The organism is Arthrobacter sp. PM3 (assembly GCF_003352915.1).
Classification (GTDB): domain Bacteria; phylum Actinomycetota; class Actinomycetes; order Actinomycetales; family Micrococcaceae; genus Arthrobacter.
The window spans coordinates 2,950,997-3,064,930 of sequence record NZ_CP022314.1; the positions used below are offsets into that span (position 1 = coordinate 2,950,997).

Below are 113,934 nucleotides of genomic sequence, written 5' to 3' on the forward strand. Positions count from 1 at the left end.
TCATGATCACCGCCCGGTCCACCAGATCAAGCCGGTTGGACCCCGGCCGGACAGCGGGCACCGGGCCCGCCTCAACGCCTCCATCAACACCCATACGCATCTGCATGCCGCCAGTCTTGCCCAGCCACCGCTGCGTATTACTGCGCCACACCCCAATCCGGGCCGAGGCCTCCTTCACCGACACCCCCTGCCGCAGAAGTGAAAAGAACTCATCCTTCAGCGCATCCGGCGCCGGATAACCACTCGGCATAGCAACCTCCAAAAACAGAATGTTGCAACGACCGTATGATTTTGCGCGCTCCGGATCGGCTTTAAGTGACCCCGCGTTGCTTGTGTCAGCGGCCGGCCGCGGCGGGGAGCCCGTACCGGTGCTCGGGCCGGCCGGTGGTGCCGTACCGCAGCTGGATGTCGACGGCGCCGTCATCCGCGAGCGAGGACAGGTACCGCTGGGCCGTGGCCCGGGACACCCCCACCCGGGCGGCGACGTCGGCCGCCGAATATTGCTCGCCGGGAACCAGGGATTCCAGTACCGCGGCCTCGGTGGCGGACCGGGGCCGGGCCGAGGCCGCGACATCGCCCGGGATCAGGGCGCGCTTGGCGCGTTCCACCGCTTCCTGGTTGACGGACCCGGGCTGGGACAGGATCCGGCGATAGCGGGCATAGGAGCGCAACTGCTGGGACAGGGACTCCGCCGTGAAAGGCTTGAGCAGATAGCCCAGCGCCCCCCGGCGGAACGCGAGGCGGAGCGAGGCCGTGTCCGAGGCCGCGCTAAGAATCACCGTGTCCACGTCCAGCTGATGCAGCAGGTCCAGGCCCGAGGCATCCGGCAGGTAGACATCCAGGAGCACCAGGTCCGGGCGCAGGCTGTGGATCGCCTGCAACGCCTGCGACGCCGTGCCGGCCGGCGGCAGCGCCAGGAAGCCGGCCACCGAATCCACGTAGGCGGCGTGCAGCTTGGCGACATGGAAGTCGTCGTCGACAATCAGCACCCTGAAATCTTCAGACATCGGTGTCCTTTCCGCTTGGTTCTGTGGCCGCCGGCATTGTGGTGCCGGGCAGTGTGGTCCCGGGCAGGGTGGCGACAAAGACGGCGCCCGGCCCGCCGGCGGAGCCCGGGTCCACGACCCGGACGTCGCCGCCGCGGCGGCGCGCCAGCTGCCGCGACAGCGCCAGCCCCAGGCCCTGCCCGGCGCCGGCCCGCGCCGGCCGGTCCGACGTCGTATACCCCTCCGCGAACACGGCCTCGGCCTCCGCGGCCGAGTACCCGGCGCCCAGACCGTCCCCGGAATCCGCGACGACGATATGGAGGGTGCCGGGGCCGCCGTCGACGCCCGGTTCGTCCAGCACCTCCACCTCCACCCAGCGCTCGGCCGCGGCACCGGCCACGGCGGCGTTCACGGCGTTGTCGATCAGGTTCCCCAGGACGGTGGTGACGTCCTGCGGTTCGGTGACGTGGCCCCGGACCACGGATTCCGGGCCGAGGCGCAGGCTGACCCCGCGCTCGTCCGCCTCGACGCCCTTGGCCCCGATGAACGCCTGCAGGTACGGGTCCTGGAGCAGCGCGGCCTGGTCCACCGGGAAGGCCAGCGGCCCGGTCGCCACCAGCCGGGCCAGGTACTCCTGGGCCTGCCGGGGCTGCCCGATGCTCATGAAGCCGGCGATCGTGTGCAGCTGGTTGGCGAACTCGTGGCGCTGCGCCCGCAGGGCGGCGGACATCGTTCCGACGGCGTCGAGCTGGCGGGTCAGCTGCTGCAGCTCGGTCCGGTCACGCAGCATCACCACCCAGCCCAGGTCCTCGCGGCCGTGCAGGGCCTTGCGGGCGCTCGCCACCAGGACCCGGCCGCCGGCCACGAGCTCCACGGCATCGCCCTCCGCCGCGTCGGCCCGGGTCAGGGCCTTCAGCTGGGGCGGCACCGGCGCACCGGCCCAGGCGGCGCCCGTGAGGTCGGGAACACCCAGAAGCCGCTGGGCGGCGGCATTGAAGACACTGACCCTGCCGTCGGCCGCCACGCCGATCACGCCGTCGTCGACCCCTTGCAGGACGGCCACCTGGTCGTGCACCAGGGTGCTGATTTCCTCCGGCTCAAGGCCGAGCGTCAGCCGCTGGAGCCGCCGGCGCAGCAGGAAAGACGCCAGCACGCCGGCCAGCAGGGCTCCGGCGGCCGTGACGGCGATGGGGATGATGTCCCGGGCCAGGCTTTGGCTGATCGATTCGGTCGAGTAACCCACGCTCACCTCGCCCACCACGGCCGTGGACCCGGGAGCGAACACCGGGACCTTGGCGCCGGCGGACGGGCCCAGCGTGCCGGTGTTGCGCGTGGTGACCTCCCTGCCGGCAAGGGCTTCGGAGGGGTCGGTGCTGACCTTTTCGCCCAGCCGTTCCGCCTCCGGGTGCGCCAGGCGGATGCCCGTCTCGTCCGTGATGACCACGAACAGGGCGCCGGTGCGGGTGCGGGCGCCCTCCGCGGCCGCCATCAGCGGTCCGGCCAGCAGCTCGGGCGCCGGGGGAGCGGCCGGCAGGGCGCTGATGGCCTGGACCTCGGCGCGCACGGACGGGTCCGAGGCCACGGTCCGGGCCAGGGTCAGTGCCTGGTTCTCCGCCTCGCGGCCCAGCCGCTCGTAGCTCAGCCAGGCGTGGACCGCACTGCTCAGGAGCACCACCAGCGCCACGACGCCCAGCTGCAGCAGCAGTGTCTGGGTGGAAAAACGCAGGGGCGGCAGGCCAGTGCGGCGCTTCATCGGGGCTCCTGCCTGGGGAACGGAACGGGTGTGAGCAAAATGCGCAAAATGCATCCAATAAGCAGTATGCCAATCAATTGAGCCAAAGGCCCAGCCGTGACGGGCGCCACTCTAACGTCTGTAGTGCGCATCACACCGTAGTGGTGTCATTCAAAGAAGAAGGAGCCGGCCGTGCTGGTATTACTAGGATTCGCCATGATCGCGGTCTTCATGGTGCTGATCATGACGAAGAAGCTGACGCCCGTCCTGGCGCTCATCATCGTTCCCACGATTTTCGGGCTTTTCGCCGGCGCCGGCCTCGGCATCGGACCCATGGTCATGGACTCCATGAAGTCCATGACGTCCACGGCCGCCCTGCTGATGTTCGCCATCATCTACTTCGGCCTGATGATCGACGTCGGGCTGTTCGACCCGCTGGTGAAGTTCATCCTGCGCAAGCTCGGCAACGACCCCGCCAAGGTGGTCCTCGGCACGGCCATCCTTGCCGCCGCGGTGTCGCTCGACGGCGACGGCTCCACCACCTTCATCCTCACCACTGCGGCCATGCTGCCGGTCTACCTCCGGCTCAAGATGAGCCCCGTCGTCCTGACCTGCGTCGCCGGCCTGGCCAACGGCACCATGAACATCCTGCCGTGGGGCGGCCCCACGGCCCGTGCCGCGACCGCGCTGAAGCTGGACGTCAACGACGTCTTCGTCCCGATGATCCCGTCCCTCATTGTGGGCCTGGTCGTGGTGCTCGCCTTCTCTTGGCTCCTCGGCCTGCAGGAACGCAACCGCCTCCGCGCCGTCGCCCCGGAAATCTGGGGCGTGCCGGAAACGGCTGAAGAGTTCGACGGCGGCGCAGCGGCCGGCAGCGCGGCCGGCGGTTCCGGCAACGGCGGCCCGGGTTCGACCCCCGCTGCGGGCAAGCCGGGCACCGGCGGCGCCGGCGTCGCAGTCCTGGAGCGCACGGAGCTCCTGGTCGATGAGCACGACACCGCCATGGCGGACACCGCCCTGGACCCCAACCGCGCCACCCTGCGTCCCAAGCTGTTCTGGTTCAACCTCGGCCTCACCGTCGCCGTCATGGCCACCCTCGTCGCCAACATCATCCCGCTCCCGTTCGTCTTCATGGTCGGCGCGGCCATCGCCCTGCTGGTCAACTTCCCCAAGGTCAAGGACCAGGGCGCCCAGCTGATCGCCCACGCACCCTCGATCGTCGCCGTCGTTAGCATGGTCATGGCCGCCGCGGTCCTGACCGGCGTCCTCAACGGCACCGGCATGGTCAAGGCCATGTCCGAATGGCTCGTCCAGATCATCCCGGCGGACATGGGACCGCTCATGGCCGTCATCACCGGCGTCCTGAGCATCCCGATGACGTTCTTCATGAGCAACGACGCCTTCTACTTCGGCGTCCTGCCGGTCCTCAGCGAGACGGCCGCCCACTACGGCGTCGGCGCCGCCGACATGGCGCGCGCCTCCATCACCGGCCAGCCCTTCCACCTGCAGAGCCCCCTGGTCCCGGCCATCCTGCTCCTGGTCTCCCTGGCCAAGGTGGACCTCGGCGACCACCACAAGAAGGTGCTCTGGCGCACGGCTGTCATCTCCCTGGTGATGCTCGGGGTGGGAGTCCTCACCGGAGCCATCGGCGTCGGCTGACCCGCCCCTCCCGCACCGCCAAAAGCAACGCGGGGTCACCTACGGCCCATTCCGGACGCCCGGACGGACCGTAAGTGACCCCGCGTTGCTTGTTAGTAGACTGGGACGGAAAACAATCCGTACCTTGCAGGGGAGATCCATGGCTGCGATCAACCGCGACGACGTTGCGCATCTTGCGCGTCTCGCGCACATCGAGATGAGTGCTGAAGAGCTGGACAGGATGGCCGGCGAACTCGCCGTCATCGTGGAATCGGTGAAGTCCGTAAGTGAAGCCGCCGGTGATGATGTCCCGGCCACCTCGCACCCGATCCCGTTGAGCAACGTCTTCCGGGAAGACGTCGTGGGCCACACGTTCACCGCCGAGCAGTCCCTCTCCGGCGCGCCCGATGCGTATGAGGGCCGCTTCAAGGTCCCGGCAATCCTGGATGAGGACTAAGACCATGACTGACACCAACGAACTGATCCGCCTCTCCGCCGCCGCGCTCGCAGAGAAGCTGGCCGCCCGCGAGGTCACCGCCGTCGAGGTCACCCAGGCCTATCTGGACCGGATTGCCGCCGTTGACGGCAAGGTCAACGCCTTCCTGCACGTCAACGCCGACGAAGCCCTCGCCGTCGCCGCCGAGGTGGACGCGATCCGCGCCGCCGGCGGTGCCGAGGCCGAGGCCCTGCACGTCCTGGCCGGCGTGCCGATCGCCGTCAAGGACCTCATCGTCACGATCGGCCAGCCCACCACAGCCGGGTCGAAGATCCTCGAAGGCTGGCACAGCCCCTACGACGCCACGGTCGTGGAGCGGCTGCGCGCCGCGAAAATGCCGATCCTGGGCAAGACCAACCTCGACGAATTCGCGATGGGCTCCTCCACCGAGCACTCCGCCTACGGCCCCACCCGCAACCCGTGGGACCTGGACCGCATCCCGGGCGGCTCCGGCGGCGGTTCCGCCGCCGCCGTCGCGGCCTTCGAGGCCCCGCTGGCCCTCGGCACCGACACCGGCGGATCCATCCGCCAGCCCGGCGCCGTGACCGGCACAGTCGGCGTCAAACCCACCTACGGCAGCGTCTCCCGCTACGGCGCCATCGCCATGGCCTCCTCGCTGGACCAGATCGGCCCGGTCTCCCGCACCGTGCTCGACTCGGCCCTGCTGCACCAGGTGATCGGCGGCCACGACCCGCGTGACTCCACCTCCCTGCCGGACCCGCTCGAGGACCTCGTGGCCGCGGCCCGCACCGGCAACGTCGAGGGCATGAAGATCGGCATCATCAAGGAACTGCACGGCGAGGGCTACCAGGCCGGCGTCGAAAACCGCTTCAACGAGTCCCTCGAGCTGCTCAAGGGCGCCGGGGCAGAGATGGTCGAGGTCTCCTGCCCCAACTTCAAGTACGCCCTCGGCGCCTACTACCTGATCATGCCCTCCGAGGCCTCCTCCAACCTGGCCAAGTTCGACGGCGTCCGGTTCGGCCTGCGGGTGCTGCCCGAAGAGGGCCCGCTGACGATCGAACGCGTCATGGGCGCCACCCGTGCCGCCGGCTTCGGCGACGAGGTCAAGCGGCGCATCATCCTGGGCACCTACGCCCTGAGCGCCGGCTACTACGACGCCTACTACGGCTCGGCGCAGAAGGTGCGCACCCTGATTCAGCGCGACTTCGAGGCCGCGTTCGCCCAGGCCGACGTCCTGATTTCCCCGACGGCGCCCACCACGGCGTTCAAGCTCGGCGAGAAGCTCAACGACCCGCTGGCCATGTACCTCAACGACGTTGCCACCATCCCCGCCAACATGGCCGGTGTCCCCGGCCTCTCCCTGCCCGGCGGCCTGGCCGACGAGGACGGGCTGCCGGTCGGCATCCAGCTGCTGGCCCCGGCCCGCCAGGACGCCCGGCTGTACCGCGTCGGCGCCGTGCTGGAATCCCTGCTCGAGGCGCAGTGGGGCGGCCCGCTGCTGGCGAAGGCCCCCGCGCTTACTGATTCTTCTGCGGCTGATTCTGCCGCTGCTGCCGCCCTGAGCCACGGAGGTTCACACTAATGACTGACGCAACCCTGAGCTTCGACGAGGCCATGGAGAAGTACGATCCCGTCCTGGGGTTCGAGGTCCACGTGGAGCTCAACACCAAGACCAAGATGTTCTCCTCCGCGCCGAACGTCTTCGGTGACGAGCCAAACACGAACGTCAACGAGGTGGACCTGGGCCTGCCCGGCGTGCTGCCCGTGGTGAACAAGACCGCGATCGAATCCTCGATCAAGATCGGTCTGGCCCTGAACTGCAAGATCGCCGAGTCCTGCCGCTTCGCCCGGAAGAACTACTTCTACCCGGACACCCCGAAGAACTTCCAGACCTCCCAGTACGACGAGCCCATCGCGTACGACGGCTACCTGGACGTCGAGCTCTCCGACGGTACCGTGTTCCGGGTCGAGATCGAACGCGCCCACATGGAAGAGGACGCCGGCAAACTGACCCACATGGGCGGCGCCGCAGGCCGCATCCAGGGCGCCGACTACTCGCTGGTGGACTACAACCGCTCCGGCGTGCCGCTGGTGGAAATCGTCACCAAGCCGATCGAGGGTGCCGGCAGCCGTGCGCCCGAACTCGCCAAGGCCTACGTGGCTGCCGTCCGCGAGATCGTCAAGAACCTCGGCGTTTCGGACGCGCGGATGGAGCGCGGCAACGTCCGCTGCGACGCCAACGTCTCGCTGCGCCCGCACGGCCGCGAACGCTTCGGAATCCGCTCCGAAACCAAGAACGTGAACTCGCTGCGCGCCGTCGAACACGCCGTCCGCTACGAGATCCAGCGCCACGCCGCCGTCCTGGACTCCGGCGAGCCGGTCATTCAGGAGACCCGGCACTGGCACGAGGACACCCGCACTACCACCTCGGGCCGGGCCAAGTCCGACGCCGACGACTACCGCTACTTCCCCGAGCCGGACCTCGTCCCCGTGGTCGCCTCCCGCGAGTGGGTCGAGGAGCTCCGCGCCACCCTGCCCGAGCCGCCGGCCGCCCGCCGCAAACGCCTGCAGGCCGACTGGGGCTACTCCGACCTCGAGTTCCGCGACGTCGTCAACGCCGGCGTCCTGGACGAGATCGAGGAAACCATCGCCGCCGGCGCCACCGCCACCGTGGCCCGCAAATGGTGGATGGGCGAGATTGTGGGACGCGCCAAGAACGCCGACGTCGACCCCGGCCAGCTCGGCGTCAACCCGGCCACCATCGTGGAACTGAACAAGATGTTCGAGGACGGCAAGATCAACAACAAGATGGCTTCCGAGGTCCTGGACGGCGTGCTCGCCGGCGAAGGCACCCCGGCGGAAATCGTGGAAAAGCGCGGCCTCGCCGTGGTCTCCGACGACGGCCCCCTGCTCGAAGCCATCGACGCGGCCCTCGCGGCGCAGCCCGACGTCGCCGACAAGATCCGCGGCGGCAAGGTCCAGGCGATCGGCGCGATCGTCGGCGGCGTCATGAAGGCCACCCGCGGCCAGGCCGACGCCGGCCGCGTCCGGGAACTGATCCTTCAGAAGCTCGGCGTCGAAGGCTAAGCCTCAGCCGCCCACCAACCCGGTCATGATGGTCTGCAATGCTTCGCAGACCATCATGACCGATTTGCGTTTAAGGTTCTCCGGCCGGGCCAGGATGTCGATCCGGCGCCGGGTGCTGATCCCGGCGAGCGGCCGCAGCACAATGTCCGGGTTGAGCACGGGCCGCGCCGTGTGCCGGGGCAGCAGCCCGATCACTCCGCCGGCCGCGACCAGCGCCGCGACGGTCGAGTAGTCGTTGATCCGGTGCACAATATTCAGCTCCCGGCTCGAGACGGCAGCGACGGCGGAGAGCACATCCGCGGGGGAGTATCCGGCGCGGCTGGTCACCCACGGTTCACCGACGACGTCGTCCGCCGTCACCGCCGCCTGGCCAGCCAGCCGGTGCCCGGCCGGCAGCGCCACGTCCAGCGGCTCATGCGCGAGTGGAATCACCGCGACGCGTTCCTCGGGCCAGCGCGGGCTGTGGTCCATCCGGTGCGCCAGCACCAGGTCGTAGCGCGCGGTCAGGGCCGGGAAGTCCTGCTGGGCCACGTCCTCGTCGGAGAGCAGGATCCTGGGCCGGCCCGGGCCGTCCAGGAGCCGGGCGAGCGGGGCGAACAGGGCCTGCCCCGCGCTGTGGAACCCGCTGAGCGTCACCGGCGCCACGGGCGAGCCGTGGTACGCGCCGATCGCCGTCTTCGCATCCGCCATGGCGCTGACGACGGCGGCCCCCGCGTCCGCGAGGACCTGCCCGGCCTCCGTGAGCACCAGGTTCCGGCCCTCCTTCCGGGTCAGCGGCACCTCCACGGACTTCTGCAGCGCGGCCAGCTGCTGCGACACGGCCGAGGGCGTCACGAGGAGGGTTTCGGCGACGGCCTTGACGCTGCCCAGGGCGCCGAGTTCGCGCAGCATCTCCAGCTGGTGGATTTCCATGCGAGCCATTCTATGCAACAGCAATTCCTAAATCGTCGATTGAGAAAAATTCGGTTGTGCTAAACCTTTCTGGTGGGTCTAATGGGGTGAGTTGACCCACACGCCCGTGCCGCGCGGCGCAACGCAGTGCAGACCAAACACAGATAGGACAGTCCATGAAGGCTCTCTACAAGGCCGGCGCCCACGCAGGATTCGAACTCGTTGACCGCCCCGAGCCCGAAGCCGGTCCGGGCGACGTGAAGATCCGCGTCATGACCACCGGCATCTGCGGCACGGACCTGCACATCCAGTCCTGGGACGCCTGGGCGCAGGGCATCATCAACGCCCCGCTGATCGCCGGCCACGAGTTCTACGGCGAGGTCGTCGAAATCGGCGAAGACGTCCTCGACGTCAAGGTCGGCGACCGGGTCTCCGGTGAGGGGCACATCGTCTGCGGGATCTGCCGCAACTGCCGCGCCGGGCGCAAGCAGATGTGCATCAACACCGTCAGCGTCGGCGTCCAGCGCGACGGCGCCTTCGCCGAGTACGTGGTGATCCCCGAAACCAATGTCTGGGTCCACCAGGATCCGTCCGTGACACCGGAACTGGGCGCCATCTTCGATCCCTTCGGCAACGCCGTCCACACCGCCCTGAGCTTCCCGCTGGTCGGCGAGGACGTCCTGATTACCGGTGCCGGGCCGATCGGCCTGATGGCGATCGCCGTCGCACGGCACGCCGGCGCCCGGAAGATCGCCATCACCGACGTCTCCGCGCCGCGGCTGGACCTGGCCCGGAAGCTCGGCGTCGACCTCGCGATCGATGTCTCGAAGATGCGGGTCAAGGACGCGCAGCGCGAACTCGGGATGCGCGAGGGCTTCGACATCGGCATGGAAATGTCGGGACACCCCACCGCGCTGCCTGAGATGATCGACAACATGAACCACGGCGGCCGGATCGCGATGCTGGGACTGCCCAGCCAGTCCATCAACATCGACTGGGGCAAGGTGGTCACGCACATGCTGACCATGAAGGGCATCTACGGCCGCGAAATGTTCGAAACCTGGTACGCGATGAGCGCGATGCTCTCCTCCAACCCGGTCCTGCACGCCAACATCTCCGCCGTGGTCACGGACACGCTGCCTGCCACGGACTGGGAAAAGGGCTTCGACGTGGCCCGTGCCGGCGTCGGGGGCAAAGTGGTCCTCGACTGGACCGTCTTCTGAGCCGACCTTCCAGCCCGCCCGTTCCGGCCACTGTCCATACCCCGCATTTTTCCCCGCACCCAACCAGCTGAGGAGCCCACCGAAATGTATTCAGCCATCAAGGACCAGCTGCAGCACGAACTCGACGAGATCCGCAGCGCCGGACTATACAAGACCGAGCGCCACATCGACTCACCGCAGGCCAACCACATCAAGGCCGGGCAGATCGGCGAATCCAGCGCCGACGTCCTGAACTTCTGCGCCAACAACTACCTCGGCCTCGCCGACCACCCGGAAATCATCGCCGCCGCCAAGACAGCCATGGACGAGCGCGGCTTCGGGATGGCCAGCGTGCGCTTCATCTGCGGCACCCAGGACCTGCACCTGGCCCTCGAGAAGCGCGTCTCGGCGTTCCTTGGCACCGAGGACACCATCCTGTTCTCCAGCTGCTTCGACGCCAACGGCGGCGTGTTCGAATCCCTCCTCGGCCCGGAGGACGCCGTCATCTCCGACGCCCTGAACCACGCCTCCATCATTGACGGCATCCGGCTCTGCAAGGCCCAGCGGTTCCGCTACGCCAACCAGGACATGGCGGACCTCGAGGCCAAGCTGATCGAAGCCACCACCCAGGAGAACCCGGCCCGCCGCAAGGTGATCGTCACGGACGGCGTCTTTTCGATGGACGGGTTCCTGGCCCCGCTCGAAGCCATCTGCGACCTCGCCGAAAAGTACGACGCCCTGGTCATGGTGGATGACTCCCACGCGGTGGGCTTCATGGGGGCCTCCGGTGCCGGGACCCCGGAACACGCCGGCGTCTCGGACCGCGTGGACATCTACACCGGCACCTTCGGCAAGGCCCTCGGCGGCGCCTCCGGCGGCTACGTCTCCGGCCGCCGCGAAGTGATCGCCATGCTCCGCCAGAAAGCCCGTCCTTACCTGTTCTCCAACTCGCTGGCCCCTGCCATTGTCGCGGCCACGCTCAAGGCCCTGGACCTCGTGGAAAACTCCGGCGAACTGCGCAGCAAGCTCTTCGCCAACGCGGAGCTCTTCCGGAACCGGATGGGCGAGGAAGGCTTCGAGATGCTCCCCGGTGAGCACGCGATTGTCCCGGTCATGTTCGGCGACGCCGTCATGGCGGCCAAGGTGGCCGACGCCATGCTCCACCACGGCGTCTTCGTCACCGCGTTCAGCTACCCCGTGGTCCCCAAGGGCGCCGCCCGGATCCGCGTGCAGCTCTCCGCCGCGCACAGCGCCGAGGACGTCGAGGCGTGCGTCCAGGCGTTCGTGCAGAGCCGGGCCGCCGTCGCCGGCTGACCCCGGCGCCCCCGCCCGGCGCCCCCGCCCGGCGCCGAATTGCAGAGGTCCGGGCGTGGGTCTGCCGTGAATTGCAGGGCCCTGGCATGGTCCGGCCGTGAATTGCAGGGCCCTGGCGCGGTCGGGCCTGGCTCGTTCAACCTCCGGCTTCCTCCATGGGCTTGTCCGCGGGACATGCCCAGTTCTGGCTGCGAGGACTGGACATAGTGCCACTATGTCCAACGGCCACGAGCAAGAACGGGCATGTCCCGGGCTGGGCTGCCGCAGTGAGGGGCATGTCCAATGGCTGCGACCAACAAAGGGCATGTCCCGGGCTGGGTTGCCGCAGTGAGGGGCATGTCCAGTGGCACGAAGCAGGGGAGGGCATGTCCGTTGGTGCGGACAATCTGAGACGTCCTGTCGCGGATCGGCGCCGCTCGCCCGCTGCTCCCGCCCGGTCGCCCGTCTCGGCGCCGCACCCCGCGCCCCAACCCCGCCTCAAACCCAGCCACCGGCGTGTCCGTCTGCAAGGATGGAACCATGTCAGCAACTTACGATGTCGTGATTGTCGGCGGCGGTATCGCCGGCCTGTCCCTCGCCTCCGCCCTGGCCGGCCAGTGCAGCGTGGCCCTGGTCGAAGCCGAGCAGACCCTCGCCTACCACACCTCGGCGCGCTCGGCCCGGCAGCTGATCCCCAGCTACGGCCCGCCCGTGGTCCAGGAACTCACCGTCCGGACCCTGGAGCTCATCGCCTCCCGGGACGCCGGGCTCCCGGAACCGGTGCTCACCCCGCGCGGCTTCATGCTGATCGGCGACGACGCCACCGTCCGCGCCGAAGCCAGCGGCCACATGCACCGGATCACCCACGCCGAGGCCATGGAACTGTGCCCGGCACTGGTTCCGGAATCCTTTAGCGCCGCCGGCCTGGACACCGGATCCTTCGCCTGCAACGCCCCCGTGCTCCTCGAAGACCACCGGCGGCGGGCCGAAGCCGGCGGCGTGGACATCATCACCGGCGCCAGGGTCCATTCGGCCCAGCGGCTCGGCTCCGGCTGGGAACTCGGCGCGGGCCAGGAAGGCTTCCAGGCGGCCGTCGTGGTCAATGCCGCCGGCGCCTGGGCTGACGAACTCGCCGTCCTGTCCGGGGTCGAGAAGCTCGGCCTCCAGCCGTACCGGCGCACCGCCGCGATCGTCGACGTCGCCCATCCGCTCCCGGCGGGCTGCCCGATGGTGGCCGCGGCGGATGACAGCTTCTACTTCCGGCCCGAGGGCGGCCAGGTCCTGATCTCGCCCTCCGAGCACGTGCCCAGCGGCCCCGAGGACGCCAAACCCTATCCCGGCGACATCGAAGGGCTCGTTGCCCGGCTCAACACGATCACGACGCTCGGGATCCGCGGCGTCAGCAAGGCCTGGACGGGCCTGCGGACGGAAGCGGCCGACGGCGTCCCGGTGGCCGGCTTCGACGCCGAGGCCCGGGGATTCTTCTGGCTCGCCGGCCAGGGCGGGTACGGTTTCCAGACCTCCTCCGGCATCTCGGAACTGGCCGCCGGACTCATCCTCGCAGGACAGGACGGAGGCGCCAGTCCGGCATCCCGGACAGCGGAGGCGCTGGCCGCGACCCGCTGGTCCATCCGGCGCTGAAGAATGGTTCCATGAGCATCCTGATCACCAACATCGCCGAACTGATGACCCAGGACGCGGAACACCGCGTCCTCCGCGACGCGGCGGTGGTGATCGAGGGGGAGCGGATTTCCTGGCTCGGTCCGGCGGCCGCCGCCCCGGCGGCGGACGAAGCCGTGGATGCCGGGGGCCGGGCGCTGCTGCCGGGATGGGTCGATTCCCACACCCACCTGATTTTCGCGGGGGACCGCACGGCCGAGTTCGAGGCCCGGATGGCGGGGGAGAGCTACAGCGCCGGCGGGATCGCCGTCACCACGGGCGCCACCCGGAGCACGAGCGACTTTGACCTCACCCGGCTGGCGATGGGCCGCGTAGCAGAGGCCGTCGCCCAGGGCACCACGTACCTCGAGACGAAGACCGGCTACGGACTGGACATCGAGAACGAGGCGCGCAGCGCCCGGATCGCCTCCACGGTCGCGGACGAGGTCACCTACCTCGGGGCGCACCTCGTGCCCGCCGGGACGGACGCGGAGGAGTACACGGAGCTCGTGTGCGGGCCGATGCTCGCCGCGGTGCTGCCCTACGTCCGCTGGGCCGATGTGTTTTGCGAGCAGGGCGCGTTCAACGAGGACCAGTCCCGCCGGGTGCTCCAGGCCTGCAAGGACGCCGGGCTGGGACTGCGCGTGCACGGCAACCAACTCGGCGAGGGCCCCGGTGTCCGGCTGGCGGTGGAATTCGGCGCCGCGAGCGTGGACCACGTGAACTACCTCTCCGCCGCGGACATCGATGCCCTCGCCGGCACCTGGACCGGCTGGGACGGCGGCACCGGTCAGGGCGGCACCGGTCAGGGCGGCACAGGTCAACGCGGCACTGGTCAACGCGGCACCGTTGCCACTTGCCTGCCGGCCTGCGACCTCTCCACCCGGCAGCCGCTCGCCCCCGGCCGGGAGCTGCTCGACGCCGGCGTGCAGATCGCCCTGGCCTCCAACTGCAACCCCGGCACGTCCTACACGAGCTCCATGGCGTTCTGCGTCACCACGGCCGTGCTCCAGATGCGGCTCAGCGTCCACGAAGCGGTGCGTGCGGCAACGTACGGCGGCGCCCTGGCCCTGGGCCGGGAGTCCGGAAACGACGCCGACGGCGAACGGGCGGTGGGCTCGATCGCCGTCGGACACCGGGCGGACCTGCACCTGCTCAACGCGCCGTCGGCCACGCACCTGGCCTACCGGCCCGGCATCCCGCTGACGCACGCGGTCTGGCGGGCCGGGATCGCGCAGCCGGTGCGGTAGCCCGGTAGGACAGCGCGGTCGGTGCGGTAGCCCGGCTAGAAGATCATGGGCGGCGCGTCCAGGACGGTTTCGTCCACGCGCCGATCCTCCCACTGGGTGAAGGGCTTATCCAGCTCATACTTCCCGCGCGCGGTGCGCAGCAGGGTCCTTACCTCGGCGTTCTCCGGGTTGTTCAGGGATTCGAAATATTCCACGGACCAGTGGAACCAGCGCATGCAGAACAGCCGCATGGTCAGCCCGTGCGTTACGAACAGCGCGTTGGGGGCGTACGTGGGTTTGGACCAGTGTCGGTAGAGGGTTTCCATGAAGGAGGAAATCCGGTCATACACGTCGGAGCCGGACTCGCCCTCCCTGAAGCGGTAGAAGAAGTGGCCGTAGGCGTTGCGGAGCTCCTTTTGGTCCTCGATGTCCCCGGCGATCTGGAAGTTAGCCCAGTCCTGCTCCCGCAGCCGCGGTTCCTCGATCACCCGTTCCACCAGCGGGCCCAGATTGAGTGCCTCGAGGGTCTGGTAGGCGCGCAGGTACGGGGAGACGTAGACGCACACCGGTCGGCCCCCCAGCTGGCGCCGGACTTCGTCCCCGGCCGCCGTGGCCTGCTCCACGCCCAGGGGTGTCAGCGGGATCCGGTAGTCCGGGACACGGTTGTAGATCGAGGTGTCGGCATTGGCGGCGGACTGGCCGTGCCGGATCATGATGATTTTCCGGGGCGCACTCATAAACCCCAAGCATAGGCTCGGCGGCGGCGGCCCCGCCGTGACGGCAGTGCGGACGGCACCGCGGCGGGGTCAGCAAACTCCCGGCAACTGCAGGCAAGATAGGAACATGTTGGTTCCCTCCCGCCGTCGGCTGCGGTTCGAAGTCCTGATTGTCCTGGGGTTGTCGCTGGGGCAGTCCGCGGTCTACTCCGTGGTGCAGCTGCTGGACAAGATGACCGCGGCGCCGCTGGCCCAGGGAACGTCCACGCTGAACCGCTCGCAGAGCGCGCGTGAATACTTCGACCTCACCTACCAGCTACTGGACATCATGTTCGCCCTGGTCCCGGTGGCCCTGGTGATCTACTTCCTCACCGAACACCGTCCGGTCGGGGAGCGCGGCGGCTCGGCGTTCCGGCGGATCGGCTTCGACTTCGCCCGGCCCGGCCGGGACCTCCTGCAGGGGCTGGGACTGGCCGCCGCCATCGGCATCCCCTCGCTGGGACTCTACGCCGCCGGCCGGGCCCTCGGGATCACGACGGCGATCATCCCCAGCGCCCTGGACACGTACTGGTGGACGGTGCCGGTCCTGGTCATGTCCGCGATCCGGCACGGGATCGTCGAGGAAGTGATCGTGGTGGGCTACCTGCTGGACCGGCTCGGGAAACTGGGCTGGAGCACACCGGCGGCCATCGCCGCCAGCGCCCTGCTCCGCGGCAGCTACCACCTGTACCAGGGCTTCGGGCCATTCATTGGCAACGCGGTGATGGGCGTGGTCTTCGCCCTGGTGTACACCCGGACCAAGCGGGTGATGCCGCTCGTGATCGCCCACGCCATCCTGGACACCGTGGCGTTCGTGGGATTCAGCCTGTTCGGCAAGGCCGTGGGCCTGGGCTGACCCCGCGTTGGAGTTAAATGGTTTCGGCCGCCGTCTGGTGGGTGACATCGTTGGCACCCGCCAGACGGCGGCCGAAGTGTGTGGGGCAGCTGGAGCGTTAGATCGTGACCGCTCCGGAGGCGGTCTCGAAAGTAACGGAAAGGATTCCCGGAGTGCCGTGCGGGGCAATCCAGTTGACGGCGACGTCCTCCAGCGGCTTTTCCACCGGTTCGCCCAGCCATTCCGTCACGCGCTCCGCCGAACCGGCGATGGTCAGCGCGGACATCTTCACATCGGACGCGTAGGCGTTGGACGGGTGAAGCTCCGGGTCGCCCTCCCACTTGAGCATGTACGGCACCTGGGGGTCGGCGATGAGCCCCAGGATGCCGATCTGCTTCCAGACCAGCTCGCGGCCGTCGGGGAACTTCCGGTTGCCGTTCACGGCCGACCGGCCCAGCCGCTCCTCGAACGGGGCGAGGTCGTCCACTTCGACGCACCAGCCCATCCAGCCGCCGCCGGCCTCGGAGCGGGCACGGACTGCCTGGCCGAAGGGGGCCTTGTCCGATGCCGGGTGGTTCAGTACCTCAACAACCTCAAGGTACTTGTGTCCCGCGAGCGGGATAATCATGTTGCGTGTGCCGAAGCGGGGGTGCACTCCGCCCTTCACGGCTTCGACGCCGAGGGCAGACGCAATACGTTCAGTGGTGGCTGCCAAGCCATCGTGTTCACAGGCGTAAGAAACGTGATCCATGCGCATGACCTCATCTTGGCACTTTGTGATAAAGCTCTCAGCTTAGGCTCGCCTTACCGTCATGGGATGTCTCGCGGCCGGTGCCGCCGGCCCCTGACGGCAGGCGGATGCTGCCGCCATCTTCATCTTCGTCACAAAGCTATCCAGCGGCCCGCCGCCGTTCCTACACTGAAGCGCAAGGTCATGAGTGCCAGCGCACAGCCCCGGCTTGCTGGCCGGCAACCCTCGTATCGCGGTGGGGTGCCCCGGGTGAAGACCCGGCCGTCCGGCGACCGCCGGAGGGCAAGCGCGGCGCCTGTACCGCTCCCGGGCCGATGGCCCCGGGCGGTGCTGTGCCCGGTCCCGTAAGGAGCATCAATGTCCAGTGCCTGGTCCTTCGAAACCCGCCAGATCCACGCCGGCCAGGAGCCGGATTCCGCCACCGGCGCCCGGTCCCTGCCCATCTACCAGACGACGTCGTTCGTGTTCCCCAGCGCCGAGAGCGCGGCGAACCGCTTCGCCCTGGCCGAGCTCGCACCCATCTACACCAGGATCGGCAACCCGACCCAGGACGCGGTGGAGCAGCGCGTGGCGAGCCTTGAAGGCGGCCTCGCGGCCCTGCTGCTCAGCTCCGGCCAGGCCGCCGAAACCTTCGCCATCCTCAATATCGCCGAAGCAGGGGACCACGTGGTGGCCAGCCCCAGCCTCTACGGCGGCACCTACAACCTGCTGGCCCACACGCTCAAGAAGTTCGGCATCTCGGTGACGTTCGTGGCGGACCCGGACAACCTGGAGCAGTGGCGCGATGCCGTGCAGCCCAACACCAAGCTGTTCTTCGGCGAAGTGGTCTCCAACCCGCGCCAGGACGTGCTGGACATCGAAGGTGTCGCCAAGGTGGCCCACGAGGCCGGGGTGCCGCTGATCGTCGACAACACGCTCTCCACCCCGTACCTCATCCGCCCCATCGAGTGGGGCGCGGACATCGTGGTCCACTCGGCCACCAAGTACCTTGGCGGCCACGGCGCCGCGATCGCCGGTGTGATCGTGGACTCCGGCAACTTCGACTTCGGCAAGGACCCCGCACGGTACCCGAACTTCAACACCCCGGACCCCACCTACAACGGCCTGGTCTACGCCCGCGACCTCGGTGCCGGCGGCGCCCTGGGGGCCAACCTGTCCTACATCCTCAAGGCCCGGGTCCAGCTCCTGCGCGACCTCGGCTCCGCCGTCTCGCCGTTCAACGCCTTCCTCATTGCCCAGGGCATTGAAACGCTCAGCCTGCGCGTCGAGCGCCACGTCGCCAACGCCACCAAGGTGGCGCAATGGCTGGAGGCCAGGGACGACGTCGAATCCGTCGCCTACGCCGGGCTGCCGTCCAGCCCCTGGTTCGAGCGCGGCCGCAAGTACGGCCCCAAGGGGACCGGCGCCGTCGTGGCGTTCAATATCGCCGGGGGAGCCGAGGCCGGCAAGCGGTTCGTCGATGCACTGGAGCTGCACTCGCACGTGGCCAACATCGGCGACGTCCGCTCCCTGGTGATCCACCCGGCGTCGACCACCCACAGTCAGCTCTCGCCCGAGCAGCAGGCCGTGGCCGGCGTGAACCCCGGGCTCGTGCGGCTCTCGGTCGGCCTGGAACACATCGATGACATCCTCGCCGACCTCGACGCCGGCTTCCGCGCAGCCAAGGGCGCCTAACAGGGGCCGCCGCGCCGGGATCGCCGGAACGCATCGCAGTCGCCGTAACCTTCCGGCGTCCGCGACGGCTTCCGGCGAACCCGGCGTGCAGCGAGCCCGCGTCCTGCGAACCCGGTGCGGGGCTGTCACACGGATGTCACATTCTTCGTCATTTGCTCGCCCCGTTTCGTACACTCGTAAAAGGTCATGAGTGCCAGCGACTAGCCCCGGCTTGCTGGCCGGCAACCCTCCTCTTGCGGCGGGGTGCCCCGGGTGAAGACCTGGCCTGCCGGTCAGCTGACGGCGGGCAAGCGCGAAGATAGGTCCTCATATGACGATTGCCGTCACCCGCAACGGTGAAACCGAAACCACGCCAGCCCGTAACGCCGCCGAAAAGCAGGCTGCCCATGCACCAGCCGCAGCCACTCCGGCCGACACCTTGCCGGGGGGAGGAACCCCGGTGCCGGACGGAACCGTCCGGTACCTCGGGATCGGCGACCTGCCGCTCGAATCCGGCTTCCACCTGCCGGACGTGGTACTCGGCTACGAGACGTGGGGCACCCTCAATGCGGACGCCTCCAACGCCGTCCTGATCGAGCACGCCCTGACCGGAGACACCCATGTGACCCGCGGTGACACCGAGGAACCCGGCTGGTGGGAACAACTGGCCGGCCCCGGCGCGCCCGTGGACACCGACAAGTACTTCGTGGTCTCCATCAACATCCTGGGCGGCTGCTACGGCTCCACCGGGCCCTCCACACCGGCCCCGGACGGGCGCCCCTGGGGCTCACGGTTCCCGCTGGTCACCCTGCGGGACACCACGGCCGCCGAGGCACGCCTGGCCGACGCCCTGGGCATCAGGACCTGGCATGCCGTCGTAGGCGGATCCCTCGGCGGGGCGCGCGCCCTCGAGTGGGCCGTGTCCTATCCGGACCGGGTACGGCACTGCGCGGTGATTTCCGTCGGCGCCAGCAGCACCGCGGAGCAGATTGCTTTTGCCCAGGCGCAGACCCTGGCCATCCGGCAGGACCCTAACTTCAACGGCGGCGACTACTACGGCGGTCCCGAGCCCGTGGCCGGGCTTGCCCTGGCCCGGCGCATCGCGCACATCACCTACCGGTCCGCGGCCGAACTCCACGGCCGGTTCGGCCGCAATGCCCAGGAATCCGAGACCCCGCTGGAAGCCGGGTCGCTGGCCGGGCGGGGCCGCTACCAGGTGGAAAGCTACCTGGACCACCAGGGCAACAAGCTGGTCCGGCGCTTCGACGCCAACAGCTACATCGCCATCACCGAGGCGCTCATGAGCCACGACATCTGTCGCGGGCGCGGACCCCTCCGCGAATCCCTGGCCGCCGCCACGGCCGGATTCCTGGTAGCGGCCGTCGACTCCGACCGCCTCTACTTCCCTGCGCAGTCGCGCGAACTTGCAGAGGCGCTGCCGGGCCGCCCGGACGTGCACATCATCGAGGCGCCGATCGGCCATGACGGCTTCCTCACGGAGATCGGCCAGCTCAGCGGCCAGCTGCGGGCGGCCTTCTTCGGCTGATGCCGGGGCCGCGCGCCCGGCACCGATCCACGGCGGGGGCCCCGCGGGGAGCTGCACAGGGGCTCCCTGTTGTGCATTTTTGCAGATGCGCTCTGCACTAATGGCCGTTGAGGCCCGGGCCTGGAGCGTCCATACTCGTCTGGAATGACGCCATGTGCCTTACATCACAAGCGTCCTCAGTCCAATGGTCCACAGGGTGTCGAAGGCGACACCGAAGGAGTGACGATGAGTACGGAAAACGCGGCCGCGAGCCGCACAGACGAAACGGACGTCAAAGCGTCCGGCCTGAAGAAAGTTGTGGCGGCCTCCATGGCCGGCACCGTGGTGGAATGGTACGAATTCTTCCTCTACGCCTCCGCGGCCACACTGGTCTTCGGCAAGACCTTCTTCCCCAATTCGGGCACCGAGCTGGACGGCATCCTTGCGGCGTTCCTGACCTACGCTGTCGGCTTTGTTGCCCGCCCGATCGGCGGGATCGTCTTCGGCCACTTCGGCGACAAGTTCGGCCGCAAGCAGCTCCTCCAGCTGAGCATCATCCTGGTGGGCGTCTCCACCTTCCTGATGGGCTGCCTGCCCACCTTCGCGCAGATCGGCTACTGGGCCCCTGCGCTGCTGGTCTTCCTGCGCTTCGCCCAGGGCTTCGCCGTCGGCGGTGAATGGGGCGGTGCCGTCCTGCTCGTCGCGGAGCACAGCCCCAGCAAGTCCCGCGGCTTCTGGGCCAGCTGGCCGCAGTCCGCCGTCCCGCTGGGCAACCTCTTCGCCACCGCGGTGCTTTTCATCCTGTCCGCGACCCTGTCCTCCGCGGACTTCCTCAGCTGGGGCTGGCGGGTTGCCTTCTGGCTCTCCGCGGTGATCGTGCTGATCGGTTACTACATCCGCACCAAGGTCAGCGACGCCCCCATCTTCCTGGAAGCCCGCAAGGAAGTTGAAGCCGGCCACAAGGGCTACGGCGTGGCAGAGGTGTTCCGCCGCTACCCGCGCGGCGTGTTCACCGCCATGGGCCTGCGGTTCGCGGAGAACATCCTGTACTACCTCGTGGTCACCTTCTCGATCACGTACCTGAAGACGGTGGTCCACGCCGACACGTCCCGGATCCTCATGCTCCTGCTGGTGGCACACCTGATCCACTTCGCCGTCGTGCCGCTGGTCGGCAGGCTCTCGGACCGCGTGGGACGCAAGCCCGTCTACCTGGCCGGAGCCGTGTTGGGTGCGACCTGGGGTTTCTTCGCCTTCCCGATGATGGACACCGGCAACGACTTCATCATCCTCGCCGCGGTGATTATCGGCCTGCTCTTCCACGCCCTGATGTACGCGGGCCAGCCGGCCATCATGGCGGAGATGTTCCCGACCCGGATGCGGTACTCCGGCGTGTCCCTCGGCTACCAGGTGACCTCGATCGTGGCCGGTTCGCTTGCCCCGATCATCGCCGTCGCGCTGCTGGGCCAGTACAAGTCCTCCGTGCCGGTGGCCATCTACCTGCTGATCGCCTGCGCCGTCACTGTCGTCGCCGTGTTCTTCCTCAAGGAGACCCGCGGCATCTCGCTGCGCGACGTCGACGCCGCCGACGCCCAGGGGACCGCCGACCTGCTTGCCGCAGGCAAGAGGTAACAGGCAAGCGGTAACCCCGCCCGCCCCGAGGGGCTCCTCCCGTTCCATGATTTGCCAGATATGGCCGCCAAACTTTCCGGTTTGGCGGCCATATCTGTCACATGAGCGCTGACGTCTAGGCTGTGAGCACATCCTGGCGGTCCCGGACTTCGGTCCGGATCGCCTCCAGGACGGCCCGGACCGGGGCGGAGCGCAATGACTCCTGCCGGGCGACTGCCCAGATGGGGAGTTGCCGCTGGAAGTCGTCCGGCAGTACGGCCACGAAGCCCGGCCTGCCGGCCACGAGGAAGTTCGGGAGCAGGCCGATTCCGGCGCCCCGCCGGACGGCCTCGAGCTGGGCAAAAACACTTGTGGCCTGGAAGCTGGACCGCGGCATCGGAAGCTGCGTTGAGCGGTGGCCGAGCTCGGCCACCTGGAGCGCGGACTCGACGTAGGAGACAAAGCCGTGCTGCCGGACGTCGTCGAGCGCGGCCGGAAGCCCGTGCTCCTGCGCATAGCCGGGGCTGGCATAAAGCCTGAGGAAGTAGTTGCTCAGGAAGATCGCCTGGGCGTTGGCGACCTCAAGGTTTCCTACCACCACCTCAAGGTCCACGCCGGAACGGTTCTGGCTCGCCTTGCGGGTCGCGCTGAGCAGTTCCACGCTGAGCTGCGGATTCTCCCGCTGCAGCCGCACGAGGGCTGGCGCGAGGAATTCCGCCCCGAACCCGTCCGGGGTGCTGATCCGGACCAGGCCGGAGATCACGTCCCCGGTCCGCGCAATGCTGCCGGACAAGACGCCCAGGGTGCCCTCGATGGCCTCGGCCGCCGCGACGGCCTGGCTGCCGAGCTCGGTCAGTTCCCAGCCGTGCGGGCTGCGTTCCAGGGTCCGGCCGCCCAGCTGCTTGTCCAGGGCCAGGATCCGCCGGGAAATGGTGGTGTGGGTGGTGCCGAGCGTCTCCGCGACCGCGTTGAACCGGCCCAGCCGGGCAACGGTCAGCAGGATCAGCAGGTCGTCAGGGCTCGGAAGCCGCCTCAAGTCCACGTGTGTCCCCATTTCCATTCACGTGCGGTGTGTGCATCTGTGCACATACCGTCTGTGATTTTTCTCCTTGATTGCACCCTAGCAGGGTGTGATCGTGGACACAGCGCGTCCGGCCATTAGCCGGACAGACCCTCGAGCAAAGGAGCTTATGCCATGGCAGTTATCGCCTGGATCGGACTGGGAAACATGGGCGGGTCCATGTCGGTGAACCTGGCCAAAGCCGGACATGAGGTCCGCGGCTTTGACCTCAACGATGAAGCGGTGGCCGCCGTGGGGGCCGGGGGAGTCAGTCCGGCCGCCAGCATCGCCGAGGCCGTGGCGGGAGCCGACGTCGTCTTCACCATGCTCCCCAAAGGCGAACACGCCCGTGCCGTTTACCTCGGCGGCGACGGCGTGCTGGCCCACGCGGACACCCGGACGCTGCTGGTGGATTCCTCCACGATCGATATCGCCTCCGCGCAGGCCCTGCACGACGCCGCTGCTGCCGCCGGCTTCCGCTTTGTCGACGCGCCGGTCTCGGGCGGGATGAGCGGGGCCAAAGCCGCCACCTTGACGTTCATGGTCGGCGGCGAGGCCGGTGCCGTCGCGGACGCCACCGAATACATCCGCCCGATGGCGGCCAACATCATCCCGACCGGCGGCGCCACGACCGGGCAGGCCGCCAAGATCTGCAACAACCTGATGCTCTTCATCAACCTCGCCTCCACGGCGGAGGGCGCCGTGCTCGCGGACCGGCTCGGCCTGGACAAACAGGTGTTCTGGGACATCGCCTCCGTTTCCTCCGGCGACAGCTGGGCCCTGCGCACCTGGTACCCCGTGGCCGGCGTCGTGCCCACCGCGGCCTCAAACAACGACTTCGCCCCGACCTTCACCACCGAACTGGCCAACAAGGACATCGGCTTGGCGATCAGCGCGGCGCGGGACACCGGCACGCCGCTGGAACTCGGCGAGCACGTCCAACAGCTCTTCCAGCGGCTCATCGACTCCGGCCAGTCCGGCAGCGACTGCTCCGCGATCGTCAAGCTCGTCGACGGCTCGCTTGAGTCCGCCAACTAGCGCCGGAACCCCTGAGAAAGAGACGCACCCCATGCACATCGAACGCATCCCGCACGTCATCAACGGCGCCCTCATTTCCGACGCCGAACGCTACGGCCCGGTCTTCAACCCGGCCACCGGCGAACAGGAAAAAGAAGTCGCGCTGGCCTCCGCAGCCCGCGTCGAGGAAGCCATCGCCGCGGCCCGCGCCGCGCTGCCCGGCTGGCGGGCGACGAGCCTGGCCCGGCGCACCGCCATCTTCTTCAAGGTCCGCGAACTGCTCCTGCAGCGCCGGCCGGAGCTGGCGGCCCTGCTGACCAGCGAACACGGCAAGGTCCTCTCCGACGCCGAAGGCGAGATCACCCGCGGCCTGGAGAACATCGAATTCGCCACCGGCCTGTCCCACATGCTCAAGGGGGAGCGTTCCGAACAGGTCTCCGGCGGCGTCGACGTCCACTCGGTCCGCCAGCCGGTCGGCGTCGTCGCCTGCATCACCCCGTTCAACTTCCCCGCCATGGTGCCGCTGTGGATGATCGGCAGCGCGCTGGCCTGCGGCAACACCGTCCTGCTCAAACCCAGCGAGAAGGACCCCTCCGCCGCCGTCTTCATTGCCCAGGTCTTCGCCGAGGCCGGCCTGCCCGCCGGCGTCCTCAACGTGGTCCACGGCGACAAGGAAGCCGTGGACGTGCTCCTGGAACACCCCGATGTCAAGGCCGTGAGCTTCGTGGGATCGACGCCGATCGCGCAGTCCATCTACAAGCGCGCCGCCGACCACGGCAAACGGGTCCAGGCCCTAGGCGGGGCCAAGAACCACATGGTGGTCCTGCCGGATGCGGACCTCAACATGGCCGCCGACGCCGCCGTCTCGGCCGCCTACGGCTCCGCGGGGGAGCGCTGCATGGCCGTCAGCGTGCTGGTGGCCGTCGGCGCCATTGCCGATGACCTCGTCCGTGCCATTACCGCCAGGATGGCCACGTTGAAGATCGGGCCCGGCACGGATCCGGCGTCCCAGATGGGCCCGCTGATCACGGCGGAACACCGCGACAAAGTGGCCTCGTACGTCGCCGGCGCCGCGGACGAGGGCGCCTCAGTGGTGGTGGACGGCCGGGACCAGTCGTTCGACTCGAACGGCTTCTTCCTCGGCGTCAGCCTGATCGACCACGTCAAGCCCGGCATGAAGGTCTACGACGACGAGATCTTCGGCCCCGTCCTCTCTGTGGTCCGCGTGGAAACCTACGCCGACGCCGTCAAGCTCGTCAACGACAACGAGTTCGGCAACGGCGTGGCCATTTTCACCCGGGACGGCGGCGCCGCCCGGCAGTTCGAGTTCGACGTCGAGGCCGGCATGGTGGGCGTGAACGTGCCGATCCCGGTGCCGGTGGGCACCTTCTCCTTCGGCGGCTGGAAGAGTTCGCTGTTCGGTGACACCCACATGTACGGCCCGGAGAGCATCCGGTTCTATACCCGCGGCAAGGTGGTCACCACCCGCTGGCCGGACCCGTCCACCTCGGTGATCGACCTCGGCTTCCCCCAGGTCGACTGATGGGGCTTGCCTAGCCCTTCATGATTTCAGCGCGCTGGGCCATGTAGTCCTCCATGGACAGCTTGCCGTCGCTGTACTGCTGGTCGAGTTCGGCGAGCTTGCGGGCCCGGTAGCCCTGCGGGGCCGACGGCGGCTCGGGCGCCTGGGGTGCCTGCAGCGCTCCGGTGCTCTGCGCCGGTTCCTGCTGGGGTGCCTGCGGCGGGTTGTTCAGGTACTCGGGGCTGTCCTCGTAGGGCACGGGGGACTGGTAGCCCGCCGGACCCGGATACTGTTGGCCGGGATACGGTTCGCTCGGGAACGGCCGGTCGGGAAACCGGGGGCCGGACTGCCGCGGGGCGCCCAGCTGGCCGAAACCGCCAAAGTAGTCCTGCTGCGTATACCCGTCCCGCGGCTGGTTGCTCTGGTTGTTCCGGGGGTCAGGGGCGCCGGGGAACCGGCCGAACTGGCCCGGCATGCCCTGGTTCCGGCCGCGGACGGACCTCCGGTAAAGGCGCACCGCTGCCGGGACCACGAACGACAACACGATGATCCAGAAAAACATGCTGCTCACAGTACGGGGCCTTTCAGCTGCCGGGCCCCTGCGTGGCCCGGCTCATTGACGGTTTCAATAACAGGTTCAGTGCCGGGTTCATTGCCGCGGGGGCCTTCGCCGGAACCCAGCGGGACGCCGGGGCCGAACACCGGGCCGGCGAGGGGCCGCTTGGCCGTCACACCGTCGCCGGAGGAGCGGTGCCGCAGCCGCCGGATCACCCAGGGGACAAAGTACTCCCTGGCCCACACCAGGTCCCCGCTGCGGGCCTCCCGCCAGCTTCGCGGCGGCAGCGGCTTGGGGGAGAGCGGCTCGAGCGTGTGGGCGACGTTCAGCGAGTCGAGCACCATCGCCGCGATCGTGTGATGGCCCAGGGGGGAGAAGTGCAGCCGGTCCGCGTCCCACATCTGCGGGTCATTGAGCTGCCGCAGGGACCACATGTCCGCGATCACGGCGTCGTGGCGGGCGGCGATGGTGCGCAGGTTCTCGTTGTAGATGGCCACCTTGCTGCGGATCCGACCCAGCACCGTGGACCCGGTGTCGGGGCCGTTGAACAGGACCACGGTGGCGCCGCCCAGGCTCAGGATCTGCACCACCGAATCGAGCTTTTCGGCCAGTGCGTCCGGGTCGCCGCCCGGGCGGATGAGGTCGTTGCCGCCAGCCGAAAGCGTGACGAGGTCCGGCTTGAGGGACAGGCAGTGGGCCATCTGCTGGTCCACGATCTGCTGCAGGAGCCGGCCGCGGACAGCCAGGTTGGCGTACGCGAAATCGTTGTGTCCGCGGCTGAGTTCCTCGGCGACCCTGTCGGCCCAGCCGCGGTGGCCGCCCGGGCTCGCCGGTTCCGGATCGCCGATGCCCTCGGTGAAGGAGTCGCCCATGGCCACATAGCGGGTCCACGGATGCGTTACGACGGCGTCCGCGGACGTGTCCGATGAATTTTCCATGGCTTCGGTTTCCCTCACTCTCTTATCCTGCACTGTTCCGGTTTAGCTACGCCACCGTAGGTTGTTACCTTCCGGTAACTGTAAGAATGGTTCCATGACTCACGCTGATGCCTTCCCTGCCCCTGTCGTCCTGTGGTCCAAGCCGGAGCAGGAGCGCGCGGGCAAGCCGCTCCTTGTCCTGCTGCACGGCTACGGCGCCAACGAACAGGATCTGCTCAGCCTGGCGGACATGCTCCCGCAGGACTTTGCGGTGGCTTCCCTGCGTGCCCCCATCGCCATGGGGCCGGGGTTCAGCTGGTTCCCGCTGACCGCCTCCATCGACTATTCGCTCGACGCCGTCAAGGAGGCCGCCGCCTACGTCCTGGACTGGCTCGACGGCGTCAAAGCCAACCACCCGTCCGTCACGCTGCTGGGGTTCTCGATGGGCATGGCCATGGCCACCACGCTGCTGCGGCAGCGGCCGGCGGACTTCGCCGCCGTCGTCGGACTCTCAGGGTTCGTAGTCGACGCCGCCGGCGATCCTGCCTTCCGTGACGCCGAACTCGACGGTACCGTGCCGCTGTTCTGGGGCCGTGACCAGCAGGACCCCGTGATCACACCCGACAAGATCGACTTCACCGTCGGTTGGGTGCGCCGGCACGTCAAGCTCACCAAGGTCCTCTACACGGGCATGTGGCACGGCATCAACCAGCAGGAAATCGGGCACGTCGCCGAGTTCCTCACCCACGAGGTCCTCGACTCCGGAAAGTAGCGGCGCCGCAAGCGGCTACACGCCCGAAGGCGCGCTGATCCGGACGGTCTGGCCGTTCACGGTGACGGTGTCGCCATCGTGAAGCTGGCGGCCGCGGCGTTCGTCGATTTCGCCGTTCACCTTGACCAGCCCGTTCTTGATCAGGTCGGCCGCTTCCACCCCGTCCTCCACGAGGTTGGCGAGCTTCAGCAGCTGGCCCAGCCGGATCATGGTGTCGCGGATGGGGATGTCTTCAATTTCCGGATTGCTCATATACGCAATGATGCCTGACCGACCGAAGGTGGCACGAATGACCCACACACCCCGGCTGCCCCTCGCCGCGGGGCTTCCCCTGGCCGTCGCGGCCGGCCTGTTCATACCGCTGCAAGGGCGGATCAACGGTGCCCTCGGGGTGGCCTTGGGCGACGGCATCGGCGCCGCCGTCGTCAGCTTCAGCACCGGGCTCGCCGTCATGACGGTCATTTCCCTGGCGCTGCCGAAGGGACGGGCCGGGCTGGCGCGGATCCTGCCGGCCGTCCGGGAGCGCCGGTTTCCGCCGTACTACGTCCTGGCCGGTTGTATCGGCGCCCTGTTCGTGTTTGCCCAGTCCTTCACTGTGGGGCTTCTCGGCGTCGCCCTGTTCACCGTCGCCACCGTGACGGGGCAGACCCTCAGCGGGCTTTTGGTGGACCGGATGGGGATCGGGCCGGCGGGGAAGCGGCCCATCACCGGCATCCGGGTGCTCGGCAGTGCGCTGACCGTCGCCGCCGTCGCGTGGGCGGTGTCACCGAGGTTCAGCACCGGGGACGCCGGACTGCAACTGCTCCTTCCCGTCATGCTGCCGGTCCTGGCCGGGTTCCTGATGAGTTTCCAGCAGGCCATGAACGGGACCGCCACCGTGCATTACGGCACCCCGATCGCGGCGACGCTCGTGAACTTCATCGCCGGCGCCGTCCTGCTGTGGGCGGCGTGGCTCGTCAAACTCGCTGTCGCCGGTGCCGCCAACCCCCTGCCGGGGCAATGGTGGTACTACCTCGGCGGTCCGCTCGGCTGTGTCTTCATCGGCATCGGCGCCCTCCTGGTCCGCAGCCTGGGGGTCCTGGTCACCGGACTCGGGATGATCGCCGGGCAGCTGCTGGGGTCCCTCGGACTGGACCTGATCCTGCCGGTGCCCGGAACCGCCGTCGCCCTTCCCACGGTCCTCGGCACCTTCCTGACGCTCGGCGCCATCATCCTGGCCACCCTGCCCTGGCCCCGGGGGGCGCTGAAGCGGTAGCGGGCCGGTAGGCTTGGAGTTTGCACCGGACAGTGCCTACCGCACTGTCCGCAACACCCCGTCCGGCAACCAGCCGGGGACCCGGGGCTGACACCGCGGACCGCACCCAGCGGCCCTGTAGACATTGGAGTTCCCATGGCAGCAAAATCCGTCCTCGATCAGATCATTTCCCTCGCCAAGCGCCGGGGATTCGTTTTCCAGGCCGGTGAAATCTATGGTGGCTCGCGTTCTGCCTGGGACTACGGGCCGCTTGGCGCCGAGCTCAAGGAAAACATCAAGCGCCAGTGGTGGCAGTCCGTGGTCCGCGGCCGCGAGGACGTCGTCGGCCTTGATTCCTCCGTCATCCTGCCCCGCCAGGTCTGGGAGGCCTCCGGCCACGTCGAGGTCTTCTCCGACCCGCTGGTGGAGTGCCTGTCCTGCCACAAGCGCTACCGTGCCGACCACCTCGAGGAAGAATACGAGGAAAAGAAGGGCCGTCCCGCCGAGAACGGCCTCAAGGACATCGCCTGCGCCAACTGTGGCACCCGCGGCCAGTGGACCGAACCGCAGGAATTCTCGGGCCTGCTCAAGACTTACCTTGGCCCCGTCGCCAGCGAGGAAGGCCTGCACTATCTGCGTCCGGAAACGGCCCAGGGCATCTTCGTGAACTTCAGCAACGTCCTGACCACCTCCCGGAAGAAGCCTCCGTTCGGCATCGGCCAGATCGGCAAGTCGTTCCGCAACGAGATCACGCCGGGCAACTTCATCTTCCGCACCCGCGAGTTCGAGCAGATGGAAATGGAATTCTTCGTCGAGCCCGGCACCGACGAGCAGTGGCACCAGTACTGGATGAAAGAGCGCATGGCCTGGTACACGGGCCTCGGCATCCGGGAAGAGAACCTGCGCTTCTTCGAGCACCCGCTGGAGAAGCTCAGCCACTACTCCAAGGGCACCACGGACATCGAGTACCGTTTCGGCTTCCAGGGCTCGGAGTGGGGCGAGCTCGAAGGCATCGCCAACCGCACCGACTTTGACCTCTCCACCCACGCCAAGGCCTCCGGCGCGGACCTGAGCTACTTCAACCAGGCCACCAACGAGCGCTACACCCCCTACGTGATCGAGCCCGCCGCCGGCCTGACCCGGTCGTTCATGGCCTTCATGATCGATGCCTACACCGAGGACGAGGCCCCCAACGCCAAGGGCGGTGTCGACATCCGCACCGTGCTCAAGCTTGATCCCCGCCTGGCCCCGGTGAAGGCAGCCGTGCTGCCGCTGAGCCGCAACGAGGACCTCTCGCCGAAGGCCAAGGACCTTGCCGCCCAGCTGCGCAAGAGCTGGAACATCGAGTTCGACGACGCCGGCGCCATCGGCCGCCGCTACCGCCGCCAGGACGAGATCGGCACGCCGTTCTGCATCACCGTGGACTTCGACACCCTCGAGGACCAGGCTGTCACCATCCGTGAACGCGACACCATGAGCCAGGAACGCGTCTCCCTGGACAAGGTGGAGGGCTACCTGGCCGCGCGGCTGATCGGCGCCTGATCATGGCGATCGAATACCGGGAATGGCGGGAGGGCGACGACCTCGCGCTCCTGGAGATCTGGGGCGGGCCGGAGACAGTCCAGGCCGGGCAGTTCCGCGGCACCCTGGCACCGTCCGGCAACACCCCGTGGCGCCGCTGCATCGTGGCCGAGGATGTCGTGGACGGCGTCGCCATTCCCGTGGCGGCCGCCGTGGTCCATGAGGCCTCGCTGCACCCGGAACGGCTGTGGGCCTATGTGGAGGTGGCCAAGGACCACCGCCGCGCAGGCTTGGGCTCCACCCTGCTGAGCATGCTGCGGCATGAGGCGGCCAAGTCGCCGTCGGGCGTCACCCGGCTGCGCTGCAAGGTGGAGCCGGGCACGGCCGGCGCGGCGTTTGCCGAGGCCGCCGGCATGGCCCCGATCCAGCGGTCCCGCCTCGTCGTCGTGGATCCGGCGCCGCTGAAACTGCCGGTGTTCGGCGACGGCTCCGAATCTGCGGCCACCGACCAGGTCGAGGACCTCGCCACGGGCTCGGTGGAGCTCAGCGACGTCGTTGGCCGGTACTACACCGCCGTCCACGGCTGGGACAGCCCGGGGGAGCTGAGCGTTGCCACGGTGCAGCGCTTGTTCCTGGATGACCTCAGCGGCGCCCACGGCGCGATCGTGCTGCGGGCGCCCAAGGCCAGCGCCTTCGGGCACGGCATCGCGGCGAGCCGGAAGGGCCGGCTGGAGGGGTTCGCGATCAGTTACGCCCAGGGAACCCCGGAGGCCGACGCCGACGCCTCCGCCCCGGCCGGGCCCACTGCACCCACTGAGGTGTTCCTCGGGCACGAGCCGAAGCTCGGGGAGGACGAAGCCCGGGCCGCGGTGCGTGACCTCCTGGCGCTGATCGCCTACCAGCACCCGGTCATGCTGGAACTGGACGACGCGATGACCGCATTGCGCGCCGTCGTCGAACCGCTGCTTGAGGCCGGCAAGGCGCATGTCCAGGGCTCGGAAACGCTCGTCGTCTCGGACCCCGCCCAGGCCTGACCCGACTGACCCGCAGCTGCGGCCGTTTTCAAGCGTGATAACGGCCACGGCTGCGGGTCAGTTTTGCGTCCGGCGCCCGCCGCCGGCACGCCGCGGACCGTCCGCCGCGTCGAGGCGCCGCCGTTCCTCTTCCGTCGGCGCGCCCCCGCCGAGCCCGGCCGGCATCCACCAGGCCCCGGGCCCGGGCTGCAGGGGAAAGTCGGCCATGCCGACGTCGATCCCGTGTTGCAGGGCCGCGGCGAGCCGGGCGGTGGCTGGCCGGGCGTCATGCTCCGGATCGGGCAGGGACTCCGGCAGGATCGGCTCGCCGACGTGGATGCGGACGGGAGCCCGCCACGCGCGCCGGGGCGAGAAAGCGTGGTGGCGCGTCATCAGCCGGTGGGCGCCCCACACGGAGACGGGGATGATCGGCACGCCGGCCTCCGATGCCATCCGCACAGCGCCGGTCTTGCAGTCGCGGACGGTGAAGCTGCGGCTCACGCCGGCCTCGGGAAGGATGGCGATGTACTCGCCGGCCCTGAGTCGTGCGACGGCGGCATCGTAGGCGTGGGCGCCGGATTCGTAGCCGACCACCACATGCCCGGCCGCGCTGACGGCGGGCCCGGCAAGCCAGTGGTCGGCTGCCCCCTGGGTGATGAGGAACCGCATCTGGGCACGGTTGTGCCACCACAGCAGCATCTCGGCGAAGGCAAAGTCGAGGTAACCGAAGTGCGTGATCGCGACCACCGCCCCGTGGCCCGGCAGCACCGGGCGGGACGGGCGGCGGGATCCGGTACTCGGCCGGGAAAAGGTGCCCGGCCTGGCCGCGGTGTCCGGTCCCGGTATGGTGTCCGGCCCCGGCGGCGGCAGGTTCTCCCTGCCGGTGACGAGGACACGGACCCGGAAGAGCCAGCGCAGTGCCAGTCCGGTGCGGACGATGCCGCGGTAGAAGCGGTCGCTGGGCTCCGGCCTCCACTTCGGGAGCCGCCGGTTCATTCCGGATCCGCCATCCCGGTGCCCGCCTCCTCAGTGCCCGCCTGCGCGCCGCCGGGGCGGCAGCGGCAGGAAGCCGGAGGTGGACTCGATGTACTCCTTATAACCGGGCCGCGCGGACATCGCCTTTTCAGTCAGGGGTTTCCCGGTCCGGCCCGCCAGGGCCCAGATCATCAGGGCGGGGGACAGGATGGTCAGGACACCGGGCCACGAGTCGGCGGCCACCAGGAAGAGCCCCGCCCAGACGGCGGCGTCGCCGAAGTAGTTCGGGTGGCGGGTGTAGCGCCACAGCCCGGTGTTAAGCACCGTCCCGCGCCTGGCCGGGTCGGCCTTGAACTGCGCCAACTGCCAGTCCCCGACCGTCTCGAACACGAAGCCCACAATCCAGAGCAGGACCCCAATGAATGCCAGCCAGCCCAGCGCTCCGGTCGCGAACATGCCCACCTGGATGGTGAGCGAAACGAAGAACATCACCAGGCCCTGAGGCAGGTACACCCGGCGCAGGGCGTAGATGTTCCGCGACCCGGGTGCCGCGGCGAGCATGTCCACGTAGCGCGGGTCCTCATGGCCGCCGCGGGCCCGCGCCCCGATATGGACCGCGAGGCGGATGCCCCACACGGCCACGAGGGCCAGGAGCAGCAGCCTGCGGCCGGCGTCGCCATGACCGGCGGAAAGCAGCCACGAGATTGCGGCCACCACCACGAAGCCAAGGCCCCAGACAGTGTCAATGACCGAGTGGCGGTTCTGCCGGACCGCGACGGCAAACGTCAGGGCCAGCAGGACCACGAGCCCGGCGATCACCCACGGCAGGCTGGCGAGGAAGGCCGCCAGCGGGAACGGCGCCATCACAGCACCACCGGCAGGCGCGAGCCGGCCGTGGGTGAGGAGCCGCGCAATGCGCTGCGTATCGAGTCCGTGGCGCCGGCGACGTCGGCTCCCGTGTCCGCGCCGAAGGCATCCAGGATGAAGTCGCGCGCCAGAGCGTTCCACAGGGCCACCCGGCGGAACATGAAGTGCCCGGCGCCGGTGAGGGCGACATAGTCAACGGAGGCCGCGACGCCGTCGGCGCGCCGGGCAAAATCCAAGGACCTGGCCGGGCTGGTCCAGCGGTCGGCAGTGCCGTGGACGATCAGGATCCGGCGGCCCGCGACGGGCGCGACCGGGGTGGTGCGGTCCAGCCAGGGCGCGAGCGCCACCACCGCTTGCACCTGCGGATCGTCGGCCACGCACAAGGCCGTAAGGCCGCCCATGGAATGGCCCAGCAGGTACACCGGCGCCCCTGGATGCTCACGGCTGATTCGGGAAAGCGCCCAGCGGGCGTCCTGAACGGGGGACATGTCCTCCCCGTTCCAGCCGCGGTACCGGTTGCGCAGGGTCCACACCGCCAATCCATGCGGGCCGCCCTGCCGGTTCAGATCCCGGGCAAAGGGCAGCATCCGGGCCGGGCTCAAGTGCCGGCCCCGGACCGGCTCATAGCTGTCCGCGCGTCCGCCGTGCAGGACCAGGGCGACGCCGCGGGTCTGCCCGGCGGCTTCGGCGACGGTCAGCACGGCCTTGGCGGCGGGCCCGGAGCGGCGTGCCTCCGGTTCGCGGTCGTCTGGGGTGCGGATGCCCACGCGTGTGTCCTTCCCGTCCTTATGTCCGTCAATACTCAACCCTAGGTTGCGGCCCCCGCCCGTCAAGGCCGGTGCCGCCTATTGTGGATTCGGAGCCGAGACACCAGGAGATGGGTGCGGCCGCCTGAAGCGTCCTGCATGTGCCCTTGACGGCCGAATGCGGGAGGAGTAGGCCTGTGGAGGTAAACCTCCGGGCGTTACGCCGGCTGGGAGCGCTCAGAACCGTCCGGGTCGGATCTCACGACGAAATCGACGGTATAGAAAATGAATGGAACATCTTTGGACAGCCTGCGCGAGCAAGTCCGCGGGCAGGTCGTCGCGCCCGGCGACAGCGAATACGATGCCGCTCGCGCGGTGTTCAATGGAATGATCGATAAGCGGCCGGCAGCGGTGGTGCGGGTATCCCAGGTGGCCGATGTCATCTCCTGCGTCAACTTCGCCCGCGACAACGCCTTGGACCTGGCGGTCCGTGGGGGAGGGCACAGCGCCCCGGGTTTCGGCACGTGGGATGACGCCCTGGTGATCGACTTCTCAAACACGACCGGCGTCCGGGTCGATCCCGCAGCAGCCACGGCGCGCGCGGAGTCAGGTGCCACGTGGGCCGACTTCAACCACGCGACCCACGCTTTCGGGCTGGCAACTCCTGGCGGCATCGTTGGCTCGACCGGCATTGCCGGGCTGACCCTCGGCGGCGGGATGGGCTACCTGAGCCGCAAGTACGGGCTCAGCTGCGACAACCTCCTATCGGCCGACGTCGTCACCGCCGACGGGAAGTTCCTCACCGCCAGCGAACGCGAGAACGACGATCTCTTCTGGGCGCTACGCGGCGGCGGCGGGAACTTCGGCGTCGTGACGTCCTTTGAGTACAAGCTGCATCCCGTGGACATGGTCCACGCCGGCATCATCATCTATCCCGTCGAGCACGCGGAGACGGTCGCGAAGTTCTACCGGGATCACATGGCTTCCGCCCCTGAGGAGTTTGGCGCGTTCCTGGGCTTCCATCAGGGCCCGCCGGTGCCGTTCCTGCCGGAGGAATGGCATGGCAAACCGGTGTGCGTCATCGTCGGCATGTGGACCGGCGACCCGGCGGAAGGTCCGGCACGCTGGCAGCCGTTCCTGGACGTCGCCCCCGCGGCGGGATCCATGGTGGGGCCAATGCCCTACACCGCCCTGAACACGGCTTTTGACCCGCTGCAGCCCCCGGGTATGCAGGCTTACTGGAAAGCTGACTTTCTGGCGGAGCTCAACGACGGCGCCATCGCCGCGCACATCGAACACGGCAGCAGGGTTCCGAGCGTGCAAACCGCCGTGCACATCTACCCCATTGATGGTGCCGTCCAGCGGGTGGGCGCCACGGAGACGGCGTTCGCGAACCGGAACGTGAAATTCTCGCCCGTGATCGCCGGGCAGTGGACGGACCCCGCAGAAAACGAGGCCAATATCGCCTGGGTGCGGGACTACGCTGCCGCGCTGCGGCCCTATTCGGCACCCGGCGGCTACATCAACTTCATGGACGGGGATGACGCCCCCAGGATCGCGGAGAACTACGGCCCGAACTACGCCCGCCTGCGCGAGATCAAAGCCAAGTACGATCCGCAGAACCTCTTCCACATCAACCAGAACATCGCACCCGCCTGAGCCCGGAGGCGCGACGAGCACGGCTGGATCTGCGCGGCGGGGACGACCCCGCCCCGTAGAATTTTCGCCATGAGGTTGAACTGCTGATGGGCGCCGGACACTCGCACTCCCACACCGAGCCTGCGGAACCGACACCCCGGATGCTGGCCGCCCGGAGAAAGGCCAACTGGATCCTCGCCGCCATCCTCATCCCGCTGACCCTGCTGACCCTGGCGGCCATGGCCGTCCTGTGGCCCTCGGGCAGCAAAGAGGGCATCACACTGGCCAGCCCCTACGCGGCCGCGCCCGGTGTGTCATTCGACACCGGCAAAATCCAGCGGGTCGTCGTCGGCAACTGCTCGGAACCCCAGGCCGGCGCCGCCGTGCAGCCCCCGCAGCAGGGCTCACAGTGCACTTTCGCCTACACAGAGCCGGACAAGGGCGGCAACCCGGTGAAAGTGGTGATCAACCCCGACATTGCGAAGTCCCACGGCGTGAAACCCGGCGACAGCATCCGCTACCTGAACCTCTCCCAGGCCCAGGGCGCGTCCCCGGACCAGGGCGCCCCGGCCTACGTCTTCGTCGATTTCGTCCGGACGCTGCCCATCATCTTGCTCGCGGTCCTGTACGCCGTCGTGGTCATCGCGGTGGCGCGCTGGCGCGGCCTGCGGGCACTGATCGGGCTCGTCGGCGCCTATGTTGTACTCGTCTCATTCATGCTGCCCGGGCTGGTCGAGGGGAAACCGCCGCTGCTCCTGGCGCTCGTCGGCTCCACGGTCATCATGATCGGGGTGCTGTACTTCGCCCACGGCTTCTCGGCCCGGACGTCGACGGCGCTGCTGGGCACCATGTTCGGCCTCGCCATCACGGCGCTGCTGGCGGCCTGGGCCACCGACGCCGCAAATCTGGCCGGCGTGGGCAGCCACGACGCCGCCACGCTGACCAACATCTCGGACCACATCTCGATCTCCGGCATCATCCTCTGCGGGCTCATCATTTCCGGGCTTGGCGTGCTGAACGACGTCACCATCACCCAGTCGTCCGCGGTCTGGGAACTGTGGGAGCTCGCCCCCGACACCAGTGCCCGGCAACTCTTCGCCTCCGGGATGCGGATCGGCCGTGACCACATCGCGTCCACGGTGTACACCATTGCGTTCGCCTACGCCGGGGCGGCCTTGCCCGTCCTGATCCTGGTCATGCTCTATGAACGGCCGCTCGGGGACGCCCTGACCAGCGCCGAACTCTCTGAGGAAGTCATTCGCACCCTCGTCGGCTCGGTGGGCCTTGTCCTCGCTGTGCCGGTCACCACGCTGATCGCCGTGCTGGTGGTCAAGGCCACCGGGACCAGGAACGGTGCCGCGTTGCCCGCGGCAGCGCCCGCCGCCGCAGTTCCGGGCGGGCGGCCCGTAGAGCGGCCCGCCGAACTGGTCGGGGCCGGACAGGCCGGCGGCTTTGGAGGGGCCGGGACGGACGACGCCGGTGCGGGGCCCGCCACGCGCCGCGGGCGGCGGGCCGCCCTGCGGGACTGAACCCGGCTCCGGGAGCGTCCGGTCGGGGGCCGCCCGGGCCGGGTTTTCCACATAGCCGGGGCCGGATCTGACCGATTTGCCCGGCTTTGAGACAATGGTCGGGTGACTGTCGTAGCAACCCCTCCCGCCCCCAAGCTGGAACTCCCGGCCCTGCAGCTGGGCCCGATCACCGTGGACACGCCGGTGATCCTGGCCCCCATGGCCGGCATCACCAACTCCGCCTTCCGCAGGCTGTGCCGTGAATACGGCGGCGGCCTGTATGTGGCGGAGATGGTCACCTCGCGTGCCCTGGTGGAGCGCACCCCGGAATCGCTGCGCATTATTTCCCACGACGACGACGAGAAAGTCCGGTCCGTCCAGCTCTACGGCGTGGATCCCGTGACCGTCGGCCAGGCCGTCCGGATGCTGGTCGAAGAAGACCGGGCAGACCACATCGACCTCAACTTCGGCTGCCCCGTCCCCAAAGTCACGCGGCGCGGCGGTGGCTCGGCCCTGCCCTGGAAGATCGACCTCTTCACCTCGATCGTCCAGACGGCCGTCAAGGAAGCCTCCAAGGGCAACATCCCGCTGACCATCAAAATGCGCAAGGGCATCGACGATGACCACCTGACGTACCTCGACGCCGGCCGGATCGCCCGCGATTCCGGGGTCGCCGCCGTCGCCCTCCACGGCCGCACGGCCGCCCAGTTCTACTCCGGCCAGGCCGACTGGTCCGCCATCGCCCGTCTCCGCGAGGCGCTGCCGGACATTCCTGTCCTCGGCAACGGGGACATCTGGTCCGCCGAGGACGCGGTCCGGATGGTGCGCGAAACGGGGGTGGACGGCGTCGTCGTCGGGCGCGGCTGCCAGGGCCGGCCGTGGCTGTTCGGCGACCTCATGGCCGCGTTCGAGGGCAGCGACCAGCGGTACCGGCCCGACCTCGGCCAGGTGGCTGAGAGCGTGTACCGGCACGCCGAGCTCATGGTCGAGACCTTCGGGGACGAAGGTAAGGCCCTGCGCGAGATCCGCAAGCACATCGCCTGGTATTTCAAGGGGTACGTGGTCGGCGGCGAACTGCGGACCAAGCTGGCCCTCGTCACCAGCCTTGAAGTGCTGCGCGCCACCTTGGACCAGTTGGACCTCGGCTCCCCATACCCCGGGGCCGACGCCGAGGGCCCGCGCGGCCGCGCCGGCTCGCCCAAGAAACCCGCCCTGCCCAAGGACTGGCTGCTGAACCGGACACTGGATGACGAACAGACCCGCGACATCTCCTTCGCCGAACTGGACGTCTCCGGTGGCTGAGGCCCGGACCGCCGCCCCCGTCCTGGCCGGCTACACCTCCCGCGACGCGGAGCGGTGGGTCGAGGAGCCGCCCAAGAGCACCTACCGGTCGGACTTCGAGCGCGACCGGGCGAGGGTCCTGCACTCCTCGGCGCTGCGCCGGCTCGGGGCGAAGACCCAGGTCGTCGCCCCGGACACCGACGACTTCGTCCGGACCCGGCTCACCCACAGCCTTGAGGTGGCCCAGGTGGGCCGCGAACTCGGCCGGGCGCTCGGCTGCGACCCCGATGTCGTGGACACGGCGTGCCTCAGCCATGACCTCGGCCACCCGCCGTTCGGGCACAACGGCGAAGCGGCCCTCAACGAGGTCGCGCACGCGATCGGCGGCTTCGAAGGAAACGCCCAGACGCTGCGGCTGCTGACCCGGCTGGAACCGAAGGTCCTGGCCGCCGACGGCCGGCCCGCCGGCCTGAACCTGACCCGGGCGAGCCTCGATGCCGCCGCCAAATACCCGTGGTCGGCCGTGAACGCGCCCGTGATCCACGGGGAACGGACCAGCAAGTTCGGCGCCTACGAGGACGACCTCCCGATCTTCGAATGGATCCGTGACGGCGCCCCGGAACGCCGGTCCTGCCTCGAAGCGCAGGTCATGGATCTCGCGGACGACATCTCCTACTCGGTGCACGACGTCGAGGACGCGATCGTCGCAGGCCATTTCCAGCTGCGCTGGATGGATAACCCGGACCACCGCGCCCGCGTCGTCGGTTACGCCAAGCAGTGGTACCTGCCGCACAACGACCCCGCCGCGATCGACGCCGCGCTGGCCCGGCTGGAGGCAACGAACGTCTGGGTCCGGGAGGCCGACGGCAGCCGCAAGGCCATGGCCGCGCTCAAGGACATGACCAGCCAGCTCATCGGCCGGTTCTGCCAGAGCGCGCTGGAGGCCACCCGCGCCCTGTATGGACCCGCCCACCTCACCCGCTACAACGCGGAGCTGATCGTCCCGGACGAGACCGTCATGGAAATCGCGGTGATGAAAGGCCTGGCCACCACTTTCGTGATGACCACCGAGCACCGGCAGCCCATCTACGAGCGCCAGCGGGAAGTCCTGCACGCCCTCGTCACCGCGCTCAGCGCCACCGAGGACCGCCACCTGGAGCCGATGTTCGCCGCCGACTGGCTTGACGCGGCGGACGACGCCGCACGGCTGCGCGTCGTGATCGACCAGGTCGCGTCGCTGACGGACGGCTCGGCGCTGGCCATGTACGAACGCCTCGTGGGCAGCCTGCCGCCGCTGTGGTGACGGGCACCGTAAGCCGCCGGTCGGCGTCGTACCCGGGGACTAGGATGGCACTGTGGCCGGCCTGATCAAACGTGAAGACATCGACGAAGTGCGCCAGCGCACCGACATCAAGGAAGTCGTCGACAGCTACGTGACGCTCAAGGGGGCCGGGCTGGGGTCCTACAAGGGCCTGTGCCCCTTCCACGACGAACGCTCACCATCCTTCACCGTCCGCCCCCAGGTCGGGCGGTACCACTGCTTCGGCTGCGGCGAGGACGGGGACGTCATTTCCTTCGTCCAGAAGCTGGACCACATCTCCTTCCACGAGGCCGTGGAAAAGCTGGCCCACCGGATCGGCTTTGAACTGCACTACGAGGACGGCGGCTCCGGGCCGAATCGGGAGGACATCGGCCGGCGCCAGCGGCTGCTGGACGCGCACAAGGTAGCCGACGAATTTTTCCGGGCCCAGCTGCTGACACCGGGTGCCGCCGAGGGCCGGAACTTCCTCTATGGGCGCGGCTTCGACCGTGCGGCGGCGGAGCAGTTCGGCGTGGGCTATGCCCCGCAGGGCTGGGACTCGCTGCTCAAGCACCTCCGCGGCCGCGGCTACACGGACGCCGAACTGAAGCTGACAGGCATGTTTTCCGAAGGTAACCGGGGCATCTACGACCGCTTCCGCGGCCGGCTGATCTGGCCCATCCGGGACATCGCCGGCGACACCATCGGCTTTGGCGCCCGCAAGCTGTACGAGGACGACCAAGGCCCGAAATACCTGAACACCCCCGAGACCGCCCTGTACAAAAAGTCCCAGGTTCTTTACGGCATCGACCTCGCCAAGCGCACCATCGCCAAGGACCGCCAGCTCGTGGTGGTCGAAGGCTACACCGACGTCATGGCCTGCCACCTGGCCGGCATTCCGACGGCCGTCGCCACCTGCGGCACCGCCTTCGGCACCGAGCACATCAAGATCGCCCGGCGGCTGCTCTCCGACGACGGCAGCGGGGGAGAAGTCATCTTCACGTTCGACGGCGACGCCGCCGGCCAGAAAGCGGCATTGCGTGCCTTCGAGGAGGACCAGCGCTTCGTCGCGCAAACCTTCGTGGCCGTCGAACCCAGCGGCGCCGACCCCTGCGACCTCCGCCAGTCCAAAGGTGACTCCGCGGTCCGGGACCTGATCGGGAGCCGCCGCCCCCTGTTCGAGTTCGCCATCCGCGCCACGCTCAAACGGCACAACCTGGACACTGTGGAGGGCCGGATCGCCGCCCTGCGTGAATCCGCGCCCGTGGTGGCCCAAATCCGCGACGCCGGCATCCGGCCGGCCTACGCCCGGGAGCTGGCCGGCTGGCTCGGCATGCCGGTCGAGGAAGTCAGCAGGGCGGTCGGCGCCGCCACCAAGCGCGCCGCACAGGCTGGACCGGCTGGACCGGGCGGCAGCCATGGCCAGAGCACCGGCCAGGGTGCCGGGCAGCGCCACAGCCCAAGCAGTGGGCCAGGCGTTGCGCCGTTGCCGCCGTCGGCCGTTCTGCCGTCCTTCAACCGGCCTGATCCCCGGGACCCCGTCGCGGCGATGGAGCGGCAGGCCCTTGAGGTCGCGCTGCAGGAACCGGGCATGCTGGAGGGCGAGACCTGGGAACGGTTCTCCACGGCGCGGTTTTCCACTCCGGCCTACCTCGCCATCCACGAGGCCATCCGGGCCACGGGGATCGGGCTCACCGGCGACCCCGTGCGCTGGGTGGAGCAGCTCCTGCAGGAGGTCCCGGAGCCGCTGCGCCCGCTTGTCTCCGAGCTCGCCGTGGTGCCGCTGCCGGCCAGCACGCCCGAGGCCGTCCAGCGCTACTGCCGGGACATCCTGGCCCGCCTGTTCGAACTCCAGATCACCCGGGTGAAGGCCGAAAAGATGGGGCAGCTGCAGCGACTGGACGCCTCGGCCCATCCCGAGGACTTCCAACGGCTGAACCGCGAACTCATGCAGCTGGAGATGCAGCGGCGGGCCCTGCGCTCGGACGCCTGAGCCGCCGATTTCGTTTCCCGGGCCGGTGTTTGCTAGGCTTATACCCGCTTCATTCCTCCTTAGCTCAATTGGCAGAGCATTCGACTGTTAATCGAAGGGTTGCTGGTTCAAGTCCAGCAGGAGGAGCGCACAGTCCCCGTTCCGGGCTTCCGGGACGGGGACATTTTTTATACCCGGAGGGGGTATTCCGGTGCGGTCCCGCACTGGTTCCGCGGCCGATTTCCCTACCGACAAAACCTTTGCTAATGTCATACCTGCTTCATTCCTCCTTAGCTCAATTGGCAGAGCATTCGACTGTTAATCGAAGGGTTGCTGGTTCAAGTCCAGCAGGAGGAGCGGACAGGTCCCGCGGCCGGTGAAAACCGGCCGCGGGACCTTTTTTCTTTCCTGCGTTTATTGCTGTTTCCTGCGTTTTATGCGCCCCGTCGCCCGAGTGGCGCGGTTCGGGTCCGGGTCAGACGAAGTACATCTCCACCTGGAGGAAGCGCTGGGCCTCGAGGACGGCGGCCTCGAAGGCCTCTTGCTCGGTGGGGGACTTGCGTGGCTCGCGCGGATGCCATTCATGCGGCGCTGAGTGCACCTGGGTGAACCCGCCGCCCGGGGGTGCATAGAATATGCCGAACCGCTGCACGGGCCACTCCGGAGAGGTTTCCGGAGCCACGAGTAGGGCGGAGTCGTAGGCCGGGTTGTACCACTGGGCAATCGGGCGGCGCCGGTCCTCGGTGAACAGGCCGGCAGCGTACATGGCAGCGGATTGCGCGCTGGTCTGACTGCACAGGCGTTCCCACCACAGGGGCAGGATCCCGGCATCGCACCGCTGCCACGTGGCCGGAAGTGGCTGAGGTTCCTGCCAATCGGGCACAAAACAACTTTATCGCCCGTCACGTGCGCGGAACAGGGTATCCGCAGGCAGGAGCCCGAACGCCCGATGCCGCGGGCGGAAACCGGGGTGGACATGCTCAGTGGTGGCAGGATCCAGTGTGGGACATGCTCAGCGGTGGTCGCGGCCGAGGGGAGCATGCTCAATGGTGGCAGCATTCATCAGAGGACATGCTCAATGCTGGGCCTGGCCAGCGGACATGACACCCGTATGTCCACTCCTGGGCGCCAAAAATGAGCATGTCCCATGGGGGTGCGGGCGAAGAATGGGCATGTCCCGCGAGCCGGGTCGCGGCGGGCCGGGGTCGGCGCCAAAAAATGGGCATGTCCCGCGGGCCGTCCGCGAAGAATGGGCATGTCCCGTGGGCCCGGTCTCCGAGGGTCGGGGCCGGCCTACTGGATCGGGGGCACGGTGCTGGGGCGCACTATCAGCCACAGGGCTGCCGCCGCCAACAGGATGCAGGCTGCCTGGACCGCGCCCATGGGGGTTGCGGATCCGACGCCGAGCCACCCGACCACGGGGGAGATCAGGCCCGCCATCATGAACGTTGCCGCGCCGAGCAGGGATGCGGCTGTTCCGGCCTGGGCGCCGTGCTTGGCGAGGGCCAGCACCTGCACCGTGGGAAAAGTGAAGCCGGCGCCGAGGATGTAGAACCACAGCGGCACCACGACCCCCCACAGCCCGAAGCCCAGCTGGTCGAAGATGACGATCAGGACGGCCATGAGGAACATCCAGGCCGTGGACCCGGCAAGGATCCACTGCGGCGGGACCCGCTTGATCAGCCGTGCGCTGGTCTGGACACCGGCCACGATGCCGAGGGAATTGATCCCGAAGAGCAGCCCGTACTGCTGGGGCGTGAAGCCGTAGACGTTCTGGAACAGGAACGGCGACGCGGACAGGTACGTGAACAGACCAGCGAAATTCATGCCGCCCACCAGGAGCAGGCCCACGAAGATCCTGTCGGAGAACAGCACCTTGTAGCGCTGGCGGGCGGTCAGCCCGGACTTGCCGCGCAGCTCCGGGGGCAGGGTCTCGCGGATCACGAACACGGCCGCGATGATGACGCAGGTGCCGTAGGCGGCCAGGAACAGGAAGATGCCTGGCCAGGGCATCAGGAGCAGCAGCTGTGAGCCGATCACCGGGGCCAGGATCGGTGCCAGGCCGTTGACCAGGGCCATCCGGGAGAACATCCGCACCATCGCGTAGCCGCTGAACAGGTCGCGCACCATCGCCATGGCCACAACACCGCCCCCGGCGGCCCCGACACCCATAAGGACGCGGAAGAAGCCCAGGGTGGCGATGTCGGTGGATTGGGCGGCGCCCAGGGATGCGGTGATGTGCAGCGCCGTGGCGAGAATCAGGGGCATCCGCCGGCCGAACTTGTCGCTCAGCGGCCCCACCACGAGCTGCCCCAGCGCGAATCCCACGGTGGTCCCGGTTAGTGTCAGCTGCACCGCGGCCGCAGACACCCCGAGGCTCTCTTCCAGCGCCGGGAACGCCGGCAGGTAAAGATCCACCGTGAACGGTCCAAGGGCAGTTAAAGCCCCCAGGGTCAGGATGTAAAGGAATTTACGACGGCGGCTCAGGGAATCACCGGGATTGGGGGGTGTGCTCACAGAGGTCCATCCTAGGGCCCGGCAGGACGGCCGGAGGGCGGCCGGACGGGCGCGCCACACCCTGGCCGAAAAGTCCCTCCAACAGCCGAAATGATAGTTTTGACACCGGGGTCTGTGCGCAGCTGTCCAGACCCGGCAAGCCCGCGGAAGCGGAACGACGGATGGCACCAGTTAGGCGGGACCGATGAGCGGACGTCACAGCGGCGGGACAGGGGGCGGCTTGCGCATTTCGGCGTTGCCACAAACCCTGAAGATGATCTTCAAGCTTGCGCCCCGGCAGCTCAGTGACGAGATTGCGCTGGCCAAGGCCGAACTCAAGCGCAAGGGGACTCAGGTCGGCGTCGCCGGCGCCTTCCTCGCCGTCGCCGTCGTCTTCGTCGCGTTCCTGGCGGTCGGCCTGATCGTCGCCGCAATCATGGGTCTCGCCACGATCATGCCGGCGTGGCTCGCCGCGTTGCTGGTGTGCGCAGTGTTCCTCATCATCGCCGCCATCGGCGCCCTCATCGGGGTCAACAAGTTCAAGGCCGCCCTGCCGCTCGTTCCCGAGGAGACCATCCGCGGCCTCAAGTACGATCTCGGCATCGCGAAGGAAGGCTCCGCGTTCGACGCGGCGATCCTGGACCCGAACTCCGAACAGTACAAGGCCGCGAAGGCCGCCAAGGAGGCCGCAGCCGCCAAGGCGAAGGCGGAGAAGGAAGCCAAGGCTGCCGCCCAACCCGATCTCGGACCCGCCCCCACCGAATCCGAGCTGCTGAACCGGCTGGACCAGCGGCGCACGCACCTGACCGGCGTCAGGGACGAGCTCGGCAGGGAACTTGACATCAAAACCCAGGCCCGTGCCTTGCTGGCTGTCACCCTTGCCCGGCTCCAGGAGGGCAAAGACCAGCTAAACACCAAGATCGCCGGCTTCCGTTCCACCGTCCGGTCTTCGACGGCGTCGGCGGGCTCATCAGCTGACGGGCAGACCCTGGCCGGACAGCTCAAGGACCGTTGGAAGCCGCTCGCGGTGCTGGCCGCCTCGGCAGCCGCGCTCGCGGTCCTGGTGCGCAAACTGATCAAGGGCTAGGCAGACCCCTGAACCCAATCGCCAAACCGTTGCCGTCCACGGAAAGGGGGAATCGATGAAATTCATCGGCGCTGGCGCCCGTCCCGGGCAGCCCCTCGTCCACCGCGACGCCGTCTTCACGGTCCCCAATGTCCTCACCGTGGTCCGCTTCCTGGGCGTCCCGCTGTTTATCTGGCTGGTGCTCTCGGAACACGAATACGGCTACGGCGCCCTCGTGCTCGCCATCATGGCCAGCACCGACTGGGTGGACGGCTACATTGCCCGCCGCTTCAACCAGATGACCAACCTCGGCCGGGTCATGGACCCCATCGCCGACCGGCTTTCCCTCATTGCCGTGGCCGTCACCCTCGTGATCGCCGGCGTCGTCCAGTGGTGGTACCTCGCGGCACTGCTGATCCCGGATGCGGTCCTGCTGGCCCTGTCAGTGTTCTATTTCCACGGCCACCCGGACCTGCCGGTCAGCCGCATCGGGAAAATCCGCACCGGCCTGCTCCTGGTGGGAACACCGCTGCTGGTGCTGTCCAAGCTGCCCGTGCCCGGCGCGGACGCTTACGCTTCCGTCGCGTGGATCTTCCTGGGGCTGGGACTCGTGGGGCACTGGATCGCGGCCTACAACTACGTCTGGGCCATCATCGCCAAGGGCCGCGAGCTCCGGACGCACGACGGCGGCACCCACTGATGGTCTGGCTTGCGGTTTTGCTTGCGGTGGCCGGTGCCTTCTGCCTGGCGTTCGGCGCCCAACGGCAGGGGAGTGCCGTCAAGGCCGATACCGGCGGACTGGCGCTGAGCACCCACGGCCTGCTGCGGCTGGTCCGTAATCCCCGGTGGGTATTCGGGCTCCTGCTGCTCGGCGCCGGGATGGCCATGAACGCTGTCGCCCTCGTGATGGCACCGCTGACCGTGGTGCAGCCGATCGGTGCCATCGCCCTCGTGATCACCACGGTGGTCAACACCAAGGACCAGGGCCTGAGCATGAACCGGGCCACCATTGTGGCCATCACGGCCTGCGTGACAGGATCGGCGCTGTTCGTGGTGCTGGCCGTCAACGTGACCCAGGAAAACCACAACGTGAGCAGCGAGGACGAGCTGACGATCGTCCTGCTCCTGGCCCTGGCGGTGGGGCTTTTCGGCACGCTGGCCCTGCTCTTCAAACACCGCATGAGCGCCTTCGTCTATATCCTGGGCGCCGGCGTCCTGTTCGGCTTCGTGGCCGTCCTGACCCGCATCATCGGCAGGCATCTGCTGGACCCGAACGGACAGTTTTTGCTGAACGTGCCGTGGTACAGCGTGGTGGCAATCGTGGCCGCCGGTGTCCTGGGATCCTGGTTCGTGCAGAACGCCTATTCCAGCGGGCCGCCGGATCTGGTCATTGCCGGATTGACCGTGATCGACCCCATCGTGGGCATCGCGATCGGCATCGTAATTCTGGGAGAACTGCGTCCCGACGTCCAGCCCGTCATGGCAATTGCCATGGGGACAGCCGCATCCCTTGCTATCGTGGGAGTCATAGCCCTCTCCAGGCACCACCCCGAAGTCACCAAGCGCAAGAAAGAAGCGCGGAAGGCCGCGGGCCGGTCCTAGGGGGTCAGTCCAGACTTCGGCTGCGGGCCCGGCGCGCCTGCGCCGACAGCCAGCCGGCCACCATCGACCCAGCTGCCCGACAGTGACCACCAGGAGCTCCTCACGTGACCATGTCCGACCACCAGCCCCCGCTGACCATCCTGATCGCCGCTGACACCTACCCGCCCGACGTCAACGGAGCCGCCCAGTTCGGCTACCGGCTCGCCAAAGGCATGACCGGCCGCGGACACAACGTGCACGTCCTGGCCTGCCGTCCCGGCAAAGGCCCGAGCTTCAGCGAGTTCAGCGACGAGGGCACCATCCACCGCCTGCGCTCCCACTCCGTGCCGACCCACGAGTACTTCCGCATCACCTTCCCCTGGGAAACCAAGAAGGAAATCCGGATGCTGTTCGACCGCATCCAGCCGGACGTCGTGCACATCCAGAGCCACTACATGATCGGCGAACACGTCCTGTACGAGGCGGTGAAGCGCGGCATCCGGGTGGTGGCGACCAACCACTTCATGCCGGAAAACCTGAACCCCTTCCTGCCGTTCCCGCAGTGGTTCAAGAACATCATCGGCCGGATCTCCTGGCGGGACATGGGCAAAGTCATGGGCCAGGCCGACGTCGTAACCACGCCCACGCCGCTGGCCGCCAAAGCCATGCACCAGCACGCCTTCCTCCGCAAGGTCCTGCCGCTCTCCAACGGCATCGACGCCGCCGCCTACGAACTCCATCCTGACGAAAGCCAGGAACGCCGCGACAGCCCTACGGCACTTTTCGTTGGCCGGCTGGCCGAGGAAAAGCACATCGACGTGCTGATTGACGCCGTCGCCAAGACGCCCAAGGAACTGGACATCCACCTGGAAATCGTCGGCGGCGGCGAAGTCCGCCCGGCCCTCGAAGCCCAGGTGGCCCGGCTCGGGCTGACGGACCGGGTCACGTTCCTGGGCCTTGCCAGCGACGAGGACCTACGGAAGGCCTACATTGCAGCCGACGTGTTCTGCATGCCCGGCACGGCCGAGCTGCAGTCCCTCGTGACGCTGGAGGCCATGTCGGCGTCGACGCCGGTGCTGCTGGCCGACGCGATGGCGCTGCCGCACCTCGTGCGCGACGGCGAAAACGGCTACCTCTTCACGCCGAACGACAGCGACGACCTCGCCGCGAAGCTGGCGCTCGTGCTGTCCTTGCCGGCGGACGAGCGTGAGGCCATGGGCAAAACCAGCCGCGAAATGGTGGAAAGCCACGGCATCGCGCGCACGCTGCAGACGTTCGAGGACATCTACAGGGGCGCCAGCTACGACGACCTGGTCGTCTAACCGGGCGGGCGGTGCTGGCCGCCTGCGCGTGTGATGCGTTTACTATTGCTAGAGTGTTTTTGCCCGGATCCGGTCCGGCCCCTGCGGGGCCGGCGTGGTTCCGGGCGCAGGGGGCTATAGCTCAGCTGGTTAGAGCGCGGGACTCATAATCCTAAGGTCCTCGGTTCAAGTCCGAGTAGCCCTACGATGCTGCGGGAGTCCCCGTGCCGGGAGTGCCGCATCCAAGGGAGCCGCGGCCGACGTTCGACGTCGGCCGCGGCTCCCTTTTTCGTGTGCCCCCTCACTTGCAGGCCTCCCCGAAAAGGAGTAAGTTACTGGTCAGTAACATATCGTCGGCGCGAAGCCCTCGTTCTTTTGGTCGCCGCTGATCACAAGTGAAGGAACATCATGTCCAAAGCTGCCATCGACATTAACAACCTGCCCTACGCTGACGGTGATTTCTTCGCGTTCGAGCAGTTGCTCAGCACCAAGGAACAGGACAGGCTGGCTGAGGTCCGGGAGTTCCTCGCCCGCGAGGTCAAGCCGATTGCCGTTGACTGCTGGAACCGCGCCGATTTCCCCATGGACCTGATCCCGAAACTCGCCGAAATCGACCTCGTCAGCCCGGTCCGGCGGCAGGGCTACTCAAACCTGTTCGCCGGCATCCTGCACGCCGAAGCGACCCGCGCCGACACGTCGATCGCGACGTTCATGGGGGTCCACGACGGGCTCTTTACCGGCTCCATCGAAGCCCTGGCCTCGCAGGAACAGCAGGATGCCTGGCTCCCGGACATCTACTCGCTGAAGAAGATCGGGGCCTTCGGCCTGACCGAGCCTTTGGGCGGTTCCGACGTCGCCGGCGGCACGCGTACCACGGCGCGGCGCGAAGGCGGGAACTGGATCCTGAACGGGGCCAAGCGCTGGATCGGCAACGCCACGTTCTCTGACTGGGTGGTCATCTACGCCCGTGACGTCGACGACAACCAGGTCAAGGGCTTCCTCGTTGACACCGCGACTGAAGGCTACAGCGCCCGCAAGATTGAGAACAAGATCTCGCTGCGCACCGTCCAAAACGCCGACATCACGCTCGAGAACGTGATCGTGCCGGACTTCTTCAAGCTCGCCAACGCCAACAGCTTCCGGGACACAAACAAGGTTCTCAAGGTCACCCGACTCGCCGTGGCGTGGCAGGCGGTGGGGCAGCAGCTCGCAGCCTTCGATGTCGCCCGGCGCTACGCTGTTGAGCGCAGCCAGTTCGGCCGCCCGATCGCCTCCTTCCAGCTCGTCCAGAACCAGCTCGTCCAGATCCTCGGCAACGCGGTCAGTTCCATGGGCATGATGGTGCGGCTCTCGCAGCTCGAGGATGCCGGGCAGGCCAAGGACGAACAGTCAGCCCTGGCCAAGGCGTTCACCACCGCACGCATGCGCGAAAGCGTGGCTCTGGGCCGGAGCATCCTTGGCGGCAACGGAATCGTGACGGACTTCGAGATGGCCAAAGTCTTCTCTGATGCTGAGGCCATCTACTCCTACGAGGGCACGCATGAAATCAACACCCTGGTCACCGGCCGGGCGATCACCGGGATCTCAGCGATCGTCTGATCCGCGCCCGGCGTCACACCGCGCCGCCGCACCGGCTGTCGTGGCCGTCGTGGCCGCCGCGGCAGTGCGGGCCGGGACCGCGCCGGTCCCGCTCCGCCCGGCAGACGTGCCCGCGCGGCGGCTTGCGCGCCGGGCCCCGGGGCGCCGGCCGCGAGGGGCGGCAGCAACACGGACGGCCTGAGATCCATCACGAACGCCAGCGGATTCACGTATTCGTCGCCCCGCCGGAGGCCCCAATGCACGCAGGGCGGTGACGGGCCGCAATGGCCGGCCCGGACGTGGCCGAGGACCCCGCCTGCTGCCACCGAGGCCCCGACCGCCAGTTCGCTGGATGCCGGTTCGAAGCTGCTGCGCAGCCCGTTGCCGTGGTCCAACGTGATCACTGGCCGGTCGACGACAAATCCCACAAACACCACGGTCCCGGCTGCCGGCGCCAGGAGCGGCGCGCCGTCGTTGGCCGCCGCCAAGTCGACACCCCGGTGACCACTGAGCCACGGCCTGGCCGGCGGATCGAACGCGCGCAGGAGGGTCGGGCGCGGGCTAAGCGGCCAGCCCCAGCCGGACACGGGGGCGGGCCCGGCCCGGGCGGGGCCGAGGGTTGCCATCGAAGGCGCCCCGAAACCCCCGGCGCCCGCACGGCCGGAGGGCGGGGACGCGCGCAATGCAAGCGCGGGGCCTTCCGGCAGCGCGGCCAAGGGCGCGACCAGGAGCACGACTGTCAGGAACGGCGCCGATAGAAGCGTCGCCGACCGGAACGGTGTCGAACGAGATGCCGCCAGAACTGATTCCGGCAAGCGGGGGAAGATCTTCATGCCCCCAGCCTCCCGCAGCACCCGGGCCGCCGATACGGCCCAAACCGGCTATGTGGATAACCCGGATTCCCCGCCTGGCGGACCGGCCGGAACCGTCCATCGGGGCGGGGCCGCTGTAGTACACTTGGTGGAGCAGTTTGCTGTGCCCTCACGCTAGTTCATCGCGTTAACCGAGATGGTCGAAGCCGGCACGCCTCATTCAGGGGTGCGGGGGAGCAGCGGCTGACTACGCGTATCCAGCCCTCCTCATCAGAAGCAAACTTTCGGCTGCGGAGGACTGTGCCTCCTGCGGTCCGTTCCACCTGGCAAGTCCAGACGGTACGGATGGGAAGCGCAGTGGATGCCAGGAGCAGTGCCCGCCCCGGGTACCTGCTAAACAACCGTCAACTATTGGCAGGGTAAGAGGGCCGCAGGCTCTCTCATGAATGACCTGCCGGAAGGAGCGTCGGCATGCCCGTCGTAACCATGCGCCAGCTGCTTGACAGCGGCGTCCACTTTGGACACCAGACCCGCCGTTGGAACCCGAAGATGAAGCGCTTCATCTTCACGGAGCGCAACGGTATCTACATCATTGACCTGCAGCAGTCGCTGTCCTACATCGACCGTGCCTACGAGTTCGTTAAGGCCACCGTTGCACACGGCGGCACCGTCCTCTTCGTCGGCACCAAGAAGCAGGCGCAGGAAGCCATCGCCGAGCAGGCCACCCGCGTTGGCCAGCCGTACGTCAACCAGCGGTGGCTCGGCGGTATGCTGACCAACTTCTCGACCGTTTCCAAGCGCATTCAGCGCATGAAGGAACTCGAAGAGATCGACTTCGACGACGTCGCCGGCTCCGCTTACACCAAGAAGGAACTGCTGCTCCTTCGCCGCGAACTCACCAAGCTGGAATCCAACCTCGGTGGTATCCGCAACCTGACCAAGGCTCCGTCCGCTCTGTGGATCGTTGACACCAAGAAGGAACACCTCGCGGTCGACGAAGCCAAGAAGCTGAACATCCCGGTTGTTGCCATCCTGGACACCAACTGCGACCCCGACGAAGTTGATTTCCCGATCCCGGGCAACGACGACGCCATCCGCTCCGTCAACCTGCTGACCCGCGTTGTCGCCGACGCCGTTGCCGAGGGCCTGATCGCCCGCAACCAGCGCGCCACCGGCACCACGGAAGCTCCGGAAGAGCCGCTGGCCGAGTGGGAGCGCGAGCTCCTCGAAGGCAACAAGGCTGAAGCTGCCGCAGCGCCCGCCGCTGAGGCTGCTCCGGCTGCCGAAGAGGCCCCGGCTGCTGACGAAGCACCGGAAGCCAAGTAGGCAGACAAGTAAATCTGGATCTCCCCGCACGCTGCCTGCGGCGTAGGGGGTACCGACAGGATGGCCGCTCACCAGGTGAGCAGCCGTCCTGTCGGTCCGTACACCACATAAATTTCTAGACAGAGGGGTTCACATGGCGAACTACACTGCCGCTGATATCAAGGCTCTGCGCGAGCGCACCGGCGCCGGCATGATGGATGTCAAGAAGGCTCTTGACGAAGCCAACGGTGACGCCGAGAAGGCCATCGAAATCATCCGCATCAAGGGCCTCAAGGGCGCCACCAAGCGCGAAGGCCGCTCCACCGCCGAGGGCCTGGTCGCCGCCAAGGTCGCCAACGGCGTCGGCGTGATGATCGAAGTCAACTGCGAGACCGACTTCGTCGCCAAGGCTGACAAGTTCATCCAGCTGGCTGACAAGGTCCTGGCCGTCGCTGTCGAGTCCGGCGCTGCCGACCTCGACGCACTGCTGGCCACCGAGGTCGACGGCAAGCCGCTGTCCGAGGTCGTCGTCGAAGAAGGCGCCGTCCTGGGCGAGAAGGTTGTTGTCCGCCGCATCTCCCGTATCGAGGGTGCCACGGTCGACGCGTACCTGCACAAGACCTCCAAGGACCTCCCGGCCCAGGTCGGCGTCCTCTTCGCTGTTGACGGCGAAGGCGAAGCAGCTGCCACCGCCGCGCACGACGTCGCCGTTCACATCGCCGCCATGGCTCCGAACTACCTCACCCGCGAGGACGTTCCGGCCGAGCTCGTCGAGTCCGAGCGCCGCATCGCCGAGGAAACCGCCAAGGCTGAGGGCAAGCCCGAAGCTGCGCTGACCAAGATCGTCGAAGGCCGCGTTACCGGCTTCTACAAGGGCGAGGTCCTCGTTGACCAGGCATTCGCCAAGGACGCCAAGAAGTCCGTCGCCCAGGTCCTCGAAGAGGCCGGCGTCAAGGGAACTGCCTTCACGCGCTTCCGCGTCGGTTCCTAGTCAGACACCAGTCCGACGAAAGTCAGGCACCAGTCAGGCATTAGCCAGACACGCTGAGGGGGTGGTCACCACGGTGGCCACCCCTTTTGCATGCACGCACGAGGCGCCCCTTCCGGCCACGGCCGGAATGCGGCCTTGGGCCCACAGCACGATAACCTAACTCAGAGTTCACCAACGGGAAGGCACCATGGAAACCGTCACCACTTCAGCCCAGCCAAAGAAGAACAACCGGCGCCGCGTCCTCCTGAAGCTTTCCGGCGAGGTCTTCGGCGGCGGGAAACTGGGCGTTGACCCGGACACCGTCCGCGGCGTGGCCAAGCAGATCGCGGCCGCAGTTCCCGACGTCGAAGTCGCGATCGTCGTCGGCGGCGGCAACTTCTTCCGCGGCGCCGAACTCTCCCAGAGCGGCATGGACCGCTCCCGCGCCGACTACATGGGCATGCTCGGGACCGTCATGAACTGCCTCGCGCTCCAGGACTTCCTGGAACAGGCCGGGGTGGAAACCCGTGTGCAGAGCGCCATCACCATGGGACAGGTCGCCGAGGCCTATATTCCCCGCCGCGCCATCCGCCACATGGAAAAGGGCCGCGTGGTCATCTTCGGCGCCGGCGCCGGCCTGCCCTACTTCTCCACCGACACGGTCGCCGCCCAGCGCGCCATGGAAGTCCACGCCGACGTCGTCCTGATGGCCAAGAGCGGCGTCGACGGCGTCTACACCGCCGACCCCAAGAAGGACCCGACGGCGGAGAAGCTGCACCACCTCAGCTACGACGATGCACTCCGCCGCGACATCCGCGTCATGGACCAGACCGCCATGACCATGTGCAAGGACAACAATCTCACGATGGTGGTGTTCGGCATGGAAGGCGAAGGCAACGTCACCCGCGCCATCCGCGGCGAAGACCTGGGCACCGTCGTCACCCCCAGCAACGGCTAGGATGTTTGCAGGACCTTCCCGCCGCACGGCGGAAGACACAGGCGCCAGGCGGAAAGCGGCGGGCGCACACGACACAGTGCCGCGCCCCGGCCGCCGGGACGCACGAATTTCTGAGGAGAGAGACGTGATCGAAGAAACCTTGCTCGAAGCCGGGGACAAGATGGACAAGGCAGTTGAGGTAGCCAAGGAAGACTTCGCCTCGATCCGGACCGGCCGCGCCACGCCCGGCCTGTACAACAAGGTCATCGTTGAGTACTACGGCACCCCGACGCCGCTCCAGCAGCTGGCTTCCTTCGCGGTGCCCGATGCCCGCACCATCCTCGTCACCCCGTATGACAAGACAGCCCTGCGTGACATCGAGCGCGCACTGAGCGACTCCGAGGTCGGCGCCAACCCCTCCAACGACGGCAACGTCATCCGGATCACCATCCCGGAGCTGACCAGCGAACGCCGCAAGGAATACGTCAAGATCGTCAAGTCCAAGGGCGAGGACGCGAAGGTGTCCATCCGCAACATCCGTCGTAAGGCCAAGGAAACTTTGGACCGCCTGGTCAAGGACGGCGAAGCCGGCGAGGACGAGGGCGCGCGCGGCGAGAAGGAACTGGACGCCATCACGAAGGCCCACGTGGACGGCATTGACGAGCTCCTCAAGCGCAAGGAAGCTGAGCTGCTCGAGGTCTGATGAACCAGGCACAGGAGGCCTCCGGGCCGCGCGCCCGAAGGCGGGGGACAGCACGGGAGAACCCGACGCCGAAAGCGGGCCGGAACCTGCCCGCCGCCACGGCGGTAGGTGTTGGCATGCTCGTGTGCGTCCTCGGCGGGCTGCTGTTCCTGCCGCTGGGCTTCATCCTGGTCACCACCACCTTTGCGGTCTTCGGGGTCTGGGAAGTCTTCCGTGCACTGGAGGCCGCAGGCACCCGGATACCGATCGTGCCGGTGATGGTCGGCACCGTGGCCATGCCGGTCGCGGCGTACTTCGGCGGCCTGGAAAGCCTGCTGTTCGCCATGCTCGCCAGCAGCGTGGCGGTGCTGCTGTGGCGGACGGTTGAAGGCGCCGCAGGCTCGGCGCGCAGCATCTTCGCGGGTGTCTTCACCCTGTCCTGGGTGCCGTTCCTGATCAGCTTTGCCGGACTGCTGCTGCATACGCCCGACGGCGAGACCCCGGTCGGGCTGTGGCCCGACGGCGTGATCCCGCCGGGCGCCTGGCAGATCGCGACGCTGCTGCTCCTGGTGGTCGCCAACGATACTTTCGGCTACCTCGTGGGCGCATCCCTCGGAAAGCATCCGATGGCCCCCAAGATCAGCCCGAAGAAGACCTGGGAGGGCTTCGCCGGTTCGATCGCCGGTGCCGTGCTCGTCGGTGTTCTCGCCACGGTCTTCGTGCTCGGCAAGCCGTGGTGGGTCGGCGTCGTGCTCGCCGTGGGCATGGTGGCCGCAGCCACCGCCGGAGACCTGGCCGAATCCATGGTCAAGCGGGAGCTCGGCATCAAGGACATGAGCAGCATCCTTCCCGGCCACGGGGGCGTCATGGACCGCCTGGACTCGATCGTTTTCGCCTCGCCGGTGGCGTTCATCCTCTTCTCGGCCGTCGCCGGCGCGTAGGCCCCGTCCCGGCCAGCACTTCCGGCCCCTAGAATAGTGCCGGGCAAACCAGCCGAACGGCATCGAAGGAACAAAGTTACAGTGGACATTCAACGGCAGATACCGGCGTCTTTTGACCGCGTGCAGCGGAACCAGTATGGCTACAACGCCAAACAGGTCGACGATTTCCTGCAGCGCGCACGGGTGTCGTTCGAGGCTCCGTCCTCGGCCGCACGCGCCATCAAGAGCGCCGATGTCCGCGCCGTCTCCTTCGACCCCGTCAAGGGCGGCTACTCCGCGGCCCACGTCGACGCCGTGCTGGACCGGCTCGAAGACGCCCTTGCCCGGCTCGAGCGCGACGAGCTCGTGGCCGAACGCGGCGAGGAAGCCTGGCTGCGCGAAATCGGCCGACTCGCGGGTGTCCTGCGCGGGCGCCTGCACCGCCCCGACGGCCAGCGCTTCCGCCGCCCGTCCAAGCCGAAGGCCCGCAGCTACAACACCACCGACGTCGACGACCTCTGCCACGAGCTGATCGGCTACCTCGAAGAGGACCAGCCGCTGAGCGTGGACAACGTCCGGCGCGCAGTGTTCCGCCCCGCCGTGGGCAAGGACGGCTACGAGGAAAGCCAGGTCGACGCGTTCCTGGAACGCGCCGTGGAACTCATGGCGGCCATCGACTGACCGGCGCCCGCGGACGGCACCGGATCAGCGTTCGGTCGCGAGCGGCCGCTCCGGGGTGTGCAGGCGCATCATGAGCCGCGTTATCCTCCGCGGCACCCGGCCCCGGGTTGCCCGCGAAACCAAAACCATGATGGCGAACGCGGCCGGGACCGTCCAGGCAGCCGGCTGCGCCAGCCACGACGGCGTCTGGGCCGCCCCGAGCACGGAACCGGCCACCATCGCACTGCCGCAGAGCACCCCGCCGGTCACCATGCCGGCGATCGCCCCGGCATCCGTCAGCCCCCGCCACCAGATGCCCAGCAGCAGGACGGGGCAGATCGTGGACGCGGTGAACGCAAACACGAGCCCCACGCTGCCGGCCAGCGCCAGGGACTCGGTCATGGACGCGATCCCCAGCGGGACCAGCGCAGAGACGAGCGCGGCCAGCCGGAAGCCCCGCACACTGCCGCCGAATACGTCCTGGCTGATCACGCCCGCCAGCGAGACCACCAGGCCCGACGTCGTCGACAGGAACGCCCCGAACGCCCCGGCCGCCACCAGCGCCGACAGCAGCTCACCGGCCGTCCCGCCGACCACCCGGCCGGGCAGCAGCAGCACCAGGGCATCGGCCTGGCCGCTCTGCGCCAGGTCCGGGGCGTACACCCGGCCGAGCATGCCGTACGCCGTGGGGAGCAGGTAGAAGACCGAGAGCAGGCCCAAAACAATGAGGGTGGTCCGGCGGGCCGACTGCCCGTCCGGATTGGTGTAGAACCGGACCAGGACGTGTGGCAGCCCGAGGGTTCCGAACAGCAGGGCGACGAGCAGCGAAATGGTCTGATACGGTCCCGACGGACCCAGCGCCGTCGGATTGGCCGCCGGAGCCGCGGCAGGAGAGAGGCCGCTGCCGCCCAGCACAAGGAGCATGAACACGACCGGGACCGCCAGCGCGGTCACCTTGAGCCAGTACTGGAACGCCTGGACGAACGTGATGGAGCGCATCCCGCCGGATACCACGGTGATGCAGACGACGGCGACCACCGCCACCGGGCCCACCCACGCCGGAAGGCCGGTGGTGATCCGGATGGCCAGGGCGGCGCCGTGGAGCTGCGGGACAATATAGAGCCAGCCCACGAGCACCACCACCAGGCTCGTGATGCGGCGGACCGCCCGCGAATCGAGCCGCGCCTCGGTGAAATCCGGGATTGTGTAGGCGCCCGAGCGGCGCAGGGGAGCGGCGACGAATAACAGGAGCATCAGGTACCCGGCGGTGTAGCCTACCGGGTACCACAGGGCATCGGTGCCGGAGAGCAGGATGAGCCCTGCGACGCCGAGGAAGCTTGCAGCCGAGAGGTATTCGCCGCCGATCGCCGACGCGTTCCACCAGGGCTTGACCGTCCGGGACGCCACGTAGAAGTCCCCGGTGGTCCGTGAGACCCGCAGGCCGTAGAAGCCGATGACGGCTGTGGCGAGCGAGACGGCGGCGATGGCGGTCACGCCGACGACCGGGTTCATGCCTGCACCGCCCTGCCCGACGGCGGTTCCGCCACGGCCCACATGCCCGTCACTGCTCGCCCGCGAGATCCCGGTAGCGCGCCTCGTTCCGGGCGGCGGTCCGCACGTAAAGCCACGCGCTGAGTCCGATGACGGGATAGATCCCGGCGCCGAGCAGGACCCAGTCGAAGGGCAGGCCCGCGATGGTGGATTCCGCCAGGCCCGGGACCAGCCCCAGCAGGAGCGGGAAGGCCAGCAGGATCAGCAGGAAGCCCAGCGCCACCACGAGGCCAAGCCGGAGCTGGGAGCGGATTAGTGAGCGGATGAATAACTGTCCGGCGTCGGATTCCTCCGCGGCTTCGCGGGCGGCGGCCGCGGAGCGCCCGCCAGCCAGTGCGGTGCTGTCCGGCGGGATGCTGCCTGCGTTGACGGTGCCCGCCCTGGCGGCACCTGCATTGACGCTGCGCGGCGCTGTGACCCGGACCCGGGTCATGCCTGCGGCCGGATCCGGGTGGCGCCGAGTTTCTCCCGCACGGAGGGCAGGTGCCGGCGGCTGATGGGCAGTTCGGCCCCCGTCACGGTGACGCTGGGCCGCGCCGCGGCGAGTTTCATGTGGCCCACGTGGTTCAGCGCGATCAGGTAGGAGCGGTGGATGCGCAGGAACCCGGCGTCTGCCCATTGCTGTTCGAGGTCGGCCAGCGGGACCCTGATGAGGTAGCTCGCATCCGCGGTGTGGAGCCTGGCATAGTCGCCCTGTGCCTGGACGTAGGTGACGTCCTCCCGCCGGATCATCTTCGTGGTCCCGCCCAGGTCCACGGTGATCATCTCCGGCGCGGGGGCGCCGTCCTTGAGCAGTTCGCAGATGCGCCCGACCGATTTCGCCAGCCGCTCGGCCCGGACCGGCTTCAGGAGGTAGTCCACCGCCGCGAGTTCGAAGGCCTCCAGCGCGCAGTCCTCGTCGGCGGTCACGAAGACGACGGCGGGCGGGTGGGCGCTGCGGGAAATGGCCCGGGCAATGTCCAGCCCGGACAACGCCGGCATGTGGATGTCGAGGAAGACGGCGTCGACGTCTTCGGCCGCCAGGGCCCGCAGGGCCTCGGCGCCGGAGGAGGCCCGGTGGATGGCGCCGATCCGGTCATCCTTGCCGAGCAGGAAGGCCAGTTCCTCAACGGCGGGGAGCTCGTCGTCGGCGACGAGGACGTTAATCATGGCACTAGCCTACTGCCGCCCGCATTTTGCCCGGCGCGGGTGCCCGGCGCGGGCCGGCGGTGAGACGGATCAGGCGTCATGCCGGGGTTGGGACTTCGGGACACGCATCGTGATCAGGGTCCCCTCGCCGGGTGCCGTCTCGATCACGAGGCCGTTGTCGTCGCCGTACACCTGCCGCAGCCGGGCATCGACGTTGCGCAGCCCGACGTGATCGCCGTCGCTGTGCCCGGCCAGCACGGACCGGAGCTGTTCCGGGTCCATGCCCACGCCGTCGTCCTCGATTGTCACCTCCGCGAAGGCGCCGGAGTCATTGGCCGTGATGGAGATATGGCCCGGCCCCTCCTTGGCCTCGAGCCCGTGCCGCACCGCGTTTTCCACCAGCGGCTGCAGGCTGAGGAACGGAATCACGGTGCTGAGGACCTCCGGGGCGATCCGCAGGCTCACCTGGACGCGGTCCCCGAACCGGGCCCGCTCCAGGAGCAGGTACCGGTCGATGCAGCGCAGCTCTTCGGCCAGGGTGGTGAAATCGCCGTGCCGGCGGAAGGAGTAGCGGGTGAAGTCGGCGAACTCCACCACAAGCTCCCGGGCGCGCACCGGGTCCGTGTTGATGAAGGAGGCGATCGCGTTGAGCGAGTTGTAAATGAAGTGCGGGCTGATCTGGGCGCGCAGGGCACGGACTTCGGCCTCCATCAGGAGGGTGCGGGAGGCATCGAGCTCGGCCAGTTCCACCTGGGTGGCCACCCAGTCGGCCACTTCGCCGGTGGCCCGGACCAGTCCGGCGCCGGCGGCCGGTGCGAACGCCGCCACCACCCCCGCCACCCGGGACCCGGCCTTGATCGGGGCGATCACGACGGCGCGTTCGACGCCGGGCGCCAGCGTCCCGCCGTCACCGCCGGCTGCCAGCAGCTGAAGTTCGCCCGCCGGAATCACGGCGAGGTGGCCGCCGTCGAGCACTTTCGACGCGAGCCCCATGAGCGCAGGCTTGAGTTCCTCGCCGGCGCCGTCCCAGGCCAGGACCCCCGTGGTGTCGGTGATGGCCAACGCGTCACAGCCCAGCAGGCTGCGCAGCTGCCGGCTGGCCTTGGCGGCTCCGGCCGGGTTCAGGCCCGTCCGCAGATATTGTCCGGCACGGGACGCGGCATGCAGCGTCGTGTAGGTGGCCCGCTCCGCGTCCGTACCAAGGTCGCGGAAGGAGCGCAGGACCTTCAGTCCAAGGGCGACGACCACCGCGATCGCCATGGCGATCACCGCGACGGCGGCAGCGGTGAACAGGGGAGAGTCCGGCATGGAGCCCAGCCTACCGCCGGGGCCGGCCGAACCGGACGGGTTCCGCGGGGCGCCGTTTGGCGCAGCATCGGGACCGCTGAGCGACGCAGCCGGCTCGGATTCTGGTACGTAACGCACATCACGGTGCACAGTGATTGCAATCACATTGACGTGGTGGTTTAAGTGCGGATTGTCCCGCGCAGACCGCGGCAGCCGGTGTGGACTCGCCAGTCTCAATGAGGAGGAACCGATGGGTCACGACGCCCAAGAAACGGACGCAGCAGCGGCCGTGGACTTCACGGAAGTCCAAGCGACGAAGCAGTTCAGGGAACTGCGCAAACGTCACCGCAGCTTCGTCTTCCCGATGTCCATTGCCTTCCTGCTGTGGTACTTCGCCTATGTCCTGCTGGCCGCATATGCGGTGGACTTCATGTCGACCAAGGTCTGGGGCAACATCAACATCGGCCTGATCCTGGGCCTGCTGCAGTTCGTCTCCACGTTCGCGATCACGGGCTGGTACGTCAGCTACTCGAACCGCAGGCTTGACCCCATCGCTGCCGAGATCCGCCACGGCATCGAGGGCCACGAATTCGACAAGCACGGCAATTCGGTCGGAGGGACCACCAAATGACACTCATGGTTCCCGCGGTCAACGTCGCCGCCCTCAAGGACACCACCCTGCTGAACATGGGCATCTTCGCGCTGTTCGTGGCGGTCACCATGGTGATCGTCTTCCGTGCCAGCCGCAACAACAAGACGGCGGCAGACTACTACGCCGCCGGACGGTCCTTCACGGGCTCGCAAAACGGAACGGCCATCGCCGGCGACTACCTCTCCGCCGCGTCGTTCCTGGGCATCACCGGCGCGATCGCCATCAACGGCTACGACGGCTTCATGTACTCCATTGGCTTCCTTGTGGCGTGGCTTGTCGCCCTGCTGCTGGTGGCCGAACTGCTCCGCAACACGGGCAAGTTCACCATGGCCGACGTCCTGTCCTTCCGGCTCCGGCAGCGCCCGGTGCGCATCGCGGCGGCCGTTTCCACGCTCGCCGTCTGCTTCTTCTACCTGTTGGCCCAGATGGCCGGTGCCGGCAGTCTCATTTCGTTGCTCCTGGGCATCAGCGACTGGGGCGGGCAGGCCCTGGTGATCATCGTCGTCGGCGCGCTGATGATCATGTACGTCCTGATCGGCGGCATGAAGGGCACCACCTGGGTGCAGATCATCAAGGCCATGCTGCTGATCGCCGGCGCTGCCGTCATGACCTTCTGGGTCCTCGCGCTCTACGGCTTCAACCTCTCCGACCTGCTGGGCGGCGCGGTGGAAACGTCCAAGAACCCGAACATCCTGAACCCCGGCCTGCAGTACGGCAAGACTGAGACCTCCAAACTGGACTTCCTCTCCCTTGGCCTCGCCCTTGTGCTCGGCACCGCAGCCCTGCCGCACGTGCTCATGCGCTTCTACACGGTTCCCACCGCCAAGGAAGCCCGCAAGTCCGTCGTCTGGTCCATCTGGCTGATCGGCATCTTCTACCTGTTCACCCTGGTCCTGGGCTACGGCGCCGCGGCCCTGGTGGGTGCCGACACCATCAAGGCTGCACCGGGCGGGGTCAACTCGGCCGCGCCGCTGCTCGCCTTCCACCTTGGCGGGCCGCTGCTGCTGGGCTTCATCTCGGCGGTGGCCTTCGCAACAATCCTGGCCGTCGTCGCGGGCCTCACCATTACGGCGGCGGCATCCTTCGCCCACGACATCTACGCCAGTGTGATCGCCAAAGGCAAGGCTGACGCCAGCACCGAGGTCAAGGTGGCCCGCCGCACCGTCGTAGTGATCGGCCTGCTCGCGATCGCCGGCGGCATCTTCGCCAACGGCCAGAACGTCGCGTTCCTCGTCGCACTCGCCTTCGCCGTCGCGGCCTCGGCCAACCTTCCGACCATCCTCTACTCGCTGTTCTGGCGCCGCTTCACCACCCGGGGAGCCCTGTGGAGCATGTACGGCGGGCTGTCCGCGGCCATCCTCCTGATCGCGCTCTCCCCGGTAGTGTCCGGGGCCAAGACATCGATGATCCCCGGCGCCAACTTCGCCGTGTTCCCGCTGAGCAACCCGGGCATCGTCTCCATCCCGCTCGCGTTCTTCCTCGGCTGGCTGGGAACGGTCCTGGATAAGCGGAAGGAAGATCCCGCCAAGCAGGCCGAGATGGAAGTCCGTTCCCTGACCGGTGTCGGTGCCGAAAAGGCCACCAGCCACTAAACGCCGCGAACCGCGCGCCGCGCGAACAGAAGGGGAGCCCCCGTGCAGCTGCACGGGGGCTCCCCTTCTGTTGATGGGGCGCGGGTCAATGCTGCGGCGCGGGTCAACGCTGCGGCCGCAGCCGGATGTTCACCATCTTCAGCTCGTCGCGGCCCTCGAACCGGTACACCAGCTCCACCCGCTTGGTGTCGCAGTCGATGAAGCCGGCGACGTCGGCGGCGTTGGTGCCGTTATTAGAGCTGACTTTGAGGGTCGAGTAGTTCGGTTTACAGCTGACGTCCAATTCGAGGCTTTGCACGCCTGCGGCGAACTCCTCCCGCGAGATCCGCTGCATGAGGGCAGGATCCAGGTACTTGTCATAGGCATTGTTGACGTCCCCGGCGATGATCAGCTCGGTGAAGTCGTCCGCGATGCCCCGGGCCTGGTTGGTGGCTCCGCCCACCACATTGAACAGGATGACGGCGCCGGCGGCCACCAGCAGGAGGACGCCGCCGACGATTCCCAGGACAATCCACAAGGCCTTGTGGCTCTTCTTCGGCGGCGGCATGGCCGGACCGCCGTAGTACGGGGTGCCCCCCGGCGGCCCGTAGGTGGGCGGCGGTGCGTAGGCGGGCGGTCCGGACGGGGCCGCATAATACGGAACGGGCGGTTGCCCGGGCGCCGGATGGCCGGCTGCAGGTTCATGGCCGGGCTGCGGCGGGAGCGGGCGGTGCGGTTCCTCGGGACTGCTCACGGTTCAAGCCTTTCCGGCAGTCCCGACAGCCACTGCCTGTTGTGCGGGGCCGCGTACGCTGACCCAAAGACTCAGGGGACTCAATGGACACAGCCTAGCGCTGCGTCCGTCATCGGCACAGGCCATCCGGCCCTGCACCTTGGACACCGGATGTCAGGCCGCTCAGGCGTCGGCGGATCCGCGCTCCAGCAGCGGCTGGATCCGGAACGGAATCAGTTCGCCCATGGCCAGGGCAGTGTCGGTCCGGTCCACGCCGTCGCACGCCAGGATCTTGCCGTTGATCCGGAACAGGTCCTCGGCGTCGAGCGCCACTACCCGCAGGAGCAGGTCCGCCGAGCCCGTCAGGCCGTAGCCCTCCAGGATTTCGGGAATGCCGGCGAGCTCAACGGCCAGGGTGCCCAGTTTCTGCTGCTGGACATGAACCGAGATGAACGCCATGAGCGGGTACCCCAGGGACACCGGGTTGATGCGCCGCTCGAAGGAGAGGAACACGTGCTTCTTCTCCAGCTGCGCCATCCTGGCCTGCACGGTGTTGCGGGACAGGCCCAGCTTCTGGGCGAGGGCCACGACGGTCCGCCGCGGATCCCGTGCCATGGCCGAAAGCAGGCGGGTGTCGGTGCCATCCAAGGGTTGCATAATGCGCAAGATTAGCACGGTCCGGGAGACCCAAACAGTGCATAATGCTCAATATATTTACGGGTGGTTGTACCCGATGAACATTGTGAGTAGGGTCACAATTATCCGGGGCAACGGCGCCCGGGCGGCTGGCGCGCCGCGGGATCACGAGTCCGGCGAGCTCCGGTCAGACGACGTCAGAAGGTGCGGACAACAGTGTTTACCGACGACGCGGGCAAGGGCGGCATTTCCGCCGGGGGCCCCGGAAACAGCGACGATTCAACGAGGCGGACGGGCGGGGATCTCCTCCAGCTCATCACTCCCGAGGGCGAGCGCATCAGCCATCCGGAGTTCGACTCCTGGCTCCAGGACGTCAGTGACGAGCAGCTCGGCTCGCTCTATGAGGACATGGTGGTCATCCGCCGGATCGACGCCGAGGCCACCGCGCTCCAGCGGCAGGGCGAACTGGCGCTTTGGCCGCCGCTGCTCGGGCAGGAAGCGTCCCAGATCGGCTCGGCCCGGGCACTGCGCGAGGACGACTTCGTCTTCCCCAGCTACCGGGACAACGGCGTCGCCTACTGCCGGGGAGTGAAGGTTGAGGACCTCGTCCGTGCCTGGCGGGGCAGCGCCTCCGCCGGCTGGGACCCCTTCACCGTCAACGTTGCGACGCAGCAGATCATCATCGGCTCCCAGAGCCTGCACGCCACCGGCTATGCCATGGGCATCCAGAACGACGGCGCCGACTGCGTCGCCGTCGCCTACTTCGGCGACGGCGCCACGAGCGAAGGCGACGTCAACGAGGCCATGGTCTTCGCCGCGAGTTTCCAGGCGCCGGTCGTCTTTTTCTGCCAGAACAACCACTGGGCCATCTCGGAGCCGGTCCGGCTGCAGTCCCACATCCAGCTCGCGGACCGCGCCTCCGGCTTCGGCATCCCCAGCATGCGCGTGGACGGCAACGACGTCCTCGCCGTCATGGCAGCCACCCGCATCGCCCTGGACCGCGCCCGGCACGGCGGCGGCCCCACCTTCATCGAGGCCGTGACCTACCGGATGGGCCCGCACACGACGGCGGACGACCCCACCCGCTACCGCGATGCCAACGAGCTCGAAGACTGGGCCGCCAAGGACCCGATCGCCCGGCTGAAGTCGCTGCTGGACCGCAAGGGCCTGCTGACCGCCGAACTCGAGGCCGCCGTCGCCGCGAAGGCTGACGCCGTGGCCGCGGAACTGCGCGCCGGCACCATCAACATGCCCGATCCCGCACCGCTGGACATCTTCAAGCACGTGTACAGCACGCCCAACTCCTGGCTGGACCGCCAGCAGGACCACTACTCCCGCTACCTGGCCTCCTTCGGTGATCCCGCAGAAGCCGCTACTGAAGAAGGTGCTCGCTGATGACGCAGATGACCTTTGCCCGGGCGATCAATTCGGGCCTGCGCAAGTCCCTCGAAAACGATCCCAAAGTCATCCTGATGGGGGAGGACATCGGTGCCCTCGGCGGCGTTTTCCGCGTCACCGACGGCCTGCAGAAAGACTTCGGCAAGCACCGGGTCGTGGACACGCCGCTCGCCGAATCCGGAATCATCGGCACCGCCGTCGGCCTGGCCTACCGCGGCTACCGGCCGGTGGTGGAGATCCAGTTTGACGGGTTCATCTACCCTGCGTTCGACCAGATCGTCAGCCAGGTCGCCAAGATGCACTACCGCACCCAGGGCGCCGTCAAAATGCCCATCACCATCCGCGTCCCGTTCGGCGGCGGCATCGGCTCCCCGGAACACCACTCCGAATCGCCCGAGGCCTACTTCACCCACACCTCCGGGCTGCGCGTCATCAGCGTTTCCAACCCGCAGGACGCCTACACGATGATCCAGCAGGCCATTGCCTCCGATGATCCCGTGCTGTACTTCGAGCCCAAGCGCCGCTACCACGACAAAGGCGAGGTGGACGAGTCCGTCGACCCCGGCAGCGCCCTGTCCATGGAAAAAGCCCGCGTGGTCGCCGAAGGCAAGGACGTCACCCTGGTGGCGTACGGCCCGCTGGTCAAAACCGCCCGCGACGCCGCCCTGGCCGCCGCCGACGAAGGCGTCTCGGTCGAGGTCATCGACCTCCGCTCGCTCGCGCCCCTGGATTTCTCCACCCTGGAAGCCTCGGTCCGCAAGACCGGCCGGCTGGTCATCACGCACGAGGCCGCCCAGTCCGGCGGGCTCGGCGCGGAAGTCGCCGCCAGCATCACCGAACGCTGCTTCTACCACCTTGAGGCCGCCCCCGTCCGGGTGACCGGCTTCGACGTTCCGTACCCGTACTCCAAGCTGGAAATGCACCACCTGCCGGGCCTCGACAGGATTCTCGACGGCGTCGACCGCGCCCTGGGCCGCCCCAACTCCCTCAGCGGGCTGGAAGGATGACCGCCACCATGATCAAAGAGTTCAGGCTCCCGGACCTCGGCGAGGGACTGACGGAATCGGAAATCGTCGCCTGGAAAGTCGCGGTCGGGGACACCGTCTCGCTCAACCAGATCATCGCCGAAGTGGAGACGGCCAAGGCCGTCGTCGAGCTCCCCTCGCCGTTCGCCGGCGTCGTCGCTGCCCTGCACGAGCAGCCCGGCACCGTGGTGGAGGTCGGGAAACCGATCGTCTCCTTCGAGATTGAGGGCGACGACGGCGCCGGTACGGACGCAGCCGCCCCCGCCAAGCGCGAACCGAACCTGGTCGGCTACGGCGCCGTCCTGGAAGGTTCCGGCCGGCCCGCCCGCCGGGCCCGCACCTTCGCCGCGGCCCCGGTTTCTGTATCGGCCGCAGCGCCGGTGGCTGAACCGGTGGAAGCCCCCGTCATCGCACCGGCACCAGCGGCCCGGCCGGTCGAAGCGGCGCCCGCCGGCACCGCACTGGCGGAGCGTCCACGGTCCACGCCGCCGGTGCGCAAGCTGGCCAAGGACCTCGGCGTCGACCTCGAGTCGGTTACCGGCACGGGCGAGCACGGGCTCATCACCCGCGAGGACGTCCGGAACTTTGTCGGCGGCGGAAGCCTGCCCGTCCCGGGCGAGGCCGGGGAGGCGGCTGGAACGCAGGAGCGGCCCGCAGGACCTGCCCGCGGCGACCGGGAGACCCGCACCCCAATCAAGGGCGTGCGGAAGTTCACGGCGGCCGCCATGGTCGCCAGCGCCTTCACCGCACCGCACGTCACGGAGTTCCTGACCCTCGACGTCACGCCCACGATGGAACTGCTGGCCCGGCTCAAGGCCGGCCGGGCCTTTGCCGGGTACAAGCTCACGCCGCTGACCCTCGTCGCCAAGGCCGTGCTGATCGCCCTGCGCAACCACCCGACGCTCAACGCGCGCTGGGATGAGGCCAACCAGGAGATCGTCCAGTTCAACTATGTGAACCTGGGCATCGCGGCCGCCACCCCGCGCGGGCTGACGGTGCCGAACATCAAGGACGCGGACGGCATGTCCCTGATGGACCTCTCCACCGCCCTGACGGAACTGACCGAAACGGCCCGGGCCGGCAGGACCAGCCCCGAGGCCCTCTCCGGCGGGACCATCTCCATCACGAACATCGGCGTCTTCGGCATCGATGCCGGCACCCCCATCCTGAACCCGGGCGAAGCCGCCATCCTGGCCCTGGGGGCTGTGCGGAAGATGCCGTGGGAGTACCAGGACGAGGTCGCCCTGCGCCAGGTCATGACCCTCAGCCTGTCCTTCGACCACCGCCTGGTGGACGGCGAGCAGGGCTCCAGGTTCCTCCAGGACCTCGGCGCCATGCTGGCCGACCCGGGCATGGTCCTGGCCATGGTCTGACACCCCGCCTCAAAGCTGCCGGCCGCCACCTCGGGCGGCCGGCAGCTTTGTTGTGTGAGGGCTATGGGGGCCGGCCCGCTTCCGTCCGGGGGCACTTTGCGGGGGATTCCGACGTCGAAAGCTCCATTTACCGGCGTGTCCCGCGCCAAAGCCGCCCCGGACGGCGCGGTACGGGGTGCGGAGTGACTGGGACGGCGGGGGACTCGGCCCCGGCCGAAGGGTCAGGACTCCGAAGGGTCCGCCGCGGCCAAAAGCGCGGCCAGGGCCATGCTCTCCAGCAGCGGCCTGGCCCGCCGGACGCCAATCCTGCGTCCGGTGCTGCGCACAGAGTGCGGTGTCGAGTTGATCAGTCCGAACGTGGCATGCGCCCGCATCCGCAGCTCGGCGGCCTCCGTGCCCTCGTGGAGTCCGGCCAGCACCTCCACCCACAGTTCCACATAGTTGCGCTGGAGCGTGCGGACCTCGGCCTGGTCCTCGCCGGCAAGGTTGCTGAAGTCCTGGTCCTGGACCCGGATGACGTCGGGATTGCTCAAAGCAAAGTCCACGTGGAACGCCACCAGCCCGGTCAGTGCGGCCAGGGCGCCGTCGGATGCGGCCACTACCTGGCGGCCGCCGTCGAGCAGATCCTTGCTGACGCTGAGCAGGAGCGCCCCCAGGACTGCCTGCTTGCCGGCGAAGTGCCGGTACACGGCGGGGCCGCTGACCCCGGCCGCGGCTCCCAGGTCCTCCAGGGACACGCGGTTGAAACCCTCCAGCGCGAAGAGGGCGGCGGCGGCCGAAAGCAGCGCCTGCCGCCGGTTTGCCTTGGCCTGGCTCCGCTGCGTGGACGTGGCAGCCGGCGGGGCAGCCGACGGGACGGCGGATGGAGAAGCGGACGGAAAAGCGGCACTCGGCGTCCGGGCGGTCTGGCTGGGCTCGGTCACCGGCGCATCCCCTCGTTGCAGATGGTCCCTGTGTTGGACATCACAGTTAATAGAGACTAACCTAAATCTCAGTTATGCGGTACTAACCGAAATATTTGCGGCGGGCACCGAAACAATGGTGGGTGCAGCCCCGTATTCAGGCCAGGGAACGGAAGCAGTCAATGGAGACAATCGCCAGCCGGGTGGACGCCGCGAGCGCCGCCTTTGCCGCGAACCGCGAGGCCCAGCTGGGGCTGGCCCGCGAGCTTAAGGAACGCCTGGCCACGGCCGCACTGGGCGGGCCGGAGAAGTCCCGGGAACGCCACGTGGCGCGCGGCAAGCTGCTCCCGCGCGAGCGGATCGACCAGCTCCTGGACGACGGCAGCCCGTTCCTGGAAATCGCGCCGCTCGCGGCCAACGGGATGTACAACGATGACTCCCCGGGCGCGGGCGTCATCGCCGGGATCGGCCTGGTGCACGGGCGCCAGGTCCTGGTGATCTCCAATGACGCCACCGTCAAAGGCGGCACCTATTACCCGATGACGGTCAAGAAGCACCTCCGGGCCCAGGAGATTGCCCTCGAGAACCGGCTGCCCTGCATCTACCTGGTGGATTCGGGCGGCGCGTTCCTGCCCAAGCAGGACGAAGTCTTCCCGGACAAGGAGCACTTCGGCCGGATCTTCTTCAACCAGGCCAGGATGTCCGCGGCGAAGATCCCGCAGATCGCCTCCGTGATGGGCTCCTGCACCGCCGGCGGCGCCTATGTTCCCGCCATGAGTGACGAGACCGTGATCGTGCGGAACCAGGGCACGATCTTCCTGGGTGGCCCGCCGCTCGTGAAGGCCGCGATCGGCGAGATCGTCACCGCGGAAGAGCTCGGCGGCGGCGAGGTCCATTCGAAGATCTCCGGCGTCACCGACCACCTGGCCGAGAACGATGAGCATGCCCTCCAGATCGTCCGCGACATCGTGGCGACCCTGCCGAAGCCGGCGGCCCCCGCCTGGGACGTGGACACCGCCGTCGAACCCGTGGCGGACCCGGACGAGCTCTACGGCGCGGTCCCGACCGACGTGAACGCCCAGTACGACGTCCGCGAGGTCATCGCCCGGCTGGTGGACGGCAGCCGGTTCCACGAATTCAAGAAGAACTACGGCACCACCCTCGTCACCGGCTTCGCGAAGCTGCACGGCCACCCCGTGGGCATCGTGGCGAACAACGGCGTCCTGTTCAGCGAGTCCTCGCTCAAAGGTGCGCACTTCATCGAACTCTGCGACCAGCGCGGCATCCCGCTGATCTTCCTGCAGAACCTCTCCGGCTTCATGGTCGGCAAGGACTACGAACAGGGCGGCATCGCCAAGAACGGCGCCAAGATGGTCACCGCCGTCGCCACCGCCCGGGTGCCAAAGCTGACCGTGGTGATCGGAGGGTCCTTCGGGGCCGGCAACTACTCGATGTGCGGGCGGGCCTACTCGCCCCGGTTCCTGTGGATGTGGCCGGCGTCCCGGATCTCGGTGATGGGCGGCAACCAGGCCTCCAGCGTGCTGGCCACCGTCAAACGGGACCAGTACGAGGCCCGCGGCGAGGAATGGTCCGCCGCGGACGAGGAAGCGTTCAAAGCCCCGATCAAGGCCCAGTATGAGGACCAGGGCAGCCCCTACTACTCCACCGCCCGCCTCTGGGACGACGGCGTGATCGACCCCGCGGACACCCGCACCGTCCTGGGACTGGCGCTCGACGTCGTCTCCCGCACCCCGCTGCCGGAGACCTCCTTCGGCCTGTTCCGGATGTGAGCCAGCTATGACACTTTCGTCACCGATGACAACTTCCCCGACGCCGGCGGGCACCAAGCCCCTGTTCGGCACCGTCCTTGTGGCCAACCGCGGCGAGATCGCCTGCCGCGTCATCCGGACCCTCCGGGCCCTTGGCATCCGTTCGGTGGCCGTCTATTCCGACGCCGACGCCGGCGCCCGGCACGTGCGCGAGGCCGACACCGCGGTGCGGATCGGGCCGGCCGCCGCGACCGAAAGCTACCTCAAGATTGAGGCCATCATCCAGGCCTGCCGGGACACCGGCGCCGACGCCGTGCACCCGGGCTACGGCTTCCTGAGCGAGAACGTGGACTTCGCCCGCGCCCTGGAAAAGGCCGGGATCACGTTCATCGGCCCCGGCGTCGAGTCGCTCAACGTCATGGGCGACAAGATCCGCTCGAAGAACCATGTCGCCGGCTACGGTGTTCCCGTCGTCCCGGGTATCGCCGAACCCGGCATGAGCGACGCGCAGCTGATCGAGGCGGCGGCCGGCGTCGGCTTCCCGCTGCTGATCAAGCCCTCTGCCGGCGGCGGCGGCAAGGGCATGCACGTGGTCGAAAGCCCGGAAGACCTGGAGGCCACCCTGGCCACCGCCCGCCGGGTCGCAGCCAGCGCGTTCGGCGACGACACCCTGTTCCTGGAACGGCTCGTCACCACGCCCCGGCACATCGAAGTCCAGGTCCTCGCGGACAACCACGGCAACGTCATCCATCTGGGGGAGCGCGAGTGCTCGCTGCAGCGCCGGCACCAGAAGGTCATCGAGGAAGCCCCTTCGCCGCTGCTCGAATCCCTGCCCGACGGCGCTACTATCCGCGCCCGCCTCGGCGAGGCCGCCTGCAACGCCGCCCGCAGCGTCCACTACAGCGGCGCCGGCACCGTGGAGTTCCTGGTCTCCGACACAGCGCCCGACGAGTTCTTCTTCATGGAGATGAACACCCGCCTGCAGGTCGAGCATCCCGTCACCGAGATGGTCACCGGGATCGACCTCGTCGAATGGCAGGTGCGGATCGCCGCCGGCGAGGAGCTCGCCGTGACCCAGGACGACATCGTGCTCACCGGCCACTCCGTGGAGGCCCGCGTGTATGCCGAGGTGCCGGAGAAGAACTTCCTGCCGTCCATTGGACAGGTCGTGCTGCTGGACGAACTGCCGGACACCGCGAGAGGCAAGGTCCGGGTCGATTCGGCTCTGCTGGAGGGCCTCCAAATCTCCAGCAGCTACGACCCGATGATTTCCAAGGTCATCGCGTGGGGCGGGGACCGGGCGGAGGCTTTGGATACCCTCGATGAGGCGCTCGCCGGGTACACCGCGCTGGGCATCGACACCAACGTCGAATACCTGCGGCTGCTGATCAACGACGCCGACGTCCGCGCCGGCCGCCTCGACACCGGCCTGATCGAACGCAAGATGCCGGAATTCACTTTCCGGCCCGTAGGTGACGCCGAACTCGCAGTCGCCGCCCTGTACGCCCTGGCTATGGCGGAGGAAGCCGAGCAGCAGGAGCGTGAAGGCAACCCGTGGCAGCGCCGAGACGGCTGGCGCATCGGTGCGCCGGCGCCGCGGAGGGTCAGCCTGGGGACGTCCGATGGGGGCGTTGCAGCAGTGGAGGTCAGCGGCCCGGCCGCGGGCGGGCAGGTCACTGTGAGCGTGAACGGAGGACCTCAGCTCGGGGCCGACCTGCAGTTCACCGCGCGGGATCGCCCGGTACTCACCCTCGAGGGCCAGACCACCAGTTATGCACTTGCAAGTGTTCACACCGGTCCTCCCGCCCGGAGCTGGATGGCGCCCGAGCCCCGCGTCCTGCCGGAGCTCTTCCTCGGCAACGACGGCTGGTCCTGCCGGCTGGAGGTCCTCACCCGCGAGGCCCGGCTCGCCCGGGTGCTGGCCGCCGTCGAACGCGAGGAAGGGGCCGCGGACCCGGCGGTGCGCTCGCCGATGCCGGGGACCGTGGTGTCCGTGTCCGTCAGCAATGGCGACGCCGTGGAGGCGGGCCAGGTCCTGCTTGCGGTGGAGGCGATGAAAATGGAGCACCAGCTCGTGGCGCCCCTCGACGGCACCGTCCACATCAGTGCTGCTGCCGGAGACCTCGTGAAGGCAGACCAGGTGCTCGCCACCATCCACCCCGCCGCCGAACCCTCGAACGCGGAGGACACTATCGAGGAATCCGTCATCGCGATGGGCGCGTCCGACTAGGGCCTAGACCGCAAACCCCAGCTTTACCCCAGACCGCAAACCCCAGCTTTACCCCAGACCACAGCCACACCCCAGACACAGGAGTCACCCGATGGCAAGCTTTGAACTCAGCGAGGACTACCAGATCCTCAGCGACACTGTCCGCGAATTCGCCGACGAGGTGGTGGCCCCGGTCTCCGCGAAACACGACGAGGAGCATAGCTTCCCGTACGAGGTCATCGCCCAAATGGCCGACATGGGCCTGTTCGGCCTGCCGTTCCCGGAAGAGTACGGCGGCATGGGCGGGGATTACTTCGCCCTGGCTCTCGCCCTCGAACAGCTCGGCCGGGTGGACCAGTCCGTCGCCATCACCCTGGAGGCCGGCGTCTCCCTCGGCGCCATGCCGATCCACCGCTTCGGCACCGACGCCCAGAAGCAGGAATGGCTGCCGCTGCTGGCCTCCGGCAAGGCGCTCGCCGGCTTCGGCCTGACCGAGCCCGAGGCCGGCTCGGACGCCGGCGGCACCAGGACCACGGCCAAGCTGGGTGGGGGTGAGTGGGTCATCAACGGCAACAAGGAGTTCATCACCAACTCCGGCACGGACATCACCCGCCTCGTCACCGTCACCGCCGTCACCGGGGAGGAGGAACGCCCGGACGGCAGCATCAAGAAGGAAATCTCCACCATCCTGGTCCCCACCGACACGCCGGGTTTCAAAGCCGAGAAGGCGTACAACAAGGTCGGCTGGAACGCCTCGGACACCCACCCGCTGACGCTCAACAACGTCCACGTCCCCGAGGCCAACCTGCTCGGCACCCGGGGCCGCGGCTACGCGAACTTCCTGTCCATCCTGGACGAGGGCCGGATCGCGATCGCCGCACTGGCCGTGGGCGCGGCCCAGGGCTGCGTGGACCACTCGGTGAAATACGCCAAGGAACGCAGCGCGTTCGGCCAGAATATCGGCAAGTACCAGGCCGTCGCGTTCAAGATCGCCCGCATGCAGGCCCGCGCCCACACCGCCCGCCTGGCCTACTACGACGCCGCCGCCCGGATGCTTGCCGGCAAGCCGTTCAAGACCGAAGCGGCCATCGCTAAGATGGTCGCAGGCGAGGCAGCCATGGACAACGCGCGGGACGCCACCCAGGTGTTCGGCGGCTATGGCTTCATCAACGATTTCACCGTGGCGCGCCACTACCGCGACTCCAAGATCCTTGAAGTCGGCGAGGGCACCACGGAAGTCCAGCTGATGCTGATCGCCCGCGAACTGGGACTGTAGCCGGCCGGAAGGATTCCCCGATGATCAACAAAGTTGTTGCCAACGCGGCCGAGGCCGTCGCGGACATCCGCGACGGCGCCTCCCTCGCCGTCGGCGGATTCGGGCTGTGCGGTATCCCCGTGGCGCTGATCGAGGCCCTGCACCAGGGCGGCGCCACGGACCTGGAAACGGTCAGCAACAACTGCGGAGTCGACGACTGGGGGCTCGGCATCCTGCTCAAGGACGGCAGGATCCGGCGCACCATCAGCTCCTATGTGGGCGAGAACAAGGAATTCGCCCGCCAGTACCTCGCCGGCGAGCTTGAAGTGGTCCTCACCCCGCAAGGCACCCTGGCCGAGAAACTGCGCGCCGGCGGCGCGGGCATCCCCGCCTTCTACACGCCGGCCGGCGTCGGAACCCAGGTGTCCGACGGCGGCCTGCCGCAGAAGTACGACGCCGAGGGCAACGTCGCGATCGCCTCCGCCGCCAAGGAAGTCCGCAGCTTCGGCGGCGCGGACTACGTCCTGGAGGAATCCCTGACCCCGGACTTCGGGCTCGTCCATGCCTGGAAGGGTGACCGGCACGGCAACCTCGTGTTCCACGCCACCGCCATGAACTTCAACCCGCTGTGCGCCATGGCCGGGAAGATCACCATCGCCGAAGTCGAGGAACTCGTGGAACCGGGGGAGCTGGACCCGGAACACGTCCACGTCCCCGGGATCTTCGTCCAGCGCGTCGTGCTGGTCCCGCACGGCGAGAAGCGCATCGAGAAACGGACGGTGGCGGTGGCCGGCGCCACGGCCGGCGCGGCCCGCAGTGCAGCACAACCGGAACCCAAGCAGGCAGGAGCATAGCCGTGGAATCCACCAGCGCCCAGGGCGCCCCGCCCCGCCCCGAAGCCGTCCGGCACGAATACCGGCGCTCCGCCGTCGTGCATCCTGACGGCAGCCCGGGCAAGGGCTGGACCCGCAACGAGCTCGCCGCCCGGGTGGCGCAGGAGCTCCGCAATGGCCAGTACGTCAACCTCGGCATAGGCATGCCGACGCTGATCCCGAACTACATCCCGGACGGCGTCGAGGTGGTGCTGCATTCGGAGAACGGCATCCTCGGCGTCGGGCCGTACCCGGCCGAGGACGGGGTCGACCCCGACCTCATCAACGCCGGCAAGGAAACCGTCACGGTCAACAAGGGGGCCGCGTTCTTCGACTCGGCAGCCTCCTTCGGCATGATCCGGGGCGGCCACGTAGACGTCGCCGTGCTCGGCGCCATGGAGGTCGCCGCCAACGGCGACCTCGCCAACTGGATGATCCCGGGCAAGATGGTTAAGGGCATGGGCGGCGCCATGGACCTCGTCTTCGGCGCCAAACGGGTGATCGTGATGATGGACCACGTGGACCGCAACGGCAAGCCCAAGATCGTGGACACCTGCACGCTGCCTCTGACCGGCAAGGGCTGCGTGGACCGCATCATCACCGACCTCGCCGTGATCGACGTCGTGGCGGAGGGCGGGCAGTCCCGCCTGGTGCTGCGCGAACTGGCCCCCGACGTGTCCGTGGAGGACGTCGTGGCGGCCACCGGTGCCGAGCTCTTCGAAGAAGACCAGGAACTGACCGTATGAGCGCTCCAGACCGGCCGTTTCCGGACCCCCTCGCCGGCGGTCAGCGGGTGCCCGGCGGCGTCAAGGTGATTGAACAGCGCGGGCTCTACTTCGACGAACTCGAAGAGGGGGTGGTCTACGCGCACCGGCCCGGCCGGACTGTCACGGAGACGGACAACGTCCTGTTCACCACCATGACCATGAACACCCAGGCCCTGCACTTGGACGCAGCCTGGAGCGCCGGGCAGCCGTTCGGCCAGCGGCTCATGAACTCGATGTTCACCCTCGCCACGGTGGTGGGCCAGTCCGTGCCGCAGCTGACCCAAGGCACCATCATCGCGCAGCTGGGCCTGACGGACGTGTCCTTCCCGCACCCGCTCTACCACGGGGACACCCTCTACACGGAGACCATGGTCACCGGAAAAAGGCTGTCCTCGTCCCGGCCGGGCCAGGGCATCGTGACCATGCAGCACACCGGCCGCAACCAGCACGGGGATGTGGTGGCCCTTGCCGTCCGCAGCTGCCTGATGTGGACACGCGAGGCGCACACGGCTGCCGGTCCGGACGGGGCGCAAAAGGGGACAATAGAGACATGAGCTTCCTGATGGGTCCCGCCTTGCTGTTCTGCCCCGCCGACCGTCCCGAGCGGTACCAGAAAGCCGCCGAGCGCTCCGACACCGTGATCGTGGACCTCGAGGACGCCGTCGCGCCCGCCGATAAACAGCGGGCCCGCGGCGCGATCCTCGCCCAGCTTGGCGCCACGGGCGACGTCCCTGAACTGGATCCGAGCCGCACGATCATCCGGGTCAACCCGGCCGGCACGGACGAGTTCGAAAAGGACATGCACTGCCTCAAGCACACCCCGTACCGGCACATCATGCTGGCCAAGGCCGAGAACGCCGCCCAGCTCAAAGAATTGGATGGCTATAGCGTCATAGCCCTCTGCGAGACAGCCGCCGGCGTCCTCAACGCCGCCGCCATCGCCGCCGAACCCAACGTTGTGGGCCTCATGTGGGGCGCCGAAGACCTCCTGGCGTCCCTCGGCGGAACCTCCAGCAGGACAGAGAACGGCGACTACCGGGCCGTCGCACTGCACGCCCGGTCCAGCGTGCTCCTGGCCGCCGGCGCCCACGGCAAGGACGCGATTGACGCCGTGTACGTCAACATCCCGGACCTGGACGGCCTGGCGCTCGAGGCCCGCGACGCCGTGGCCTCCGGATTCGCTTCCAAGGCCTGCATCCACCCGAGCCAAGTGGCAGTGGTCCGGGACGCCTACGCACCCTCCGAGTCCGCCGTCGCGGCGGCCGCCGAACTGCTCGACGCCGCCGCCTCCGCGGGTACCGGGGTGTTCCAGTTCAAAGGCAGGATGATTGACGGCCCCATCCTGAAGCACGCCGAATCCACGCTCCGCCGCGCCGGCCACTAGGAACCCGGCCGGGTTGGCAGTTCGCGGCAGTGTTCCGCTCCGGGACTGCCTTCAAGAACCAGACAAGTTTAGCGCCGCCACAAATACCGGTTCTCCGGCCGGCCCGCCGCCCCATAACGGGGCGTCAGCCGGGCGTGGCCGTGGACCACGAGGTACTCGAGGTAGCGGCGGGCGCTGACCCGTGACAGTCCGAGCTGCAACGCCAGGCCCGCCGCGGACACGTCCTCGGGGCTGGCCTTCAGGGCCTCGATGACCGCGTCCAGCGTGGGGCGGGAGAGTCCCTTCGGCAGGCGCACGGCCGCTGCCGGCGGGTCGGCGTGCCCGGGCCGTCCCGCCGCCGGCGCGGAGGGGCGCGCCGGCGCCACCAGCCGGTCGATGCTGTCCTGGTCCAGCGGTCCGGCGCCGCCCGCCGCCAGTTCCTCCCGAAGCCGGACGTACCCGTCCAGGCGTTCGTTCAAGGCCTGCGAGGTGAAGGGCTTGACCAGATAATGCAGGACGCCGCCGGCCATCGCGCCGCGGACCGTCTCCAGTTCCCGGGACGCGGTGATCACCAGGACGTCCACGGGATGCTGGCGCCCGCGCAGCCGGCGCAGGACGTCCAGGCCGGACATGTCCGGCAGGTGGATATCCAGCAGCACCAGCTCGGGCCGCAGCTCCGCGGCCAGGTCAAGGCCCTGCTGTCCGGTGTGGGCCATGGCGACGACGTCGAATCCGCCGCGCGCCAGGAGGAACCCGTGGTGGATCCCGGCCACTGCTACGTCATCGTCGATGATGAGGGTGCGTATGGCGCTCATTGATGCTGTAGTTCCGCCTCTTTTGTCCTGAGCGCTACCGTGAAGCAGGCTCCGCCTAATGCCGATGAGGATATCTCTGCCCGGCCTCCGCGCCGGAGGGCAACCCGCTGGACCAGGGCCAGGCCAAAGCCGCGGCTGTTGATTCCCTCGGCTTCCTTGCTGGTCACGCCGGGCTCGAACACCATAGCGCGTTCGGCCGCCGGGATGCCGGGCCCGTCGTCCTCCACCACGATGGTGCGGCCGCCGTCGGGAGTCTCGGCCAGCCGGACAGCCACGGTGCTGTCGTAGCCCGTGGCGTCCACTGCGTTGTCGATCAGGTTGCCCAGGACGGTGATGACGTCGCCCGAGCTGTCCGGGGAACACACCGAATCGGGGCTGACCACGATCTCGATGCCGCGTTCGGCGCAGACCGTGGACTTTGCGATCAGCAGGGCCTGGACCCCGTGGTCCGTGATCCCCGGCGCCAGCGGGCGGTGCGCGGAGACGGCGTCGTGGTGGCTGCGCCCCAGGTATTCGATCGCCTTGTCCTGCTTCCCAAGCTCCAGCAATCCGGAAATCACGTGCAGTTTGTTGGCGAATTCGTGCGCCTGGGCGCGGAGCGCGTGCGTCACGTCCACGGCGCCGTCGCGGTCACGCAGCACGGCGTGGAGTTCGGTGCGGTCGCGCAGGATCAGCACTTTGCCCACTTCGCGGCCGTCCACGGTGGCCGCATTGACCTTGCCCAGCAGGAGCCGTTCGCCCGAGAGCACCAGTTCCTCCGTGGCGGACCCGGCGGAGAGCAGACGGTGGACCGCCGGCTCGAGGCTTACCTCGGCCGGGGCGCCCGTGATGTCGCCCGCCAGCCCCAGCAGGCGGCGTGCCTCGTCGTTGACCAGCGCGATCCTGCCGTCGGCGTCCACCGCCACGAGCCCTTCGCCGAGCCCGTGGAGCATGGCGTCGCGGGTTTCGAGCAGCGTCGCGATGTCCTCCGGCTCCAGCTTGTAAATCCGGCGCCAGACGAGTTTTGAAACGTACATCGCGCCCAGCGAACTGAGCAGCGCCGCCCCCAGGAGCCAGCCGAACAGCTGGGGCATGTCCTCATCGAGGTCGGCGGCGAGCGTGCTCTCCAGCACGCCGACAGATGCGGAGCCGATCACCGTGCCGGAGGCATCGAAGATGGGAACCTTGACCCGCCACGACTCGCCGAGGGTGCCCGTCTGGGTGCCCACATAGATCTCCCCGGACAGGGGCACCGAGGGATCGGTGGAGACCGGCCGCCCGATTTCGGCCGGATGCGGGTGGGACTGCCGGACGCCGTTCCGGTCGGTCACCACCACGTACGTGACGTTGGATGCCTGCCGGATGACTTCGGCGATCGGCTGGATGGTCTGAGCCGGCGACGGCGTGCCGAACGCATTGATGACGGAGGGCAGCCGGGCAACGCTTTCAGCCACGCCGATCAGCCGGCCCTTATAGGCGTCGCGCAGCTGTTGTTCCTGCATCCGGATGGTCACGGCGCCCACCACCGTCAGGACAGCCAGCACGATGCCCAGCTGCAACGCGACCAGCTGGAACCGGAGCGGAATCCTGTGAACCATGTCACAAGCTTCCCATCCCGCGAGTCCCGCCGCGGACCGTAGGGCCGGTCCTGGCCGTGACCAATATGACCACTATTACCTCTACGTCCAAATGCTGTTGCCCTTTCCGGGCCGCTCCTAGGGTCGGTGACGTGATTCCAATGATGTGCATCACATTCGCTCAAGGAGAAACCATGTCTTCGCAGTCCCACTTCACCCGGCCCGCTTCCACGCAGCCCGCCCCCCAGCAGCGCAACTACACCCGCCGCGCCGCCCTCGCCGCCGGGGCCGCCGGGGTGGTCCTGGCCCTGTCCGCCTGCGCAGGAAGCGGCACCGGCGCCGGGGCGTCCTCGGGCCCTGACCCGATCAAGAAGCTCAGCATCATCGTCCCGGCCAACCCGGGTGGCGGCTGGGACCAGACCGGGCGCGCCATCCAGGCAGACCTGCAGTCCAACAAGCTGGTCTCCTCCGCCCAGGTCACCAACATCGGCGGCGGCGGCGGAACCAACGGCCTGGCCAAGCTGGCCACCGAAAAGGACGCCAACACGCTCATGGTGATGGGCTACGTCATGGTCGGTGCGGTGGAGACCAACGCCGCGAAGACCCGGCTGGAGGACACCACCCCCATTGCCCGGCTCACGGAAGAGCCGCTGGTCGTGGTGGTGCCGGCGTCGTCGAAGTACCAGTCCGTCGCGGACCTGGTGGCGGACATCAAGGCTAACGGGAAGGGAGTTGCCATCACGGGCGGCTCCGCCGGTGGCGCGGACCACATCCTGGCCGGGCAGATCCTGAAGTCCCAGGGTGTGGAGGCCGACAAGCTGAACTACATCGGCTACTCCGGCGGCGGCGAGTCGATCGCCGCGCTGCTGGGCAACAAGGTCCAGGCCGGGATTTCCGGCGTCGGCGAGTACGCCGAGCAGGTCAAGGCCGGTAAAGTCCGGGCCCTCGCCGTGTCCGGAAAGTCGGAGGCTCCGGCACTCCCCGGCGTCAAGCCGCTCAAGGACCAGGGGATCGATGTCGTGCTGACCAACTGGCGCGGTGTGGTGGCCCCCGGCTCCATCGACGACGCCCAGCGCGCCAAGCTGACCGACGTCGTCACCAAACTGCACGACTCGGAGGCCTGGAAGTCCACCCTGGCCAAGAACAACTGGGACGACGCCTTCCTGTCCGGCGACAGCTTTAAGGCCTTCCTCACCGAAGACATCGCCAAGGTCAAGACCACACTGACCCAGATCGGGCTGGTCAAGTAGCAATGACTTCCCACGTATCAACGCCCGCACGACGGCCGACGGGGGAGATCCTGTTCGCCCTCGTCTTCGTCAGCGTGGGCGCGGCGGGCCTGGCGGCGGCGGGATCGATTCCGGTCCCGCCGTCGGAGACCGGGATCGGGCCGCGGGCCTTTCCCTACATTGTGTGCAGCATGCTCGTGCTGTGCGGTGCCGGGGTGGTCCTGCAGGTCCTCCGCGGGAAGGTCGGGCAGGCCGAAGACAGCGAAGACCTGGACGCAACCGCGAAAACTGACTGGGCGGCGCTGGCCAAACTGGTCGGCTTCGTGGTGCTGCACATCTTCCTCATCGAGCCCGCCGGCTGGCCCGTGGCCGCGGCCGTCCTTTTCAGCGGAGCGGCATGGTCCCTGGACGCCAGGCCGCTCTGGAAGGCCATCGCCGTGTCAATCGTCCTCGCGCTGGTGCTGCAGTACGTCTTTGGCGGGCTGCTCGGCGTGTCCCTGCCGCCGGGGCCGCTGCTGGAAGGGGTGCCGTTCCTGCATGGATAGCTTCATGATGCTCCTCGAAGGATTCACCACCGCCCTGCAGCCGGTCTACCTGCTCTACGCCCTGGGCGGCGTGTTCGTCGGCACGGCCGTTGGCGTGCTCCCCGGCATCGGGCCGGCCATGACCGTGGCCCTGCTCATGCCCATTACCTACGCCCTGGATCCCGCCGCCGCTCTGATCGTGTTTGCCGGGATCTACTACGGCGGCATGTACGGCGGATCCACCACCTCCATCCTGCTCAACACGCCGGGCGAATCCTCCTCAATCGTCACGGCGCTCGAGGGCAACAAGATGGCCAAGGCCGGCAGGGGAGCGGCGGCCCTGGCGACGGCGGCCATCGGCTCCTTTTTTGCCGGGACCATCGCCACGGTCCTGCTGTCCTTCCTCGCCCCTGTCGTGGCGGACTTCGCCGTCGGCCTCGGACCGGTCGACTACGTGGCCCTCATGGTGGTGGCGTTCCTCACCGTCGGCGCCCTGCTGGGTGCCTCCGTCCTGCGCGGCCTGGCGTCCCTGGCGCTCGGGCTGTTCATCGGCCTGATCGGCATCGACGACAGCACAGCCCAGCAGCGCTTCACGTTCGACAACCCCACCCTGGTGGACGGCGTCGACATGGTCCTCGTGGCCGTCGGGCTCTTCGCCCTCGGCGAGGCGCTCTACGTCGCCGCGAAACTGCGGCACGGCCCGGTGGAACTCATCCCGGTCAGCAAGGGAAAGAACTCCTGGCTGACCCGGGAGGATTGGAAGCGGTCCTGGAAGCCGTGGCTGCGCGGGACCTTCATCGGTTTCCCGATCGGAACGGTTCCGGCCGGCGGCGCGGACGTCTCGACGTTCCTGTCCTACGCGGCCGAACGCAAACTGGCCAAGGGGCCCAACAAGGCCCAGTTCGGCAAGGGCGCCATCGAAGGCGTCGCCGGGCCGGAGGCGGCCAACAACGCCGCCGCCGCCGGTGTCCTGGTGCCGCTGCTGACCCTCGGCATCCCGACGACGGCCACCGCCGCCATGATGCTGACGGCCTTCCAGCGCTACCAAATCCAGCCCGGGCCGCTCCTGTTCGAGAACCAGGGCGCGCTCGTGTGGACCCTCATCGCCTCGCTGTATGTCGGCAACCTCATGCTGCTGGTGCCGAACCTGCCGCTGGTGGGCCTGTGGGTGAAGATCCTGCAGATCCCGCGCCCCTACCTGTACGCGGGCATCCTGGTTTTCGCCGCCCTCGGCGCCTTCTCGGTGAACTTCGCCGCGACCGACGTCGGCATCCTGCTGGTGGTGGGCGTCCTGGGCTACTTCATGCGCCGCTACGGCTACCCGGTGGCGCCGATGGTGGTCGCGATGATCCTGGGACCGATGTTCGAGGTGCAGCTGCGGCGCTCGCTGCAGCTTTCCCAGAACGACCCCACGGCGCTGTTCTCCTCGCCGTTCGCCGTGGTGGTTTACGCGTCCATGGCGTTGATCTTCGTCGCGTCGTGGTGGCTGCGCCGCCGCCAGGCCACGCTGGAGGCAGCGCCTGCGAAGGAAGAGGTGTCCGTCTGACCCCGCCGGGATGGCCTTTCGCGGCAGCGTCCCGCTCCGGGACTGCCACGAAAGGCCATCCCGCGCCCGCCGGGGGAGGCGCAGGCTGTCGCCGCCGTGCGGGATACTGGAAACATGCAGCCGCGCAAGATCGTCCTCCTCGGGTCCACCGGTTCCATCGGCACACAGGCGATTGACGTCGTCGACGGCGCCCCGCACCTATTTGAGGTCGTGGCCCTCAGCGCCGGCGGCGGCAACCTTGAACTCCTGGCCCGGCAGGCCGTCCACACCCGCGCCCAGGCCGTCGGCGTCGCCTCCGGTGACGCCGACGCGCTCCGGACCATGATCGACGACGCCGCCCGCGCGGCAGGGCTCGCCGGGTACCGCCCCGACCTCATCGCCGGCCCGGACGCCTCCACCCGGATCGCGGAAATCCCCGCCGACGTCGTCCTGAACGGCATCACCGGTTCGATCGGGCTCGCCCCCACCCTGGCTGCCCTCGGCTCCGGCGCCACCCTGGCCCTGGCCAACAAGGAGTCCCTGATTGTGGGCGGTTCGCTGGTCAAGGCCGCCGCCCGCGAAGGGCAGATTGTCCCCGTCGACTCCGAGCACTCGGCCATTGCCCAGTGCCTGCGCTCCGGAACCGCTGCCGAGGTGGACCGGCTGATCCTGACCGCGTCGGGCGGACCGTTCCGCGGCAGGACCCGGGAGGAACTGCGCGATGTCTCACCGCAGGATGCCCTGGCCCACCCCACCTGGGACATGGGCCTCATGGTCACCACGAACTCCGCGAGCCTGGTCAACAAGGGCCTGGAAGTGATCGAGGCGCACCTGCTCTTCGACATCCCGCTGGAGAAGATCGACGTCGTGGTCCACCCGCAGTCCGTGGTCCACTCCATGGTGCAGTTCACCGACGGCTCCACAATCGCCCAGGCCTCGCCGCCGGACATGCGCCTGCCCATCGCCTTGGGCCTCGGCTGGCCGCACCGTGTCCCGGGATCGGCGCAAGCCTGCGACTGGAGCAAGGCCACCAGCTGGACCTTCGAACCGCTGGACGCCACGGCCTTCCCCGCCGTCGGCCTCGCCAAGGAGGCCGCCCGGCAGGGCAGCACCTACCCGGCCGTCTTCAATGCCGCGAACGAGGAAGCCGTGATGGCCTTCCACTCCGGGCGGATCCGGTTCACCGATATCGTCGACACCATCGACGCCGTCCTCAGCGAACATTCAGGGTCTTCCGGGCTGACGGTGGAGTCCGTGTTGGATGCTGAACGATGGGCACGCGCCCGCACCCACGAACGTTTAGCCGTCAGAAGCGTCTAGGAAGCAGCAGAACCCACCCATGAGCCCAGTCCTCCTCTTTGTCCTCGGTGTCGTCTTCGTGGCGATCGGCATCGCGGTGTCCATTGCCCTGCACGAAGTGGGGCATCTGGTGCCAGCCAAGCTGTTCAAAGTCCGTGTGACCAAGTACATGATCGGATTCGGTCCCACGGTGTGGTCGAAGAAGCGGGGCGAAACCGAGTACGGCCTCAAAGCCATCCCGCTGGGCGGCTACGTGTCCATGATCGGGATGTACCCGCCGAATAAGGACGACGGCACGGTCCGGCCCTCGAGCACCGGCATGTTCCAGTCCCTGGCCTCCGATGCCCGGTCGCTGGCCCATGAGGAAATCGGGCCGGGCGATGAAAACCGGGTCTTCTACCGCCTGCCGGTCTGGAAGAAAATCATCATCATGCTCGGCGGCCCCGCCATGAACCTGCTGATCGGCGTCGTGCTGACCGGTGTGCTGCTCATGGGATTCGGTGTCGCCAGCCAGACCACCACCATCGCCGACGTCTCCAAATGCCAGGTCAAGGCCGGTGAGACCGTTGACCCGAACTCCGCCGACTGCAAGCTCACTCCCGCCGCGGCGGCGGGACTGAAACCGAACGACACCATCACCTCCTTCGACGGCAAGGCCGTCACCAGCTGGGACGAACTCACCGGCTGGATCCGCGCCTCGGCGGGCAAGCAGGTCAGCGTCACCGTGGAGCGCGACGGCGCCGCGGTTACTGCCACGGTCACCCCTGTGCTCACCTCCCGCCCGGTGATCGGCGCCGACGGCCGGCAGGCCACAGGATCCGACGGGAAACTCCAGTACCAGGACGTCGGCTTCCTGGGCATCGGCGCCCGGACGGCACTCGTGCCCCAACCGGCGTCGGCCGTCCTGCCGATGGCGGGGGAGAACATCAAACAGGTCGCCGGAGTGGTGGTGAACCTGCCGGCGCGCGTGGCCGGCGTGGCCAAGGCGGCCTTCAGCGAAGAGCCCCGGGACCCCAACGGCCCCATCAGTGTGGTGGGTGTGGGCCGCGTGGCCGGCGAGGTCGCCGCCATGGAAGAGGTCCCGCTGCAGTCCCGCTTCGCGGCACTGGTCGGCCTGCTGGCCGGGCTCAACTTTGCCCTGGCCGTCTTCAACCTCATCCCGCTGCTCCCGCTCGACGGCGGCCACGTGGCCGGGGCGCTGTACGAGGGAGCCCGCCGGCAGATCGCCAAACTGGCCGGCCGGCCGGACCCCGGCGCATTCGACATCGCCAAGCTGCTCCCGGTTACCTACGTGGTGGCGGTGCTGCTCATGGGCATGGGAGCGCTGCTGATCTACGCGGACATCGTCAAACCCGTCAACCTCTTTGGCTAGCTTCCGCCCGGCCGCACCCCCGTCCGGCGCTGCTCAGTTGCTTTTGACTGATTCTCTCCGATAAGCCTATTTTGACTGATTTCGTATAATCAGTTCAAAGTGATTGATTATCGAGAATCAGCTCCCTAGGCTGGGGCCATGTACGTTATGACAATCGACCAGCGCGGCAGCACGGGCGACGTCGACCGGGTCCCCGCCTTCCTGCAGGAACTCGGGGCCCTCCCGGCGGCAGGACGCTTTGAGCGATCGGTCGGCGACGAGGTCCAGGGCGTGGTCGCACAGGCGGCCGACGTCGTGGAGATTGCCCTGCATGCCCTGCGCAGCGGCCGCTGGTACGTCGGGATCGGCGTGGGGGAAGTGGACCTGCCGCTGCCCGCCAGCCCCCGGGAAGGCTCCGGCCCGGCCTTTGTGGCCGCCCGGGCCGCAGTGGAGCGGGCCAAAGCCGCGGCCGCCCACGTCCCGCTCGCAGTGGTCGCCGGCGCCGCTCCGCGGGGCAGGAACTCCCACGGGGCCGGGCAGGCGGCCTGCGCCAACGCCGAAGCGGTGCTCCGGCTGATTGGCCGCCTCATCCAGGAACGGACCCCGGCGCAGTGGAAGGTAGTGGATATGCTGCGCACGGTGCGGCACGGGCAGCCCGGCATCCACGGCACCCAGAAAGTCGCGGCCCGGAAACTCGGAATCACGGAGCAATCGGTGAGCCGCGCGGTCCTGCGCTCCGGCTGGCAGGAAGAATGGGCGGCGAGGCCGGCAGCCGAAATGCTGCTGTCCCTCGCCTGTGACGCCACAGCCCCCGACACCACAGGAGGAGACCGGTGAACTTCCTCTGGATCACCCTGGCCATGCTCACGGCCGGATTCGTCGGCTGGCCGGTCACGGCGGCGGTCTTCCGGCTCGCCCGGACCATTGACGACAGGGCCGGCGCCGCTCCCGGCGGCCCGGCCGCCGGCACCGCTGCGGCTGAGGATCCCGCCGCCGATTCCACCACGGACACCGACGTCACCCCGGCCCCCGTCGACGTCCCGGACCGGGGCGCCGGCAGGGCGGATGCGGACGCCGTCGATACGGTCAGCAGCGCCCGCATCCTGCGCGGCGGCGCCATCATCGGCATTCTGGAACGCTTCGCCGTGTGCCTGGCGATCCTCGCAGGCCAGCCCGTCGCGATCGCCTACGTCGTGGCCATCAAGGGCCTTGGCCGCTTCGCGGAGTTGAAAGCCACCCCCGTGGCTGCCGAGCGGTTCATCATCGGAACCCTCACCTCCATGCTCTGGGCCGCCGGGGTCGCAGCCCTGGTCAAGACGCTCGTCCTCGGCTGACCGCGTGCCCGGCCTGTCTCCGGATGGGAACCGGGCAAGCAGGGCGATAGTGTATCCATATGACTGTTTTTGCTGTGGAGTACGTGTACGACGCCGAATCTTCCGAAACCCGCAACGCCACCCGCCCGGCGCACCGCGAATGGACGGCGGAACTTGCCCGCGAAGGCGCCCTGCTGGCAAGCGGCCCCTACGGCGACGGCGCAGGGGCGTTGCTCATCTTCAAGGCGGACGACGAAGCGGCACTGAACGACATCCTGCGCCAGGACCCCTTCGCGGCAGCCGGCGCCATCTCGGGCACGCGCACCATGGCGTGGGCGCCGGTGACCGGCCTTCTGGCTGACCACACCGCCTAGCCCGTTCCGCCCGCACCTTCGATACCTCAGATACCACTAGGGAGTCCCCGTGACCTCGGTCAGCCTCGGAATGCCGTCAGCACCGCCCCCCGTACTTGCCCCCCGCCGGAAGACGCGCCAGATCAAGGTGGGCTCGGTGGGTGTCGGTTCCGATTCGCCCATCAGCGTCCAGTCCATGACCACGACGCCGACGACCGACATCAACGCCACGCTGCAGCAGATCGCGGAGCTCACCGCCTCCGGCTGTGACATTGTGCGTGTTGCCTGCCCGTCCGCTGATGACGCCGAGGCGCTGCCGATCATCGCCAGGAAGTCCCAGATCCCGGTGATCGCTGACATCCACTTCCAGCCGAAGTACGTGTTCGCCGCGATTGAGGCCGGCTGCGCCGCCGTGCGCGTGAACCCGGGAAACATCCGCAAGTTCGACGACCAGGTCAAGGAAATCGCCCGGGCCGCGAAGGACCACGGCACCTCCATCCGGATCGGTGTCAACGCCGGATCGCTGGAACCCGGAATCCTGAAGAAGTACGGCAAGGCCACCCCGGAAGCCCTCGTCGAATCCGCCGTCTGGGAAGCCTCCCTGTTTGAAGAGCACGGCTTCCACGACTTCAAGATCTCCGTCAAGCACAACGACCCCGTCGTCATGGTCGCTGCCTACGAGATGCTGGCCGAAAAGGGCGACTGGCCGCTGCACCTCGGCGTCACCGAGGCCGGCCCGGCGTTCCAGGGCACCATCAAGTCCGCGACGGCCTTCGGTGCATTGCTCTCACGCGGCATCGGCGACACCATCCGGGTGTCCCTCTCCGCGCCGCCGGTCGAGGAAATCAAGGTCGGCAACCAGATCCTGCAGTCACTGAACCTGCGCCCCCGCAAGCTGGAAATCGTGTCCTGCCCGTCGTGCGGCCGCGCCCAGGTGGACGTCTACACCCTCGCCGAGCAGGTCACGGCGGGGCTGGAAGGCATGGAAATCCCGCTGCGCGTGGCCGTCATGGGCTGCGTCGTGAACGGCCCGGGGGAGGCCCGCGAAGCCGATCTCGGTGTCGCGTCGGGCAACGGCAAGGGCCAGATCTTCGTGAAGGGCGAAGTCATCAAGACTGTCCCCGAGGACCAGATTGTTGAGACACTGATCGAGGAAGCCATGCGTATCGCTGAAGAGATGGGGGACGCCGATGGCGAAGATGCTGTCAAGGGTAGCCCCGTGGTTAGCGTCTCGTAGGGACGGCGCCGCACCCGGCGTCGCCGTCCGCGTCCTGGGCGTGGCGGACACCGCCCAGCTGCTGTCACTGGCCCGCCAGGACGCCGTCGCCAACGTCTTCATCCTGTCGCATCTGGAGACCACCGGCACGGCGTCCCCCACGGCCGGGGGCGCCAGCATCTTTGGCGTTTTCGACGGCGGGACCCTCCTCGGTGCCTGCTGGGCCGGCGCCAACCTGGTGCCGGTGCAGCTGGACCCCGAGTTCGCCAGCCTCGTCGCCATGGCCGCGCACCGCTCCGGCCGGCGATACGCCTCGATCTTTGGCCCCGCGGAGACTGTGCTCGCCCTTTACGCGGCCCTGGAGCACCTGGGCCAGTCCGCCCACGAAGTCCGCGACGACCAGCCACTGCTGACCATCACGGGACCACCTGCCGTCCGGCCCGACCCCGCCGTCGGGTTCGGCCAGTTGGCCGACTTCGACAAGATCCTGCCGGCGTGCGCCGCGATGTTTGAAGAGGAAGTCGGCTACTCCCCGTACCTTGGCGGGAGGGAATACTACAGCCGCCGCGTCAAGAGCCTCATCCGGCAGGGCCATTCGCTCGTGCACCTGAACGCCGAAGGCACCGTGGTGTTCAAGGCCGAACTGGGCGCCGTCACCCCGGACGTCACGCAGGTTCAGGGTGTCTGGATGAATCCGCAGTTCCGCGGCCTGGGCCTGAGCGCCGGCTACATGGCCGCCGTCGTCGTCCTCGCCCAGACACTGGCGCCGGTCACCAGCCTCTACGTCAATGACTTCAACACCAAGGCCCGCGCCACCTACAGCCGCGTGGGCTTCCACCAGGCGGGCACGTTCGCTACCGTGCTCTTCTAACCGGCAGCTGCCCGAAATATCCGGATGCATACTCTTGATTCCGGGAGCTGCGTCACATAGGTTCTACCTAGCCGTGTCGCACAGGCGCACACACCGCAGTAAATAACTCCGCAGTAAATAACTCCGCAGTAAATACCCGCAAGGATTACCAGGGTATGGATTCCGGAGGCGGCTTTGCCTGAAGGCGACACCAAGTAGCTCACAGTCCGAGATCTGGGGGTGCTGGGGCCACGGAGCCACGCCATGACGGGATGACCAGCTGGAAACGGCCAGGGGCTTCCATCAGTCATGGCGTGGCTCTTCCGTGTCACAGGGGCCGGGCTGCAGGGCGACGCGGCAAACGCATGCTGCCCGGACGGTAGATTAGTATCTAGATGCTTTTGACGGTTTCCCGGCTTTGCCCGCACTTCCCCCAGAAACGGATACCCCACCTGTGGTCCTTCGACTCTCCCAGCTGTTCCTGCGCACCCTGCGCGAAGATCCCGCCGACGCCGAGGTGGCCAGCCACCGGCTCCTGGTCCGCGCCGGCTACATCCGCCGCGCAGCCCCGGGCATCTACACCTGGCTGCCGCTGGGGCTGAGCGTGCTGCGCAAGGTGGAGCAGGTCATCCGCGAGGAGATGGCGGCCATCGGGGCGCAGGAAGTCCACTTCCCGGCGCTGCTGCCCAAGGAGCCCTACGAGGCCACCAACCGCTGGACCGAGTACGGCGAGGGCATCTTCCGGCTCAAGGACCGCAAAGGCAACGACTACCTGCTGGCCCCGACGCACGAGGAAATGTTCACCCTGCTGGTCAAGGACCTGTACTCCTCGTACAAGGACCTGCCGCTGAGCATCTACCAGATCCAGAACAAGTACCGCGATGAGGCACGCCCCCGGGCCGGCCTGCTGCGCGGCCGCGAATTCATCATGAAGGACTCGTACTCCTTCGACGTCGACGATGCCGGCCTGGACGCCAGCTACGCGGCGCACCGCAGCGCCTACCTGAAGATCTTCGAGCGCCTCGGCCTGGAAGTGGTTCCCGTCACCGCCACCGCCGGCGCCATGGGCGGATCCAAGAGCGAGGAATTCCTGCACCCGACCGAGATCGGCGAGGACACGTTCGTGCGCTCCGCCGGCGGCTACGCGGCCAACGTCGAGGCCGTCACCACCGTGGTCCCCGCGGAGATCGACTTCAGCAACGCGCCGGCCGCCGACGTCCGGGACACCCCGGACACGCCCACCATCGAAACGCTCGTGGACGCCGCCAACGTGCTGGTTCCGCGCAGCGAGGCCGACGGCGGCGCCTGGACCGCCGCCGACACCCTCAAGAACGTCGTGCTCGCCGTGACCCTGCCCACCGGCGAACGCCAGATCGTGGTCATCGGCGTGCCCGGGGACCGGGGCGTGGACCTCAAGCGCGTCGAAGCCAACATCGGCGCGTTCCTGCCGATCGCAGGCGAGATCACCCTGGAAGCCGCCAACGAGGACGACCTGAAGAAGCAGCCGCTAATCGTCAAGGGCTACCTAGGCCCCGGGCTGTCCCTCGACGCGCCCCTGCTGGGCCTCGAAGGCGCCGCCAAACTGCTCTACCTGGTGGATCCCCGCGTCGTCCGCGGCACGGCCTGGGTCACCGGCGCCAACGAGGCCGGCAAGCACGTCTTCGGCCTCGTCGCGGGCCGCGACTTCGGCTGGGACGGGGTCATCGAGTGCACCGAGGTGCGCGCCGGCGACGAAGCCCCTGACGGCTCCGGGCCGCTGGAAACTGCCCGCGGCATCGAAATGGGCCACATCTTCCAGCTTGGCCGCAAGTACGCCGAAGCCCTGGACCTGAAAGTCCTGGACCAGAACGGCAAGCAGGTCGTGGTGACCATGGGCTCCTACGGCGTCGGCGTGACGCGTGCCGTGGCCGCCCTCGCCGAGTCCAACCATGACGAGAAAGGCCTCGTCTGGCCGCGCGCCGTCGCCCCGGCCGACGTCCACGTCGTCGCCGTGGGCCGCGGCGAGGAAATCTTCGCCGCCGCGGAGAAGCTGGCGCTGGAACTCGAAGCCGCAGGCCTGGACGTCATCTACGACGACCGCCCCAAGGTTTCCCCGGGCGTGAAGTTCGGCGACGCCGAACTCGTCGGCGTGCCGACGATCCTCGCCGTCGGCCGCGGGCTCGTGGACGGCGTCGTGGAGATCAAGGACCGCCGCAGCGGTGCCGCCGAGAACGTCGCCGTGGACAAGGCTGTTGACTACGTGGTCAACGCCGTCCGCAACGGCTGATCCCACAGTGCCAAGCCTTCCTGAGCGATTCTAAGTAGTGGTCTCCGGTCTCGAGTCGGTCCAGCTCGGCACTGTCGTCCTGATCATCGTCGCCGGCCTCGCCGCGGGCTGGGTCGACGCGGTAGTGGGTGGCGGCGGACTCATCCAGCTGCCGGCCATGCTCCTGGTGCCAGGCATCAGCCCGGTCCAGGCGCTGGCCACCAACAAGATGGGCTCCATCTTCGGCACCACCACCAGTGCCGCCACGTATTACCGCCGTGTGCGGCCCGATCTGCGCACCGCCCTGCCGATGGCGGCGATCGCGATGGCGGGCAGCTTCGGCGGCGCGGTGCTGGCCGCCAACCTGCCGGCCAGCGTGTTCAAGCCGATCATCGTGGCGGCCCTGGTCGCTGTCGCGCTGTTCACCGCCTTCCGCCCCAACATCGGTGAGCTGACCAGGCTGCGCCACTCGGGGCACCGGCACTACGTGGTGGCGTGCCTGATCGGCGGGGCGATCGGCTTCTACGACGGCCTGATCGGCCCCGGAACCGGCTCGTTCCTGATCATCGCCCTGGTCTCGGCCATGGGGTACGCCTTCCTGGAAGCCAGTGCCAAAGCCAAGATCGTGAACATGGCCACCAACGCCGGCGCCCTGCTGTTCTTCGTGCCGCACGGCGCCGTCCTCTGGGGTCTCGGACTACTGCTGGGCGCGGCGAACATGGCAGGCGGCTACCTCGGCGCACGGACGGCGGTCAGCCAAGGCAGCCGGTTCATCCGTATCGTGTTCCTCGTGGTGGTGGCCGCCCTGATCATCAAGCTCGGCTCCGACGTATGGCAGGACAACTTCGCCTAGGGGGACTCCCGGTCCGTTGCCCCCGGGCGTAGCATGCAGCTATGTCAGCAGGCGAGGAACGCTACAGGGATGCCCTGGACGCCGCGGCCGGGCACGCCCGCCAGTGGCTCGAGAGCCAGGGAACACGCCGGATCGGGCCCTCCGCCACGGCATCCGGGCTCGCGGCTGACTTCGGCGGCCCGTTGCCCCGGGAAGGCATGCCGGCCGCGGACGTGGTGGACTACCTCGCGGCCAAGGCCGAACCCGGGCTGATGGCCATGCCGTCAGGCCGCTTTTTCGGCTGGGTGATCGGCGGCACCCTGCCGGCCGCGCTGGCGGCAGACTGGCTCGTCAGCGCCTGGGACCAGAACGCGGGGCTGCGCTTCGCCACCCCCGCGACCGCCGCCATCGAGGAAGCCGCCGGGCAATGGATCCTGGAGCTGCTGGGCCTTCCGGAAGGGTCCGGCGTCGGCTTCGCCACCGGAGCCACCATGGCCAACTTCACCGGACTCGCCGCCGCCCGCTGGCGGCTCATGGCCGACGCCGGCTGGGACCTCGACGGCGACGGGCTGGCCGGCGCCCCCCGGATCCGCTGCTTCGTCGGGCAGGAACGCCACGACACCATCGACCTTGGCCTGCGCTACCTGGGGCTCGGGCGTCCCGCCGTCGTGCCCTCCGACCGCCAGGGACGCATCATCCCGGCCGAGCTGGACTGTGCCCTGGACCTGGCGCTGAGCGCGGCTGGGGGCCCCGTGCCGGCCCTGGTCTGCCTGCAGGCCGGCAACCTGCATTCGGGCGCCTTCGATCCCTTTGCCGAGGCGATCGCCGTCGCGAAAGCTCACGGCGCCTGGGTCCACGTGGACGGGGCGTTCGGCCTCTGGGCGGCTGCCGTGCCGGAACTGTCCGCCCTGACCGCCGGCCTCCGGCTCGCCGACTCCTGGGGGACGGATGCGCACAAGACCCTCAACGTCCCGTACGACTGCGGGATCGCGGTGGTGCGTGACGCCGCGGCACTGCGGTCGGCGATGGGGCTGCACACGAGCTACCTGATCCAGGCCGGGGACGGTGCCGGCGACCCGTTCGAAACCGTTCCGGAACTGTCCCGCCGGGCCCGCGGCGTCCCGGTGTGGGCAGCGCTGAAGTCGCTGGGCCGTGACGGCGTCGCCCACCAGGTCCGCACCCTCGTGCGGCGGGCCGCGCAGTTGGCCGAACAGCTCGCCGCCCTGGAGGGCGTCGAGGTGCTCAACGACGTCGACTACACCCAGGTCTCCCTGGCCTTCGGCGACGACGCCGTGACGCGGGCCGTGACCGAGCGGATCATCAGTGACGGCCGGGTCTGGATGTCCGGCTCGCGCTGGCGGGACCGCGACATCCTGCGGATTTCGGTCAGCAACTGGAGCACGGACGACGCCGACGTCAGAGTCGCCGTCGACGCCGTCCGCGAGGCGCTGGCGGCGGTGCTGGGCTGACCGGGTGCGTTGGCCGGGCCGGGCTGAGCGGGTGGCGGGTGCGGTCAGCCGCCGGACAGCCGGACGGCGGTCAGCTTGTATTCGGGGCACCCCGTGACCTCGTCCTCCACGGCAGAGGTGAGGCTGTTAACCGCGGCGCCCGGGAAGTGGAAGCCCGCGAACACCTGGCCCGGTTCCACCTCGTCCGTGATCCTGGCCCGCAAAACCGCCGTCCCGTGCCGGCTGCCCAGCCGGACCGGATCGCCGTCGCGCAGTCCAAGCGCCGCGGCGTCCCCGGGGCCGACGTCGAGGCTCTCCGCGGCAAGCAGGGCCAGGTTGTCCGTGCGGCGGGTCATACTGCCGGAGTTGTAGTGCGCGCCCCGGCGCCCGGTGATGAGCAGGTAAGGGAACGCCTCGTCGCATTGCTCGCCCGGCGGCAGGTACGGCCGGGCAGCCAGGTGCGCCAGGCCGTCCGGCGTGGCAAAGCGGTCCTGATAGAGCCTGGGCGTTCCCGGGGACCCGGCGGACGCGCACGGCCAATGCAGCGCCCCCTCCCGGTCCAGGCGGGAGTGCGAAATGCCGCCGAACAGGGGCGCCACGGCGGCGCATTCCGCCATGGCCTCCGCCGGCGTGGCGCAGCCGAGGTCCGCCCCCATGCGGGCCGCGACGGCGTGCAGCACCGCGAAGTCCGTCCGGGCGCCGGCCGGGGGTGCCACGGCCGCCCGGACCCGCTGGAAGCGCCTGTCGAAATTGACGAACGTGCCGTCCTTCTCCAGCCAGGCGGCGACGGGGAAGACGACGTCGGCGGCGGCGGCCGTGGGGGAGAGGAAGAGGTCGTTGCAGATTACCAGCGGGCAGGCCGCCAGGGCCGCCCGGACCGAGGTGCTGTCAGGATCCGTGGCGAGCACGTCCTCCCCGATGACCCACAGGGCCTTCAGTGCCCCGGCCCGCGCAGCGGCGAACATCTGCGGGATCCGAAGCCCGGGCCGCTGCGGCACCTCGGACCGCCACGCGGCGGAGCACCGGACCCGTGCTGCCGGGTCCGGGACCTTCTGGTAGCCGGGCAGCAGATCGGGCAGGGCACCCATGTCCGAGGCACCCTGGACGTTGTTCTGGCCGCGCAGCGGATTCACCCCGCCGCCGCCACCGGGTCCCACGGCGCCGCGCAGGAGTGCCAGGTTGGACAGTGTCCGGACACCGTCCGTGCCGTGCAAATGTTCGGTCACCCCGAGCCCGTAGAAGATGGCCGGAGCCAGCGACTGCCCGTACAGCATGGCCGCGCGCACCAGATCCTCCGCCGGGACGCCGGAGATGCCAGCCACACGATCCGGCGGGTAGTCGCCGAGCAACCCCAGCAGCTCGTCGTAGCCGCTGGTGTGGGCATCGAGGAAGGCGGTGTCCGCAAGGCCCTCGCGGACCAGGACGTGCGCGAGGCCGTTGAACACGGCCACATTGGTTCCCGGCCGGGGCCGCAGGTGGATGTCGGCGTGCCGGGCCAGGACGGTACGCCGGGGATCCACCACCACCAGCCGCGCACCATCCATGACCCGCTGGAAGATCCGGGAACCGACCACGGGGTGCGCGTCCGTGGGATTCGCGCCGACGAGCAGGATCGCGTCGCACCGGTCGAGGTCATCGAACGGGTTCGTCCCACCGCCCAGGCCGAACGTGGCGGCCAGGCCCGCCGCGGACGGGGCATGGCAGAGCCGGGCGCAGTTGTCCACGTTGTTGGTCCCCATGACGGCCCTGGCGAACTTCTGGGCCAGGTAGTTCTCCTCATTCGTGGCCCGGGCCGAGGAAATGAGGGCGAACCCGTCGGGGTCGCTGGCCCGGATCCCGGCCAGTGTGCCGGCCACGTAGCCTGCTGCCTCATCCCAGGTCGCCGGGGCCAGCGCGCCGTTCCTGCGGATCAGCGGGGTGGTCAGCCGCTCCGCTGAACCGACGAACCCGTGGGCGAACCGTCCTTTGACACACGCATGGCCGCGATTCACCGAACCCTCATCCCCACCGACCCCACCGACGGGCCGGACGGTCATAATTTCGTTGTCGCGGGTGGCGACCTCCAGGCTGCAGCCGACGCCGCAATAGCCGCACGTGGTCCGGGTCCGCCGTTCGATCGGGAGCAGGTTCAGCAGCCCGGGCTCGGACAGTGCGCCGGTGGGGCACGTGTCCACGCACGCCCCGCAGGAGACGCAATCGGACTCCGCCCACGGGCCGCCTGTTCCCGGCGCCACCACGGTGTCCGCACCCCGTCCCACGAGCGTCAGGGCGAACGTGCCCTGGACCTCGGCGCAAGCCCGGACGCACCGCCCGCAGGCAATGCAGAGATCGCGGTCCAGCTTGACGTACGGGTGGGAGTGGTCGACGCCGCGTTCCGGCGGCACCACCGGGCCGGATAGGGCCGTCACCCCGTAGTCCGCGCATTGCCGGGCCAGTTCGCTGCGGTCGGCAGGGACATCCAGGGCCCTGGGCGGCAGCCCCGCGACGATGGCCTGCAACGCATCCCGCCGGAGCGCCCGGGAGGCCTCTACTCCGACGTGCAGGCCGTCCTCGGCCGGCGTGCTGCAGGCGGCGGCCGGCCCCCGGCCGGCGACGTCCACCAGGCACGTCCGGCACGAGGCCGCCGTCGTGAGCCGGTCGTCGTGGCACAACGCCGGCACGGCCACGCCCGCCGCCCGCACCGCGTCGAGCAGCGACGCTCCGGCCGGGACGTCAACTTCTTGGCCGTCCACCAGGAGTTTCACGACGGCCACCCCGAAAGGCCGTAAACGCGGACCAGGCTTCGCACCGCGGCGGGCACCCGGCGGCCGAACGCGCACAGGCTGCCCGCCGCCATGGTGCGCAGTACCTCGCCGCGTTCCGAGCCAGTGCCCGGGCTGTCCGGAAGCTCCGACAGGGCCCGTCCGCGCCACGCCCCCACCCGGCAGGGCGAACACTGCCCGCAGCTCTCCTCAGCGGCAAAATCCCACAGGTTCTGCAAGATTTGCCCGCCTGAGAGCCTGTCGTCGAAGGCGACGATCCCGGCGTGGCCCAGGGCCGCCCCGTGGCCGGCCAGGGCGGCATCGCTCAACGGCACGTCGAGGTCCCCAGGGCCAAGGAATCCGCCCAGGGGGCCGCCGATTTGAAGGGAGCGCAGCGTTGCACCGCCGCGAAGACCGCCCCCGAGGTCCTCGACGATCCGCCGGAGCGGCGTGCCGATTTCCACCTCGTAGGCTCCGGGCCGGAGGAACCGTTCAGACAGGCAGGCGAGCACGGTGCCGGATTCCTCGGCCGTGCCCAGCGCGGAATACGCCGGGCCGCCGTGCTCCACGATCCACGGGACCGCGCTGAGCGTTTCCACGTTGCTGACCACCGTCGGCCGGCCGTGGAGTCCGCGCTCGGTGGGGAACGGCGGCCGGGGCCGCACCACGCCCCGGAGCCCTTCGAGCCCGTTCAGCAGGGCGGTTTCCTCACCGGAGACGTAGGAACCTGCGCCCTCCACCACGTGAACCTCCAGGTCGAAGCCGCTGCCTGCCGCGTCGGGGCCGAGATGCCCGGCCGTGCGTGCCTCCCGCAGCGCGTCCCGCAGCCGGGCGGCGGCGCGCGGGTACTCCGAACGGATAAACACGACGCCGGTGGCGGCACCGACGGCGAAGCAGGCCAGGGCGAGTCCCTCGAGCACGCGGTGCGGGTCCTGTTCCATGAGGAGGCGGTCCGCATAGGAGCCGGGGTCGCCCTCATCGCCGTTGGCCACCACCACCCGGGGAGCAGGGTGCGCGAGCGCGGCACGCCATTTGGCGGCGGCACGGAACCCCGCCCCGCCCCGTCCCCGCAACTGTGCGGCCTCGACCTGCCCCAGGACGTCTTGGGGTGTGCCTGAGGCGGCGACGCCGGGCCAGACCGACCACGGCGGCGATGCCCCGAGCAGCCCGGCGGTCAGCACCGGGACCGGGCTGTCGGTGAACACCGGAATTGGGGGCGCCGCCGGCGGGGACGATCCCCGCAATTGGTCCGCCAGGCCGGCCCCGGCGAACGCGTCCTCACTGTCGAGGGCGGCAGGACCGGCAAAACAATAGCCAAGGCAGCGCACCGCCTGAAGCGAAACGGAACCGTCATCACTCCGGCGTCCCGCTTCAACCCCGAGCGCCGCCTCCACCTCGGCGACGTGCGTGCCACCGCTCGCAGCGAAGCAGGCGGCGGCGGTACAGACCCGGACATGCCGGGCACCGCGGGCGGCGGAGAAGTCGGCGAAGAACGACGCCGGTCCTTGGACTGCAGCCGCGGGCAGACCGAGCATGTGGGCAATCTCGGCGGGCGCAGTGCGGGAGGAACGGAGCATCCTGAAGGCGTTTTCGATTGGCCGGTCGAAGCGGTCGGCATATCGCAGGAACGGATCGTCAGTGTTCCGCTCCCGCCGGCCATCGGGTTCAGCGCCCGGGCGCCCGGCACGGGGTTCCAGCATGCGTCTGACTCTCGCGCCGGCGGCCCCGGCGGGCAAGAGTCGAAAGTCCCCGCCTCGGCCCGGGCCCTGACTGCTAGGCCGGGCCCTCACCCGGCGCGGGCAGTTCCTGCGGAGCCGGCAGGTCCGGCAGGGTCCGGCCCGCCAGCGTGCTGGCCACCCACAGCGAACGCGCCAGGTCGCCGTCGTGATGAGGCCGCGAGGCGTACCAAAGGGCGTTCTCCACCTCGCGCGCCAGGCTCCACTGCCGGGCAGCTTCGGCGTCGAGGCCGGCGGCCGCACTGAACTCCCGGCAGCGGGCAAGCAGTGCCGCACCGGGATCCTTCACCGGCAGCTCCCGGAGCCTGTTCCACAACACCGGGGCCACGGAAAACTCCGCCTCACCGATCATGGGCTGGGGATCAATCGCGGCGTAGGACTCCGGATCGGCGGGCCCATCCGCCCCTCGGCCGGGTTCCTGGGTGCCGCGACGGGCCAGGATATTCAGGTAGTGCAGATCCGCGTGGACCAGGACATCCTTGCCGGACCGCCTGCCCACCGCACCGCGGGTCTGGCAGACTTCCAGCGCGGCCTCCAACAACCAGCGGGGGAAGGGCCGCGCCAGGTGCTCCCACGTCTCAGGGAGTTCATCACTCCACTGTTCGGCCCGGGCCGCCACGTGATCAATGTCCTGCCATTCCGGCCGATCGTCGGGGACCAGGCTCAGCTGGCGGACCAGCCCGCCCCACACCCGCACCGCTGTTTCGAGCGGGACGTCGTGGAGGGACCGGCCGGCCTCCAGCCGGTCCAGGAGCAGGGCACAGGATCCGCCGTCGGCAGCCAGCAGCCGGACGGCGCCCCGGCCACCCCACAAGGACAGGGCATGGCGTTCCCGGGTCGCTTCCTCGTGCGGGAAGGCCACTTTGAGGACCGCGGCGCCGCCGGCACGCCCTTGGACGGGGATGACGATTCCGCCATGACCGTTCCAGGGCAGGGCGCCCGGCGCCAGGTCCGGCACGAGCTCCCATTCCTCGAGCAGCTTCCCGATCAGCCCGGGAAGTGCCGCGAGCCAGTCACGTCCGGCCTGTGTGCGGCTGTAGCGGCGGGAGAGGTCGGGCGGGACGGGGATGTCTGGGGTCGTGCTCACCGGAACTATCCTAGGTGGCCGCCGCCTCGGGGACGCGCCGGAGGGGCACGCGCAGGACCGGACTTAGACGATGCCGCTCGCGCCGAGCAGGTTGCCGATTGCGAAGGTTGCCACCAGCGCCGCGGCACCACCAATCACCACACGGACGGCCGCCTTCAGCTTCGAACCCCCGCCGATCCACGCGCCCACGGCGCCGGTGGCGGCCAGCGCCACGAGGACGGCCACGAAGGTCAACGGGATCCTGAGGTTTTCCGGCGGCAACAGGATTGCCAGCATCGGCAGGATCGCGCCGATGAGGAAGGCGAGGGCTGAAGCGAACGCGGCATGCCACGGGCTGACGATGTCGGTCTCGTCGATGTGGAGCTCCGCGGAGAGGTGCGCGCCGAGGGCATCGTGCGCCGTCAGCTCCTTGGCCACCGTGCGTGCCGTTTCGGGGCTGAGGCCCTTGCCCTGGTAGATCGCAGCGAGTTCCTCGAGTTCCTCTTCCGGCTGCTCCGCCAGTTCCTTGCGTTCCTTCTCGATCAGGGCGTGCTGGCTGTCTTTCTGGCTGCTGACGGACACGTACTCACCGAGGGCCATTGAAATGGCGCCGCCCACGACGCCCGCGGTGCCTGCAAGCAGGATCGGCCCGGTCTCCGTCGTTGCGCCTGCGACGCCGACGACGATCGCGGCAACGGAGACGATGCCGTCGTTGGCGCCCAGGACGCCGGCACGGAGCCAATTGAGCCGGTGTGCGATGTCGTTGTGGTGGGGTTCGTTCTCATGCAGGGTTGCGGCGCCGGTGGTTTCCATGCCTACAGCAAATCACCCGGGCGGCAGGCTGGCCAGCATTCGAAGGCTAAGCAAAATAAGCCGAGGCTTGGTCCGGTCGGCTTACCCGAGGGCGGGAAGGCTGTTCCGAACGGGGGCACTTTGGCCTGCGACACGCCGTCGTAAGGGCGGTAGCCGGGTTTCGGGGCCTCAAAGCCGCCCCGGACGGTGCCGGCGGAGCAGCTAGCGGGCCGCAGACAGGGCGGCTTAGCCCGGCGGCAGCGGCGGGAGCGAGGCCAGCGCCTCGCTGGCCAGGCCGGGCAGGGCGCCGGGATCGGCACCCCAGAGGACGGCGCGATGCCCGGAGCCGAGCAGGGCCGCGATGGCCCACTGGCGGGTCGGGCCGTCGCCCAGCGCAATGAGGTCGCCGTACGCCGGCAGCGCGGCCGCTTCGAGGTTGCCGAGGCCTGCGGCGGGGGAGGCCAGGAACGACTTGCCCAGCGTGTAGCCCGGCTCGCGCGGCGGGACATTGGAACAGTGCTGCCGGGTCAGTGTCTCCGCGCCGGCCAGGAGGGCATCGTGACGGGCCAGCCCGGCCGTCGCGGACACCGCGGCGTCCCCGTCCAGCCGGGGCAGCGCCACCTGGTAGCCGTAGATGGTCTGCTCCTCGGCCCGGACAACGGCGGCCAGGGCAGCATCCAGGGGGGCGGCGGACGCCGTGGCCCCTGCAGCATCGGGAGCGGACGGGCAGGCACCGGCCAGTTCCGGGACGGCGATTTCCGGCATCGGCGGGGCCGCCGTGCCGGTGCCCGCCGCGAGGTCGGCAGCCTGCAGAAGCTGCCCGGTGCCGACGGCGGCCAGCAGCCGTGCCATGCCGCCGTCGGCCAGGGCCGCGTCCGCCAGGCGGCGGCGCCCGCTGTCCGCGAGTGCCGTAACGAGTTCGGCAGCAGTCGCCGGCAACGGCGCGGACGAGGGGGCCGCAGATGGCGGGCCGGCCGCCGGGGCGGCGGAATCTGCAGCGGTGGACTCCGCGGGCGCGGTCATAAGAGGGCTTTCACCGGGCAGAAGCAGCGCCTGCGCCTGGGTTGTCAGCAAGGTCACAGTCCGTTCGGCGGCGGGCTTGCCGGCGGCGGCATTGAGCCGGCTCCCGGCAGTCCTCAGCCGGAGTGCCTGGGTAAGGGCGTCGGCACGCGCCTGTTCGGAAAAGGGCGGCTCTGCGGGTTCGGGCGGCGGGGAAGGCGTCAGTGCAATTCCCAGGCCCATGACGACGAGGGCGAGGCAGGCCAGGAGGGCGTAGCGGGGGAGCATCCGGGGGAGGCGGTCCTGCCATCGCTTTTCCCGGGTGTCGTCATTCACAACAGACCATGTTGTCATGCCGGGCCGGAAGTCCGTGCACCACGCCGCCCGGAAAATCGCTAGGCTAGTACACACAACATCATCTAGCGGGAGGCGGCCGGCATCATGACCAACGCAGAAGCCACGACTTCAACAGACCGGACCGGGACGGGGAAGGCTGAAGCCGCACCCGTTCACAACGTGGAGGCCGAGCGCCTGCACGCACTCCTGGAACCCGCAGTGCTGGCAAACCGGCTGTACCTGGAGGAAGTATCCATCCATGTCGCCGGCGCCAACCGCGTGGTCCACGTGGTGGTGGACCTGCCGCAGGAGGAAACCGGCGGCGTCGGGCTCGACGTCATCGCGGAGATCTCCAAGACTCTGTCAGACACCCTGGACAACGACCCCAGCATGGACGCGCGCCCTTATGAGCTCGAAGTCTCCTCGCCCGGCGTCGGACGTCCACTGACCGAAGAGCGGCACTGGCACCGCGCCCGCGGACGGATGGTCCACGTCAACGTGATCCAGGGGGACAACGTCACCGGCAGGATCCAGTCCGTAGATGATGAAGGCGTCACCCTCGTCCCCGAGATTGCCGTCAAGAAGGGCATGAAGCCCAAGCAGGGCGAGCCCGTCAAACTTCCTTTCGACAGGATCCGCAGCGGAAAAGTCGAGATAGAGTTCAGCCGCCTCGACGAGGCCGGTCTGGAAAAAGAACACAATGGACCTTCTGAGGAGGCCTAATGGATATTGACATGAGCGCGCTGAGACTCCTGGAGCGTGAGCGTGAAATCCCGCTGGATCTCCTGATTCCGACGATCGAGCAGGCCCTGCTGGTGGCCTACCACAAGACCCCCGGCGCCTTCGAGAAGGCCCGCGCCGAACTTGACCGCAAGAGCGGACACGTGACCATCTGGGCTACGGAGATCGACGACGACGGCGCCCCGATCGGCGAATTCGAGGACACCCCCGCGGGATTCGGACGCATCGCGGCCAGTACCGCACGCCAGATCATCCTGCAGCGCCTACGGGATGCCGAGGACGACAACGTCCTGGGCCAGTTCAAGGGCCGTGAGGGCGAGCTCGTGGCCGGCACCATCCAGCAGGGCAACAACCCGCACATGATCCAGGTGAACCTGGGCACGGTGGAGGCGCTGTTGCCCCCGCCCGAGCAGGTTCCCGGCGAGAAGTACATCCACGGCAACCGGCTGCGCGCCTTCGTGATCGATGTCCACCGCGGAACCAAGGGCCCGTCCATCACGCTGTCCCGCTCGCACCCCGGGCTCGTCCGGAAGCTCTTCGAACTCGAAGTTCCCGAGATCGCGGACCGTTCGGTCGAGATCGTGGCGCTGGCCCGTGAGGCCGGCCACCGCACCAAGATCGCGGTCAAGGCCAACACCCCGGGCGTGAATGCCAAGGGTGCCTGCATCGGTGAAATGGGTTCGCGGGTCCGGGCCGTCATGACCGAACTGAACGACGAAAAGATCGACATCGTCGACTACAGCGATGACCCGGCGACGTTCATCGCCAGTGCCCTCTCGCCGTCGCGCGTGAATTCAGTCACGATCACCGACGAGGCCACCCGCTCCGCGCGGGTGGTGGTTCCCGACTACCAGCTGTCCCTGGCGATCGGCAAGGAGGGGCAGAACGCCCGTCTCGCGGCCAAGCTCACGGGCTGGAGGATCGACATCGTCTCCGACGCCGCCGTCAACAGCGCCAAATAGCGGGCACGTTCCCACGGTCCCGCCGGCGCCCGTCACACCCGGGTTCGGGTCCCGGGCGCCGGAGGGGCTAGAATAGACATGACCGCGCCTGACGGCCGGTATCCATATGTCTCTGGGGCGCTGTGTCTTTGGCGCGTCCGGGTTTTTCCGGATTCCCGGGGACGCAGATTCATATGCAACAGATGTACTGGCAGGAAGATACTCGATCGTGGCACATGTGCAACACCTCGGGAATCAGCCGCAGCGCACCTGCATCGGATGCCGACAAAAAGGGTCGCGGTCTGAGTTACTCCGGCTCGTCGCCGGCGCCGGCGGTTCCTCCGCCGTCGTGGTGGATGAACGACGCCGGATGGCTGGCCGGGGAGCATGGCTGCACCCCAGCGAGAAGTGCCTGGCACTGGCGGTGAAACGTCGAGCATTCGGCCGCGCCCTCAACGGCGCAGCCGGTACGGCCGATGTTGAACGCCGGATCACTGCCGGCATGCAAGCCGTGGGCACTCCGGTGGCCGCAGCGACAACCGTCCAACCTGAAAGCGGGTCAGAAAACTGATGGAAACCCGATGAGTTCCCAGCGATGAGTGCGCAACGATGACAACTTTGTTGCGCTCTGCAATGGGCCTTTCAGCTGCAACCGCGGCGGAGGCCCGCAGTAAGAAGTAGACGGTTCGTGCCTGGCTCGGTGCGGACCGAGACAGGAGAAATGTGGCCAAGGTCCGCGTACACGAGCTTGCTAAAGAGCTCGGTATCACTTCCAAAGATGCAGTAACCAAACTGCAGGAACTGGGCGAATTCGTTCGCTCCGCCTCGTCAACGATCGAGGCTCCCGTTGTGCGGAAGCTGCGCAACGCATTCCCCGACGCCCCCGCGGCTTCGAAGTCTGAAGCGCCGGCGTCCACCCCCCAAGCAACTGCCAGCCCGGCTTCCGCCAGCCCGGCAGCGAGCCGTCCTGCGCCCGGTCCCGCCGCGCCCAAGGCGGCAGAATCCAAGGCTGCTGCACCGGCTCCGGCGGCACCCGCCGCTCCGGCTGCCCCCGCGGCCCAGGCTCCGGCCGCCCAGGCCCCGGCTGCTCCGGCAGCCCAGGCTCCGGCCGCTCCGTCGGCAGGCGCCAAGCCCGGCGCGCGTCCGGCTCCCAAGGCTGAAACCCCGGCTGCTCCGGCACGCCCGGGTGGTTCTGCTCCCCGTCCGGGCGGTCCCCGCCCCGGCAACAACCCGTTCGCCACGTCCCAGGGCATGCCCCGTGGCCGCGGCGGCGACAACGAACGTCCCGCGCGTCCGGGCAACAACCCGTTCGCCACGTCCCAGGGCATGCCGCGTCCGGGCGGAAGCCGCACCGAAGGCGACCGCCCCGGCGGTCCGCGTCCGGCAGCCGGTGCCGGCGGCCCCCGTCCGGGTGGTCCGCGTCCGGCAGCCGGTGCCGGCGGCCCCCGCCCCGGCGCACCGCGTCCGGCCGGCGCCCCCGGCGCCCGTCCCGGTGCCGGCGGCAATCGTCCGACCCCGGGCATGATGCCGAACCGCACCGAACGTCCCGCACCCGCAGGCGCCGGCCGTCCCGGTGGCGGCGGCCGTGGTCCGGGACGTCCGGGCGGCGCTCCGGGCACCGGTGGTCCCGGTGCCGGCGGCGGCGCTCCGGCCGGTGGCGGCTTCGGCAAGGGCGGTCGCGGTCGCGGCGGCACCCAGGGTGCCTTCGGTAAGGGCGGCGCAGGCCGTGGCAAGCAGCGCAAGTCGAAGCGTGCCAAGCGGCAGGAACTGGAGCAGATGAGTGCTCCGTCGCTGGGCGGCGTGAGCGTACCCCGCGGCGACGGCAACACCGTCGTCCGGCTGCGCCGCGGCTCGTCCATCACGGACTTTGCCGACAAGATCGAGGCGAACCCCGCAGCACTGGTCACCGTCCTGTTCCACCTGGGCGAGATGGCCACTGCCACGCAGTCGCTGGATGAAGACACCTTCGCCCTGCTGGGTGAGGAACTTGGCTACAAGCTGCAGGTTGTGTCGCCGGAGGACGAGGAGCGCGAGCTGCTCTCCACCTTCGACATCGACTTCGAAGCCGAGCTCGAAGCCGAAGGCGACGAAGACCTCGAGGCACGTCCTCCGGTAGTCACCGTCATGGGCCACGTCGACCACGGTAAGACCCGCCTGCTCGATGCCATCCGCAAGTCCGACGTCATGGCGGGCGAGCACGGCGGCATCACGCAGCACATCGGTGCCTACCAGGTCACGCACAACCACGAAGGCGTCGACCGCAAGATCACCTTCATCGATACCCCGGGTCACGAGGCGTTCACCGCCATGCGTGCCCGTGGTGCGAAGGTCACCGATATCGCCATCCTGGTGGTCGCAGCGGACGACGGCGTGATGCCGCAGACCGTTGAAGCCCTCAACCACGCCCAGGCGGCCAACGTGCCGATCGTCGTGGCCGTGAACAAGATCGACAAGGAAGGCGCCAACCCGGACAAGGTCCGTGGCCAGCTGACCGAGTACGGCCTGGTTCCGGAAGAATACGGTGGCGACACCATGTTCGTGGAGGTCTCTGCCCGCCAGAACCTCAACATCGACGAGCTCCTCGGCGCCGTCCTGCTCACCGCGGACGCTGCCTTGGACATGCGCGCCAACCCGAACAAGGACGCCCGCGGTATCGCGATCGAAGCCAACCTGGACAAGGGCCGCGGTTCCGTGGCCACCGTCCTGGTCCAGTCCGGTACGTTGCACGTCGGCGACACCATCGTGGCAGGCACGGCCCACGGCCGCGTCCGTGCGATGTTCGACGACGACGGCAGCGCCCTGACCGAGGCCGGCCCGTCCCGCCCCGTGCAGGTGCTGGGTCTGTCCAACGTCCCGCGCGCCGGTGACACCTTCTTCGTGACCGCTGACGAGCGCACCGCCCGCCAGATCGCCGAGAAGCGTGAAGCCGCCGACCGCAACGCCGCTCTGGCCAAGCGCCGCAAGCGCATCAGCCTGGAAGACTTCGACCAGGCCGTCGCCGAAGGCAAGATCGACACCCTCAACCTCATCCTCAAGGGTGACGTGTCCGGTGCCGTGGAAGCCCTCGAGGACGCGCTGCTCAAGATCGACGTCGGCGAGGGCGTCCAGCTCCGCGTCATCCACCGCGGTGTCGGTGCGATCACGCAGAACGACGTCAACCTGGCAACGGTCGACTCCGCCGTCATCATCGGCTTCAACGTCAAGCCCGCCGAGCGGGTTGCCGAACTGGCAGACCGCGAAGGCGTGGACATGCGCTTCTACTCCGTCATCTACGCAGCAATCGATGACATTGAGGCAGCCCTCAAGGGCATGCTTAAGCCGGAGTACGAAGAGGTCCAGCTTGGCACCGCCGAGGTCCGCGAAGTGTTCCGTTCTTCCAAGTTCGGCAACATTGCAGGCTCGATCGTCCGCTCCGGAGTTATCCGGCGCAACGCCAAGGCCCGCATCAGCCGCGACGGCAAGGTCATCGGCGACAACCTCACGGTTGAGACGCTCAAGCGCTTCAAGGACGACGCCACCGAGGTCCGCACGGACTTCGAGTGTGGTATCGGTCTTGGCTCGTACAACGACATCAGCGAAGGCGACATCATCGAGACCTTCGAGATGCGCGAGAAGCCGCGCGTCTAGTCTGAAGTCAATGCAGTGAAGGTGCGGGGCCGTTGGATTCTTTCCGGCGGCCCCGCCCCTTCGCTGGGCGGCAATGGATCTGCGATCCATTGCCGCCCAGCTTCGGCAGGCCCGATGCCACTCCCAGGCCGCCGGAAAGAATCCAACGGGGGTCCGTCGTAGGCTTGCCTTAGGCGCGTGGCACCAAACTCACCATTGTGCGGGCTGTGTTCAGGCGCCGTCGTACATCCAAATTTTTAGGAGTGGAAATGGCTGATCCCGCACGGGCTGCCAAGTTGGCGCAGCGGATTAAGGTTGTCGTTGCAGAGGCCCTGGGCCGCAGGGTGAAGGATCCCCGGCTGGAGGGCGTCACCGTGACCGACTCGCGGGTGACCAACGACCTGCAGCACGCAACCGTCTACTACACGGTGTTCGGGGACGCAGTCGCCCAGGCCGATGCCGCCAAGGGACTTGAGAAGGCCAAGGGCGTTCTGCGGCAGGAAGTCGGCCGGAACATCACCGTACGGCTGACCCCGACCCTCGAATTTGTGGCCGACCAGATTCCGGTCAATGCCTCCAACCTTGAGGAACTGCTTCGCGCGGCCAAGAAGCGCGACGCCGAGGTGGCCGCACTGGCCCAGGGCGCCACGCACGCCGGGGACTCCGATCCCTACAAGAGCGACACCCCGCAGGACGTGGAGCTCGACGAGGACGACTTCGACGAAGAGGACCTCGACCTGATCGACAACGACCAGATCGACGAGGACCGCAACAGATAGTCCCGCAAACAACGGCAGTGGCCGGACCCGGCAAGGGTCCGGCCACTGTTTGTTTCGGGTCACACCTCCTGCGGCGTCCGGGGTCCTTGGACTCTATACCCGTTCACCGGCGGGGGAGTCCCATGGAACCATGACTGCAGGTATGCGCGGAGGTGCCGGCGCGCCGTGGATTCCGGCCTGATCAAGTGCCCGCACTGCGGGACCACAAACCGGATTCCGGCGGCCGCTGCCGGACACCCCCGCTGCGGCAAGTGCCGCCGGGACCTTCCGTGGATCGTCTCCGCCGGCGACGCCGACTTCCGGGCGGTGGCGGAGCAGTCCTCCGTCCCGGCCCTCGTCGACTTCTGGGCCGCGTGGTGCGGGCCGTGCCGCATGGTGAGCCCGGTCCTGGACAAACTGGCGCACGAGCGCGCCGGGGAATTCAAGCTCGTGAAGGTCGACGTCGACACCTCGCCGGAGCTCTCCCGCCGGTTCGGGATCCAGGCCATTCCAACGCTGCTCCTCATCCGGAACGGCACGGTGGCGGCCCGCCAGGCCGGAGCACCGCCGGCCGCTGCGCTGCGCACCTGGCTCGACGACGCCCTGGCCGCAAGCCGGGGGTGAGCGCCTCATGCCTGCATTATCAGGGCGTTACGGCCCGCTGAAAGGGAGGACGCCATGACCGAAATCCTGCGTTATGAGGTCGGCTCGGGGACGGTGCTCGTCGAAGTCGAGGACAACAGCTTCGGGGTGGAGCGGCCCTCCCGCAACGAGCAAGGGATCCTCGACGCCGGGCGGCGCCTCGAGGATGCGCTCTCGGCGGTCCGGCCCGCGGCCAGTGCTGTAGCGGATGTGATGAAGGAACTGGGCCCGGACCATCTGGAACTCCAGTTCGGCGTGAAGCTGGCGGGCCAGGCGGGCGCCATCATTGCCAGGAACTCAACGGACGGCCACTTCATTGTCCGGATGTCCTTCACCAAGGCCCCGCACACGGCAGCGCCGCCGGAGGACGAGATCATGCTCTGACGCCGGGACGACGGGACACCGGGACGCCGCATTGCGCGGCCTTAGCGGCGTTTGGAACGGCTCCGGGTCCCCAGGCCGCCCAGCACGGGGGACCCCATGCCCAGGAGGAAGCCGAAGTCGTACCAGTTACCGGCCCGCGCGGAGTTGTAGAAGGGGAACTCGCTCCAAAACCCGAAGACATGGGCGATCAGGACGATCCATGCCGTCAGTCCATTCCAGAATCCCCACAGCAGGTCTTGCCACCACACGATGTACTCCCTTATCCGGAATCCACGGCACCCGCAACCGCCGTGAGCTCAGGCTAGGGCACCGGCAGATCCGGCAACAGGGTCTGTGGACCCGACGGGCGCAGGCACCGGCGCCCGTGCCGGCAGCCGTCCGAGGCCCGCCACGAGATCGGCCTGGCTCCCGCAGAGTGCGATGCGGATCCAGCCCTCGCCGATGGACCCGAACGCCGTGCCGGGGGCAAATGCCACACCGTGGTCCGCCAGGAATCGCCGTGTCCAGGCCCGGACATCCCCGCCGCTGACGTGGGACACGTCCGCCCAGAGATAGAACGCGCCCTGGGCCGTGAGGTAGGGGATGCCGTGGGAGCGCAGCACCGCGGAGGCCGCGTCACGGTTGGCCCGGTAATGGGCGTGGGCATGGCTGACGTAGTCCTGGGGGCCGGTCAGCGCCGCAAGCGCGGCGTACTGCGACGGTGAGGCCACGCAGGACACGATCGCCTCCATGACGTTGTTCATCTTCTGTTCCAGCCCCGGAGGGCAGATCAGGGCGCCAATGCGGAGCCCGGTCAGCCCGTACGTCTTGGACAGTGTCAGCGACGTGAACACCCGGGCCTCACCCGGAACCTCGCTATCGAAGCGGGCGGGGCTGACGTGCGGGACGTCGTAGGTGAACGCCTCGTAGCATTCATCCGAGATGATCCACAGATCGTGCCGCCGTGCGAGCTCGACGAGCCGGCGGGTGAGGTCCTCGCCCAGGACGGCGCCGAGAGGGTTGGACGGCGAATTCAGGATCAACACCTTGGTTCGCGGGGTGATGAGTGCCTCGATGTCCTCGATCCGCGGCTGGAAATCGTGCTCCGGGTACAGCGGGTAGCGGACGGGGATGGCGTGCAGGAGGCTGCTCGTCATCGCGAAGGTGGGGTAGCCGGGGTTGGGGATGAGGATCTCGTCGCCGGGGGAGAGCAGCAGGCTCATGGCGAAGTGCAGGCCTTGCTGGGCGCCGTCGACGACGTACACGCGGTCCGCGCCGACCGGCGTCGCGTTGTGTTCGCGGAACCGGGCGGCAAAGGCCTCACGCAGCGCCGGGATCCCGGCGTTGGGCGTGTAGTTGGTCTCATCGCGCTCAAGGCAGGCCATGCCGGCTGCCAGGACGTGGCGGGGGACCGGGAAGCCCGGCTCGCCGATACTCAGTACGATCGCGCCGGGCGTTCCCCAGGCGGCTTCGGTGATCTCGCGGATCTGGTTGATCGGGACGTCGCGGACATGTGCGGCAAGCTCGGGCATGTCTGCCATCCTAACGGCCGCTGTCCGGGTTCGGGGCGGAGGGGCCGGGCTGGCCCGCATATACTGGGAGGCGTGCTTTCTGGACTGGTGATAGTGGACAAGCCGCAAGGCTGGACCAGCCACGATGTGGTTGGGCGGATGCGGCGGATCGCCGGTACCCGAAAGGTCGGCCATGCCGGGACGTTGGATCCGATGGCTACGGGCGTCCTGGTGCTGGGCATCAACAAGGCCACCCGGCTGCTGACCTACATCGTGGGCACCTCCAAGACCTACACCGCAACGATCCGCCTGGGCGAGTCGACAGTGACGGACGACGCCGAAGGCGAGGTCACAGCCGCCCGCAGCGCCGCCGCGATCACCGGGGACGCCATTCGCGCCGGCGTCGCGGCCCTCACCGGCGCGATCGAGCAGGTCCCCAGCAGCGTCAGCGCCATCAAAGTCAACGGCGAACGTGCCTACGCCAGGGTCCGGTCCGGTGAGGAAGTCAAGCTCGCCGCCCGGCCGGTGACCATCCATCGTTTCGAGGTCCACGAGATCCGCAGTGTCCGTGGTGGCGAGGCACTGGACGTGGACGTCACGGTGGAATGCTCCTCCGGAACCTACATCCGCGCCCTGGCCCGCGACCTCGGCGAGGCACTCGGCGTCGGAGGCCACCTGACTGCGCTGCGCAGGACCCAAGTGGGTCCCTACACCCTCGACCAGGCGCGCACCCTCGAGCAGTTGGCGGAGCAGTTGGACATTCTGGACATCTCCGACGCAGCCCGGGCGCTCATGCCGAACCGCGAACTCAGCGATGAGGAGACCACCGAGATTTCGTTCGGCCGCAGAATCGCGGCCGGGGCCGCCGCCGGCACGCCGGACGCGGCGACCGCGGACAAGCCGGCAGCGGCATTCGCGCCCGACGGCACCCTCGTGGCGCTCCTGGCCGACGCCGGGAGCTACGCCAAACCCGTCCTGGTCTTTGCTCCGGACAACGACAAGCAGGCGAAGAGCGGCGACGACAAGCAGGCCGGCCGGTAGTGGACGCGTATTTTTACATCATCCTGGTCGTTGGCCTGGTGTCGACCATCATCTGCGTCGTCGCGGGCATCATGAAGAAGGCGCCTAACGACACCACGATCCTCTCGGTGGCCGCCGTCGAGCTTTCTCTCCTGGTTTATCTGATCGGATCCATTGTCCGGGTGGCCGCCGGCGAGCAGATCGCGGGGGAGCCCTGGGAGTTTTGGGGCTACCTGGCGACCGCCCTGCTCCTGCCGTTTGGTGCCGTGTACTGGGCCATCCTGGAGCGGACCCGCTGGAGTAACTTCGTCCTGGCCGCCGTGGGCGTGACCGCCATAGTAATGGCCGCCCGCATGAACCAGATCTGGTACTGACATGGAAGAGGCAAAAAACGTGAGCGCAAAATCCTCGCAGGACGGCACGGAGCAGTCCGGCGCCGCCGCGACGGAAGCTGTTCCGGCGCGGACCAGTACCCGCAACACCGGACCCGGCCGGCTGCTGATCGCCGTCTACGCCGTCTTCGCAATTTCGGCAACGGCCCGGGCGGCCTACCAGATTCTGACGAAGTTCTCCGAAGCGCCGCTGGCGTACCTGCTGTCCGCCTTCGCCGCCGTCGTCTACATCGTGGCGACGGTCTCCCTCGCGAGGCCGGGACGCACGGCGTTCAAGGTCTCTGTCGCGGCCGTCCTGGTGGAACTGGTCGGTGTCCTCGTTGTGGGGGCACTGAGCGTGTTCGACTCGGTCAACTTCCCGCATGAGACGGTCTGGTCCTTGTTCGGCCGCGGCTATGGGTTCATCCCGCTGCTGCTGCCGATCCTGGGACTGATCTGGCTGTACCGGCGGCGGCCGGCGAAGGGCGCCTGACCAGTTCCGGCACGGCCTAGCTGTTCGGCGCCGCAGGCGGGTCCAGCTCCTGGAACAGGGTGAGCTGCAATCCGGCCGCACCGGTCAGCCGTGAGTTCAACGACCGCCAGGGCGTCTCCCGCGGCTCGGCGATCAGTTCACCGCCGGCCGCGATGAGGTCCGCTGTGACCCTTGCGGAGTCGTCCACTTCGAAAGCAATCCGGATCCGCGCGCTGGGCCGGCCGTCCGCCTCCACCCGGTCGATCATCCTGACTTGTGCGGGGTTGGACAGCTCCAGCGTGGCCCGGCCGGCCTCGAGGATGGTGATGCGGGCATCGCCCTCGGCCGCGACGGCCTCGTGCTCCTCGAGGCCGAGCACATCACGATAGAACCTCACCGCCGCGTCATAATCCTCGGCCTCCACAACGAGGCGCAACTGGCGGACCCGGGGCGTCCTACGGTGTTCGTTGGTCATCCACGCAGTCTAGGACGGGTCCAGAATCTCCAACAGCCTGCGGTGCAGGTCGGGCCACGCGGTTCCGAAACCGGGGTGCAACTTCTTGTCGCCCACACCCTCGAGCGGCACCCACTGGAGCTCAAGGCTTTCGGGGTCGCTGATTGCGGCGTCGAACGGCTTGAGCGCTTCGGCGACGACGGTCGTGTAACGCCAGTAGCCGACGTCGAACACCGACGTGAAGAGGACCCGGACGTTTTCCGGGGGTACGGCCGCCTCTTCGCCCGCCTCCCGGAGCGCTCCGTCGACGGCTTCCTCACCCTGGTGGAGGGCACCTCCGGGCAGTCCCCATGTGCCGCCCTGATCGCTCCAGAGGGCGCGGTGCTGCAGCAGGACGCCTTTTCCGGCGTCGTGGACCAGGAGCCCCGCGGAACCGAACCGCCCCCAAAACCGCCCGCGGTCGCCTTCGACCCACGCATCCCCGGGGTCGCGGGGACCCATGGGCCGTCGCGGCTCGCCGGACAACGGACCTGCGAAAGGTGATTCCCCGGGCTGAGGGGCGAAGATGCGTTCCATGCGTACAGCTTGCCACGCCCCGCACTGCGCGGTGGCGGGCGGCGTACGAAGTGTTACGCCCGGGTCCGGCGGGCTTCGGCCCGGCTTGTTGCGGGCTCTTTGGGGGCTTCTTGTTTGGGGGAGGTGCCCCGGGACAGCCCACTGCGGCGCTGACAATGCAGCCCGAACCGGCCGGCGATCATTTTGTCATACCCCTTTGGCAGGGTGGGATTATGGAAGCCGTTGGAGAGTTCTTCCCGGATCCGGCCGCCGAGCCGGGGTTCGTGATGGGTTCCGGGGCGCGGTCTGTGGCTGCTTCCGGGAGGCCTGTCTTGCGTCCCGGGCCGGCCGGCGATCATTTTGTCGTACCCCTTTGGCAGGGTGGGGTTATGGAAGCCGTTGGAGATTTCTTCCCGGATCCGGCCGCCGGGCCGGGGTCCGTGATGGGCTCCGCGGCGGGGTCTGTGGCTGCTTCCGTCGCGGCTTCCGGGAGGCCTGTCTTGGGGCCCGATCCGGCCGGTGACCATTTTGTCGGACCCCTTTGGCAGGGTGGGGTTATGGAAGCCGTCGGAGATTTCTTCCCGGATCGGGCCGCCGGGCCGGGGTCCGTGATGGTTTCCGGGTCGGTTTCCGGGTCGGGGGTCGCGGCTGTGGTGGGCCGGGCTGTGGCGTTGCTGCGTGCCGCGGCCGGGGACGCACATGCGGATGCGGCGCTGTTTGATTTTTTCGAGGCGGCCGATTTCGCCGAGCTGGTCGAGGGCCTGGCGTGCACGGCCGAGCATTTGCAAATCATCGCCGCGGCCGCGGTGGACCGGACCCGCCGCGAGGCGGCCGCGGCCCACAAGGCACCCGCCGGTTGGGGCACCGATCCCAACACCGGCACCGAAACCGACACCCGCCCAGACACCCGGCCAGACGCCGGGGCCGGAACAGACGCCGCGATATCCGCCGGGGCCGGGCGGGCCGCGGGCTGGCTGACCGGCTGGACCGAGGCACCGGCCATCTCCGCCACCGGGACGGGCCCGGCCGGAGTGTTTGAGGCCGGGGTGTCGGCGGCCGCGGTGTGTGCGGTGGCCGATGACGGGTACCGGAACACGGCGGAGTTCCTTCGCGGCCGGCTGCGGATCAGCGCCCCGGAGGCCAGGCGGCGGCTCACGCTCGCGGCCGGGGTCCTGCCGCGGGCCGGGATGACGGGCCAGGCCCTGCCGCCGGCCCGGCCCGAACTCGCCGCCGCGGTCGCCGCCGGGATCGTCGCGTCGCGCACTGCGACGATCATCGCGCTGTCCCTGGAACGGGCCGGGCATGTGGCGCCGCCGGCCGCGGTGGACCGGATGGAACACGCCCTGACCCGCACCGCGGTGGAAAACGACGCCGATTTCCTGGCCCGGGTCGCGCGGCGCTGGCTCGATGCCCTGGACCAGGACGGGCCCGAACCCTCCGAGGAACTGCTGCGCCGGCGCCAGGGCGCCTTCATCCGCCAGCCCCGGCACGGGCTCCACCACGTGGAAATCTTCGCCACCGCGGACCAGTACGAACACCTCGCCACCGTCATGAACCTCGCCACCAACCCCCGCCTCCCCGGCCCCGGCGACACCGAAACGGCCGGCACCCCGGACAGCGGTCCGGGTACAGACGGCGCCCCCGGAGACGGCACCGCCGACGGCCCGGACAGTAGCCCGGCCTCGAACGCGAGGGCCGGGGCGTCAGACAGCGGCGGGGACGGGCCGGACCCGGTCGCGGCCAGGCTGGACCCCCGCACCCGCCCGCAGCGGCTCCTGGACGGCCTGATCGGGGCCTGCAAGGCCGGCCTGGCCGCCGGAACCCTGCCCGCGGCCGGAGGGCTCCGCCCGCAGATCATGGCCACCATCAACTACCGCGACCTCCTGGACCAGCTCACCCCCACCGGCCTCACCCCCACCGGCGCGGGCAAGGGCCCGGGCACCGGCGCCCCCGGCACCACCGGCACGGACGGCCGGGGCGGCACAGACAGCCCAGGTGGGGCTCTGCCGGGGACCGGTTCGCTGCTGTTCACCGGCCCGGTCACCGCCTCGACCGTCCGGAAGATCGCCTGCGACGCGGACATCATCCCGGTCCTGCTCGGCACCGCAGGACGGGTCCTGGACATCGGCCGGGCCTCCCGGATCTTCCCGCCCCACATCCGCAAGGCCCTGATCGCCCGGGACCAGGGCTGCGCATTCCCCGGCTGCACCATCCCCGCCTCCTGGTGCGAGGCCCACCACATTGACTACTGGTCCCGCGGCGGCAGCACCGGCAC

At 68.6% G+C, this 113,934-nt stretch carries 103 protein-coding genes, 3 tRNA genes, 1 pseudogene and 2 riboswitches; of the genes and pseudogenes, 73 read left to right on the forward strand and 34 right to left on the reverse strand.

Going from position 1 to position 113,934, the window contains the following annotated elements:
• From CFN17_RS13420 to CFN17_RS13430, 3 genes and pseudogenes are all read right to left on the reverse strand, one after another.
• Nucleotides 1-250, reverse strand: a pseudogene (locus CFN17_RS13420) (IS30 family transposase); the annotation flags it as partial.
• 85 nt (nt 251-335) lie between these two features.
• A complete protein-coding gene (locus CFN17_RS13425) occupies nt 336-1,007 on the reverse strand; it encodes a response regulator (protein WP_208748280.1) in 672 nt (223 codons plus the stop codon).
• Entirely contained in the window at nt 1,000-2,739 is a 1,740-nt protein-coding gene (locus CFN17_RS13430) for an ATP-binding protein (protein ID WP_208748281.1), read from the reverse strand. Before CFN17_RS13430 ends, CFN17_RS13425 begins: the two co-directional genes overlap by 8 nt.
• 171 nt (nt 2,740-2,910) lie before the next feature.
• On the opposite strand from CFN17_RS13430, the gene CFN17_RS13435 reads away from it, so the two are divergent.
• The 4 genes from CFN17_RS13435 (at nt 2,911) to gatB (ending at nt 7,900) form a co-directional block, all read left to right on the forward strand.
• Nucleotides 2,911-4,377: a CitMHS family transporter gene (locus CFN17_RS13435; protein WP_208748282.1), complete on the forward strand. Its 1,467-nt coding sequence runs from the start codon at nt 2,911-2,913 to the stop codon at nt 4,375-4,377.
• Nucleotides 4,378-4,516: 139 nt separating this feature from the next.
• Nucleotides 4,517-4,813: an Asp-tRNA(Asn)/Glu-tRNA(Gln) amidotransferase subunit GatC gene (gene gatC / locus CFN17_RS13440; protein WP_208748283.1), complete on the forward strand. Its 297-nt coding sequence runs from the start codon at nt 4,517-4,519 to the stop codon at nt 4,811-4,813.
• A gap of 4 nt (nt 4,814-4,817) precedes the next feature.
• The gene (gene gatA, locus CFN17_RS13445) at nt 4,818-6,395 is read left to right on the forward strand and encodes an Asp-tRNA(Asn)/Glu-tRNA(Gln) amidotransferase subunit GatA (RefSeq protein WP_208748284.1); all 1,578 of its coding nucleotides are present in this window, start codon (nt 4,818-4,820) and stop codon (nt 6,393-6,395) included.
• Nucleotides 6,395-7,900 carry an Asp-tRNA(Asn)/Glu-tRNA(Gln) amidotransferase subunit GatB gene (gene gatB / locus CFN17_RS13450; RefSeq protein ID WP_208748285.1) on the forward strand — a complete coding sequence of 502 codons (1,506 nt, stop codon included), beginning with the start codon at nt 6,395-6,397 and terminating at the stop codon, nt 7,898-7,900. The genes gatA and gatB overlap by 1 nt, the downstream gene beginning before the upstream one ends.
• Before the next feature lie 3 nt (nt 7,901-7,903).
• Here the strand turns inward: gatB and CFN17_RS13455 are convergent, their stop codons facing one another.
• Complete coding sequence (locus tag CFN17_RS13455) at nt 7,904-8,812, reverse strand: LysR family transcriptional regulator (protein ID WP_208748286.1); 909 nt, start codon at nt 8,810-8,812, stop codon at nt 7,904-7,906.
• Between the two features lie 155 nt (nt 8,813-8,967).
• Between CFN17_RS13455 and tdh the strand changes: the two genes are divergently transcribed.
• The 4 genes from tdh to CFN17_RS13475 all read left to right on the forward strand — a co-directional run bounded on the left by tdh (nt 8,968) and on the right by CFN17_RS13475 (nt 14,195).
• Nucleotides 8,968-10,014 (forward strand): L-threonine 3-dehydrogenase, encoded by a 1,047-nt coding sequence (tdh, locus tag CFN17_RS13460; protein ID WP_208748287.1) that lies wholly within the window; start codon nt 8,968-8,970, stop codon nt 10,012-10,014.
• Nucleotides 10,015-10,098: 84 nt separating this feature from the next.
• Complete coding sequence (locus CFN17_RS13465; RefSeq protein ID WP_208748288.1) at nt 10,099-11,307, forward strand: glycine C-acetyltransferase; 1,209 nt, start codon at nt 10,099-10,101, stop codon at nt 11,305-11,307.
• A gap of 519 nt (nt 11,308-11,826) precedes the next feature.
• Entirely contained in the window at nt 11,827-12,927 is a 1,101-nt protein-coding gene (locus CFN17_RS13470) for an FAD-binding oxidoreductase (protein WP_208748289.1), read from the forward strand.
• Between the two features lie 11 nt (nt 12,928-12,938).
• A complete protein-coding gene (locus CFN17_RS13475; RefSeq protein ID WP_208748290.1) occupies nt 12,939-14,195 on the forward strand; it encodes an amidohydrolase family protein in 1,257 nt (418 codons plus the stop codon).
• 35 nt (nt 14,196-14,230) lie between these two features.
• Here the strand turns inward: CFN17_RS13475 and CFN17_RS13480 are convergent, their stop codons facing one another.
• Complete coding sequence (locus tag CFN17_RS13480) at nt 14,231-14,911, reverse strand: histidine phosphatase family protein (protein WP_208748291.1); 681 nt, start codon at nt 14,909-14,911, stop codon at nt 14,231-14,233.
• A 106-nt stretch (nt 14,912-15,017) separates the two neighbouring features.
• Between CFN17_RS13480 and CFN17_RS13485 the strand changes: the two genes are divergently transcribed.
• Nucleotides 15,018-15,785 carry a CPBP family intramembrane glutamic endopeptidase gene (locus CFN17_RS13485; RefSeq protein WP_208748292.1) on the forward strand — a complete coding sequence of 256 codons (768 nt, stop codon included), beginning with the start codon at nt 15,018-15,020 and terminating at the stop codon, nt 15,783-15,785.
• 97 nt (nt 15,786-15,882) lie between these two features.
• Here the strand turns inward: CFN17_RS13485 and CFN17_RS13490 are convergent, their stop codons facing one another.
• On the reverse strand, nt 15,883-16,521 hold the full coding sequence (locus CFN17_RS13490; RefSeq protein WP_208748293.1) for a VOC family protein: 639 nt from the start codon (nt 16,519-16,521) through the stop codon (nt 15,883-15,885).
• A gap of 173 nt (nt 16,522-16,694) precedes the next feature.
• Nucleotides 16,695-16,810: riboswitch (SAM riboswitch) on the forward strand.
• 62 nt (nt 16,811-16,872) lie between these two features.
• On the opposite strand from CFN17_RS13490, the gene CFN17_RS13495 reads away from it, so the two are divergent.
• From CFN17_RS13495 to CFN17_RS13505, 3 genes are all read left to right on the forward strand, one after another.
• Entirely contained in the window at nt 16,873-18,189 is a 1,317-nt protein-coding gene (locus tag CFN17_RS13495) for a bifunctional o-acetylhomoserine/o-acetylserine sulfhydrylase (protein ID WP_208748294.1), read from the forward strand.
• A 182-nt stretch (nt 18,190-18,371) separates the two neighbouring features.
• Nucleotides 18,372-18,488, forward strand: a riboswitch (SAM riboswitch).
• 11 nt (nt 18,489-18,499) lie between these two features.
• On the forward strand, nt 18,500-19,714 hold the full coding sequence (locus CFN17_RS13500; protein WP_261792201.1) for a homoserine O-acetyltransferase: 1,215 nt from the start codon (nt 18,500-18,502) through the stop codon (nt 19,712-19,714).
• 225 nt (nt 19,715-19,939) lie between these two features.
• Nucleotides 19,940-21,322, forward strand: coding sequence for an MFS transporter (locus CFN17_RS13505; protein ID WP_208748295.1), 1,383 nt, complete (start codon nt 19,940-19,942; stop codon nt 21,320-21,322).
• Nucleotides 21,323-21,437: 115 nt separating this feature from the next.
• On the opposite strand, the gene CFN17_RS13510 is transcribed toward CFN17_RS13505, so the two are convergent.
• A complete protein-coding gene (locus CFN17_RS13510; RefSeq protein ID WP_208751494.1) occupies nt 21,438-22,337 on the reverse strand; it encodes a LysR family transcriptional regulator in 900 nt (299 codons plus the stop codon).
• A 159-nt stretch (nt 22,338-22,496) separates the two neighbouring features.
• On the opposite strand from CFN17_RS13510, the gene mmsB reads away from it, so the two are divergent.
• Both mmsB and CFN17_RS13520 read left to right on the forward strand, forming a co-directional pair.
• Nucleotides 22,497-23,399, forward strand: a complete 903-nt coding sequence (gene mmsB, locus CFN17_RS13515) for a 3-hydroxyisobutyrate dehydrogenase (RefSeq protein ID WP_208748296.1) — start codon at nt 22,497-22,499, stop codon at nt 23,397-23,399.
• A gap of 37 nt (nt 23,400-23,436) precedes the next feature.
• Nucleotides 23,437-24,921, forward strand: coding sequence for a CoA-acylating methylmalonate-semialdehyde dehydrogenase (locus CFN17_RS13520; protein ID WP_208751495.1), 1,485 nt, complete (start codon nt 23,437-23,439; stop codon nt 24,919-24,921).
• A 10-nt stretch (nt 24,922-24,931) separates the two neighbouring features.
• Here the strand turns inward: CFN17_RS13520 and CFN17_RS13525 are convergent, their stop codons facing one another.
• On the reverse strand, nt 24,932-25,462 hold the full coding sequence (locus CFN17_RS13525; RefSeq protein ID WP_261792465.1) for a hypothetical protein: 531 nt from the start codon (nt 25,460-25,462) through the stop codon (nt 24,932-24,934).
• A gap of 5 nt (nt 25,463-25,467) precedes the next feature.
• Complete coding sequence (locus CFN17_RS13530; protein ID WP_261792202.1) at nt 25,468-26,394, reverse strand: SGNH/GDSL hydrolase family protein; 927 nt, start codon at nt 26,392-26,394, stop codon at nt 25,468-25,470.
• Between the two features lie 94 nt (nt 26,395-26,488).
• Here CFN17_RS13530 and CFN17_RS13535 point away from each other — a divergent pair, with 94 nt between their 5' ends.
• Entirely contained in the window at nt 26,489-27,145 is a 657-nt protein-coding gene (locus tag CFN17_RS13535) for an alpha/beta hydrolase (protein ID WP_208748298.1), read from the forward strand.
• Nucleotides 27,146-27,160: 15 nt separating this feature from the next.
• Here CFN17_RS13535 and CFN17_RS13540 read toward each other — a convergent pair whose 3' ends face one another.
• Nucleotides 27,161-27,397, reverse strand: a complete 237-nt coding sequence (locus tag CFN17_RS13540) for an RNA-binding S4 domain-containing protein (protein ID WP_208748299.1) — start codon at nt 27,395-27,397, stop codon at nt 27,161-27,163.
• Nucleotides 27,398-27,434: 37 nt separating this feature from the next.
• Between CFN17_RS13540 and CFN17_RS13545 the strand changes: the two genes are divergently transcribed.
• The 3 genes from CFN17_RS13545 (at nt 27,435) to CFN17_RS13555 (ending at nt 30,934) form a co-directional block, all read left to right on the forward strand.
• Nucleotides 27,435-28,400, forward strand: coding sequence for a DMT family transporter (locus CFN17_RS13545; RefSeq protein WP_208748300.1), 966 nt, complete (start codon nt 27,435-27,437; stop codon nt 28,398-28,400).
• Between the two features lie 135 nt (nt 28,401-28,535).
• Complete coding sequence (locus CFN17_RS13550) at nt 28,536-29,921, forward strand: glycine--tRNA ligase (protein WP_208748301.1); 1,386 nt, start codon at nt 28,536-28,538, stop codon at nt 29,919-29,921.
• A 2-nt stretch (nt 29,922-29,923) separates the two neighbouring features.
• On the forward strand, nt 29,924-30,934 hold the full coding sequence (locus CFN17_RS13555; RefSeq protein ID WP_208748302.1) for a GNAT family N-acetyltransferase: 1,011 nt from the start codon (nt 29,924-29,926) through the stop codon (nt 30,932-30,934).
• A 57-nt stretch (nt 30,935-30,991) separates the two neighbouring features.
• Here CFN17_RS13555 and CFN17_RS13560 read toward each other — a convergent pair whose 3' ends face one another.
• Genes CFN17_RS13560 through CFN17_RS13570 form a run of 3 tightly spaced genes read right to left on the reverse strand, consistent with a single transcriptional unit; the run spans nt 30,992 to nt 33,516 of the window.
• On the reverse strand, nt 30,992-31,909 hold the full coding sequence (locus CFN17_RS13560; protein ID WP_208748303.1) for a 1-acyl-sn-glycerol-3-phosphate acyltransferase: 918 nt from the start codon (nt 31,907-31,909) through the stop codon (nt 30,992-30,994).
• A 30-nt stretch (nt 31,910-31,939) separates the two neighbouring features.
• Nucleotides 31,940-32,752, reverse strand: coding sequence for a DUF1295 domain-containing protein (locus tag CFN17_RS13565; RefSeq protein ID WP_208748304.1), 813 nt, complete (start codon nt 32,750-32,752; stop codon nt 31,940-31,942).
• Nucleotides 32,752-33,516: an alpha/beta hydrolase gene (locus tag CFN17_RS13570; RefSeq protein WP_208751496.1), complete on the reverse strand. Its 765-nt coding sequence runs from the start codon at nt 33,514-33,516 to the stop codon at nt 32,752-32,754. Before CFN17_RS13570 ends, CFN17_RS13565 begins: the two co-directional genes overlap by 1 nt.
• Nucleotides 33,517-33,786: 270 nt before the next feature.
• Between CFN17_RS13570 and CFN17_RS13575 the strand changes: the two genes are divergently transcribed.
• From CFN17_RS13575 to CFN17_RS13605, 7 genes are all read left to right on the forward strand, one after another.
• Nucleotides 33,787-35,160: an FAD-binding oxidoreductase gene (locus CFN17_RS13575; protein ID WP_208748305.1), complete on the forward strand. Its 1,374-nt coding sequence runs from the start codon at nt 33,787-33,789 to the stop codon at nt 35,158-35,160.
• Nucleotides 35,161-35,246: 86 nt separating this feature from the next.
• Nucleotides 35,247-36,668 carry a YibE/F family protein gene (locus CFN17_RS13580; RefSeq protein ID WP_208748306.1) on the forward strand — a complete coding sequence of 474 codons (1,422 nt, stop codon included), beginning with the start codon at nt 35,247-35,249 and terminating at the stop codon, nt 36,666-36,668.
• A gap of 102 nt (nt 36,669-36,770) precedes the next feature.
• Complete coding sequence (gene dusB, locus CFN17_RS13585; protein ID WP_208748307.1) at nt 36,771-37,949, forward strand: tRNA dihydrouridine synthase DusB; 1,179 nt, start codon at nt 36,771-36,773, stop codon at nt 37,947-37,949.
• Entirely contained in the window at nt 37,942-39,231 is a 1,290-nt protein-coding gene (locus CFN17_RS13590) for a deoxyguanosinetriphosphate triphosphohydrolase (protein WP_208748308.1), read from the forward strand. The genes dusB and CFN17_RS13590 overlap by 8 nt, the downstream gene beginning before the upstream one ends.
• Before the next feature lie 52 nt (nt 39,232-39,283).
• Nucleotides 39,284-41,221: a DNA primase gene (gene dnaG, locus CFN17_RS13595; protein WP_208748309.1), complete on the forward strand. Its 1,938-nt coding sequence runs from the start codon at nt 39,284-39,286 to the stop codon at nt 41,219-41,221.
• A 53-nt stretch (nt 41,222-41,274) separates the two neighbouring features.
• Nucleotides 41,275-41,347: transfer RNA gene (locus tag CFN17_RS13600), tRNA-Asn, on the forward strand.
• Between the two features lie 137 nt (nt 41,348-41,484).
• Nucleotides 41,485-41,557: transfer RNA gene (locus tag CFN17_RS13605), tRNA-Asn, on the forward strand.
• Nucleotides 41,558-41,675: 118 nt separating this feature from the next.
• On the opposite strand, the gene CFN17_RS13610 is transcribed toward CFN17_RS13605, so the two are convergent.
• Nucleotides 41,676-42,083 carry a hypothetical protein gene (locus tag CFN17_RS13610; RefSeq protein WP_208748310.1) on the reverse strand — a complete coding sequence of 136 codons (408 nt, stop codon included), beginning with the start codon at nt 42,081-42,083 and terminating at the stop codon, nt 41,676-41,678.
• A gap of 410 nt (nt 42,084-42,493) precedes the next feature.
• Nucleotides 42,494-43,717: a multidrug effflux MFS transporter gene (locus CFN17_RS13615; RefSeq protein WP_208748311.1), complete on the reverse strand. Its 1,224-nt coding sequence runs from the start codon at nt 43,715-43,717 to the stop codon at nt 42,494-42,496.
• A 184-nt stretch (nt 43,718-43,901) separates the two neighbouring features.
• Here CFN17_RS13615 and CFN17_RS13620 point away from each other — a divergent pair, with 184 nt between their 5' ends.
• The 6 genes from CFN17_RS13620 to CFN17_RS13645 all read left to right on the forward strand — a co-directional run bounded on the left by CFN17_RS13620 (nt 43,902) and on the right by CFN17_RS13645 (nt 49,243).
• A complete protein-coding gene (locus CFN17_RS13620; RefSeq protein WP_208748312.1) occupies nt 43,902-44,783 on the forward strand; it encodes a phage holin family protein in 882 nt (293 codons plus the stop codon).
• A gap of 55 nt (nt 44,784-44,838) precedes the next feature.
• Nucleotides 44,839-45,462 carry a CDP-alcohol phosphatidyltransferase family protein gene (locus CFN17_RS13625; RefSeq protein WP_208748313.1) on the forward strand — a complete coding sequence of 208 codons (624 nt, stop codon included), beginning with the start codon at nt 44,839-44,841 and terminating at the stop codon, nt 45,460-45,462.
• Nucleotides 45,462-46,364, forward strand: a complete 903-nt coding sequence (locus CFN17_RS13630) for a DMT family transporter (RefSeq protein WP_208748314.1) — start codon at nt 45,462-45,464, stop codon at nt 46,362-46,364. Before CFN17_RS13625 ends, CFN17_RS13630 begins: the two co-directional genes overlap by 1 nt.
• A 110-nt stretch (nt 46,365-46,474) precedes the next feature.
• Nucleotides 46,475-47,665: a glycosyltransferase gene (locus CFN17_RS13635; protein ID WP_208751497.1), complete on the forward strand. Its 1,191-nt coding sequence runs from the start codon at nt 46,475-46,477 to the stop codon at nt 47,663-47,665.
• A 110-nt stretch (nt 47,666-47,775) separates the two neighbouring features.
• Nucleotides 47,776-47,849 (forward strand) — tRNA-Ile (locus CFN17_RS13640).
• Nucleotides 47,850-48,052: 203 nt separating this feature from the next.
• Nucleotides 48,053-49,243 (forward strand): acyl-CoA dehydrogenase family protein, encoded by a 1,191-nt coding sequence (locus CFN17_RS13645; protein ID WP_208748315.1) that lies wholly within the window; start codon nt 48,053-48,055, stop codon nt 49,241-49,243.
• Here the strand turns inward: CFN17_RS13645 and CFN17_RS20090 are convergent.
• Nucleotides 49,171-50,055 (reverse strand): M23 family metallopeptidase, encoded by an 885-nt coding sequence (locus tag CFN17_RS20090; protein ID WP_208748316.1) that lies wholly within the window; start codon nt 50,053-50,055, stop codon nt 49,171-49,173. The genes CFN17_RS13645 and CFN17_RS20090 overlap by 73 nt on opposite strands.
• Nucleotides 50,056-50,505: 450 nt before the next feature.
• Here CFN17_RS20090 and rpsB point away from each other — a divergent pair, with 450 nt between their 5' ends.
• From rpsB to CFN17_RS13680, 6 genes are all read left to right on the forward strand, one after another.
• Nucleotides 50,506-51,360, forward strand: coding sequence for a 30S ribosomal protein S2 (gene rpsB, locus CFN17_RS13655; protein WP_208748317.1), 855 nt, complete (start codon nt 50,506-50,508; stop codon nt 51,358-51,360).
• A gap of 133 nt (nt 51,361-51,493) precedes the next feature.
• Entirely contained in the window at nt 51,494-52,330 is an 837-nt protein-coding gene (gene tsf / locus CFN17_RS13660) for a translation elongation factor Ts (protein ID WP_208748318.1), read from the forward strand.
• A gap of 187 nt (nt 52,331-52,517) precedes the next feature.
• Nucleotides 52,518-53,267, forward strand: coding sequence for a UMP kinase (gene pyrH, locus CFN17_RS13665; protein WP_208748319.1), 750 nt, complete (start codon nt 52,518-52,520; stop codon nt 53,265-53,267).
• A gap of 124 nt (nt 53,268-53,391) precedes the next feature.
• Entirely contained in the window at nt 53,392-53,949 is a 558-nt protein-coding gene (frr, locus tag CFN17_RS13670) for a ribosome recycling factor (RefSeq protein ID WP_208748320.1), read from the forward strand.
• Nucleotides 53,949-54,869, forward strand: a complete 921-nt coding sequence (locus tag CFN17_RS13675; RefSeq protein WP_208748321.1) for a phosphatidate cytidylyltransferase — start codon at nt 53,949-53,951, stop codon at nt 54,867-54,869. Before frr ends, CFN17_RS13675 begins: the two co-directional genes overlap by 1 nt.
• Before the next feature lie 81 nt (nt 54,870-54,950).
• Complete coding sequence (locus CFN17_RS13680) at nt 54,951-55,529, forward strand: DivIVA domain-containing protein (RefSeq protein WP_208748322.1); 579 nt, start codon at nt 54,951-54,953, stop codon at nt 55,527-55,529.
• A 24-nt stretch (nt 55,530-55,553) separates the two neighbouring features.
• Here CFN17_RS13680 and CFN17_RS13685 read toward each other — a convergent pair whose 3' ends face one another.
• The 4 genes from CFN17_RS13685 to CFN17_RS13700 form a co-directional block, all read right to left on the reverse strand.
• Entirely contained in the window at nt 55,554-57,020 is a 1,467-nt protein-coding gene (locus CFN17_RS13685; protein ID WP_208748323.1) for a cation acetate symporter, read from the reverse strand.
• Between the two features lie 49 nt (nt 57,021-57,069).
• Complete coding sequence (locus tag CFN17_RS13690) at nt 57,070-57,492, reverse strand: hypothetical protein (protein ID WP_261792204.1); 423 nt, start codon at nt 57,490-57,492, stop codon at nt 57,070-57,072.
• Nucleotides 57,489-58,208: a LytTR family DNA-binding domain-containing protein gene (locus CFN17_RS13695; RefSeq protein ID WP_208748324.1), complete on the reverse strand. Its 720-nt coding sequence runs from the start codon at nt 58,206-58,208 to the stop codon at nt 57,489-57,491. The genes CFN17_RS13690 and CFN17_RS13695 overlap by 4 nt, the downstream gene beginning before the upstream one ends.
• Before the next feature lie 69 nt (nt 58,209-58,277).
• Nucleotides 58,278-59,495, reverse strand: a complete 1,218-nt coding sequence (locus tag CFN17_RS13700) for a sensor histidine kinase (protein ID WP_208748325.1) — start codon at nt 59,493-59,495, stop codon at nt 58,278-58,280.
• A 229-nt stretch (nt 59,496-59,724) separates the two neighbouring features.
• Between CFN17_RS13700 and CFN17_RS13705 the strand changes: the two genes are divergently transcribed.
• Nucleotides 59,725-60,105 carry a DUF485 domain-containing protein gene (locus CFN17_RS13705; RefSeq protein ID WP_208748326.1) on the forward strand — a complete coding sequence of 127 codons (381 nt, stop codon included), beginning with the start codon at nt 59,725-59,727 and terminating at the stop codon, nt 60,103-60,105.
• Nucleotides 60,102-61,718, forward strand: a complete 1,617-nt coding sequence (locus CFN17_RS13710) for a cation acetate symporter (RefSeq protein WP_208748327.1) — start codon at nt 60,102-60,104, stop codon at nt 61,716-61,718. Before CFN17_RS13705 ends, CFN17_RS13710 begins: the two co-directional genes overlap by 4 nt.
• Nucleotides 61,719-61,821: 103 nt before the next feature.
• On the opposite strand, the gene CFN17_RS13715 is transcribed toward CFN17_RS13710, so the two are convergent.
• The gene (locus CFN17_RS13715; protein ID WP_261792205.1) at nt 61,822-62,451 is read right to left on the reverse strand and encodes a hypothetical protein; all 630 of its coding nucleotides are present in this window, start codon (nt 62,449-62,451) and stop codon (nt 61,822-61,824) included.
• 162 nt (nt 62,452-62,613) lie between these two features.
• Complete coding sequence (locus CFN17_RS13720; protein ID WP_208748328.1) at nt 62,614-63,087, reverse strand: Lrp/AsnC family transcriptional regulator; 474 nt, start codon at nt 63,085-63,087, stop codon at nt 62,614-62,616.
• Between the two features lie 195 nt (nt 63,088-63,282).
• Between CFN17_RS13720 and pdhA the strand changes: the two genes are divergently transcribed.
• Genes pdhA through CFN17_RS13735 form a run of 3 tightly spaced genes read left to right on the forward strand, consistent with a single transcriptional unit; the run spans nt 63,283 to nt 66,862 of the window.
• On the forward strand, nt 63,283-64,461 hold the full coding sequence (gene pdhA, locus CFN17_RS13725) for a pyruvate dehydrogenase (acetyl-transferring) E1 component subunit alpha (RefSeq protein ID WP_208748329.1): 1,179 nt from the start codon (nt 63,283-63,285) through the stop codon (nt 64,459-64,461).
• Nucleotides 64,461-65,471, forward strand: a complete 1,011-nt coding sequence (locus tag CFN17_RS13730; protein ID WP_208748330.1) for an alpha-ketoacid dehydrogenase subunit beta — start codon at nt 64,461-64,463, stop codon at nt 65,469-65,471. Before pdhA ends, CFN17_RS13730 begins: the two co-directional genes overlap by 1 nt.
• Complete coding sequence (locus CFN17_RS13735) at nt 65,468-66,862, forward strand: dihydrolipoamide acetyltransferase family protein (protein WP_208748331.1); 1,395 nt, start codon at nt 65,468-65,470, stop codon at nt 66,860-66,862. Before CFN17_RS13730 ends, CFN17_RS13735 begins: the two co-directional genes overlap by 4 nt.
• 221 nt (nt 66,863-67,083) lie before the next feature.
• Here the strand turns inward: CFN17_RS13735 and CFN17_RS13740 are convergent, their stop codons facing one another.
• Nucleotides 67,084-67,785 carry a TetR/AcrR family transcriptional regulator gene (locus tag CFN17_RS13740; protein WP_208748332.1) on the reverse strand — a complete coding sequence of 234 codons (702 nt, stop codon included), beginning with the start codon at nt 67,783-67,785 and terminating at the stop codon, nt 67,084-67,086.
• Nucleotides 67,786-67,946: 161 nt separating this feature from the next.
• On the opposite strand from CFN17_RS13740, the gene CFN17_RS13745 reads away from it, so the two are divergent.
• From CFN17_RS13745 to CFN17_RS13775, 7 genes are all read left to right on the forward strand, one after another.
• On the forward strand, nt 67,947-69,554 hold the full coding sequence (locus CFN17_RS13745; protein WP_208748333.1) for a carboxyl transferase domain-containing protein: 1,608 nt from the start codon (nt 67,947-67,949) through the stop codon (nt 69,552-69,554).
• Nucleotides 69,555-69,579: 25 nt separating this feature from the next.
• Nucleotides 69,580-71,763 (forward strand): biotin carboxylase N-terminal domain-containing protein, encoded by a 2,184-nt coding sequence (locus CFN17_RS13750; protein WP_261792206.1) that lies wholly within the window; start codon nt 69,580-69,582, stop codon nt 71,761-71,763.
• 91 nt (nt 71,764-71,854) lie between these two features.
• Nucleotides 71,855-73,018: an acyl-CoA dehydrogenase family protein gene (locus CFN17_RS13755; RefSeq protein ID WP_208748335.1), complete on the forward strand. Its 1,164-nt coding sequence runs from the start codon at nt 71,855-71,857 to the stop codon at nt 73,016-73,018.
• A 20-nt stretch (nt 73,019-73,038) separates the two neighbouring features.
• Entirely contained in the window at nt 73,039-73,851 is an 813-nt protein-coding gene (locus CFN17_RS13760) for a CoA transferase subunit A (protein ID WP_208748336.1), read from the forward strand.
• Nucleotides 73,852-73,853: 2 nt separating this feature from the next.
• Nucleotides 73,854-74,615 (forward strand): CoA transferase subunit B, encoded by a 762-nt coding sequence (locus CFN17_RS13765; protein ID WP_208748337.1) that lies wholly within the window; start codon nt 73,854-73,856, stop codon nt 74,613-74,615.
• Nucleotides 74,612-75,190: a MaoC family dehydratase gene (locus tag CFN17_RS13770; RefSeq protein ID WP_261792207.1), complete on the forward strand. Its 579-nt coding sequence runs from the start codon at nt 74,612-74,614 to the stop codon at nt 75,188-75,190. Before CFN17_RS13765 ends, CFN17_RS13770 begins: the two co-directional genes overlap by 4 nt.
• Nucleotides 75,187-76,020, forward strand: a complete 834-nt coding sequence (locus CFN17_RS13775) for a CoA ester lyase (protein ID WP_208748338.1) — start codon at nt 75,187-75,189, stop codon at nt 76,018-76,020. Before CFN17_RS13770 ends, CFN17_RS13775 begins: the two co-directional genes overlap by 4 nt.
• Before the next feature lie 68 nt (nt 76,021-76,088).
• On the opposite strand, the gene CFN17_RS13780 is transcribed toward CFN17_RS13775, so the two are convergent.
• Nucleotides 76,089-76,814 (reverse strand): response regulator, encoded by a 726-nt coding sequence (locus tag CFN17_RS13780; RefSeq protein WP_208748339.1) that lies wholly within the window; start codon nt 76,812-76,814, stop codon nt 76,089-76,091.
• A complete protein-coding gene (locus CFN17_RS13785; protein ID WP_208748340.1) occupies nt 76,811-78,391 on the reverse strand; it encodes a sensor histidine kinase in 1,581 nt (526 codons plus the stop codon). Before CFN17_RS13785 ends, CFN17_RS13780 begins: the two co-directional genes overlap by 4 nt.
• A 173-nt stretch (nt 78,392-78,564) precedes the next feature.
• Between CFN17_RS13785 and CFN17_RS13790 the strand changes: the two genes are divergently transcribed.
• The 13 genes from CFN17_RS13790 (at nt 78,565) to CFN17_RS13850 (ending at nt 92,576) form a co-directional block, all read left to right on the forward strand.
• On the forward strand, nt 78,565-79,620 hold the full coding sequence (locus CFN17_RS13790) for a tripartite tricarboxylate transporter substrate binding protein (protein ID WP_208748341.1): 1,056 nt from the start codon (nt 78,565-78,567) through the stop codon (nt 79,618-79,620).
• 2 nt (nt 79,621-79,622) lie between these two features.
• Nucleotides 79,623-80,144, forward strand: coding sequence for a tripartite tricarboxylate transporter TctB family protein (locus CFN17_RS13795; RefSeq protein ID WP_208748342.1), 522 nt, complete (start codon nt 79,623-79,625; stop codon nt 80,142-80,144).
• A complete protein-coding gene (locus CFN17_RS13800; RefSeq protein ID WP_208748343.1) occupies nt 80,137-81,669 on the forward strand; it encodes a tripartite tricarboxylate transporter permease in 1,533 nt (510 codons plus the stop codon). The genes CFN17_RS13795 and CFN17_RS13800 overlap by 8 nt, the downstream gene beginning before the upstream one ends.
• 114 nt (nt 81,670-81,783) lie before the next feature.
• Nucleotides 81,784-82,968 (forward strand): 1-deoxy-D-xylulose-5-phosphate reductoisomerase, encoded by a 1,185-nt coding sequence (gene dxr / locus CFN17_RS13805; RefSeq protein WP_208748344.1) that lies wholly within the window; start codon nt 81,784-81,786, stop codon nt 82,966-82,968.
• A 19-nt stretch (nt 82,969-82,987) separates the two neighbouring features.
• Complete coding sequence (locus tag CFN17_RS13810; RefSeq protein WP_208748345.1) at nt 82,988-84,319, forward strand: RIP metalloprotease; 1,332 nt, start codon at nt 82,988-82,990, stop codon at nt 84,317-84,319.
• A 138-nt stretch (nt 84,320-84,457) separates the two neighbouring features.
• Nucleotides 84,458-85,135 carry a MarR family transcriptional regulator gene (locus tag CFN17_RS13815; RefSeq protein ID WP_208748346.1) on the forward strand — a complete coding sequence of 226 codons (678 nt, stop codon included), beginning with the start codon at nt 84,458-84,460 and terminating at the stop codon, nt 85,133-85,135.
• Nucleotides 85,132-85,632 (forward strand): hypothetical protein, encoded by a 501-nt coding sequence (locus CFN17_RS13820; RefSeq protein WP_208748347.1) that lies wholly within the window; start codon nt 85,132-85,134, stop codon nt 85,630-85,632. The genes CFN17_RS13815 and CFN17_RS13820 overlap by 4 nt, the downstream gene beginning before the upstream one ends.
• Before the next feature lie 59 nt (nt 85,633-85,691).
• Nucleotides 85,692-85,985, forward strand: a complete 294-nt coding sequence (locus CFN17_RS13825) for a YciI family protein (protein ID WP_208748348.1) — start codon at nt 85,692-85,694, stop codon at nt 85,983-85,985.
• A gap of 49 nt (nt 85,986-86,034) precedes the next feature.
• Complete coding sequence (gene ispG, locus CFN17_RS13830) at nt 86,035-87,201, forward strand: flavodoxin-dependent (E)-4-hydroxy-3-methylbut-2-enyl-diphosphate synthase (protein ID WP_208748349.1); 1,167 nt, start codon at nt 86,035-86,037, stop codon at nt 87,199-87,201.
• A complete protein-coding gene (locus CFN17_RS13835; protein ID WP_208751501.1) occupies nt 87,164-88,051 on the forward strand; it encodes a GNAT family N-acetyltransferase in 888 nt (295 codons plus the stop codon). Before ispG ends, CFN17_RS13835 begins: the two co-directional genes overlap by 38 nt.
• Before the next feature lie 433 nt (nt 88,052-88,484).
• Entirely contained in the window at nt 88,485-90,296 is a 1,812-nt protein-coding gene (locus CFN17_RS13840) for a proline--tRNA ligase (RefSeq protein WP_208748350.1), read from the forward strand.
• A gap of 37 nt (nt 90,297-90,333) precedes the next feature.
• A complete protein-coding gene (locus tag CFN17_RS13845; protein WP_208748351.1) occupies nt 90,334-91,128 on the forward strand; it encodes a TSUP family transporter in 795 nt (264 codons plus the stop codon).
• Between the two features lie 41 nt (nt 91,129-91,169).
• Nucleotides 91,170-92,576: a pyridoxal-dependent decarboxylase gene (locus tag CFN17_RS13850; RefSeq protein ID WP_208748352.1), complete on the forward strand. Its 1,407-nt coding sequence runs from the start codon at nt 91,170-91,172 to the stop codon at nt 92,574-92,576.
• Between the two features lie 44 nt (nt 92,577-92,620).
• Here the strand turns inward: CFN17_RS13850 and fdhF are convergent, their stop codons facing one another.
• The 5 genes from fdhF to CFN17_RS13875 all read right to left on the reverse strand — a co-directional run bounded on the left by fdhF (nt 92,621) and on the right by CFN17_RS13875 (nt 100,225).
• Nucleotides 92,621-95,299 (reverse strand): formate dehydrogenase subunit alpha, encoded by a 2,679-nt coding sequence (gene fdhF / locus CFN17_RS13855; RefSeq protein ID WP_208748353.1) that lies wholly within the window; start codon nt 95,297-95,299, stop codon nt 92,621-92,623.
• Nucleotides 95,296-96,996 carry an NAD(P)H-dependent oxidoreductase subunit E gene (locus CFN17_RS13860; RefSeq protein WP_208748354.1) on the reverse strand — a complete coding sequence of 567 codons (1,701 nt, stop codon included), beginning with the start codon at nt 96,994-96,996 and terminating at the stop codon, nt 95,296-95,298. The genes fdhF and CFN17_RS13860 overlap by 4 nt, the downstream gene beginning before the upstream one ends.
• A 73-nt stretch (nt 96,997-97,069) precedes the next feature.
• Entirely contained in the window at nt 97,070-98,119 is a 1,050-nt protein-coding gene (locus CFN17_RS13865; RefSeq protein WP_208748355.1) for an aminoglycoside phosphotransferase family protein, read from the reverse strand.
• Nucleotides 98,120-98,182: 63 nt separating this feature from the next.
• Nucleotides 98,183-98,911, reverse strand: coding sequence for a VIT family protein (locus CFN17_RS13870; RefSeq protein ID WP_208748356.1), 729 nt, complete (start codon nt 98,909-98,911; stop codon nt 98,183-98,185).
• Between the two features lie 225 nt (nt 98,912-99,136).
• A complete protein-coding gene (locus tag CFN17_RS13875; RefSeq protein WP_261792208.1) occupies nt 99,137-100,225 on the reverse strand; it encodes a ferritin-like domain-containing protein in 1,089 nt (362 codons plus the stop codon).
• A 105-nt stretch (nt 100,226-100,330) separates the two neighbouring features.
• Between CFN17_RS13875 and rimP the strand changes: the two genes are divergently transcribed.
• The 7 genes from rimP to CFN17_RS13910 all read left to right on the forward strand — a co-directional run bounded on the left by rimP (nt 100,331) and on the right by CFN17_RS13910 (nt 107,297).
• Nucleotides 100,331-100,948 carry a ribosome maturation factor RimP gene (gene rimP, locus CFN17_RS13880; RefSeq protein ID WP_208748357.1) on the forward strand — a complete coding sequence of 206 codons (618 nt, stop codon included), beginning with the start codon at nt 100,331-100,333 and terminating at the stop codon, nt 100,946-100,948.
• Nucleotides 100,948-101,928: a transcription termination factor NusA gene (gene nusA / locus CFN17_RS13885; RefSeq protein WP_208748358.1), complete on the forward strand. Its 981-nt coding sequence runs from the start codon at nt 100,948-100,950 to the stop codon at nt 101,926-101,928. The genes rimP and nusA overlap by 1 nt, the downstream gene beginning before the upstream one ends.
• Before the next feature lie 106 nt (nt 101,929-102,034).
• Nucleotides 102,035-102,478, forward strand: a complete 444-nt coding sequence (locus CFN17_RS13890; protein ID WP_208748359.1) for a YlxR family protein — start codon at nt 102,035-102,037, stop codon at nt 102,476-102,478.
• 152 nt (nt 102,479-102,630) lie between these two features.
• Entirely contained in the window at nt 102,631-105,534 is a 2,904-nt protein-coding gene (infB, locus tag CFN17_RS13895) for a translation initiation factor IF-2 (protein ID WP_208748360.1), read from the forward strand.
• Nucleotides 105,535-105,782: 248 nt separating this feature from the next.
• The gene (gene rbfA / locus CFN17_RS13900; protein WP_208748361.1) at nt 105,783-106,292 is read left to right on the forward strand and encodes a 30S ribosome-binding factor RbfA; all 510 of its coding nucleotides are present in this window, start codon (nt 105,783-105,785) and stop codon (nt 106,290-106,292) included.
• 165 nt (nt 106,293-106,457) lie between these two features.
• A complete protein-coding gene (gene trxA, locus CFN17_RS13905; protein ID WP_208748362.1) occupies nt 106,458-106,895 on the forward strand; it encodes a thioredoxin in 438 nt (145 codons plus the stop codon).
• A gap of 54 nt (nt 106,896-106,949) precedes the next feature.
• Complete coding sequence (locus CFN17_RS13910; protein ID WP_208748363.1) at nt 106,950-107,297, forward strand: CU044_2847 family protein; 348 nt, start codon at nt 106,950-106,952, stop codon at nt 107,295-107,297.
• A gap of 41 nt (nt 107,298-107,338) precedes the next feature.
• Here CFN17_RS13910 and CFN17_RS13915 read toward each other — a convergent pair whose 3' ends face one another.
• Nucleotides 107,339-107,545, reverse strand: coding sequence for a hypothetical protein (locus CFN17_RS13915; protein ID WP_208748364.1), 207 nt, complete (start codon nt 107,543-107,545; stop codon nt 107,339-107,341).
• 48 nt (nt 107,546-107,593) lie between these two features.
• Nucleotides 107,594-108,808: a pyridoxal phosphate-dependent aminotransferase gene (locus CFN17_RS13920; protein WP_208748365.1), complete on the reverse strand. Its 1,215-nt coding sequence runs from the start codon at nt 108,806-108,808 to the stop codon at nt 107,594-107,596.
• A gap of 72 nt (nt 108,809-108,880) precedes the next feature.
• Between CFN17_RS13920 and truB the strand changes: the two genes are divergently transcribed.
• From truB to CFN17_RS13935, 3 genes are read left to right on the forward strand one after another with little or no spacing between them, the layout of a single operon-like run.
• Nucleotides 108,881-109,828, forward strand: a complete 948-nt coding sequence (truB, locus tag CFN17_RS13925; RefSeq protein WP_208748366.1) for a tRNA pseudouridine(55) synthase TruB — start codon at nt 108,881-108,883, stop codon at nt 109,826-109,828.
• Nucleotides 109,828-110,181 carry a hypothetical protein gene (locus CFN17_RS13930; RefSeq protein WP_208748367.1) on the forward strand — a complete coding sequence of 118 codons (354 nt, stop codon included), beginning with the start codon at nt 109,828-109,830 and terminating at the stop codon, nt 110,179-110,181. The genes truB and CFN17_RS13930 overlap by 1 nt, the downstream gene beginning before the upstream one ends.
• A gap of 1 nt (nt 110,182) precedes the next feature.
• The gene (locus tag CFN17_RS13935; RefSeq protein WP_208748368.1) at nt 110,183-110,671 is read left to right on the forward strand and encodes a hypothetical protein; all 489 of its coding nucleotides are present in this window, start codon (nt 110,183-110,185) and stop codon (nt 110,669-110,671) included.
• Between the two features lie 16 nt (nt 110,672-110,687).
• Here CFN17_RS13935 and CFN17_RS13940 read toward each other — a convergent pair whose 3' ends face one another.
• Together CFN17_RS13940 and CFN17_RS13945 are read right to left on the reverse strand one after the other, a co-directional pair.
• Nucleotides 110,688-111,125, reverse strand: a complete 438-nt coding sequence (locus tag CFN17_RS13940) for a VOC family protein (RefSeq protein WP_208748369.1) — start codon at nt 111,123-111,125, stop codon at nt 110,688-110,690.
• A gap of 9 nt (nt 111,126-111,134) precedes the next feature.
• On the reverse strand, nt 111,135-111,680 hold the full coding sequence (locus tag CFN17_RS13945) for an NUDIX domain-containing protein (protein WP_208748370.1): 546 nt from the start codon (nt 111,678-111,680) through the stop codon (nt 111,135-111,137).
• A gap of 536 nt (nt 111,681-112,216) precedes the next feature.
• Here CFN17_RS13945 and CFN17_RS13950 point away from each other — a divergent pair.
• Nucleotides 112,217-113,934: HNH endonuclease signature motif containing protein (locus CFN17_RS13950; protein ID WP_208751503.1), on the forward strand; the 1,718-nt coding region annotated here is incomplete at its 3' end.

What these genes read in the sequence shown, in the direction of transcription:
- CFN17_RS13490 (WP_208748293.1), bottom strand. Translation starts at nt 16,521, where the DNA reads ATGCGCATGGATCACGTTTCTTACGCCTGTGAACACGATGGCTTGGCA.
- CFN17_RS13780 (WP_208748339.1), bottom strand. Translation starts at nt 76,814, where the DNA reads ATGAGCGCCATACGCACCCTCATCATCGACGATGACGTAGCAGTGGCC.
- CFN17_RS13940 (WP_208748369.1), bottom strand. Translation starts at nt 111,125, where the DNA reads ATGACCAACGAACACCGTAGGACGCCCCGGGTCCGCCAGTTGCGCCTC.
- CFN17_RS13525 (WP_261792465.1), bottom strand. Translation starts at nt 25,462, where the DNA reads ATGTTTTTCTGGATCATCGTGTTGTCGTTCGTGGTCCCGGCAGCGGTG.
- CFN17_RS13890 (WP_208748359.1), top strand. Translation starts at nt 102,035, where the DNA reads ATGTCTCTGGGGCGCTGTGTCTTTGGCGCGTCCGGGTTTTTCCGGATT.
- CFN17_RS13785 (WP_208748340.1), bottom strand. Translation starts at nt 78,391, where the DNA reads ATGGTTCACAGGATTCCGCTCCGGTTCCAGCTGGTCGCGTTGCAGCTG.
- pyrH (WP_208748319.1), top strand. Translation starts at nt 52,518, where the DNA reads ATGGAAACCGTCACCACTTCAGCCCAGCCAAAGAAGAACAACCGGCGC.
- CFN17_RS13560 (WP_208748303.1), bottom strand. Translation starts at nt 31,909, where the DNA reads ATGAACCGGCGGCTCCCGAAGTGGAGGCCGGAGCCCAGCGACCGCTTC.
- mmsB (WP_208748296.1), top strand. Translation starts at nt 22,497, where the DNA reads ATGGCAGTTATCGCCTGGATCGGACTGGGAAACATGGGCGGGTCCATG.
- CFN17_RS13790 (WP_208748341.1), top strand. Translation starts at nt 78,565, where the DNA reads ATGTCTTCGCAGTCCCACTTCACCCGGCCCGCTTCCACGCAGCCCGCC.
- CFN17_RS13700 (WP_208748325.1), bottom strand. Translation starts at nt 59,495, where the DNA reads ATGCCGGACTCTCCCCTGTTCACCGCTGCCGCCGTCGCGGTGATCGCC.
- CFN17_RS13470 (WP_208748289.1), top strand. Translation starts at nt 11,827, where the DNA reads ATGTCAGCAACTTACGATGTCGTGATTGTCGGCGGCGGTATCGCCGGC.
- CFN17_RS13835 (WP_208751501.1), top strand. Translation starts at nt 87,164, where the DNA reads ATGCTGTCAAGGGTAGCCCCGTGGTTAGCGTCTCGTAGGGACGGCGCC.
- CFN17_RS13705 (WP_208748326.1), top strand. Translation starts at nt 59,725, where the DNA reads ATGGGTCACGACGCCCAAGAAACGGACGCAGCAGCGGCCGTGGACTTC.
- CFN17_RS20090 (WP_208748316.1), bottom strand. Translation starts at nt 50,055, where the DNA reads ATGAAGATCTTCCCCCGCTTGCCGGAATCAGTTCTGGCGGCATCTCGT.
- CFN17_RS13555 (WP_208748302.1), top strand. Translation starts at nt 29,924, where the DNA reads ATGGCGATCGAATACCGGGAATGGCGGGAGGGCGACGACCTCGCGCTC.
- CFN17_RS13580 (WP_208748306.1), top strand. Translation starts at nt 35,247, where the DNA reads ATGGGCGCCGGACACTCGCACTCCCACACCGAGCCTGCGGAACCGACA.
- CFN17_RS13825 (WP_208748348.1), top strand. Translation starts at nt 85,692, where the DNA reads ATGACTGTTTTTGCTGTGGAGTACGTGTACGACGCCGAATCTTCCGAA.
- tsf (WP_208748318.1), top strand. Translation starts at nt 51,494, where the DNA reads ATGGCGAACTACACTGCCGCTGATATCAAGGCTCTGCGCGAGCGCACC.
- rbfA (WP_208748361.1), top strand. Translation starts at nt 105,783, where the DNA reads ATGGCTGATCCCGCACGGGCTGCCAAGTTGGCGCAGCGGATTAAGGTT.
- CFN17_RS13755 (WP_208748335.1), top strand. Translation starts at nt 71,855, where the DNA reads ATGGCAAGCTTTGAACTCAGCGAGGACTACCAGATCCTCAGCGACACT.
- CFN17_RS13770 (WP_261792207.1), top strand. Translation starts at nt 74,612, where the DNA reads ATGAGCGCTCCAGACCGGCCGTTTCCGGACCCCCTCGCCGGCGGTCAG.
- gatC (WP_208748283.1), top strand. Translation starts at nt 4,517, where the DNA reads ATGGCTGCGATCAACCGCGACGACGTTGCGCATCTTGCGCGTCTCGCG.
- CFN17_RS13750 (WP_261792206.1), top strand. Translation starts at nt 69,580, where the DNA reads ATGACAACTTCCCCGACGCCGGCGGGCACCAAGCCCCTGTTCGGCACC.
- CFN17_RS13480 (WP_208748291.1), bottom strand. Translation starts at nt 14,911, where the DNA reads ATGAGTGCGCCCCGGAAAATCATCATGATCCGGCACGGCCAGTCCGCC.
- CFN17_RS13815 (WP_208748346.1), top strand. Translation starts at nt 84,458, where the DNA reads ATGTACGTTATGACAATCGACCAGCGCGGCAGCACGGGCGACGTCGAC.
- CFN17_RS13690 (WP_261792204.1), bottom strand. Translation starts at nt 57,492, where the DNA reads ATGACCCGGGTCCGGGTCACAGCGCCGCGCAGCGTCAATGCAGGTGCC.
- CFN17_RS13635 (WP_208751497.1), top strand. Translation starts at nt 46,475, where the DNA reads ATGTCCGACCACCAGCCCCCGCTGACCATCCTGATCGCCGCTGACACC.
- CFN17_RS13935 (WP_208748368.1), top strand. Translation starts at nt 110,183, where the DNA reads ATGGAAGAGGCAAAAAACGTGAGCGCAAAATCCTCGCAGGACGGCACG.
- CFN17_RS13850 (WP_208748352.1), top strand. Translation starts at nt 91,170, where the DNA reads ATGTCAGCAGGCGAGGAACGCTACAGGGATGCCCTGGACGCCGCGGCC.
- CFN17_RS13500 (WP_261792201.1), top strand. Translation starts at nt 18,500, where the DNA reads ATGACGATTGCCGTCACCCGCAACGGTGAAACCGAAACCACGCCAGCC.
- CFN17_RS13535 (WP_208748298.1), top strand. Translation starts at nt 26,489, where the DNA reads ATGACTCACGCTGATGCCTTCCCTGCCCCTGTCGTCCTGTGGTCCAAG.
- CFN17_RS13870 (WP_208748356.1), bottom strand. Translation starts at nt 98,911, where the DNA reads ATGGAAACCACCGGCGCCGCAACCCTGCATGAGAACGAACCCCACCAC.
- CFN17_RS13730 (WP_208748330.1), top strand. Translation starts at nt 64,461, where the DNA reads ATGACGCAGATGACCTTTGCCCGGGCGATCAATTCGGGCCTGCGCAAG.
- CFN17_RS13685 (WP_208748323.1), bottom strand. Translation starts at nt 57,020, where the DNA reads ATGAACCCGGTCGTCGGCGTGACCGCCATCGCCGCCGTCTCGCTCGCC.
- gatA (WP_208748284.1), top strand. Translation starts at nt 4,818, where the DNA reads ATGACTGACACCAACGAACTGATCCGCCTCTCCGCCGCCGCGCTCGCA.
- CFN17_RS13910 (WP_208748363.1), top strand. Translation starts at nt 106,950, where the DNA reads ATGACCGAAATCCTGCGTTATGAGGTCGGCTCGGGGACGGTGCTCGTC.
- rimP (WP_208748357.1), top strand. Translation starts at nt 100,331, where the DNA reads ATGACCAACGCAGAAGCCACGACTTCAACAGACCGGACCGGGACGGGG.
- CFN17_RS13720 (WP_208748328.1), bottom strand. Translation starts at nt 63,087, where the DNA reads ATGCAACCCTTGGATGGCACCGACACCCGCCTGCTTTCGGCCATGGCA.
- nusA (WP_208748358.1), top strand. Translation starts at nt 100,948, where the DNA reads ATGGATATTGACATGAGCGCGCTGAGACTCCTGGAGCGTGAGCGTGAA.
- CFN17_RS13430 (WP_208748281.1), bottom strand. Translation starts at nt 2,739, where the DNA reads ATGAAGCGCCGCACTGGCCTGCCGCCCCTGCGTTTTTCCACCCAGACA.
- CFN17_RS13735 (WP_208748331.1), top strand. Translation starts at nt 65,468, where the DNA reads ATGACCGCCACCATGATCAAAGAGTTCAGGCTCCCGGACCTCGGCGAG.
- dxr (WP_208748344.1), top strand. Translation starts at nt 81,784, where the DNA reads ATGCAGCCGCGCAAGATCGTCCTCCTCGGGTCCACCGGTTCCATCGGC.
- CFN17_RS13695 (WP_208748324.1), bottom strand. Translation starts at nt 58,208, where the DNA reads ATGATTAACGTCCTCGTCGCCGACGACGAGCTCCCCGCCGTTGAGGAA.
- CFN17_RS13795 (WP_208748342.1), top strand. Translation starts at nt 79,623, where the DNA reads ATGACTTCCCACGTATCAACGCCCGCACGACGGCCGACGGGGGAGATC.
- CFN17_RS13540 (WP_208748299.1), bottom strand. Translation starts at nt 27,397, where the DNA reads ATGAGCAATCCGGAAATTGAAGACATCCCCATCCGCGACACCATGATC.
- CFN17_RS13505 (WP_208748295.1), top strand. Translation starts at nt 19,940, where the DNA reads ATGAGTACGGAAAACGCGGCCGCGAGCCGCACAGACGAAACGGACGTC.
- gatB (WP_208748285.1), top strand. Translation starts at nt 6,395, where the DNA reads ATGACTGACGCAACCCTGAGCTTCGACGAGGCCATGGAGAAGTACGAT.
- CFN17_RS13630 (WP_208748314.1), top strand. Translation starts at nt 45,462, where the DNA reads ATGGTCTGGCTTGCGGTTTTGCTTGCGGTGGCCGGTGCCTTCTGCCTG.
- CFN17_RS13465 (WP_208748288.1), top strand. Translation starts at nt 10,099, where the DNA reads ATGTATTCAGCCATCAAGGACCAGCTGCAGCACGAACTCGACGAGATC.
- CFN17_RS13810 (WP_208748345.1), top strand. Translation starts at nt 82,988, where the DNA reads ATGAGCCCAGTCCTCCTCTTTGTCCTCGGTGTCGTCTTCGTGGCGATC.
- CFN17_RS13530 (WP_261792202.1), bottom strand. Translation starts at nt 26,394, where the DNA reads ATGGAAAATTCATCGGACACGTCCGCGGACGCCGTCGTAACGCATCCG.
- CFN17_RS13860 (WP_208748354.1), bottom strand. Translation starts at nt 96,996, where the DNA reads ATGCTGGAACCCCGTGCCGGGCGCCCGGGCGCTGAACCCGATGGCCGG.
- CFN17_RS13550 (WP_208748301.1), top strand. Translation starts at nt 28,536, where the DNA reads ATGGCAGCAAAATCCGTCCTCGATCAGATCATTTCCCTCGCCAAGCGC.
- CFN17_RS13625 (WP_208748313.1), top strand. Translation starts at nt 44,839, where the DNA reads ATGAAATTCATCGGCGCTGGCGCCCGTCCCGGGCAGCCCCTCGTCCAC.
- CFN17_RS13760 (WP_208748336.1), top strand. Translation starts at nt 73,039, where the DNA reads ATGATCAACAAAGTTGTTGCCAACGCGGCCGAGGCCGTCGCGGACATC.
- CFN17_RS13495 (WP_208748294.1), top strand. Translation starts at nt 16,873, where the DNA reads ATGTCCAGTGCCTGGTCCTTCGAAACCCGCCAGATCCACGCCGGCCAG.
- CFN17_RS13485 (WP_208748292.1), top strand. Translation starts at nt 15,018, where the DNA reads ATGTTGGTTCCCTCCCGCCGTCGGCTGCGGTTCGAAGTCCTGATTGTC.
- CFN17_RS13575 (WP_208748305.1), top strand. Translation starts at nt 33,787, where the DNA reads ATGAATGGAACATCTTTGGACAGCCTGCGCGAGCAAGTCCGCGGGCAG.
- CFN17_RS13775 (WP_208748338.1), top strand. Translation starts at nt 75,187, where the DNA reads ATGAGCTTCCTGATGGGTCCCGCCTTGCTGTTCTGCCCCGCCGACCGT.
- rpsB (WP_208748317.1), top strand. Translation starts at nt 50,506, where the DNA reads ATGCCCGTCGTAACCATGCGCCAGCTGCTTGACAGCGGCGTCCACTTT.
- CFN17_RS13455 (WP_208748286.1), bottom strand. Translation starts at nt 8,812, where the DNA reads ATGGAAATCCACCAGCTGGAGATGCTGCGCGAACTCGGCGCCCTGGGC.
- CFN17_RS13545 (WP_208748300.1), top strand. Translation starts at nt 27,435, where the DNA reads ATGACCCACACACCCCGGCTGCCCCTCGCCGCGGGGCTTCCCCTGGCC.
- CFN17_RS13475 (WP_208748290.1), top strand. Translation starts at nt 12,939, where the DNA reads ATGAGCATCCTGATCACCAACATCGCCGAACTGATGACCCAGGACGCG.
- CFN17_RS13920 (WP_208748365.1), bottom strand. Translation starts at nt 108,808, where the DNA reads ATGCCCGAGCTTGCCGCACATGTCCGCGACGTCCCGATCAACCAGATC.
- CFN17_RS13710 (WP_208748327.1), top strand. Translation starts at nt 60,102, where the DNA reads ATGACACTCATGGTTCCCGCGGTCAACGTCGCCGCCCTCAAGGACACC.
- CFN17_RS13800 (WP_208748343.1), top strand. Translation starts at nt 80,137, where the DNA reads ATGGATAGCTTCATGATGCTCCTCGAAGGATTCACCACCGCCCTGCAG.
- CFN17_RS13945 (WP_208748370.1), bottom strand. Translation starts at nt 111,680, where the DNA reads ATGGAACGCATCTTCGCCCCTCAGCCCGGGGAATCACCTTTCGCAGGT.
- CFN17_RS13675 (WP_208748321.1), top strand. Translation starts at nt 53,949, where the DNA reads ATGAACCAGGCACAGGAGGCCTCCGGGCCGCGCGCCCGAAGGCGGGGG.
- CFN17_RS13745 (WP_208748333.1), top strand. Translation starts at nt 67,947, where the DNA reads ATGGAGACAATCGCCAGCCGGGTGGACGCCGCGAGCGCCGCCTTTGCC.
- CFN17_RS13620 (WP_208748312.1), top strand. Translation starts at nt 43,902, where the DNA reads ATGAGCGGACGTCACAGCGGCGGGACAGGGGGCGGCTTGCGCATTTCG.
- CFN17_RS13425 (WP_208748280.1), bottom strand. Translation starts at nt 1,007, where the DNA reads ATGTCTGAAGATTTCAGGGTGCTGATTGTCGACGACGACTTCCATGTC.
- tdh (WP_208748287.1), top strand. Translation starts at nt 8,968, where the DNA reads ATGAAGGCTCTCTACAAGGCCGGCGCCCACGCAGGATTCGAACTCGTT.
- CFN17_RS13565 (WP_208748304.1), bottom strand. Translation starts at nt 32,752, where the DNA reads ATGGCGCCGTTCCCGCTGGCGGCCTTCCTCGCCAGCCTGCCGTGGGTG.
- CFN17_RS13645 (WP_208748315.1), top strand. Translation starts at nt 48,053, where the DNA reads ATGTCCAAAGCTGCCATCGACATTAACAACCTGCCCTACGCTGACGGT.